The sequence below is a fragment of the Accumulibacter sp. genome, from assembly GCF_036625275.1.
Taxonomy (GTDB): Bacteria; Pseudomonadota; Gammaproteobacteria; order Burkholderiales; family Rhodocyclaceae; genus Accumulibacter.
Window position 1 is genome coordinate 113,074 of sequence record NZ_JAZKUD010000001.1, and the last position, 114,563, is coordinate 227,636.

Consider the following 114,563-nt stretch of genomic DNA (forward strand, 5'->3'; position numbering starts at 1 on the left):
AAGGGCGCTGCAGGGGCAGGAGTCGAGCGTTCGTTCAGGAGAACGGCCGATCGATCGACCTGGACCCTCCTGGACCCCAACGTGACGCAGGGCAAGCGCCTGACCCTGGTGTTCCCCCTGGAAGTTGGGAAAACCTGGGATTTCGAGTATTCAATCAAACGCCCGGATGGCGATGTCGTGACACATAAACGCTCTGCCCGGGTTGAAGCCTGGGAGGACGTCGAGGTGCCGGCAGGAAGGTTCCGGGCATTACGGGTGGTTCATTCCGGCAGCGCCGAGCGGCCAGGCCGGGCGGGCCTACTGTCGAGTAATGTTTCCGAAACCTTCTGGTACGCGCCCGAGATCCGGTCCATGGTCAAGCACGAGTATCGCGACACCATGGGCCACCTGCGAACACGGGACCAGTTCCGCCAGGAACTGACTGCATACGACATCAAGTGACCCCGATTTCCCCTCAAAGCTCGAGGAGACGAAACTCCTGACTTTCCGCGATTCTGACGACATCGCCGGGGTGCAGGCGCATTTCCCGATCGATCCGTTCGCCGTTCAGGAAGGTCCCGTTGCCGCTTCCCAGGTCCCGGATCGTACAGCGCTCCCCGTCGAGCCTGATCTGCGCGTGCAGCCTGCTCACCAGGGCGTCGCTGATGACGAAGTCGTTTTCCTTGGCGCGTCCGATGCTGGTGATGCCTTCGCGGATTTCATGCCGTACGAGCGTGTCGATGCGCGAGATGAGTACCAGACGAAGCGATGACCGTTTGGCCAGCTCCGGGGGTGGCGGCGGAAATACCCGCAGCACTTGGGTCGCGGTGCTGCCCAGCATCGGCGCCTGGTGCGCCCAGTCGTTTTCGAACACGGCATTCAACCGTCGCAGAACGTCGGCGTCGTCGACCGAGATGCTAAGCTCGCGGCGGCGGTCGAGGCTCTCCGTCCGCAGGTTCATGCTGCCAATGACCGCCGTGGCACCGTCGACGATCGTGCACTTGGCGTGCAGCTTGTAGCGCGGGGCTGCCCGGAACTCGATCCCGGGCGGCAACCGGACTCGATGCTCCGCGTCACCGAGAACGCGGACCAGCACTCCACTTCTGGCTTTCTCCACCAGCAGGCGGATGATTGCCGGGTCCTCCACTTTCGCGTCGGCGATGTCGATCGAATCCATGGCCGTCTGCAGCAAGGCCTTCATCTTTTTGCGGCTGTTGAACGGGCTGACCAGGAGCGGCGAGTCCCTGTCGGGTTCGAAGGGCCTGTCGTCCCAGTCTGCGTCAAAGAGCCTGTTGATCTCGGCGGCGATCGCCGGGTGGTAGACTTCAACACCAAAGTCACGCGCGTAGTGGAGATTCTCGCGCGTCGGGTTGAACGTGAACACCAGCGCTTCTGTGTCGTCCACCGTCATCGTCTTGTAGTGGTAACGGGCTCGCTTGCTGTCGCCGGCGGGCTCTTTGGTCGAAATGCCGGCCTCGTTGGCGTCCTTGAGGAGCTTGCGGTTTTGCTCTTCCCAACCGCGTGCGCTGCTCGAGATCAGCACGCGGATACGAACGCCACGCTGGCGGGCTTCGATCAGGGCTCGCTGGATGATCGGGTCGTCCATCCGGAATACGGTCAGGTTGATCGAGCGCTCTGCCCGGTCGACGGCGCGCACGATCGGAAAGAAGCTGTCGCCGGGTTGAACGATGAGCGATATCTTGTAACCCATCACGGGATCCTGTTCGGCAGCGAGATGGTACGGGTCAGCAGAGGACGGGCAAATCCGTACAGCATTTTACGTGCTCCCCCGCAGTTTCGAGTGAAGCACGCTTTTGCATCGAAGCGCCGCCCGAGGCGACAGGTGGTCTGGTCATGACCGTTCCCCCTTTCCCCCGACCCCTCCTCTGCAAGAGGGGAGGGGAGATCATGCGTCGCTGACGCGACTTTCACATTAGCTGTCCGGTTGCGCGACGGCCAGGCGGGCCAGATAGTCCTGATGAACGTTGAGCGTCAGCGCATTGGTGCGAATCGCCTGGATGGTCGCTGTCGCTGCAGCCAACGAATCACCCCGTTCGACCAGGATCTGTGCAGCGACTAGGCCAGTTCGACCGGAACCGCCTTTGCAATGGATTGCTATTTTCTTGCCGGCGTCGAGCAGTTGGTGCACGGCCTGTCGTTGCGCAGACCAGGCAACCGCAAATGCTTCTTCCGGCGCATGATCGTCTTCGATAGGCAGGTGAAACCATTGCAAACCGAGTTCCGGACAGAGATCAGCCATGTTCGTCACGGCATTGCTGGCCATTTCGGTACCCGGCATCAGCGTGATTACGGCGTCGGCACCGGCCGTTTTCAATTGTTCGAGTGCAATGGCCAGTTCCACCCCTTTGGTTCCTGGGCAAGGGGTCAGAATCAGGCCTGCGCCGTCATTGCCAAGTGGCAGCAAATCGTAGGGATGGTGGGTCATGGCAGGATGAGAATGAATGGGTGATCGGGCCTGTAGAATCACTGTGGCCGTCAAAGTTCGAGGGACAGGCCTGCGCCTTCGTATCCTTCGTATTCTAGCGGAGTTGGCGGGGAAATCATCCAATACGCTCGTCAGTGGCTGCAATTGAAAGTGTTGGTCAAAGTCCCTTGTTCAATGGAGAGGTGTTGACATCGTGATCGCCCCTCCCCCACAAGGGGAGGGGAGTATATCGCTAGCTCCCAACACTTTCATTCGTCTCCCTCTCATCCAGGATCCCAGGATCACCAGCTTTGGCTGGCAGCGTGTTATCCTCTGCGCTCGAAATTTGCCTGCCGAGTCACCAATGGGTCGTTCAAGGGGGAAATCTGCTGGTTCCTGGGCGCAGCCTGAGCGGCTGCGAGTCGCTTTGGCCGGGCTCGTCGGCGTGCTGCTGCTGCATCCGGCGATGGCCAGCGCGACAGGCAGCGTTTACGTCTCGTATGCCGCCGATGGGGTTCCGAGCTACGCCAGCCAGCGCCTCGATCCGAGCTACCGGCTGCTGATCCGCGGCGAGAATCCGCCCCAGGATCGCGGCACGGTTTCAAGGCGGCTCGCGAGGGTGGACCAGGCCGCCGGAAAACTGCAATTGACGCCGCTGATCGACCACTACGCACGCCTTCACCAGGTCGCTCCCGAACTCGTGGCGGCGGTGGTCGGGGTGGAGTCCGGGTATAACGCCCGGGCCGTCTCGCCGAAAGGCGCTCTCGGCGCCATGCAGCTCATGCCGGCGACGGCCGCCCGCTACGGGGTCACCGATGCCGGCGATGCGGCACAGAACATCGATGCCGGCGTGCGTCATCTCAAGGATCTGCTCAACGCGCATCAGGGCAACGTCGCCCTCGCACTGGCCGCCTACAACGCCGGCCAGGGAGCGGTGGCCAGGCACCGCGGGCGCATTCCGCCGTATCCCGAAACCATGCTGTATGTCCCGGCGGTCCTTGCCGCGGCGGCGCGGGGAAACCGGCCATGATCCGACCCGCAGACGGCCAGGCCCCGGATCGTCGCCGCGCGCGCGGCTTCACCCTGCTCGAACTGCTGGTGGTGGTGACGATCATCGGCCTCCTGGCCGCCTATGTCGGCCCGAAGTATTTCTCGCAGCTAGGCAAGTCGGAGCAGGGCGTCGCCAAGGCGCAGGTCGAGGCTTTCGCGCGCGCGCTCGATACTTACCGGCTCGACGTCGGCCACTACCCGACGACGGAAGAAGGGCTCAATGCGCTGCTGACCAGGCCGGCCAATGCCACCCGCTGGAACGGGCCGTATCTGCAGAAAGCGGTGCCGCTCGACCCCTGGGGGCGCGCGTACCTCTACCGCTCGCCTGGCACTACCGGTGACTTCGACATCGTGTCCTACGGCAAGGACGGCCAGCCCGGCGGCAGCGGTGATGCCGCCGACGTCAGCAATCAATGAGTCTGTTGCGGAGACGGGATGCGCTTTGAGGTTCGCGCCTTATCACCCGACAATCTGATCGAGACGCACAGCGTCGATGCCCCGGATGCCGCTGAAGCGGGCCGCATGCTGCAGCAGCAGAGACTGCAACCGCTGTCGATCCAGGCTGCCGCCGCCCCGGTCATGGGAGCTGTGCCGGGGCGCGGCAACAAGGCGTTCTCGCTGCTACTCTTCAGCGCCGAACTCCTGGCTTTGCTGGAAGCCGGACTGAGCCTGGTCGAGGCCTTCGATGCGCTGCTCGAGAAAGAGTCTTCGTCGAGTTCGCGGTCGGTGCTCGAGCGCCTGACGCGCGACCTGCGCGAGGGTCTGCGTTTTTCGGCGGCGCTGGCCCGCCAACCCGATGTCTTCCCGCCGCTCTATGTCGGCATCGTCCGCGCTGCCGAGGGAACCAGCGATCTGCCGCGCGCGCTGGCGCGCTACCTCGACTACCAGACGCGCCTGGAGACGGTGCGCAACAGGATGATCAGCGCCCTCATCTACCCGGTGATCCTGCTGATCGTCGGTTGTGGCGTGACCCTGTTCCTGATGGGCTACGTGGTGCCGCGCTTTGCCGGTGTCTATCAGGGCAGCGGCCGTTCGCTGCCCTGGCTGTCGCAATGGCTGCTCGACTGGGGACAGTTCGTCGGCCAGCATACCGACCTGGTGTTCGCCGGCGCGCTGGTGCTGGCACTGGTGGCGGCCTACGGGCTGCGTCGATTTATCGGCAGCGGGCGCTGGATCGTCTTCCTGACGCGCCTGCCCGGCATCGGCGAACGGGTGCGCATCATCGAACTGTCGCGGCTGTACCTGACTACCGGCATGTTGCTCGAAGGCGGCATTCCGATCCTGGCGGCGCTCGATATCGTCGGCCACACCGTTTCACCGACGACGCGCGCGGCTCTGCTGGTCGCTCGCGGCATCATCTCCGACGGCGGCACGCTGTCGCAGGGTTTCGACCACTGCGGCCTGGCGACGCCGATCGCCTTGCGCATGCTGCGCGTCGGCGAGCGATCCGGACAGCTCGGAGCGATGCTGACCCGTTCGGCGCTGTTCTACGAGGGCGAAAGTGCGCGCTGGATCGAGCGCTTCACCAAGGTCTTCGAACCTGCGCTGATGACTGCCATCGGCCTCCTGGTCGGGCTGATCGTGGTGCTGCTGTACCTGCCGATCTTCGACCTCGCCGGGGCGTTGCAATGAACGCGCCCGCGCCCGGCGACCGCCTCCTGGCCGACGACCTCCTGGCGCAGGCCAGGCGCCAGGCGCTGTTGTCGGGACGTTCTCTGCTTGTCGAACTTGAGACGCTGACCGGCAGCGAACCCCGCCAACTGGTCGCCGATCTGGCCAGGCGCTTTCGCCTGCCGGCCATCGAGACTACCGAGATGCTGGCCTGTGATCCAGCGTTCGACCGCTTGCCGCTGGTCAAGGCCCAGACGCGCGGCTGCGTGCTGCTGCGCTCGCCGCAGGCAGTGGGTGACGGCCAAATCATCGGCGTCATCGCCGATCCTTTCGACGCCGACAGCATGGTCTGGCTCGGCAGCCTGGCCGGCTCGCCGGTGCATTACCGCCTGGCGCTGGCGGCGGACATCCAGGCCTATCTGTCGAAGCACGAGGAGTCGCTGCACGCGGTGCATTCGCTGGTGCAGGAGGGCGGCAGCGCGCCCGAGCGGCGTACCGCCGAGGTGCTCAGCTTCGCTTCGGTCAGTGGCGCTTCGAGTCCGGCGGTGAAACTCGTCAACTCGACCGTCTATGATGCAGTGCGGGCCGCCGCCAGCGACATTCACCTTGAAAGCACGCCCAGCGGCATCACCATCAAGTACCGTCTCGACGGCGTCCTCGATACGGTTGCCCAGATCAGCGGCGTGGCGCTCGCCGAGCAGGTGATCTCGCGCCTCAAGGTACTGGCCGAACTCGACATCGCCGAGCGACGCATCCCGCAGGACGGCAGCTTCCGGGTCGAGGTCGCCGGCCGCGACATCGACCTGCGGGTGTCGATCATGCCGTGCATCCACGGCGAGGACGCGGTCGTGCGCATCCTCGACAAGCGCGGCGTCATCGAGGCGCATGGTTCGCTGACGCTCGACTCGCTGGGCTTTGACGAGCATGCCCTGAAGTCGCTGCGCAGGCTGGTCGAAGAACCCTACGGGATGTTGCTGGTCACCGGCCCGACCGGCTCGGGCAAGACCACGACGCTGTACGGCGCGATTTCCGAGATCAACAACGGTCGCGACAAGATCATCACCATCGAGGACCCGGTCGAATACCAGTTGCCCGGCGTCCTGCAGATTCCGGTCAACGACAAGAAAGGGCTGACCTTCGCGCGTGGCCTGCGCTCGATTCTGCGTCACGACCCCGACAAGATCATGGTGGGCGAAATCCGTGACCGCGAGACCGCCGAAATCGCCGTCCAGTCGGCGCTGACCGGGCATCTGGTGCTGACCACGGTACATGCCAACAACGTCTTCGACGTCTTCGGTCGCTTCACCCACATGGGCATCGACCCCTACGCCTTTGCCTCGGCGCTCAATGGCATCTGGGCGCAACGCCTGTTGCGCGTGAACTGCAGCCGCTGCAGCGAAGCCGACACGCCACGCGCGACCGAGATCGAGCGCTTTCATCTGGCCGGCGAAGATCTGGCGCAGTTCGCTTTCCGCCGCGGCCGCGGCTGCGGCGATTGTCGTGGCAGCGGTTATCGTGGGCGCAAAGCGGTTGCCGAGATCCTCCACCTGAACGACGAGCTGCGCGAACTGATCATCGAGAAGCGCCCGATCCGACAACTGAAGGAACTTGCCTACCGAAACGGCACGCGCAGCCTGACCGAGGCCGCGCTGCGCCTGGTGGCGCGCGGTGAAACCACGCTCGAAGAGCTGCGTCGTGTCACGCTCTCGGGTTGAACGCTTGCTGCTCGGCTGCGCGGTCGACCGTGCGGTGCTGCTGGCGCTGCCAGTGGCGGCGAAGCCGGCAGTCGAAACGCTGGCGGCGCTCGATTTCGATCCGGCGCAGCCGGCATCGCTTGCCGCGCTGGCACCGGCGCAGCCGATCGCCGATGCAGCCCGCCTCTCGCTGGCGGTGACCCTCGATGACAGCCTGGCGCGCAGCTTCGTGGTTACGCCACCACGCGGTGCGCGGGGTTTGCGTGAGCTGCGGGCGAGTGCAGCGGCACGCTTTGCGGCCTTGTACGGCGAGTCTGCCGAGTCCTGGCTGCTGGCGGCCGACTGGCAGGCGGCGGCGCCTTTCGTGAGCTGCGCGCTGCCGCGGGAACTCTACCAGGCGCTCACAGGACTCGCGCACGCACAAGGCTGGCGGCTGGATTCGGTGACCCCGGCGCTGGTTCGCGTCTGGAACCGGGTGTGTCCCGCGATTCCGGCCGACGGCTGGCTGGGGATCGGTTTCGCTCGTACCCTGACGCTGGTTTACCACCAGCACGGCGAACTCGCCGGCCTGCGTACGCTGCGGCTGCCCGCGGCGCCGGAGCTGGCCGAACTCGAAACGCTGCTCGAACAGGAGCGTTTGCGCAACGCGGTCGCGGCGGGCACGCCACCAGGGCCATCACTGTTATGGACCGGCGGCGCCAAATGGTTGCCGGCCGCGGCGACGGTTGCCGGGATCGCTTCGCGGACCCTTCCTTTGCCTTGCCCGAACGGATCGCTCGGCGAGTGGCCAGTGGCCGAGCAACTCGCGCTGGCCGGAGAGCCGCGATGAAGCGGCTGCAGGTCGATTTCGTCGCGCCGTCGCGGTGGCGCCTGCCGGTCGCGGCGCGCTCCCGGCTGCTTCTGGTCGCACTCGCGCTGCTGACCTTTTTTGTCGGCATGGCCATCCTCTGGCAATGGCTGCGACTCGATCAGCAGGTCGAGGTGGCGAATGCCGCGCTCGCGCTGGCACGGCGACAGGTGGCGTTGCAAACGCCGCCAGCGCACGTGTCGCGGGTCTTCTCCGAGCCGGAGATCCTCGCCATCAACCGCGCCATCGGGCAGCTCAATACCCCCTGGCCGGCGCTGCTTGACGCTTTCGAAAGCGTTGCGACTCCCGACATCGCCTTGCTGCAGATCGAACCGGACCACCGCCGGCGACTGGTCAAGGGTCTGGCCGAGGCGAAAGATCATCAACACCTGCTGGCTTACCTGGCGGCGCTCGGATCGACCCGGCCTTTTGCCGGTGCCATGGTCAGCAAACAGGAAATCAACGAGAAGGATCCGACGCGGCCGCTGCGTTTCCTGTTCGAGGCGCTGCTCGACGATGGAGCGGGCGAAGTGGCGGGTGGACCGCCCCAGGACGAGCCGTGAACCGGCTGGCACTGCTCGCCGACCGGCTACGGCTGGCCGCCGAGATCTGGCTGCAGCGGCATGGCCCCTGGTGGTTGCTGCTGGCCGTCCTGGGCTGCTCGCTGCTGGGCCTGGCGATGGTCGTGATTCCCAGGCTGGAAGCCGATCTGGCTGGAAAACAGGCGATTCTCGAAGAACTGCGGGCACTCGCGGCGAGCCGCCCGGAGCCGCCGCCAGTCCCCATCTCCCCTTCGGAAAGTCATTACGCAGCCTTTCGCGAGGCGCTGGCCGCAGAGGATCAGGTGCGGCCGAGCATCCAGGCCATTCTCGATGCGGCGGCAGCGCATCGCCTGCTGGCCACACGCGCCGAGTACCTGCGTGGCCACGATGCCAAGGCGCAGGCCGACACCTTGCAGATGATCGTGCCGGTGAAAGGGCGCTACCCCGACGTGCGGCGCTGGATCGAGGAGATTCTCGCCACACAGCCCTACACTGCACTCAATGAACTCGGCTTCAAGCGCGAGGAGATTGGCATCAACCAGATCGAAGCCAGAGTTCGTCTGACCCTGTGGTTGCGGCCGGCCGGCGCCGCCGATGGGGGTGGCAGCATCGACCCATGAATCGTCGTCACTCGATCCTGCTGTTGCTGCTGGTCGCGGCGGCGTGGCTGGCGCTGTTTGGCGACAAGACGCCGGTGGATGCGCCGGGGGAGGTCGTGCAGGCTGCTGCGCCACGGGCTGGCGGCCGCCCTGGCGCTGGCGTACCCTCGCCGGCGTCCGACACGGGCCGGCCGGCCGGGACCGCTGAGGAGAAAAAGGCATCGACCCGCCTGGAAGTCGCCGCATTGATTGCGCGCGCACCGTTGATCCCGGCGGTGGCCGAAGAGCAGGCGAATCGTGAGCCTCGTGACCTCTTTCCCTCGCTGAGCTGGCTGCCGCCGCCGCCGATCCCCGAGAAGCCGGCAAAACCGCCGCCGCCGATGGCGCCGCCGCTGCCCTTCGTCTATCTCGGCAAGAAGCTCGAAGCGGGGCAATGGGAAGCCTACCTCGGACGTGGCGAGGAAGTGTTCATCGTTCGCGAGGGAATGACCCTGACCGGCCTCTACCAGGTCCAGGAAATCAGGCCACCGACGCTGACACTGCTCTATTTGCCCTTGCAACAGTCGCAAACCATCCCGATCGGAGGATCGTAATCGTGAGCAAGCGGAATTCCGGCAAGATCGGATCGACAGGCACAGGGTCGGCCGAAACAGGAGCGACCGAATGGCGGCGTCGCTGCCTGGCCGCGGTTGCGGCACTTTGTCTGACCGGATGTGCGGCGCAGAATGCCTACCGCGAAGGGCAGGCCTTGCTGGCCGAACAGAAGGTCGAAGCCGGTCTGGCCAAAATCCAGCAAGCAATGCTTCTCGACCCCGGCGCCGTCGAGTACCGCATCGGCTATCTCCGCGCTCAGGAAGGCGCGATCCATGCCGGCATCGACCAGGCCGAGCGTGCGCTGGCCGGCCTGCGCTATGCCGAGGCCGAGGCCGCTTACCGCCGCGTATTGCTGCTGCAGCCCGGCAATCCGCGTGCGCAGGCCGGTTTGCGGCTGATCGAGAGCGCCGCCCGGCATGACCTCCTCTATCAGGAGGCCGAACTGGCGTGGACGAAGAAGGATGGCGACGGTGCGCTGGCGCGCTTGCGAACGATCCTGACCGCGAACCCGAAACACGCGCGCGCGCTGGCCCTGCAACAAGTCATCGAAGAGAGCGCCGCCAAGGCCGCGAAAGAGTCGGTGTTGACCGCAGCCTTCCGGAAACCGATCACCATCGAATTCAGGGATACGCCGCTGAAGACGGTCTTTGAAGTGATTTCGCGGACTGCGGGTCTCAACTTCGTCTTCGACAAGGACGTTCGCGCCGACCAGAAAACCACCATTTTTCTGCGCAACAGCACCATCGAGGCCGCGATCAACGTCCTCCTGATGACCAACCAGCTCGAACAGCGGCTTCTCAATGGCAATTCGATCCTGGTCTACCCGAATACGCCCGCCAAGCAGAAGGAATACCAGGCGCTGCTGGTCAAGACCTACTACCTGGCGAACTCGGACGCCAAGACGGTGGCGGCCACGCTCAAGACGATCCTCAAGACGCGCGACATCGTGGTCGACGAGAAGCTGAACCTGCTAATGATCCGCGACAGTCCGGAAGCGATCCGGCTGGCCGACAGGATGGTTGCGCTGCAGGACGTGCCTGAACCCGAGGTGATGCTCGAAGTCGAGATTCTCGAGGTCAAGCGCTCGCGCCTGCAGGCACTGGGAGTCAACTGGCCGGACGCCGTCGCGCTGCGGCCGTTGCCGGTGGACGGGCTGACCGTGCAGAATCTGCGCGACCTGAATTCGTCGACGATTGGCGTCACGGTGGGTCCGGTCACCGTCCGTGCCAACCGGCTCGACAGCGATGTCAACCTGCTGGCCAACCCACGCATTCGCGCGCGCAACCGCGAAAAGGCCAAAATCCTGATCGGCGAGCGCGTCCCGAACATCACCTCGACCCTGACCGTCGGCTTCTCTTCCGAATCGGTCACCTACATCGATGTCGGCCTGAAACTCGACATCGAACCGACAATCTATCTCGACAACGAAGTGGCGATGAAGGTGACGCTCGAAGTCAGCAACATCGTCGACAAGATCACCACCAAGAACGGTACCGTCGCCTATCAGATCGGCACGCGCACGGCGACCAGCGTGCTGCGCCTCAAGGATGGCGAGAACCAGTTGCTCGCCGGTCTGATCAGCGACGAAGACCGGCGAACTGCCAGCAAGCTGCCTTTTCTCGGAGAGATTCCGATTCTCGGTCGGCTGTTCGGCAGTCACAGCGACGAGGGCGTCAAGACCGAGATCGTGCTCTCGATCACGCCCCGGATTCTGCGCAACATTCATCGGCCGGAAGCCTATCTGGCCGAGTTCGATGGCGGTACCGAAACCAGCTTCCGTGGTCGGGTCGATGGCGGCGGCGGGGGGGCTGCGCCGGTGTTCGGCGCCCTCGCGCCCTCGCTGGCCGCCTCCGCGCCGCCTGCGGCCGGGACGGCCAAGCCTGGCGGATCGGCCACTCCCGGCGGACAGGTCAATCCGTTTTCCCCGCAGGTACAGTCCGGGTCCGGGCTCAACGTGCAGGCAGCGACCGCGCAGACCAGCGCGGCATCCTCGCCGGTCAATCCTTTTGCCTCGGCGGTGGAGAGCAGCACACTGACACCCGAATCGCTGTCGCCGTCCGCGGTCCAACCGGCCTTGCAGGTGGCCGGATCGGCGCTGCTGCTCTGGCAGGGGCCGGCACAAATCCGGGTCGGCGACACTTTCGCGCTGCAACTGGTGATGCAGGCCGACCGGCCGGTGGTCAGCGTGCCCCTGGCGATCGGCTTCGACCCACGCCTGCTGCAGGTCGCCAATGTCAGCGAGGGCGGTTTTCTCAAGCAGGGTGGCGCGCAGACCAGTTTCACCTATCGCATTGACCCCGGCGGACAGGTGTTGATGACCGCGACGCGATCCGGTGACGGCGGCGCCACGGCCCCGGATACCCTCGCCACGATCAACTTCCGGGCGCTGGCGGCGGGTGCCGCGCGCGTCGAATTGATCACCATCGCGCCGGTGGCATCGGGGGGATTGACGATCAATCCCACCCTGCCCGGAGCGCACGCCTTGACGATCACGCCCTGAGCGATGCCGCCCGCCCGCGCGTTTCCGCTGCGTCTCCGGAGGACTTCCCGGCCTCCGGAAAGGGAAAGCGCGCATCGAGCGCGCGGCTTTTCGCTGATTGAACTCTTGATCACCCTTGCGCTGGTCGCCGTCCTCGCCACGATCGTCGTCCCGGTGGCGCAGACCTCGCTGCAGCGCAGCCGCGAGCAGGACCTCCGGCTGGCGCTGCGCGAGCTGCGCGCGGGCATCGACCTCTACAAGAAAGCCAGCGACGAGGGGCGCATCCGCAAATCGCTCAACGACACCGGCTATCCGAAAAACCTGCAGATCCTCGTCGATGGCGAAGACGATCTGCGTGACCCCAAGCATCGCAAGATCTACTTCCTGCGACGGATCCCGCGCGATCCGATGCATCCGGACAGCGCGCTGCCGGCGGCCGAGACCTGGGCCAAACGCGCCTACGCCAGCGAGCCGGATGACCCCAAGGAAGGTGAGGACGTGTACGACGTCTACTCGAAATCGAGCGGCATCGGCCTCAACGGCATTCCCTACCGCAAATGGTAGGGGTCAACAATCCGCCCAGGCCGCGCGGCCGATACTATGAAAGTCGCGAGCGACGCACGAATCTCCCCTCCCACCTCGCGGGGGAGGGGTTGGGGGAGAGGGAAACGGTCATGACTTTCATGATCGGGAGTGTCTTGCAAAGTCATGACCGTTTGCCGAGCGTGGCATGCATCGGCCGGCACCGGCGGGGCTTCACGCTGATCGAACTGCTCGTCGTGCTGTCGATCATCGCGCTGCTGCTCACCCTGGCCGTACCGAAATACCTGCACAGCGTCGACGTCGCCAAGGAAGCGGTGCTCAGCGAGAATCTGCATCTCGTCCGCGAGACGATAGACAAGTTCTACAGCGACAAGGGGCGTTATCCCGAGAGCCTCGAAGAGCTGGTCAGCGAAAAATACCTGCGCTCGCTGCCTTACGACCCGATTACTGCGAGTACCCGCACCTGGACGATCATTGCGCCCACCCAGACCAACGATTCGCCCGACGTCAAGGGCAAGGTCTACGACATCAGGAGCGGCGCGCCCGGCAGCACCCTCGACGGCAAGCCTTTCGCCGACCTTTAACGGTCATGGCCATTTTGGATACCCCCGATCATGAAAGCCATGACCGTTTCCCTCACCCCCGGCCCCTCTCCTGCGAGTGGAGAGGGGTGGAGAGGGGAGATTCGTGAGTCGCTGATGCGACTTTCACAGTAACGATGCCGCCCGCTCACGGCTTTTGTGAACACCGCCTGCAGACCGGCTTCACTTACCTGGGGCTGATGATCCTGGTCGCCGTCCTGGCTCTGGCGACGAGTGCGACGCTGACCCTGGGGAGTCTCGTCCAGCGGCGAGAAGCCGAGCAGCGCCTGCTCGAGGTCGGCGACACCTATCGCCGGGCGATCAGCAGCTACCTCAACAGCAGCCCCACCGGCGACCGCCGCTATCCCGGATCGCTCGCCGACCTGCTCAAGGATCCGCGTTATCCCGGCATTCGCCGACACCTGCGGCAGCTCTATCCCGACCCGATCACCGGCGGGAACGACTGGGGTCTGGTGCCGGCTCCGGGTGGCGGGATCATGGGAATCCACAGCCTCTCCGACGCCCGCCCGATCAAGATCGCCGGGTTCGAGGCCGCGAACCAGGCCTTCGAAAAAAAATCGCGCTATTCGCAATGGCTGTTCGTCGTGATGCCCATCGCGACGGGCGTTAGAACCGGGCCGGGTCAGGGGGCAAACGCCCCCTTGCCGATAGCGAACCCGTTTGTTCCCCCACCGATCTCCGGATTGCTTCCCTCGCCGAACCCTTGATGCGTCGATAGGTAGTGTCTGGCCGAAAAGCAGAAAACACACTCTTTATCAGTATGTTACGATATGAGCTTCCCCCGAAATTTCGTCTGCCCAGGGTGACCTAAAATTGAGGAGTCACTTTTGGAAGGCAGGAAATGAAGAGACCGAAGCAGGCCGACACGGCCGAGTTCAAGGCACTGGCGGTCAAGCGGATCAAGCATGGGCAGAGCGTCAGCACGGTTTGCCAGGAGCTCGGGCTGAGCGACCAAACCTTGCGTCACTGGGTCAAGGCGGCGGTGGAAGGCCGGCTCAGCGACGGCACCCAATCCGGTCTGGACGTCGGACATCACCGACCTCTGGACAGACGAGGGTTGGCTGTACTTGGCCGTCGTACTCGATCGGTTCAATCGTGAAGTCGTTGGCGGGTCGCTGAAGCCGCACATGACGGCAGACCGGGTGACCGATGCACTGACCATGGCGGGGTTCAGGAAGCGTCCGGTGCCGGGGCTGCTGCACCCCTCCGACCGGGGAAGCCAGTATGCCAGCCATGCCTTTCAGGACAAGCTCAAGGCGTACGGCATGACCTGATCAATGAGCCGGAAAGGAAACTGCTGGGACAATGCGCCGACGGAGAGCGGGTTCAACCGCTTCAAGAACGAGCGGCTGCAGGGGTTCACGACGCGACGCATGCCGAGCTCAAGGCTGCCGCCTTTGAATACATCGAGGTTTTTGACAACCGGAAGCGCCAGCATTCGACTCTCGGCTACCAGTCGCCCGTTCAGTTCCTGGAGAACTGGATCAGCGAGCAGCGTCAGGAAAAGGGGGTAGCATGAAATCCGTCCTTTGGCAGACGAAAAACCGTGGGAACCTCGGTTCTCGAGTTGCAGGATGCGTGCCGATCGTTCCTACATCTCCGGGGTAAAAAAGCAATAGGCATTGCGGCCGTGCTGCTTGGCGCGATACATCGCCGTATCCGCACACATCGACAGCGTTTCGAAGCTGTCGCCATCGGCCGGATACATGGCAATGCCCAGCGACACCGTGCAGCTCAGCTCATGCTGCTCGATACGATAAGCGGGCGCGGTGAGTTCGAGCAGTTTGCTTGCCACGTGCGCGGCGCCGGTGGCGTCGGTATCCGGCAAGACAAGGATGAATTCGTCGCCACCAAGACGGGAAATGGTATCTTCCGCGCGGACGGCGCCGATCAGACGCTTGGCGAGCTGAACCAGGATCTCGTCGCCAATCCGGTGTCCGAGCGAATCATTGACGTTCTTGAAGCGGTCGAGGTCGAGGAACATCAGTGCCAGAGACTCGCGACCCCGCTGGGCGCGGCTCAGATCATGCCTGACCCGCTCGGCGAGCAGGCTGCGGTTGGGCAGACCGGTCAGCGGGTCGAAGTGCGCCAGACGCTTGATGCTGGCCTCGGCTTCCTTTTGCTCGGTGATGTCGACCAGGGTGCCGAGGTAGCCGGTAATCTCTCCCTGCAGATTGTCCATCACCGTCACCGACAGGCGCACGCTACGGCGGCAGCCGTCCTTGCGTATCACGGTCATTTCCCGCTCATCGACTTCGCTGTTGCTGCACGCCCTGGCAACCAGCGCGTCGAAACCGGCTTCAACCCGATATCCCAGGGTCTCGCTCAATGCCGCAGCCAACGCCGCGATCTCGTCGCTGTCGTGAAAAAGGAGAGGGGTTACCTGGCCGACCACCTCGTCGGCCCGGTAGCCGAGGATCGTTTCGGCGCCCGGATTGAATACCGTGATCAGCCCATCAGGATCGGTGGCAACGATGCCGCAGGCGGCATGGGCGAGCACCGACGCCTTCAGAGTCTCGCTTTCCCGCAACGCCTGCTCCGCCTGCCGACGCTCGGCGAGCAAGGCAGTGTTTTCCAGAGCGACTGCGGCGCTCGCCGCCAGACCTTGTAACAACTGCACATCGGTCTCGTCGAAACCGCCGGGCTTGTTGTGGATCTCGAAACAACCGAGCAGCTCGCCGTGGCGGCTGACAATCGGCATGTCGAGCAGGTTGTGGGAAGCCAGTGCCTGTTGAATCTCCGGGGTCATATAGGGATCGTCCTCGGCATCGTTGCTGAGATAAAACGTTCTGCTCTGTATGACCCGGCCCGGTACGCCATAACCGCTTGGGAAACGGTAGTCCATGGGCATCCATCGACCTGCGTGGTGGTACTCGCTGAAAACCATCTGTCCGTCGCAAAAGCGCGCCGCGGCTCCTGTCGTTGCGGCGGTGATTTTCAGGGCAGCGGTCACGAGTTGGCGCAGCACGATCGGGATTTCCAGCTCGCTGTTGATTTCCTGACTGGCGGCCGACATCAGCGCCAGTTGCTCGCTGCGCCGCAGCAGCGCGGCCTCCGCCTGCTTGCGTTCGCTGATGTCGCGAGAGAGGACGATGAAGCGTGGCTCTTTGCCGGTCGTGGCAAGCTTACGGGCCACCGACAGTTCGAACCAGTAGTTTCCCTGTGCCAACGGCAGTTCGAACTGATGGCCAAGCGAGCGACCGGTCTCCTCCGCCTCGCGCAAGGCCGACAGGCAAATGGCCGCGGCAGCGGGCGGCAGCACCTCCGACACCAGCCTGCCGATCAGGCGATCAGGGGGTGCGGCCAACAGATCGGTACGCGGGGAATGGTAGTCATGGTAGCGACCATCGAGTCCCACTTCGAACATCAGATCGGGAACAGCATTGAGGGTGGCTTCGAGCTGGGCGGTGCGCTGCCGGACGAGGCGCCGCAGGGTCAGCACCCAGATCAACAGCAGCCCCCCCATCAACGATCCGACCAGAAGCGCGTAGCCGAGATAGTGTGCAAAGGGGGACAGGATCAGTGGGGTTCCCATCCATTTCTGACGCAGGGTCCGCTCTTCGTCCGGAGAAATGCTGGCAAAACCCTTCTGCAGAAGTGCCAGAGTGGCGCTATCGCCTTTCTGCACAGCCCGGTGAAATTCCCCCGTATACAAGGTGAAAGCCTTGTTGAACAGATGCTCGGCGTGATTCAGGTAAAGCAGGTAGTTGGCGGGCGGCTCGTCGAGACAGAACACCCGGACTTTCCCTTCCACTGCCCCGCGCACCAGCGCTTCGTAACTGGCGAACGTCTGCAGCGTGCTGATGCCAAGGCTGGTCAGCTTCGTGGCACAGGCGTCTCCAGCCTTTACGCCGACCAGAAAACCCTGCAGGGTCATGGCATCGACGATACCGCCGATGCTGGCATGGGTGAAGATCGACACCGGGATCGTTTCGTAAGGCGGCGAAAAATCGAGTGTGCGCTCGCGCTCCGGGGTCCGGAAGATGGTATCGATGACGGCAGCCTGTTGCCGGCTCATGCGTCGCTGTGCGGTCGCCCAATCGCTTCCCTGCAGGTCGATGGCCACGCCGGTTTTCTTTTCCCACAGCTTCCAGCGATCGACCAGATAACCCGTGAGGGTGCCGCCGGCATCGCGAAACACATAGGGCGGGTAGTTGTCGTCGATGACCACCGCCAGCGTAGCAGGCAACTTCGGCGCGGCGGTATTGCCGGCAGCGCCGCAAAGTGGCCACAGCATCGCCAGCGCGAGGCACAGGAAACGACAGCTACGCACCAAGTTCAAGCGAACTGCGCGGCGCTGAAAACCAGGCAAGCTCAATTGTCTCCGATCGGTCGCCGGTCTGCCAGCGCGAGCCAGCCGCGAATGACACGATAGGCGACCCACAGACCGAGGATCACGATCAATATCCAGGCGATCGGAATACCGATCAGGGTGATGATCAGCAGGCCGTAGACCAGCAGCCAGAGCAGCGTGAACCAGAAGGTCCGGATCTGCCAGCGATAGTGGCTGTAGAGCCAGGTGCCCGAGACCTCGGCGCGCTTGAGGTAATTGAGAACGACGGCAATCAGCGATGGTAGCCCGAAGACAAAAGCACCGGCGACCGTCGCCGCGCCGCTTACTCCAACCAGCACGGCCAGTGCGTGCAGGCCATAGATGACATGGCACCAGGCGCGCGCGCCTTCGATATTTCGTTCGGGAATCAGTTCATTGCTCATTTGGCTCTCCAGTTCTGGTTGCCCCGGCCGGGCCGATGACCGGCATTCACAGCCCCAGATCGTTCCACAGCACATCGACACGCTGTTTCACGGCAGCATCCATGACGATCGGAGTTCCCCACTCGCGAGTGGTTTCGCCAGGCCACTTGTGGGTGGCGTCGATTCCCATCTTGCTGCCGAGACCGGCGACCGGGCTGGCAAAGTCGAGATAGTCGATCGGCGTGTTCTCGGCGATCAGCGTGTCGCGCAGCGCATCGACGCGCGTGGTCATTGCCCAGATCACTTCTTTCCAGTCGCGGATATCGACATCGTCGTCCACGACGATGATGAACTTGGTGTACATGAACTGGCGCAGGAAACTCCAGATTCCGAACATCACGCGTTTGGCGTGCCCCGGATACTGCTTCCGGATGCTGACCGTCGCCAGGCGGTACGAACAGCCTTCCGGTGGCAGGTAGAAATCGACGATCTCGGGAAACTGCTTCTGCAACAGCGGTACGAACACTTCGTTGAGCGCCACGCCGAGCATCGCCGGTTCGTCCGGCGGCTTGCCGGTATAGGTACTGTGGTAGATCGCTTGCCGGCGCATCGTGATGCGCTCGATGGTGAACACCGGGAAACGCGCCTGCTCGTTGTAATAGCCGGTATGGTCGCCATACGGTCCTTCAAGCGCGCTGTCGGCCGGATCGATGAATCCTTCGAGAACGATCTCGGCGGACGCCGGTATCTGCAGGTCGGAACCCAGGCACTGCACCACTTCGGTCTTGGCGCCGCGCAGCAGACCGGCAAACTGGTATTCGGAGAGACTGTCCGGCACCGGCGTCACGGCCGCGAGAATCGTCGCCGGATCGGCGCCCAGCGCCACCGCCACCGGGAAAGGCTGGCCCGGATGTTGCAGGCAGTGCTCGCGAAAATCGAGCGCACCGCCGCGATGCGCCAACCAGCGCATGATCACCTGCCGGGTCCCGATCACCTGTTGGCGATAGATGCCCAGATTCTGGCGACTCTTGTGCGGCCCGCGCGTCACCGTCAGTCCCCAGGTGATCAGCGGCGCTGCGTCGCCCGGCCAGCAGAACTGGATCGGCAGACGTGACAGGTCGACATCCTTGCCTTCCCAGACGAGTTCCTGGCAAGGCGCCGAAGAGCGCACGCGCGGCGCCATGTGGAGCACCTGCCGGAGTACCGGCAGTTTGTCCCAGGCATCCTTGAGCCCCTTCGGGGGTTCCGGTTCCTTGAGGTAGGCGAGCAGCTTGCCGACCTCGCGCAGGGCCAGCACCGAGTCCTGCCCCATGCCCAGCGCGACTCGCCGCGGTGTGCCGAAGAGGTTGGCCAGCACCGGCATGGCGTGTCCCCGGGGATTCTCGAAGAGTAGTGCCGGTCCGCCGGCCCGCAGCACGCGATCGCAAATCTCGGTCATTTCGAGATGCGTGTCCACTGCGACGCCGATGCGCCTGAGTTCGCCAAGGCTTTCCAGTTGCGCGATGAAGTCGCGCAGGTCGTGATATTTCATTGTCCGAGGGGCTATCTGAGGCGATAGGAGGAGTGGCATACCACACAGGCGGTAGTCAGCGACGGCAGTGCGGCAAGGGTTTTCTCGCGGTCAGCGCTGGCGGCGATGCGCGCAAACTCGCTGGCTGCCTGATGCCCGTCGATGCCGATGCGGTGCATCGCCGGTGGCATGTGCGGCCCAGGACGGGCGTCGAAAGGCTGGCCGCGATGCCTGCCCATTGCCGAGACGCCGAGTTCCTTTTCGGCAAGTTCGCCGGCTTCCTTCAGTTTGCCGGCCGCGACCAGGCCGAGAATTTCGTTCAGGGCGAGCAGGCTGGCGCGCATTTCGGCACGCAGATTGGCTTCTGCCGGTCTTGGCATCGGTGCCAACTGGCGAGTGTCCTCGGCCGCCTGCAAGGTGCCCGTCAGGAGCAGGAGTGCGCAGAACAGGGGGGGCTTCATCCGTGGATTCCTTTGCTGGCGAGAAAATCGAGGGCAATCCCGGCGAAGACGCTGGCACCCAGCCAGTTGTTGTGCCGGAAGGCCGTGAAGCAGCGTTGCGGATCGCGTTCGCGGATCAGCGTGTAGTGATAGGCGGCAATCACCGCTGCGATCGTCAGTCCACCGTAAAACAGGGCGCCGAGGCCGATTCGGTAACCGAGCGCCGCGATCAGCCCGAGAGCGAGTGCGTAACAGATCATCACCGCTGCCACATCGGCGCGACCAAAGGTGATTGCCGAGCTGCGAATGCCGATTTTCAGATCATCGGCCCGGTCGACCAGTGCGTATTCGGTGTCGTAGGCGATCGCCCAGAAGACGTTGGCCAGTAGCAGCCACCAGGCTTCCAGCGGCACCCTGCCGAGTTGTGCCGCATAAGCCATCGGGATGCCAAAACCGAAAGCGACGCCGAGGTAGGCTTGCGGCACGGCGAGAAAGCGCTTGGTGAAGGGATAGCTGGCAGCGAGGAACAGGGCGGCCACACAGAGGCCGGCCAGCAGCCAGCTAAAGAGCGGCAGCACCAGGGCGGAAGCGGCCGCAACCAGCGCCAGAAACAGCAGCCAGGCCTCGCCGACCGAGACCCTGCCGGCGGCCAGTGGACGTTCGCGGGTACGCGCCACATGCGGATCGAAATGGCGGTCGGCCAGATCGTTGATCACACAACCGGCCGAACGCATCAGCACCGTCCCGAGAACGAAGATCCAGACCACCAGCCAGTTCGGCCTGCCCAGCGCCGACAGCCACAACGCCCACAAGGTTGGCCAGAGCAGCAGCAGGATGCCGATCGGTTTGTCGAGGCGCATCAGTCGCTCGTAAAGGTCGATCCGTTCGCGCCATGTTTTGCCGGAAATGTTCATGCACCTCATTTTAACGGTCATCACGGCGCCAGGCATCCCCAATCAATGATCCGGAACATCTTTCGGTAGTCACCGATATCGGCGAGTTGACTGCCGGGGTTTGACGGAGCCGCGCGAAGAGTGCACTATTTCTCGGGGATTGCGGTGCAGAACGGCCTGCTGCCCGTCTCTCATCGCTTCAGCGCAGGGCTTCCTGTTTGCCTGGATGGGCCTTGCCAATCCCTCTGCGATCGACGGAAGGGCAACATGATGACCAACGAGGTTCCAAGATGAACAGTAACCGGAGCGAGGAGCATGACCTGCTGGCTGCCTCGTTTGCCCCGGAACCCGGCCAGGTCGACGCGGCATCGGTCGACGGCCCATGGAAGGTGTTGCTGGTGGATGACCAGGAGGATGTGCATGCCGTCCTCCACCTGACCCTGCACGGTGTACTGATCGAAGGCCGTCGCCTGCTCCTGCTCGATGCCCTGTCGGCCAGCGAGGCAAAGGCAGCGATCGTTGCCCACCCGGACATCGCCCTGATCCTGCTGGATGTGGTGATGGAGTCCGATCAAGCCGGCCTGGATCTGGTGCGCCACATCCGTGATGAGTTGAGCAACCGCAGCGTCCAGATCGTCCTGATCACCGGTCAGCCGGGCTATGCTCCGCAGCGGGAGGTGATCAGCGGCTATGAGATCGATGGCTACCGGCTCAAGTCGGAACTGAGCGCCAACCAAATCTTCGTACAGGTCTATTCCGCCATCCGCACCTATCGGCTGATGCGCGAACATGAGATCCTGCAGCAGGACCTCGAGCAAAAGGTGAATCAGCTCAAACGCTCGAATGCCGAACTGGAGCAGTTCAGCTACGCCATTTCACACGACCTGCGCCAGCCCTTGCGAATGATTTCGAGTTATATGCAACTGCTCGGGGTCAGTCTCGCCGACCAACTTGGCAGCGAGCAGCGTGCCTACTTCAATTTTGCCATCAACGGTGCCAAGCGCCTTGACCGGATGCTCGTCGACCTGCTCGAGTATTCGCGCGTCGGTCGCCTGGGCGAACCGCCGGAGTGGCTCGAAAGCCGATTGATCCTCGATGACGCGCTACTCTTTCTGCAACCAGCACTGCTCGAAGCGCAGGCGAACCTGCGCATTGGCGGCCAGTGGCCGCGTGTCTTCGTCAGTCCCGACGAGATTTTGCGGCTGCTGCAGAACCTGATTGGCAACGCGGCCAAGTTCCGAAATGTCGGTCAGGTATTGGAGATCTCGGTTTTTAGCAAGGTGTCTGCAGGGAACTGGTTCATTTGTATCGCCGACAACGGCATCGGCATTCATCCTGGGCAGATCGCCAGGCTTTTTCAGGTTTTCCAGCGCTTGCACAGTCGCGCCGCTTTTGACGGCAGTGGGGTCGGGTTGGCCCTGTGCCGAAAGATCGCCGAGCATCATGGTGGGCGAATCTGGGCCGAATCGGCGGGAGAAGGACGGGGGAGTCGCTTCTGCGTGTCATTGCCCCTGCCGCTGGAGAACGCATGACACTGCCTGGGCCCACCTGCAGTCCGCGTCGGCCAGGGTCGGCTAAAGCCGGTGGCAAGTGGCTCTCGCGACCGGCGCATGTGGCCGTCCTGGTGTTCGTCTCTTCGGTGGTTCTGGCGGCGGGGCTGATCTGGCGCCTGGAGGCGTATCGCCTGCACCAGGCGCGCCACCTGGCGGCCATTCTGGCCGCCGAGCGCGCCTACACGATCCAGACCAGCATCGATCATGTACTGTCCGCGACCTATACTTTGGCGGCAATGTTGCAGCAAGGCAAGGGAATCATCCCCGATTTCGAGCGAACGGCAGGTCAGTTGCTGCGCTTTTACCCCGGCGCTGCGGCACTGCAACTGGCGCCCGGCGGTGTCATTCGGCAGGTGGTGCCGCTGGCGGGTAACGAGCAGGCGATTGGCCACGATCTGTTACACGATCCGGAGCGCGACAAGGAAGCCCTGCTCGCCCGCAACAGCGGCCAGTTGATGCTGGCCGGCCCCTTCGATCTGCGTCAGGGCGGGCGGGGGGCGGCCGGCCGTCTGCCGGTGTTTCTCGACCAAGAATCGGGTAAGGAAGCGTTCTGGGGATTCGCCATTGTCCTGATCGCTTTTCCCGCGGCACTGGCACCCGCACAGTTGCACGAGCTATCGGAGCGTGGTTATGCTTATGAACTGTCGCGCCGGCATCCGGACAGTGGCGACAAGCAGGTGATCAGCGCGTCGACGATCGCGCCGCTGGATCCGGTGGACAGAATGCTATCCGTGCCGAACGCCCGCTGGACACTGAGCATCGCTCCGGTTGCGGGCTGGCATGCTGGCTCCGGGCTCTGGTGGAAGTCCGCCGTGGCCCTGCTGCTGTGCCTGTTACTGGCGTGGCAGACGGCCTGGAAGGCAAAACTGGTGGCCGTGTCAAAGGCGCATGAACGGACCCTTGAGCAGCGGGTAGCGCAGCGAACGGCCGACCTGCAGCGTTTTGCCGAGGTGACTGCGCATCACCTGCAGGAGCCGGCGCGCCGGGTTGCCAGCTACGCCGGCCGCTTGCGCTCCCAACTCGCCGGCCGTATCGACGATGACGAGGTGCGCGCATCGCTGGACTTCATCAGTCAGCAGGCTGCCCGATTGCAGGACTTGCTGCGTGACGTGGAACGCTATCTGGCCGCTGACCAGCCGCGTGCCAGGGTCGAATCCTGCGCGGTCGAGGAAATGCTGGCGGCGCTGCTGGCTACCCTCGCCGCGCCGATTGCCGAGGCGGGTGCCAAGATCACGGTTGGTCCCTTGCCAGCCACGCTGATCGATGCGCCACGCCTGGCCGACCTGTTCCGGATCGCGCTCGAGAACGCCTTGCGGCATGGTCGCGGCGAACGGCCCTTGCAGATCGACATCCGCGGCGAGCGATTCGGCGAGTGGGTGCGGTACGCCATCAGTGACAATGGTCCGGGTGTCGAAGAGGAGTATCGTCGGCGCGTTTTCCGTATCTTTGAACGACTCTCGTCGAACAGCGGCGGAACGGGTGTCGGTCTGGCCATTCTGCGCCGCATCAGCGAAAGTGCCGGCGGCAATGCCTGGCTGGAAGAGACTCCCGGTGGCGGCTGTCGACTGGTTCTGGAATTGCCGGCAGGCGACCAGCCACCCCCACTGGCAGGCAGCGCGGTCTGACGGTGACAGGTCATCCGGTAGCAGCGTATTTGAATTCGATGAAACGTCAAACATGAGCCGAACGGTACAGAACTCACGTAACTTTTTGATCCTGATGGCCGAGGACGAACCGGCCGATGCCCATCTGCTCAAGCTGGCATTGAGCGAAAGCTGCATTGCCGCCGATTTGCAGCATGTCGTCGATGGCCGTGAGGCGCTCGAGTATCTGCGGCGCCAGGGGCCGCGTTTTGCCCAGGCAAGTCGCCCTGACCTGATTCTGATCGATCTCAACATGCCGCGAATGGACGGCCGGGAGTTCCTTGCCGTCGTCAAGCAGGATGCTGATCTGCGCGACATTCCGGTGGTCGTACTGAGCACCTCGCAGGTTGAACGCGATGTGCTCGCTGCCTACCGTCTCGGTGCTGCCGGCTACATCGCCAAGTCGCCGGATGTCGATGTGTTCATCAATGATATCCGGCGCTTGAGCGATTACTGGGCCTCGCAGGTCCGGCCAGCTTGTCGATGAACGAGTCATGCCGAAGCTGTTCTGTCCTGGTGGTGCCCAAGTTCAATGGCGCAAGGAGGTCTGGTTAAAACGATGGCCCTTGCCACACCATGGCGCTTCAATGATGGCTGAACCGGGCGAGGTGGAGAACGGACGGAGAACAATGGATGAGTGAGTCAGCTCGAAGACGGATTTCGATTCTGGTGGTCGAAGACGATCCCGGTGATCTGGGCCTGATCCAGGTCAATGTCCGCCTGGCCGGCATCAGACGTGTTGGCGACCGGGATCCGGTTGTCTGGGCGCCGACGCTTGCGCAAGGGGTCGTTGCCGCCACTGCCAGCAAGCCGGATGTCATCCTGCTCGATCTGTCACTGCCGGATTCCGCGGGACTGGAGACGGTAGAGGCAATGCGGGCCGTGGCGCCCGAGGTGCCGATCATTGTTCTCACCGGTCAGGACAACCATCGACTTGCCGAGGAGGCGCTGCAGGCCGGTGCGCAAGACTATCTGGTCAAGGGCCAGTTTCAGCACGATGCACTCGGTCGTGCCATTCGGCATGCGCTGGTTCGCCAGAGACTCGAATCGCGCCTCAGTCTTTTCAGGGCTGCACTCAATTCCGTGGCCAACGGCATCCTGATCACCGATATTCATTCGACGATCGAATGGGCCAACCCGGCATTCACCCGTATGACCGGGTTTTCGCTGGCAGAAACCGTGGGCCGCCACCCCGGCGAAATGCTCAATTCCGGGAAGCAGGATCAGCAATTCTACCAGCGTATGTGGGAAACCATTCTGGCCGGCCGGGTGTGGTCTGGCGAACTGATCAACCGCCGCAAGGATGGGAGTCTCTATGCCGAGGCGCTGACCATCTCCCCGGTCACCGACAGCAACGGCAGAATTCAGCATTTCGTTGCCATCAAACAGGATATTTCCGAACGTAAGGCGAACGAGGCGCGCGTTCAACATCTCGCTCACCATGACCAGTTGACTGACCTGCCGAACCGCAACCTGCTCAGCGATCGCCTCTTCCAGGCGCTGGCGCAGGCCCGGCGAGACCGCGGTACAGTGGCTCTGATGTTTATCGATCTCGACCGGTTCAAACCGGTTAACGACACCCTCGGTCATGACATCGGCGATCTCCTGCTCAAGGAAGTCGCGCTCCGTCTGCAGGCTTGCGTACCCAGGGACTCGGATACCGTTGCACGCCTCGGTGGTGATGAATTCGTCATTCTGCTGGCGCAAATCGAAAAGGCTGGCGATGCCGTGGTCGTGGCTGGAAAGCTGCTGGCCGCTCTCGACCGTCCGTTTCTCATCGGTCCTCATCACGTCAGCCTCTCGGGGAGCATCGGCATCGCGGTCTATCCACAGCACGGTGAAGACGTCAGCCAGTTGTTGAAGAATGCCGACATTGCCATGTATCACGCCAAGACGGCCGGTCGTAACTGCTACCGGTTTTTCCGGGAAGTCTCTGAAGCAACCGAGGTCTGACATGCCTGACACGTTGGCATGGATGTCTGGCTGGGTGCAGATTGGCGGTGCCGTCGTGCTACTGCTGATCGTCTTCCTGATTCGCTCGTATCAGCAGCGGATCGATGAGCTGCGTCGCCTGAGCAGCGATCTTGCCCAACGCAACAGGGAATTACAGGCACGTGCAGCCGATTTCGAGCAGGACGTTACGGCGAGAAGGGAAATGGAAACCGTCCTGCGCGAGCAGCAAGAGTTTTTCCGGCTGATCGCCGAGAGTATCGGCGAACATATTGCCGTTCTGGATCTGCAGGGACGGCGCGTGTACAACAGTCCTTCATATCGTCAATTCTTCGGCGATGCGCGGCAACTGCCCGGGACCGATTCGTTCGCCGACGTCCATCCCGAGGATCGCGAGCGGGTACGGCGGGTTTTTAGCGAGACGGTGCAAACCGGCGTTGGGCAGGAGATCGAGTATCGCCTGATGCGACACGACGGCAGTGTTCGGCACATGGCGTCGGCCGGCAAAGTGATCCAGGACAAGGATGGCCAAGTGGTTCGTATCGTCGTTATCGCACACGACATCACTGATCGGAAGCAGGCCGAACAGTGGGAGCGAATTGCTGCGACCGCTTTCGAGTCGCAGCAGGGCATGTTCATCACCGACGCCGCCGGGGTGATCCTGCGGGTCAACCAGGCGTTCACCGAGATTACCGGCTACAGCGCCGAAGAATGCGTCGGCCAGACCCCCAAGCTGCTTAGTTCCGGGCGCCACGACGCCGCTTTTTATACTGCGATGCACCAGAGTCTTGAACGCCAGGGTTCATGGCAAGGCGAGATCTGGAACCGGCGCAAGAACGCCGAAATCTTCCCGGAATGGCTGACGATTTCCGCCGTGACCGACAACGAGGGCAGGGTCACGCATTACGTTTCAACGCTGGCCGACATCAGCCTGCACAAGGCCACCCAGGAAGAAATCCAGCAACTGGCTTTTTATGATGCCCTGACTCGCCTGCCGAACCGCCGTCTATTGCAGGACCGCCTGCGGACGGCCATGGCTGCGAGCGCACGCAGTGGTCGCCAGGGTGCCTTGCTGTTCATTGATCTTGACAATTTCAAGACGCTCAACGACACGCTCGGGCACGACATCGGGGATTACCTGCTGCAGCAGGTCGCCAAGCGATTGTTGGCCTGCGTTCGCGACCACGAACTCGTCGCCCGTCTCGGTGGCGACGAGTTCGTGGTGATGCTCACCGGTCTGGATAGGCGACCGCAGGAAGCGGCTACCCAGAGCCGGATCGTCGGCGAGAAGATCCTTGCGGCACTCAACCGACCCTACGACCTGGCCGGTTCCGCGTATCACAACACGCCGAGTGTCGGCATCACCCTGTTTGGCGGCCAGCAGGATGCGATCGACGAGTTGATGAAGCGGGCCGATCTGGCCATGTACGATGCCAAGGCGACCGGTCGCAATACCTTTCGCTTTTTTGACCCCCAGATGCAGGCCGTGGTCACCACCAGGGCGGCCCTTGAGAGAGATCTCCGGGAAGCGCTGCAAAGGCAGGAACTCTTCCTGTGTTACCAGCCACAGGTTGACCGGGCTGGCCGCGTCGTCGGTGCCGAGGCGCTGGTTCGCTGGCGGCATCCAAAACGCGGTCTGGTGCCCCCTGCCGAGTTCATTCCTCTCGCCGAGGAAACCGGACTGATCCTGCCGCTCGGTCTGTGGGTGCTGGAGACCGCCTGTGCGCAGACGACAGTCTGGGCGGCACAGGCGGGACGGGAAGAGTTTGCGGTCTCGGTGAATGTCAGTGCGCGTCAGCTACGGCAGCCCAATTTTGTCGAACAGGTGCTGGGGGTTCTCGCGAGCACGGCGGCCAATCCGCACAACCTCAAACTGGAACTCACCGAGAGCATGTTGCTGGACAATGTCCAGGAAATCATCGCCAAGATGACGGTGCTAAAAGAGTACGGCGTCGGCTTCTCGCTCGACGACTTCGGCACCGGTTATTCGTCACTGTCTTATCTGAAACGACTGCCGCTCGACCAGTTGAAGATCGACCAGTCATTCGTGCGGGACCTGTTGAGCGATCCCAACGACGAGGCCATCGCACGGACCATCGTCGCCCTGGCCAGCAACCTCGGCCTGGAGGTGATCGCCGAGGGTGTCGAGGGTGTCGAACAGCGCGACGTTCTGGCGACGCAGGGTTGCCACACCTACCAGGGTTACCTGTTCAGCCGACCGCTACCGCTTGCCGAGTTCGAGGCCTTTCTGCAGGCGCATTGACCACTGGTCGATCAATCCAGTCGATGGAGAGTGGACGTTCCATGCACGCCAGTCCTATACATGAGAATGCTTTTCCCGTAGAATCGTTGGCTTGTCTTCCGGCATGTCAGGTTTTGCAAAAACTGTCGGAGCGTACAGGTCTGGGGTTCGAGTGCGTGTCTCGTTATCCGGCGGCGCAAGCCGCCGTTTCAGTTTAAAAGCCTCCGCAATGGGTGGTCCATGTCGCACCTGATGAATACCTATTCCCGCTTGCCGGTTGCCTTCAGCCATGGCCAGGGCAGTTGGTTGACCGATAGCAATGGCAAGGTCTACCTCGACGCCCTGGCGGGGATCGCCGTCAACACTCTGGGGCACAACCATCCGGCACTGGTCGCAGCGATCGCGGCGCAGGCCGGGCGTCTGCTGCACTCGTCGAATCTTTACCGCATTCCGCAGCAGGAGCAGCTCGCCGACAAACTGGCCGCGCTTTCGGGGATGGACGAGATCTTCTTCTGTAATTCGGGTTGTGAAGCCAACGAGGTGGCGATCAAACTGGCGCGTCTCTATGGTCACCAGCAAGGCATCGCTGCGCCGGCAACGATCGTCATGGAGAAGGCTTTCCACGGCCGCACCATGGCGACCCTTTCGGCGACCGGCAACCGCAAGGCGCAGGCGGGGTTCGAGCCGCTGGTGTCGGGCTTTGTGCGGGTTCCCTACAACGATTTCGATGCAATTCGGGCCATTGCCCGATACAACAAGAATATCGTTGCGGTGATGCTGGAAATCGTCCAGGGCGAGGGGGGCGTCAACAGCGCCGACATTGATTTTCAGCGGGGTCTGCGGGCGCTTTGTGACGACCGGCAATGGCTGCTGATCTGCGACGAGGTGCAGTGCGGCATGGGTCGTACCGGGCGCTGGTTTGCGTTTCAGCATGCGGGCATTGGCCCTGACGTGGTGACCCTGGCCAAAGGCCTCGGCGGCGGCGTGCCGATCGGCGCCTGTCTGGTTGCCAGGCAGGCGAGCGGCCTGTTCAAGCCGGGTAATCATGGTTCGACCTTCGGCGGCAACCCGTTGGCAACGACTGCCGCCCTGACGACCATCGAAGTCATCGAGCAGGAAGGTCTGATCGACCACGCGCTTGCTGTGGGTACGGCCATCCGTACAGGCCTGACGCGCGCGCTGGCCGGCTGCCCAGGCCTGGTGACGATCCGCGGCCAGGGGCTGATGATCGGTATCGAGCTCGATCGCCCCTGCGGCGAACTGGTGATGCGTGCTCTCGATGCCGGGTTGTTGATCAACGTCACTGCCGACAAGGTGGTACGTTTGTTGCCTCCGCTGACCTTCAGTACCGACGAGGCGCACGAGCTGGTGTCGCGACTGGCCAGGCTGATTCGCGATTTTCTCGAAATTCCCTAGAGAAGACCTCCATGAGCAGCATCAAACACTTTCTTCAGTTCAAGGACTTCACGCGTGCGGAGTTTGATCATCTTTTGGAGCGCGCGCGCTGGATCAAGGCCGAATTCAAGGCCTATCGCAAGTACTGGCCACTCAGCGATCGCACGCTGGTGATGATCTTCGAGAAGGCCAGCACCCGTACCCGCCTGTCGTTCGAAGCCGGCATGCAGCAACTCGGTGGTACGGCGATCTACCTCAACAGCCGCGACTCGCAGTTGCAGCGCGGTGAATCGGTCGAAGACGCGGCGCAGGTGATCTCGCGCATGAGCGACGTGGTGATGATCAGAACTTTCGAGCAGGCGATGATCGAGCGTTTTGCGGGTCACTCGCGGGTGCCGGTGATCAATGGCCTGACCAACGAGTATCATCCTTGCCAGATTCTGGCCGACATTTTCACCTTCGTTGAGCATCGTGGTCCGATTCAGGGGAAAACCGTCGCCTGGATCGGCGATTCGAACAATGTCTGCAATACCTGGTTGCAGGCCGCCGAGGTGCTCGATTTCAAGGTGCAGGTGTCGACGCCGCCGGGCTACGAGGTGGCTGCCGACCGGGCCGGCTTGCATGGCAGCGATCACTTCGAACAATTCGCCGATCCGATGGACGCCGCGCGCCTGGCCGATCTGGTGACCACCGATGTGTGGACTTCGATGGGTTTCGAGGCCGAGAATGAAGCGCGTCGGCGCGCTTTCGCCGCCTGGCAGGTCGATACCGAGATGATGCGCGTTGCGCGTCCCGAGGCGCTGTTCATGCACTGTCTGCCGGTGCATCGCGGCGAGGAGGTCGCTGCAGCAGTCATTGACGGGCCACGCAGCGTCGTCTGGGACGAGGCCGAGAACCGCATGCATACGCAGAAGGCATTGCTGGAGTATCTGGTGCTGGGCGGCGATGCTTCGAAAATCAATTCAAGCAGGGAGCACTCATGAGCGACATCAGGAAAGCCGTCCTCGCCTATTCGGGCGGACTCGACACTTCAGTGATCCTGAAGTGGTTGCAGGATACCTATCACTGCGAGGTCGTGACCTTCACGGCCGACCTCGGTCAGGGCGACGAACTGGAAGCGGCGCGTCCGAAAGCACTGAAGTTCGGCATTGCACCAGAGAATATCTACATCGAGGATCTGCGCGAGGAATTCGTTCGTGACTACGTCTTTCCGATGTTCCGTGCCAACACCCTTTATGAAGGCGAGTATCTGCTCGGTACCTCGATTGCGCGGCCGCTGATCGCCAAACGGATGATCGAAATTGCCAACCTGACCGGCGCCGAGGCGGTGGCACACGGCGCGACCGGCAAGGGCAACGACCAGGTTCGGTTCGAACTGGGCGCCTACGCCCTGCGCCCGGATATCCGGATCATCGCGCCGTGGCGCGAATGGGATCTGCTGTCGCGCGAGAAACTGCTGGCGTATGCCGAGCGCCATGGCATACCGGTTGAAATGAAGCACCGGCAGGGCGGTTCGCCGTATTCGATGGACGCCAACCTGCTGCACATCAGTTATGAAGGTCGCCATCTCGAAGACCCGGCGGCCGAAGCCGAGGAATCGATGTGGCGCTGGACGGTGTCACCGGAAGCAGCGCCCGACGCTGCCGAGTATCTCGATCTCGAATTCGAGAAGGGCGATCTGGTGGCGATCAACGACCAGCGCCTGCCGGCGGATGCGCTGCTGGAACGGCTCAACCAGCTCGGCGGCAAGCACGGCATCGGCCGCATCGACCTGGTCGAAAACCGTTACGTCGGCATGAAGTCGCGTGGTTGCTACGAAACTCCCGGCGGCACGATCCTGCTGCCGGCGCACCGGGCAATCGAATCGATCACTCTCGACCGCGAAGTCGCGCATCTCAAGGATGACCTGATGCCGCGTTACGCCAGCCTGATCTACAACGGTTACTGGTGGAGCCCGGAACGGCTGGCGCTGCAGACGCTGATCGATCATACGCAGAAGTCGGTGAATGGCTGGGTGCGGGTCAAGCTCTACAAGGGCAACGTCATCGTTGTCGGCCGCGATTCGAAGACCGATTCGCTGTTCGATCCGACCATCGCCACTTTCGAGGACGACGCCGGTGCCTACGACCAGAAGGACGCCGGTGGTTTCATCAAACTGAACGCGTTGCGCATGCGTATCGCAGCCAATCTGGCGGGCCGCAAGAGCTGAGCGAGGGAGGATCCGTCGATGTTCGGGTTGACGGAAGAGCAGATTTCGGATTTTGGCATGACCTTCGGTGTCGGCGCCTTCATGCTCTTCATGCTTTTCATCATCGGCGAGATCGCCTGGAAGTCGAAAGCTGGAAAGATGGGTACGATCGTGCTTTTCTTTGTTCTGTCGTTCGGCATGATCGGCTTCATCACCAAAACCATCCTCGAAAAAATGTGGAGAATGTGAACATGTCGCAATTCGACAATGTCAGCGTCGTCAAACGGGCCAACGTATATTTCGCAGGCCGCTGTGTCAGCCACACGCTCTTTTTGGCCGATGGGACGCGCAAAACCATTGGCGTGATCCTGCCGTCGACCCTGACTTTCACCACCGGGGCTCCGGAAGTGATGGAGGGCGTCGGCGGCTCATGCCGTGTTCGCCTTCAGGGTGAGAGCCTGTGGCGAGAGCATGCGGCCGGCGAGTCATTTGCCGTGCCGGGCGACTCGTCGTTCGAAATCGCCTGTGATGAGCCTTATCACTACGTCTGTCACTTCGGATAAGGGCGGCGCTGTCCAATACTGCCGCCTGCCCATCCCAATCTTCAACCGGATGCCCCATGCCTTCATTCGATTTTTCTTCAGAAGCCGACATGGCTGCACTGCACAATGCGATCGACGTGACGACGCGAGCGATCGACAATCGTTACGACTTCAAGGGAACGAGTGCCAAGGTGGAGCTGAACGAGAAGGACAAGCTCATTACGCTTTACGGCGACTCGGAATTCCAGCTCGGCCAGATCAAGGACCTGCTCTTTCCGGCGATGGAGAAGAAGGAGAAGGAAAGTACCAAGCGCCTGGAAGATCAGCCGCTGCAACGTATTTCCGGCAACAAGGTCAAGCAGGAACTGAAAATCAGGATTGGCATCGAGTCGGAGTTGGCGAAGAAGATCGTCAAACTGATCAAGGATTCCAAAATCAAGGTGCAGGCCTCGATCCAGGGCGACGCAGTGCGTGTCAGCGGTGCCAAGCGCGATGAACTGCAGGCCTGCATCGCCATGGTCACCAAGGCAATCAGCGATTTTCCGATCAAGTACGGCAATTTCCGTGACTGATTCTGACTGCCAGCAGGGTGCGCATGCTGCGTAAGCCGATCGATGACCCCGGCCCTGATTCGCCGGACAAGGCCGATTCCGGCGTACTGTCGTGGACCGAAGAGTTGCGTCGGGTGGCCGTGGCGGTCAGCAAGAAGGACCGCAATCACGCCGGCAGTCGCCAGCAGATTTTCTACGTCCTGCACTGGACACCCGATGCGCGTGGCTTCGGGGTTACCGTGCGCAAGGGGCGCGATCCTGAAAGTGCTGACGAACTGTGGAGCATCGATCGCGCACTCAGCAAGCCACCACGGTTCGTCAGCGACGACGATCGTCCGATTCTCCGACTGTTGTGGGCCGACCGTTCGTTCGACACCGGTTTGCGGGCCTTCGGTCTGACGCCCCGGCACGGCGGCGAGGCGCTGCAACTGATGGCAGAGACCGGTCGGCTGTGCCGCAAGGATGACTTCTTGCCCTTGCTGCTCGCGGCGGCGCGTCCGGCCACGGTCGGCTGGCGAGCGAGTGGCGACGGGCGTCAGCTACCGGTGTTGCTGCCCGAACCCGCAGCCAGCCTGGTCGTTCCCCTGCAAGCGCCATGGTATGTCGATCTTGAAAGGCATCAGCTCGGTCCATTGCAGGTGCGTGGTAATCCGGCGGTCGTCGCGCGCCTGTTCTCGCTGCCGCCGCTGTCGGCGACGGCAGCAGCACTGGTCGGCGAAGCCTTGGCCGAATCGGCTCTGGAGTTGCCGAGCGACCCCGAACATGCTCGCATCAACATGCGCAGCGTCATCGCCGAACCGTTGCCGGTGCTGCGCCTGCAAACCCTGAAGACGCATGGCAACCGCAGTTGGCGAGAATATCCGGCGAACTACGGAGGCGGGCTTTTCGATGTCGCCCTGCCGGTTTTTCGCTATGCCGATGTCGAGATCATCCCCGACGACGCGCGCGATTTCTCGATTCTGGCCAGTGGCGAAACGGTTCGCGTCGAACGTCGGTGCGCGCTCGAAGAGCAGTGGATGGACGAGTTGACCGCCACCGGCCTCGAGAAAATCGCAGGCTACGTGCTGCACACCTTCGGGCGGCCGCCGGATAATGCCTATGGCCTTGCTGAGGAGGGCGTATGGCCTCTCTTCATGCGCGATGAGCTGGCGGGTCTATGCGCTGCCGGTTGGCAGGTCGAGTTCGCCGAGGATTTTCGCCATCGCCTGTTCGATATCGAGGCCTGGGATGCGGATCTCGTCGAGGCGGAGGGTGGCTGGTTCGACCTCGACATGGGCATCATCGTCGAAGGTGAACGTCTACCGTTGGCACCGATGCTCGCCGCCCTGTTCCGGCGTGACGCACGCTGGCTCGACGCCGGTCAACTGGCGCAAATTTCCGACCAGGAGGTGATCGAACTGGTGACGCCGGGCAGCCTGCGCGTGCGTGCGCCAGCCTGGCGTCTGAAGCCGCTGGCGGCAACCCTGATCGATCTCTTCGACGGCTTTCCTGGCGGCAACAGCCTGCGTCTGTCGCGCTTCGACGCACCGCGCCTGGCGGAACTCAACGACAGCAGTCGCTGGCAGTTCAAGGGGCAGGGTGATGTGCTGGCGCTCGCCGAGCAATTGACGGCCGCGCAGGGAATCGGCCACATCGATCCGCCTGCCGGATTGGGGCTGGAACTGCGTCACTACCAGACCGAAGGTCTGGCCTGGTTGCAGTTCCTGCGCGAACAGAATCTCGCGGGCATCCTCGCGGACGACATGGGGCTTGGCAAGACCGCCCAGACGCTGGCGCACCTGCTGCTCGAAAAGGAAGCCGGACGGCTCGATCATCCGGCCCTGATCGTCCTGCCGACCTCGCTGATCTTCAACTGGAAGAACGAAGCGGCGCGTTTTGCGCCGGGTTTGTCGATCCTGTCGCTGCATGGCCCCGAGCGCAAGAGCCGTTTTGCCGAAATCACGCGGCACGACGTGGTGCTGACCACTTACCCGCTGCTCTGGCGCGATGCAGCGGAACTGACCCGGCACCGCTACCATCTGCTGATTCTCGACGAGGCGCAGACAGTCAAGAACGCACGCAGCCAGGGTGCCGAAGTGGTGCGCAAGATCGTCGCCCGGCACCGCCTTTGTTTGACCGGCACTCCCCTGGAAAATCATCTGGGTGAGCTGTGGAGTCAGTTCGACTTCCTGCTGCCCGGGTTTCTTGGCAACAACCAGACCTTTACCAAGTATTGGCGGACACCGATCGAAAAACAGGGCGATACCCAGCGCCGTAACCTGCTGGCGCGCCGGGTTCGCCCGTTCATCCTGCGTCGCAAGAAGGAAGAGGTGGCGCGCGAGTTGCCACTGAAAACGATCATTGTGCGCAAGGTCGAACTGGTCGGCAGCCAGCGTGACCTCTACGAAACCGTGCGCGTCGCGATGGACGAGAAGGTTCGCGAGGAGATTGCCAGCAAGGGCTTCAACCGCAGTCAGATCGTCATCCTCGATGCTCTGCTGAAGCTGCGCCAGGTGTGCTGTGACCCGCGTCTGGTCAAGGCCAAGGCCGCCCAGAAAATCAAGGAGCGGGCCAAACTCGATCTGTTGATGACGATGCTGCCGGAGCAGGTCGAGGAAGGGCGGCGCATCCTGCTGTTCTCACAGTTCACCAGCATGCTGGCACTGATAGAAAAGGAACTGAAGCTGCTGGGCCTCGACTACGGGATTCTCACCGGCGATACCCGCGACCGCGAGGAGCAGGTGCGCCGCTTCCAGGCCGGCGAAGTGCCGATCTTCCTGATCAGCCTGCGCGCCGGTGGTGTCGGACTGAATCTGACGGCGGCCGACACCGTCATCCACTACGATCCCTGGTGGAACCCCGCGGCGGAAAACCAGGCCACCGACCGCGCGCATCGTCTGGGTCAGGACAAGCCGGTTTTCGTCTACAAGTTGATCGTTGCGGGCAGCATCGAGGAGAAGATCCTGTCCCTCCAGGAGCGCAAGGCTGAACTTGCCGAACGGATTCTCTCGGCAGATCGCGGGGTCGATGCCAAGTTCGGCCGAGACGACATCGCTGCACTGTTCGCGCCGCTGCCGAGCTGAACTGCAAACGGGAGGGATGAACCATGACCGACCGGTTGCCAGAATGCTGGCCAGGAACGAGCAAGCAGTCCTGAGCAGGCATTCAGAATGAACGATCACACCTGTCTTTACAACCAGCAGCAACTGGCCGCCGTGCTCGATGGCATGGCCGGTCGACTACTCGGCTTGCTCGATGGACGCAACGACATGGTCCTGATCGGTATCCTCCGGCGGGGTGTGCCATTGGCCAGTTTGCTGGCCGAACGGCTGCTGCAGCTGGGAGTCCGGCCTGCCCAACGACTGCAACTGGAGGTGAAGCGTTACGGTGACGATCTCACGCTGCTCTACCCGCAAACCCTGCTCAGGGAAGATCCTGTCGAGACCGTTGCGGACCTCTCGGGAAAAACCGTGGTGGTGGTGGATGACGTGCTGTACCGCGGCCACTCGCTGCTGCGGGTGGCGCAATTCCTGGCGCTGCGAGGCGCGGCCGAGATCCGCAGCGTGGTCCTGGTTGACCGTGGGGTGAGCCTGCTGCCGGTCCATGCGGACGTGACTGGGGTACGGCTGCAAGTGGCCCCAGGCTCGATCATCGAAGTGCACGTGCCTCCCTACGAGAGCGATTTCTGCATCGAACTGGTGAGGCCCGACAGTCCTCATGATCCTTAGGTGCTCGCAGTCGGCGGGGTCTCTGCCGGTTGCCGTCGGTCAGTCGGTTCGCTCCTTTGGCAGGTACCTTGGGGTATGTTAGACTGCTGTGCTCGCGGGCGCGGCCTTTGGGGCTTGCGGCAGCGTCGGCCGTCCTGATGCCTGTATCGATAGTCTGTCTCGCGTTTGCGACGGGCTGGCAGGATGGGCCGGAAAAGCCGGTTCTGCCGGTCGGAGACACTCAAGCCAGGCCGGGTCTCTGGCTTTTCCATTTCTTGCTGAGGTGATCATATGCCGGTTGTCACATTGCCTGACGGTTCACAAAGGGCGTTCGCAGAGTCTGTCACGGTGGCCGAGGTGGCGCAGAGCATCGGTGCCGGGCTGGCACGCGCCGCCCTGGCGGGCAAGGTCGATGGTCGCCTGGTCGACACCTCATTCCGGATCACCACTGACGTGCAGCTTGGCATCATTACCGAGAAGGATCTCGCGGGCCTGGAGATCATCCGTCACTCGACGGCCCATCTGATGGCTTATGCGGTCAAGGAACTCTTTCCGGCAGCGCAGGTGACGATTGGCCCGGTCATCGACGACGGTTTCTACTACGACTTTGCCTACGAACGTCCGTTTACTCCTGACGACCTGGCGGCAATCGAGAAGCGCATGGCAGAACTCGCCCGGCGTGATCTGCCGGTGCGGCGCGAAGTCTGGCAGCGCGACGACGCCATCGCTTTCTTCCAGTCGATCGGTGAGCACTACAAGGCGGAACTGATCGATGCCATCCCGCCCGGTCAGGAAATCTCGCTCTATCGCGAGGGTGATTTTGTCGACCTCTGCCGCGGCCCGCATGTCCCTTCGACGGGCAGGTTGAAGGTGTTCAAGCTGATGAAGCTGGCTGGCGCCTACTGGCGGGGTGATCATCGCAACGAGCAACTGCAGCGGATCTACGGGACGGCCTGGGCCAGAAAGGAAGATCAGGAGGCCTACCTGCACATGCTCGAGGAGGCCGAGAAACGTGATCATCGCAAACTCGGTCGGCAACTCGACCTGTTTCATCTTCAGGACGAAGCGCCGGGAATGGTGTTCTGGCATCCAAAGGGGTGGACGATCTGGCAGGAAGTCGAGCAGTACATGCGTGGCGTTTATCGGGACAATGGCTATCAGGAAGTGAAATGCCCGCAGATTCTCGACCGTACCCTGTGGGAAAAATCCGGGCACTGGGAGAACTTCAAGGATCACATGTTCTCCACCGAGTCGGAAAAGCGCGAGTACGCAATCAAGCCGATGAATTGTCCGGGGCACATCCAGATCTTCAATACCGGGCTGCGCAGTTATCGCGATCTGCCATTGCGTTATGGTGAATTTGGTTCCTGTCATCGCAACGAGCCCTCGGGTGCGCTGCACGGCATCATGCGCGTGCGCGGCTTTACCCAGGATGACGGCCATATTTTCTGTACCGAAGATCAAATCCAGGACGAGGTCACCGTTTTCAATGATCTGGTGCGCAAAGTGTATGCCGATTTCGGTTTTCACGAGGTAACGGTCAAGCTGGCGTTGCGCCCGGAAAAGCGCGTCGGTTCGGACGCGGTATGGGACAAGGCCGAACTTGCCTTGCGCGCTGCACTGCAGGCCTCCGGTCTGGCATGGGAGGAATTGCCGGGTGAGGGGGCTTTTTACGGTCCGAAGATCGAATTTCACATCAAGGATGCCATCGGGCGATCCTGGCAGTGCGGCACGATGCAGGTCGACTTCTCGATGCCGCAGCGACTGGACGCCGAATTCGTCGGCGACGACAATTCACGCCACACACCGGTGATGCTGCATCGCGCTATTCTGGGTTCGCTGGAGCGTTTTATCGGGATGCTCATCGAGAACTGCACGGGCGCCCTGCCTTTGTGGCTCTCGCCGGTGCAGATCGTGGTGCTGAATATCTCGGAAAAGCAGGCCGATTACGCTGCCCATGTTGCAAAAACACTACGTCAGGCTGGTCTGCGTGTCGAGTGTGATTTGCGCAACGAAAAAATTACCTATAAAATACGCGAACATAGCTTGAACAAGTTGCCCTATCAAATCGTCGTCGGCGACAAGGAAGTGGCAGCCAATCTGGTGGCCGTGCGGACACGCGGCGGTCAGGATCTCGGGCAGATGTCCATCGAGGCTCTGGCCAGGCAACTTCTTCACGAAGTTGCGGCGCGAAGTGGCACGGCTTAACTTTTGTCGAAACAAGGAGTGGACCCATCGCACTGCAAAAGGCGCAACGCGTTAACGAAGAGATCAACGCACCGGAAGTCCGTCTCGTCGGAGTAGGTGGCGAGCAGTTGGGAGTCATGAGCGTCAGGGCAGCATTGGCGCTCGCCGAGGAAGCGGGAGTGGACCTGGTCGAAATTGCCCCGATGGCTCAGCCGCCGGTATGTCGCATCGTCGATTTCGGCAAGTTCAAATACCAGGAACAAAAGCGTCAGCATGAGCAGAAACTCAAGCAGAAGCAGGTGCAGGTGAAGGAAGTCAAGTTTCGTCCCGGTACCGATGAAAACGACTACCAGATCAAACTGCGCAACATGATTCGCTTCCTTGATGAAGAAGACAAGGTCAAGGTGACCTTGCGCTTTCGTGGTCGGGAAATGGCGCACCAGGATATTGGCATGCGGCAGATCGAGCGGATCAAGACCGATCTGCAGGAACTTGCGCTGGTTGAGCAGATGCCGAAGATGGAAGGCCGCCAGATGGTCATGGTGCTTACTCCGAGCAAGAGAAAGTAGCCATCGATTCAAGCGCTTGTAGAGAAACGGTGAAACACAAGTGCTGCCGGGTCAAAAGTGCTTCCGCCGGGAGACACCCGCCAGCATGTCTATAAACAGGAGCATTCAATGCCCAAGATGAAGACCAAGAGTGGAGCGAAAAAGCGCTTCACGATCAGTGCCAGCGGGCGCATCAAGCGTTCGCATGCGTACAAGCGACACATCCTGACCAAGAAGGACACCAAGACCAAGCGCCAGTTACGCGGCGTGACCGAGGTGCACCACTCTGACAAGGCCATGGTTCGTGCCATGCTGCCTTACGCTTGAGGAGATAGAGGATGCCTCGCGTCAAACGTGGTGTAACGGCGCACGCGCGCCACAAGAAAATTCTCGATCTGGCCAAGGGTTACCGCGGTCGCCGCAAGAACGTCTATCGTGTCGCCAAACAGGCGGTGATGAAAGCCGGGCAATATGCTTACCGCGACCGCCGGCAAAGGAAGCGTCAGTTTCGCAGCCTTTGGATTGCCCGTATCAACGCGGCGGCCCGGGAACTCGGCATGAAGTACAGCACATTCATGAATGGTCTCAAGAAGGCGCAGATCGAGGTCGACCGCAAGGTGCTGGCCGATCTGGCGGTTTTCGACAAGCCGGCTTTTGCTGCTCTGGCCGTGCAGGCCAAAGCCCAGCTCGGACAATAGGCCGTACGAGCGTCAAGAAAGGAGGCGCGAGCCTCCTTTTTTTCGGTGAACCATGCACAACCTCGATCAAATAGTCCACGCAGCGTCGGCGGCCTTCGCGGCAACCGATGATCCTGATGCGCTTGAGCAAGTCAAGGCCAGTTACCTCGGCAAGAGCGGCGAGATCACTGGATTGCTCAAGGGATTGGCCAAACTTCCGCCGGACCAGCGAAAAACTGCCGGTGCGGCCATCAATCACGCCAAGGATGCGGTCGAAGCAGCGCTCGCTGCGCGTCGCGAAGCGCTTCGGCAAAGGGCGCTGCAGGCGCGCCTGGCCGAGGAAGCCCTGGACGTGACGCTACCGGGTCGTGGACAGGACCGTGGCGGCCTGCATCCGGTGACGCGTACGCTCGAACGTATTGAAGCTCTTTTTGCTTCGATCGGTTTCGAGGTCGCCGATGGTCCCGAAATCGAGGCCGACTTCCAGAATTTCACGGCACTGAATACCCCCGCGGATCATCCGGCCCGTTCGATGCACGATACCTTCTATCTGCAGGACGAGGAGGGCGGGATAGCCGAGGGCGTTCTGCTGCGCACGCATACCAGTCCGATCCAGGTTCGCTATATGCAGGCACATGTCGCCAGACATGCCGGTCGGGAAACCATGCCGGAAATTCGGGTCATTGCACCGGGGCGCGTGTACCGCGTGGATTCCGATGCCACGCATTCGCCGATGTTTCATCAGGTCGAAGGTCTGTGGATTGGCGAGAACGTCAGCTTTGCTGACTTGAAGGGTGTGATCAGCGATTTCCTGCGCCGTTTTTTCGAGAACGACGATCTGCAGGTGCGTTTTCGCCCATCGTTCTTTCCCTTCACCGAACCCTCGGCCGAGATCGACATGGCTTTCATGAGCGGCACCTTGAAAGGGCGCTGGCTGGAAATTGCCGGTTGCGGCATGGTCCATCCGAATGTCCTGCGGCACGTCAACATCGACCCCGAGAAATACCTCGGTTTTGCCTTCGGCATGGGTCCCGATCGGTTGACGATGCTGCGCTATGGGGTCAATGACCTGCGCCTGTTTTTCGATGGCGACCTGCGCTTTTTGCGACAGTTCGTATGACCTTCCTTCTGACATTGAGCGGTCATGAAATTCTCTGAATCCTGGCTTCGCAGTTTCGTCGATCCCGCCTGCGCGGGTCATGAATTCTCGCACCTGCTGACCATGGCCGGTCTCGAAGTGGAGGAGGAAGAGACGGTCGCACCGCTTTTCGACCAGGTCGTCGTGGGTCATCTGCTCGCCGTTGACAAGCATCCCGACGCCGACCGCCTCAACGTTTGCCGGGTCGATGCTGGTACCGGCGAGGTGCTGCAGATCGTCTGCGGAGCACCCAACGCGGCTGCCGGCATCAAGGTGCCGTGCGCACTGCCCGGTGCCCAATTGCCGGGTGGATTGAGGATCAAGGTCGCCAAGGTGCGCGGCGTCGAGTCGTCTGGCATGCTCTGCTCGGCCAGGGAACTGGGCATCGCGGAAGACGCCTCTGGCTTGCTGGTGCTGGGTGACGATGCACCGGTAGGCGAGGATATCCGCCGCCATCTTGATCTCGATGATCGTCTGCTGACCCTCAAGCTGACGCCGAACCGGGCAGACTGCCTGTCGCTCGAAGGGATTGCCCGCGAGGTTGCAGCACTGACCGGTACGCCGGCCCACTTGATCGAAGTCACGGCAGTTGAAGCCACCATCGCGAGCGCGCGCGCCCTCGCACTGGACGCCCCGGAGGCTTGCCCACGCTACTGCGGCCGGGTGATCGCCGGAGTCGACGCCAGGGTCGCGACACCCGCCTGGATGCGTCGTCGTCTTGAGCGAAGCGGGATTCGCCCGATTTCGGCCTTGGTCGACATCACCAACTACGTCATGCTCGAAGTGGGACAGCCGCTGCATGCTTTTGACAATACCCGTCTGAGTGGGGCCATTCACGTCAGGATGGCGCGCCCGGCAGAAACGATCCTGCTGCTCAACGAGCAGACGCTGCAGTTGCAGGCCGATGTCCTGTTGATTGCCGACGATCAGCGCCCGTTGGCGATGGGGGGCATCATGGGTGGCGAGGAAAGTGGCATTACGCTGGCGACCACCGAGGTGTTCCTCGAAGCCGCCTTCTTCGCACCCACCGCGATCGCCGGCCGTGCCCGTCGCTACGGCTTCGTTTCGGATGCCTCACATCGTTTTGAACGTGGCGTCGATTTCGGCGGTACCCGGCGTGCATTGGAACGCGCAACGCGGCTGATCCTCGATATTTGCGGTGGGCAGGCGGGTCCGGTCAGCGAAGCACTGGCCACCTTGCCCGCGCGCCAGCCGGTCCGCCTGCGACCGGTGCGGGTTGTCAAGGTACTTGGAGTGCCGTTTACAAACGAGCGGATAGCCGAACTGTTTGCCCGTCTCGACCTGTCGTTCACCCGGGATGGTGACGATTTCATCATCACGCCGCCGAGCCACCGCTTCGACCTCGAGATCGAGGAAGACCTGATCGAGGAGATCGCCCGCCTGAACGGCTATGAGAACATTCCGTCACCAGCACCGCGGGGTTTGCTGTCGATGTTGCCGCAGACCGAGCAGGCGAGATCTCTGGCGCGTGTTCGACAGATGCTGGCTGACGGTGGCTATCAGGAAGTGGTCAACTTCGCCTTCGTCGAAGAGGCCTGGGAAATCGATTTTGTCGGCAACGATCGGCTCATTCGACTGGCCAATCCGATCGCCAGCCAGCTGAGCGTGATGCGTTCGTCCTTGCTCGGGGGGCTGGTCGCCAATCTGGCAAGCAACCTCAAACGCCGGCAGAGCCGCGTTCGCCTGTTCGAGACCGGGCGCTGCTTCTTCCGCGATACACAGGGTGGTCCTGTCCCCGGTTTTCGCCAGCCCTGGAAGCTGACCGCGCTGGCCTATGGTACAGCCTTTCCTGAGCAGTGGGGTTGTGCAGCACGCAACGTCGATTTCTTTGACATCAAGGCTGACCTGGAACGGCTGTTCACCCCGATCGGCACCCGCTTCGAGAAAGCCCTGCACCCTGCGCTGCATCCTGGTCGGAGTGCGCGGGTGACGGTCGCTGGCAAAGCGGTTGGTTTTGTCGGCGAATTGCATCCGCAGTGGCAACAAAAATATGAATTGCCGCTGGCGCCGGTATTTTTTGAAGTTGACCTCGATGCCGTGACGATGGCCGGTGTTCCGCAATATGCCGAGCTTTCCCGCCAACCACCGGTCATACGGGATATGGCCGTGGTCGTTGATCAGGCGCTGGAACTTGAGCAACTGATCGCAGGACTGACTGCCAATCGGCCAGCCATTGTGCAGGATATCCGTCTGTTCGATGTCTACGTCGGGCGCGGGGTTGAAGTCGGCAAGAAAAGCCTTGCCTTCCGCATAATGATGCAAGATACTCAAAAAACGTTGCTCGAAGCTGAAGTTGAGGCTGCCATGCAGCAGTTGGTCGCCTATCTGCGAGTGGCATTTGCAGCACAGCTGCGCGTCTGAGAAGGAAGAGGAATGACGCTTACCAAGGCAGAACTCGCCGATCTGTTGTTCGAGAAGGTCGGCCTCAACAAGCGTGAGGCCAAGGACATGGTTGAGGCTTTTTTCGAAGAAATTCGGAATGCCCTGGAGCGTGGTGATGGTGTAAAGCTTTCGGGATTCGGAAACTTTCAGTTGCGCGACAAGCCCCAGCGACCAGGCCGCAACCCCAAGACCGGTGAAGAAATCCCGATCACCGCGCGCAGAGTGGTTACTTTTCATGCCAGTCAGAAACTGAAGGCCGAGGTAGAACACGCTTATGATGGAAGTCAGTCATAAAGAACCGGGGCAAGAGCCTTTGCCGGCCATTCCAGCCAAGCGATATTTCACGATCGGTGAGGTCAGCGAGCTATGCGGCGTCAAACCGCACGTCCTGCGTTATTGGGAGCAGGAGTTCTCGCAGCTCAGTCCGGTCAAGCGCCGAGGCAATCGCCGTTATTATCAGCACCATGAAGTTCTGCTGGTGCGTCGGATACGGGAGCTTCTTTACAGTCAGGGCTTCACGATCAGTGGCGCGCGCAACCGTCTCGACGATGCCGGGAATGAGTCAGACACCAGTTCATCTCTCTTGGCACCCGAAGTGCTGCGGGCGGAGCTGCTGAACATTGCAGAATTGCTGCGCCCATGCGAGTAGCGGCGCATTTTCGGTTATAATCCAGACCTTGTCGGGGCGTGGCGCAGCCTGGTAGCGCACTTGCATGGGGTGCAAGGGGTCCCGAGTTCGAATCCCGGCGCCCCGACCAATCGAATCAAGCACTTGGGCCGCTCTTCGGAGCGGCCTTTTTGTTTGGATTGGTTGGGTGTTGAGCAATTGGCGATCGACGACGATGGCCTGTGCTGCACCGGGGACGCACAAATCCGTTGTATAGGCCCGGCTTTCTTGTCATCATTCACTTCGCATCCAAACGGAGACCTGCAAGGGCTTCCTGCAGCGCAAGGAACAGGCGAAGCGCAACCCGGCGCATGGTTAACGGTCTTTGAGTAATCGATCATTCTAAAGGAGGGGTTTCAAATGAAAAAAATGCTGTTGTTGTCGGCGCTTCTGGCCCTCTCGGCGGCTGGTGTCTCGGCAAAGGACTGGACGGAAATTCGTATGGCGTCCGAGGGTGCCTACCCCCCGTTCAATGAAATAGGTGCCAACGGCGCGTTGAAGGGTTTCGATATCGATATCGGCAACGCGCTGTGCGCCGAGATGAAAGCGAAATGCACCTGGGTGAAACAGGAATGGGACGGCATGATTCCGGCCCTGATGGCACGCAAGTTCGACGCCATCGTCGCTTCGATGTCGATTACCGAAGAACGCAAGGCCAAGGTGGATTTCACCAACAAGTACTACGCCTCACCGGTCGTCCTGATTGCCAAGAACGGATCATCGTTGAGACCGGAACTGGCCAGCCTGAAAGGCAAGAAGGTTGCTGTTCAGCGTGGCACGGTTTCCGACAACTTCGCCACCAAATACTGGGACGGCAAGGGAGTGGAAGTCGTTCGCTACGGCAAGCAGGATGAGGCCTATCTGGATCTCAAGTCAGGCCGTGTCGATGCCACCTTTGCCGATTACTGGGAAGCTTACGGCGGCTTCCTGACCAAGCCTGAAGGCGCCGGCTACGGCGTTCTCGGCGAGCAGCTTTATGGCAAGAATGCCGAGGAGCGCGCCGTGATCGGTGAGGGAATCGGCATTGCCGTGCGCAAGAAGGATCAGGACCTCAAGGCGCAACTCAACAAGGCGCTTGCTACCGTGCGTGCCAATGGCAAGTACGAAGAGATCCGCAAGAAATACTTCACGATGGATATCTACGGCAACTGAGGTTCCGCAGCGGAACGCTGGCTGGCTGCCGACGTGGTCAGCGTTCCCTGTTTCTTCCCCGGTTGTTTTCAAGGTACAACGCGCGGAGCAATTCAGCCATGGACGCCCTGACCGAATACTCCCCCAGCTTGCTGGCCGGAGCATGGATCACTCTCCAGGTCGCCCTCCTGTCACTGGTTCTTGCCGTCAGCATGGGCTTGCTTGGCGCCGCCTGCAAATTGTCTCGCATCGCACCACTACGCTGGTCGGCCGCGTTGTATACCACCATCGTTCGTGGCGTGCCCGATCTGGTGATGATGCTCTTGTTTTTTTACGGCGGCCAGGTGATCCTCAATGCCATCAGCGACCATCTGGAATGGGAGATGATCGAACTCAACGCTTTTGCCGCTGGCGTTCTGACGATTGGATTCATTTTCGGCGCCTATTTCACCGAAACCTTTCGTGGTGCCTTTCAAGCGGTACCGGCCGGCCAGATGGAAGCCGGCCGAGCTTACGGCATGAGCGGCTGGCAGGTTTTCTGGCGCATCCTTTTTCCGCAAATGCTGCGTTACGCCCTGCCGGGCATTGGCAACAACTGGCTGGTCCTGCTGAAAAGCACCGCCATCGTGTCGATGATCGGACTGGCCGACATGACCTGGCTGGCCGATCAGGCCGGACGGTCGACCCATCAGCCTTTCACTTTCTATCTGGCCGTTTGCGTACTCTATCTAGCGATGACCGCCGTCTCGAACCAGGTTCTGGAACGCTTGCAGCACCACTACAACGTCGGTGTCCGCGAAGCCAACGTTTGAAGAGACGATCATGGAATGGTTTGACCCGAATGTGATCAGCGGCAGCTTGCCCGAGTTCTGGCGTGGCCTGTGGATGACCGTGCAACTGACCGTCATCTCGTTGGCGGTCGGCTTTGCCCTGGCCGTTCCGCTGTCGATTGCCCGCGTGTCAAGAAATCCCTGGGTCAGTCGGCCGATCAGCGCCTATACCTACTTTTTTCGCGGCACCCCGATGCTGGTGCAGCTATTGCTGATTTACTACGGAGTTGGCCAGAGCGAATGGATGCAGCAGCAGTGGGAAGCCGGCAACTCATTCTGGTTACTATTCCGCGACGCTTATTTCTGCACCATGCTGGCCTTCAGCCTGAACACCTGCGCGTATCAACTCGAAATGTTCGCCGGCGCAATCCGCAACGTACCCCATGGCGAGGTCGAAGCTGCCGAGGCGATGGGCATGACACGCTACATCGCGCTGCGCAGAATCGTGCTGCCATCAGCCTTGCGCCGGGCGATTCCACCGTTGAGCAACGAAGTGATTCTGATGCTGCAAGGCTCGGCGATTGCCAGTGCGGTGACACTGGTCGACCTGACCGGTGCGGCCCGCAATGTCTACTCGCGTCATTACGCGCCTTTCGAAGCCTTCATCTTCGCCGGACTGCTCTACCTCGCCATCACCTTTGTTCTGGTCGGTTTGTTCCGCCTCGCTGAAAACCGTTGGCTCGCTCATCTGCAACCGCGCAGCGCCAGCGCCCAGAAAGACTGATTGAAAAGGCTGCCATGACCTCCAGGGCCAACAACGAACTCCTCCGCGTCGAGGATCTGCACAAGCAATACGGCGACAACGAAGTCTTGAAAGGCGTTTCGCTGACCGCCAGCTCGGGCGATGTGATCAGCATCATCGGCTCGTCCGGCTCCGGCAAGAGTACTTGGTTGCGCTGCATCAACTTTCTCGAGCAACCGACTTCCGGAAAAATCATCGTTGCTGGTGAAGAGATCAAAATGCTTCCCGGCAGCAAGGATGCTCTCAAGGTGGCCGACCCCAGGCAATTGCAGAAGATCCGCACGCGTCTGTCGATGGTCTTCCAGCACTTCAACCTCTGGGGTCACATGACGGTGCTGCAGAACGTCATCGAAGCGCCAATCCACGTGCTTGGCCTGTCGAAGAAGGACGCCATTGAACGGGCCGAGCGCTATCTCGAGCGCGTCGGCGTCTGGAAGTTCCGCGACACTTACCCGGCGCACCTGTCAGGTGGCCAACAACAACGCGTCGCGATTGCGCGTGCACTGGCGATGGAACCGGAAGCACTGTTATTCGACGAACCCACCTCGGCACTTGATCCGGAACTGGTTGGCGAAGTCCTCAAGGTGATGCGCTCGATTGCCGAAGAGGGCCGCACCATGCTGGTCGTCACTCACGAAATGGGCTTTGCGCGCGAAGTTTCCAACCACGTCATTTTTGTCCATCAGGGGCGTGTTGAAGAAAGAGGAAACCCCAGGGAGGTACTGACCAGGCCAAACAGCGAACGTCTGCAGCAGTTCCTGTCGGGCAACCTCAAGTAGGCGAATGAAGTGCAGGCTGCGAAAGAAACCTCGTCATGACGCTGCACGGAAATCATTGATATCGCACGATCAGGCTTCTGAACCCCGGTTTGATCGACGGATCGGATTCCCGTCTGCCTCCGCCGGAAGCTCCGGCTGATCAGGAAGACCTCGTGGCATCACCCCGTCGTTCCAGCTCAGACGCTTGCCATGCGCTTGCGCAGGCGGTCGCTCAGCGCGTCGACGGCCAGCACCAGGACGAACATCGCGATCAGCACCGTCGCCGCCTGCGCCTGCTGGAAGATCGACAGGTGATAGTAGAGCATCTGGCCGAGGCCGCCGGCGCCGACGAAGCCGAGCACGGCCGCCATGCGGATGTTCATTTCCAGCCGGTAGAGCCCGTAGGCCACGCATTGCGGCCAGACCAGCGGTTGCGTTCCGTACAGGAAGGCCGGCACGCCGCCGCTGCCGGCTTCGCGCAGGCTTTGCTCGGGCTGCCGCGGCGCGTTCTCGATCGCTTCGGCGAACAGCCGGCCGAGCACGCCGGTGGTGTGCAGCGCCAGCGCCAACACGCCGGCGAAGGGGCCGAGGCCGGCGGCGAGCACCATCAGCGTCGCCCACACCAGTTCCGGCACGCTGCGCAGCAGATTGAGGAGAAAGCGCGACAGCCGGGCGGCGGCGGCCCCGTGCCGCCCGGCCGCCGGCAGGGCCAGCAACAGCCCCGCCAGCGCCGCCAGCAGCGTGCCGACCATCGCCACCGAGAAGGTCTGCAAGGCGCCCCAGGCGGTCTTGCGCACGAACTCGGGGTGGAGGTCGGGTGGCAGGAAGGAGGCGGCAAATTTCCCCATCGCGACTGCCGAATCGGCCGAAAACAGCGCGCTGAAATCGATCGCAAGATAGGCGAAGCTGGCCACCACGGCAGCGATCAGCAGGCCGCTGGTGAGCACGCAGGACAGGCAGAAGTCGGCGGCGCCGCGCGCCGCACAGGGTTTCTGAATGTCGTCCGCGTTCATGCCAGCGCCCGCCGCAAGGTTGCGCTCAGCGCGTCGGCGAGCAGCACCAGCAACAGGAAGACGAGGAGGATCACGGCGGCCTCGCCGCCGTTCAGCATCTTCATCGACTGATCCATCAACTGTCCGAGCCCGCCGGCGCCGACGAAGCCCATGATCACCGACGAGCGAACCGCGCACTCCCAGCGATAGACGGTGTAGGAGGTCAGTTCCTGCGCCGCGTTGGGGAGCAGCCCGTAGGTCAGTGCCGCGAAGCGGCCACCGCCCGCCTCGAGCAGCGAGCGGGCAGGGCGGGTATCGGTCGATTCGAGGATCTCGGTGTACACCTTGCCGAGCATGCCGCCGTAGGTGACCGCCAGGGCCAGCACGCCGGCGGCTGGTCCGAGACCGAAGACGCGCACCAGCATCAGCGCCCAGACAATCTCCGGGATCGCGCGCAGGAAGGTCAGCAGCGCGCGCCCGGCGAGGCGCAGCGCGTTGCCACCGCGGTGGCCGGGTCCCGGCCCGATCAGCGACACTGCCAGCGGGCGTGTGCACAGGATTGCCAGCGGCACGGCGATGAGCAGGGCCAGGGCGATGCCGGCGGTCGCCATCGCCAGCGTTTCCAGCGTCGCCTTGAGGAGAATGCCGAGAAAGTCGGTCGACGTCTCGGGCGGCAGAAAGCCGGCAAGGAAGGCGCCCATCACCTGCAGATGGTTGCCCTCGAACAGCGCCCAGGGCCGGAACTCGGCGAGCTGCAGAAGTGGCCACAACAACCCCAGGGCGAGCACCGTCCAGCCGAGGCGCGCGCGCGCGTCCGGGTCACGGGCCGGTGGCGGCAAAGTGCTGGCGAGCGTCTTCAAGTCAGCGTCCGCGGCAGGTGTCGAAGCGCACGACGGCGATTGCCACCTGGCCGGCGGTGGCGGCACCTGCCGCGTCAACGGTGGTGGCGTCGCGCAGTGTGACCGGCGTCTGGGCCTGCGTCGGCAGCAGGCCGCCTTCGGTGGCGTATAGCTCGCGCAACATCGTCTCGCTGACACGCGCCGTCGGCAGATCGAAGACGATTTCGCCGGCGCGCAGACCGACGATGCGCGGAAACCATTTGAGCGCCAGGTCGACCGCGTGCAGCGAAGCAAACAGGCTGGCGCCGCGACGCTCCGAGTCGGCGACCAGCTCGCCGAGTGCGGCATCGGCGAGCGTTGGGTCGAGGGCCGAGACCGGTTCGTCAGCCAGGATCAGGTCGGGCTGCTGGTAGAGGACGCGGGCGATCCCGACGCGCTGCAACTGGCCGCCCGAGAGCCGGTCGCAGCGATCGAACAGGCGGTCAGCGAGGTCGAAGCGTGCCAGTACCGCCTGCGCACCGGCGATGTCGACCGGATAGAGTAGCGAGCAAAGACCCTTCCACGCCGGCCAGTGGCCGAGCCGGCCGGCGAGGATCGCGGTAATCACGCGCTGGCGGGGCGGAATTGGCGGCACCTGGTGGATGGTGCCGATGCGCGCGCGCAGGTGGCGCAATTCGCCGGCCGACACCTGCCAGGGGTTGACGCCAAGGATCTCCAGCCGTCCGTCACTGGGCCGCAAGGCACTGCCGAGCAGCCGCGTGAGGCTGGTCTTGCCGGCGCCCGACGGGCCGATCACCGCCACCCGCTCGCCACGCGCAAGATGCAGCGAGATCCGCTGCAGTGCGCGAAAACCATTGCCATGCGTCAGTCCGACGCCGGTCAGTTCGCTTGCCATGTCCTTGCCTCCTTGCTCCCTGTCGCCGCGACGCCTGCTGACTCGTCACCTGCGGAAGCCGCACCCTTACTTGATCAGCCCGGCGCTGCGCGCCGCCCGTTCGATGCCATCGTAGTTGGCTGCCGTGGTCGGCACGAACTTCGACGCGCGCTGCAGTTCCATCAGCTCGCGCTGCGCCGGGTCGGCCCGGTCGAGCTTGAGGAAGGCCTGGGTGATCTTCTGGCGCAGCGCCGGCTCAAGACCGGGGCGCACCGTCCAGTTGTAGTCGAAGTAGGGCGGCGTCGTGGCGATGACCTTGACCCGCCTGGCGTTGGCATCGCCCTTCTCGACCAGCTTGTCCATCACCGAAGCATTGAGCACGCCGGCCTCGACCTTGCCGGAGGCGACGAAGGCGACGGTGGCGTCATGCGCGCCGGAGAAGGCGACGTTCTTGAAATCCTTGTCGGGATCGATGCCATCCTTGAGCAGGTAGAAGCGCGGCATCAGGTGTCCCGAGGTGGACGACGGCGATCCGAAGGCAAAGGTCTTGCCCTTCAGTTCGACGAGCGACGTGACCGGGCTGTTTGCCGGGACAATGAATTTGCTGGTGAACACCTCGTCCTCGGCGCGCTGGACGATCGGGATGGCCTCGCCGCCGGTTCGCAGCTTCGCCTGTACGAAGGTGAACCCGCCGAGCCAGGCGAGATCGATCTTCTTCGCCGCCAAGCCCTCGACCACCGCCGCATAGTCGCTGACCGGCGTGAACTGCACCTTGTAGCCGGTCTCCTTCTCGAGGTACTCGCCGAGCGGCTTGAACTTGCGCTGCAGTTCGGTGGGCGCCTCGTCGGGGATTGCCGAGACCCGTAACAGGTTTTCGGCGTAGCTTGCGGCGCTGCCGAGCATCAGGGCGAGCGCCAGGGCGCTGCGGGAAATCAGGCGGGGCAAAAGCATCATGGTCGGTTCTCCGTAGGTGGCAGGGGGTGCGGGGAAGGGCGGCTTGCCGCCAGGGCGTGCAAACTCCGCGCATCTCTTGGTCAGATGCGCAGTGTAATTGGTTCCACCGCCTCGCTGGCCGGCAGCACGCGCCCGATGCAGATCGCCTGCGCGTAGCCCAGGCTGTGCAGCGCGGCGATGCACTCCGCGGCCCTTTCTGCCGGTACGCTGGCGAGCAGTCCGCCGGCGGTCTGCGGGTCGAAGAGCAGCGGGTAGTTCGGGTGATGCAGCGCTTCGGGCTGGTTGCGCAGCGCGCGGCGCAGGCGCACGTTGGCCGGCTGCAGCGAGCTGAGGATTCCTGCTGCGGCGGTTTCCGCGGCGCCGTCGAGGAGCGGCAGCGCGGCGAGGTCGATCTCGGCGTCCACCCCCGACGGGCGGGTCATCTCGACCAGATGTCCGAGCAGCCCGAAACCGGTGAGGTCGGTGCACGCGCGGGCGCCGTGCGCGACCAGGCAGGATGCCGCTGCCCGGTTCGACCGTTGCATCGACTCCAGCGCCGCGTCGATCCAGCGACCGCGCGCCTGCAGCCGCGCGTGCGCCGCGAACAGGGTGCCGGTGCCGAGCGGTTTGCTGAGGATCAGCGCATCGCCGGGACGCATGCCGCCCTTGCGCAGGACGCCGGCCAGCGTTCCGTCGATCAGCCCGTTGATCGCGAAACCGAGTGCCAGTTCGCGGCCCTCGCCAGTATGACCGCCGACCAGCGCACAGCCGGCTTCGTTGAGCACCGCGACAGCGCCCGCCATCATCTGGAAGACGGTGTCCTCGACCTTGTTCTCCAGCCCTGGCGGGACGGTGGCGATCGCCGTTGCCGACTGCGGTGCGCCGCCCATGGCAAAGATGTCGCCGAGCGCATGATTGGCGGCGATCCTGCCGAAAAGCCAGGGGTCGTCGACGAAGGCCCGAAAGAAATCGACCGTATGCACCAGCGCACTGCCCGGCGGCACCCGCAGCACCGCGGCATCGTCAGGCGCGTGCAGGCCGATCAGAACGTCGTCGCGCTCGATCGGGTGAACCCTCGCCAGCGCCCGCGACAGCACCGTGGCGCCGACCTTGGCGCCACAGCCGCCGCAGCGCATGGCGATCGCCGAGATGGCCTGCGTTTGCTCGGCGGCGTCGAGCGGAATCGTTTCGGCCGGCGCGGGCGCGGCGTTGGCGTGCATCGGCGCGAATTCGCTGAAACGGCGCATGAAGCGTCGGTCGATCCAGTCCTTCCAGCGCCACACCCAGTCGCCGTGCGCAAACAGCCTGCCGCGCGAGGCCACCGCGTGCCGGTCGCCGGTGCTGATCAGAGCCAGCCAGCGTCTTTGCGGGCGATACGCGAGCAGTGGCTGGCGCAGGACGATTCGCCGCAGGTTCTCGGCCAGCGGCTTGCCCATGCGCACCGCGAAGACGCCGGCCTTCTCCAGCGGTCGGTCGATCAGCGACGCACAATCGCCGGCGGCGAAGATCAGCGGATCGGTCTCGCTTTGCAGGGTGTTGCGGACGCGGATGAAACCCTCGCCGTCGAGCCCAAGCCCGGTCTCGCGCAGCCACGGTGCGCCGCCGGCCTGCGTCACCCAGACGACCTCGTCGGTGGCGAGCGTTTCGCCGCTGCGCACCTGCAGATGGCCGGCGGCGACTTCGACGACTTCGCAATGACGATGGAGGGTCACGCCGCGCTCGGCCAGTACGCGTTCGAAGACGCCGCGCACCGCCGCGTTGTGTGTCGGCAGAATGCTCGCGCTGGCCGAGAAGAGGTGAAAGCGGAGTTCGTCGGGGTCGCGCCCGAGCGCTACCAGTTCGCCACGTAGCCGGTGCTGCATGGCCAGCGTCAGCTCGACGCCACCGGCGCCAGCACCGACCACGGCGATCGTCGTCGTTCCGGCGTGCGCGCGCACGCGCCCGAGCAGCGCCAGCCAGCGTTCGTTGAAACGGCGGATCGGTTTCACCGGCACCGCGTGCTCGGCGGCACCATCGACGCGTGCAAGCTGCGGCGTCGAGCCGATGTTGATCGACAGCACGTCGTAGGGTACCGGCGGCCGCTGGCGGCACCGTACCTGGCGTGCAACGCGGTCGACGCCGATCACCTCGTCGCGGAAATAGCGCGCGCTGGCAAACTCGGCCAGCCGCCGCAGATCGATATGCACGGCATCGAAATCGTAGTGTCCGGCGATGTAGCCAGGCAGCATTCCCGAGTACGGCGTGTCCGTATCGGTGCAGATCACGGTCAGGCGCAGACCCGGCAGCGGCCGCATGGCAAACCTGCGCAGCACGCCGACGTGGCTGTGCCCCCCGCCGATCAGGACGATGTCGCGGACGATCGGAGTGGTTGCCGCTCGCATTCGGTCAAACAGGCGCGAACCGAGCGCACCGTAAAGGGCTTTCGGGGCGATCGTCGCTGTCGGTGCTGCAAGGCCAGTGAGCCGTTCGGTGCCGATCGCCTGCCGATCTTCGCGAGCGATCCGGATCAGGCGCGGCGAGTTCATGTCGGGGCGCTGTCTTTCGCCTTGGCTTCGGTGATGGTCCTGCGAAGGTGCTGGCTGCCATGCCGACGAAGCCGACCCAAGTGAAGGTCCCGGTGCGCATCGCTGTCAGTCCCGCCACGAGGCTCGCCACCGTGAAGGGAACCGCTGGCAGCAGGCGCAGGCTGCAGCCAGCCCTGCCAGCACGGCCGAGCCCAGCCACCAGCGCATGGCGGCGATGGTGGCGCGAGTGTGAAGGTGGCGGGATCGTGGCGTTCATGGTGTCGGCAGTGCGGCCTGCGCCAGCGTGTGCTGTGGGCCGTTGGCGATGCGCAGATAGTATGACACGTGTGCCGGCGAAGGTGGCATCGATCCAGTGATCGCCCCTCCCCCTTGCGGTGGAGGGGCCGGGGGAGAGAAAAACGGTCATGACTTTATGATCGGGGGTGCCTGGAAAAGTCATGACCGTTAGAATTAGAATTGTCTCCGCCGAATAGCCGCCTGGCCTGGAGATTCCGGCGACATGCAAACTTCGCTTCAGCCAACTACCCCAGAGGAGAAAACCGAAATGACCGTCTCAGTCAAGGACTTGCAGGGAAGCACTCCCGATCTGATCGAAAAGCTCAAGGCAAATGGAATCATCAACAATGAACAGCTTCTCACCGCAGCCGCTGCGCCGGCACAGAGAAAAGTCCTCGCCAGCGCCTGCGGTTGTGATACCCGTGTCATTCTGGAGCTTGCCAACCGGGCCGATCTGGCGCGCATCAAGGGCGTCTCCGGAGTCTATTCCGACCTGCTCGAGAAGGCCGGCGTCGATACGGTCAAGGAACTGTCCACCCGCCGCGCCGACAATCTGCATGCGAAGATTGTCGAGACCAACGCCAGCCATCAGATCACCAAGCAAGCCCCTTCCCTGGCCATGGTCGAGTCCTGGGTGCAACAGGCGAAGGAACTGCCCAAGACCTTGAGCTATTGAGCTTTACCGAAAAACCAAGGGGTGTCAGGTTGGCCTGGGGGCGTCGTCCGCATTGCGGAACCCCAGGCGGGAAGCGGCGGCAGGCCGAAAGCCCTGCCTGAAGTGCGTGGGCCTATGGCCAATGGTTTGCGGACCAATCCGCTGGCCGGTTCCCACCGACTGCACAGGCTCTCCCCTTTTCGGCATGGCTCCCCTAGAATGGCGCAACCGGCTGGCCGAAGAGGGTTGGCCAGGCGCCTCGTCACTTGACCTCGATACCTCGATCGGAGAAGCCCATGAAAGGCGACCAGAGCATCATCGATATCCTCAACAGCCTGCTTGCCGGCGAACTGACGGCAGTCGATCAGTACCTGATCCACGGCGAGATGTACGCCGATTTCGGCCTGCGGCAGTTGGCCGAAAAGAGTCTCCATGAATCGGAGCACGAGCGCCAGCATGCACGTGCCCTGATCCAGCGCATCCTCTTTCTGGAAGGTAAACCCCAACTCGACAGGCGTGAGGTCCTCAACACCGGCAAGACCGTTCCGGAAATGCTCAAAGCCGACCTGGAGGTCGAATACAAGGTCGTCGGCGAACTGAAGAAGGCCATGGCTGCCTGCGAAAAAGCCCGTGACTATGTCACGCGTGACCTGCTCGGCGTACAGCTCGAAGATTCCGAGATGGATCATGCGTATTACCTGGAAAAGCAGCTACGCCTGATCGAACGGGTGGGGCTGGAAAATTATCAGCAGAGCCAGATGGGCTCGACGGCTTGAGGAGAGGGTCCATGCAAGGTGACAAGAAGGTGATCGAAGCCCTGAACAAGGTGCTGAAGAATCAACTGACCGCGATCAACCAGTATTTTCTGCACGCGCGCATGTTTCGCAATTGGGGTGTGGAGAAGCTGAACGACTACCACTACCAGCAGTCCCTCCGCGTCATGAAGGAAGCGGATGAAGTGATCGAGCGCGTTCTCTTCCTCGAAGGCCTCCCGAACCTGCAAAACCTCGGGAAGCTGCTGATCGGTGAAAACGTCGTCGAGTGCCTCGCCGGCGACCTTGAGTTCGAACGCGAAATCCATCGACCACTGCTGGTCCAGAGCATCACCCTCTGCGAGCAGTGGCACGACTATGTCAGCCGTGATCTGCTGGAAGAGCTGCTGGAGCACTGCGAACAGGCCATCGACTGGCTGGAAACTCAGCAGGGCCTGATTCGGGAGGTGTCGCTGCCAAACTATCTGCAGGCGCAAATGGAGGGTGGTTAGCGGATGTCGGTGACCTGGCCGTACTCCTCGGCGAGCCCGACAAGGAGCCTGGGTCCAGCTGGGAGGCGTACTCCTTGCCACAGGAATTTTCGAGGCCGAAGACAAAATTTCCGAAATCGATGAGGAGGGCGACGTGCCCGGATCCGTTGTCGTTCATGGTGGGGCTCGATGGTTGATGGGTGCAGGTTTCGATGAGCCATTGACACCGTCAAGTCGTAGAGTCCGAAAGTCGAAGACTTGCGCACTCTACGCCGTTCAGATGTTGCATCGCGCCAATGCCGGCGTCGCTACGCGCAGACCTAGCTCACTCCTGGCACCGGCCCGAAATATTCCAGTGGTACGGTATCGTAATGGCCGTCGGGGAAGCGTACCTGCCAGCCCAGGTAGCGCCAGAGTTCACCGTGTGCAAGCTGTAGCGTCTGGCCTCGCGCGTCGGTCACACACCAATGGCCTCGGCCAAAATCATGGATACGCGGGCCGATGGCGCCACCGGTATGTGCGTCCCACAGCCGCAGGGTGCCGTCAATGCCCGCCGAGAGCAGGCGCCGACCGTCGGGCGAAAAGGCGCAACTCGTCACCCCGCCTGCATGCCCCGTCAGGGTGAGCAGGCGGTCGCCGCTTTCGGCATCCCACAGCCGCAGGGTGCCGTCACTGCCCGCCGAGAGCAGGCGCCGACCGTCGGGCGAAAAGGCGCAACTCCACACCCAGCCTTCAAGCCCCGTCAGGGAGAGCAGGCGGTCGCCGCTCTCGGCATCCCACAGCCGCAGGGTGCCGTCACTGCCCGCCGAGAGCAGGCGCCGACCGTCGGGCGAAAAGGCGCAACTCGTCACCCTGCCTGCATGCCCCGTCAGGGAGAGCAGGCGGTCGCCGCTCTCGGCATCCCACAGCCGCAGGGTGCCGTCAATGCCCGCCGAGAGCAGGCGCTGACCGTCGGGCGAAAAGGCGCAACTCCGCACCCCGCCTTCATGCCCCGTCAGGGAGAGCAGGCGGTCGCCGCTCTCGGCATCCCACAGCCGCAGGGTGCCGTCAATGCCCGCCGAGAGCAGGCGCCGACCGTTGGGCGAAAAGGCGCAACTCGTCACCCCGCCTGCATGCCCCGTCAGGGAGAGCAGGCGGTCGCCGCTCTCGGCATCCCACAGCCGCAGGGTGTCGTCAATGCCCGCCGAGAGCAGGCGCCGACCGTCGGGCGAAAAGGCGCAACTCGTCACCCCGCCTGCATGCCCCGTCAGGGAGAGCAGGCGGTCGCCGCTCTCGGCATCCCACAGCCGCAGGGTGTCGTCACTGCCCGCCGAGAGCAGGCGCCGACCGTCGGGCGAAAAGGCGCAACTCCACACCCAGCCTTCAAGCCCCGTCAGGGTGAGCAGGCGGTCGCCGCTCCCGGCATCCCACAGCCGCAGGGTGCCGTCATCGCCCGCCGAGAGCAGGCGCCGACCGTCGGGCGAAAAGGCGCAACTCCACACCGTGCCTGCATGCCCCGTCAGGGAGAGCAGGCGGTCGCCGCTCTCGGCATCCCACAGCCGCAGGGTGCCGTCATCGCCCGCCGAGAGCAGGCGCTGACCGTCGGGCGAAAAGGCGCAACTCGTCACCCCGCCTGCATGCCCCGTCAGGGAGAGCAGGCGGTCGCCGCTCTCGGCATCCCACAGCCGCAGGGTGCCGTCCTGGCCCGCCAAGAGCAGGCGCTGACCGTCGGGCGAAAAGGCGCAACTCCACACCCAGCCTTCAAGCCCCATCAGGGAGAGCAGGCGGTCGCCGCTCTCGGCATCCCACAGCCGCAGGGTGCCGTCAATGCCCGCCAAGAGCAGGCGCTGACCGTCGGGCGAAAAGGCGCAACTCGTCACCCAGCCTTCAAGCCTCGTCAGGGTGAGCAGGCGGTCGCCGCTCTCGGCATCCCACAGCCGCAGGGTGCCGTCACTGCCCGACGAGAGCAGGCGCTGACCGTCGGGCGAAAAGGCGCAACTCGTCACCCTGCCTTCAAGCCTCGTCAGGGAGAGCAGGCGGTCGCCGCTCTCGGCATCCCACAGCCGCAGGGTGCCGTCACTGCCCGCCGAGAGCAGGCGCTGACCGTCAGGCGAAAAGGCGCAACTCGTCACCCTGCCTGCATGCCCCGTCAGGGTGAGCAGGCGGTCGCCGCTCCCGGCATCCCACAGCCGCAGGGTGCCGTCCCTGCCCGCCGAGAGCAGGCGCCGACCGTCGGGCGAAAAGGCGCAACTCGACACCACGTCTACATGCCCCGTCAGGGTGAGCAGGCGCTTCGGCATGGTGCCGGCCCCGGATGGGCCGATTGCCGAGCGCACAGCCCAGGCCCGCGGCCAGTCCGCATCCAGCCCGGTGGCGGCGCTTGCGGATGCGCCAGCGACGAGCGTGCGATGGAGTCTGGCGGTGGTCAGATCGGCCTTGCGTAGCGAGGCGCGGATCACCGTGCCGGCAAGGTCAGCGCCTTGCCAGTGCGAGCCATCGAGCTTGCAGGCGACAAACATCGCGCCATTGAGCCGGGCACCGGAAAAATCGCTCCCGTTCAGGCTCACATTGCGCCATTCGCACTGCTCCAGGCTGGCGTTGCGCAGATTCAGCCCGTCGAGCATCAGGGGTTGGGTCTGCGCCGACCAATCGAGGCACTCCCGGCGCAAGATCAGGCCGCCGAGTTGGAAGCCTCTGCCGGAGATGTTCGGCAGGTCTTTGCGACTGGCGAGCAGGAAGTAGCGGAAGCACAGCGTTGCCGCCGCCAGCCCGCCGGCGCCACCGCGCAAGCTGGCCAGTGTCTGCAGGGCAGTCGATTGGCTGGACGCCTCGTCGACAAGCCACTGGCCAACGAAATCGAGCGTTTCATCGCTGACGCCCTGCGCCAGCGCCCAATCATCGGGATGGTTCTCGACCAGGGCACGATGCAGGAAGGCAGCGACGAAGAATTCCTGCAGGGAGGTATGGGCAAACTCGAAGCGGCTGTTTTCCGGACGATCTCCGTCGATGCGCTTGAGGAAGGTGGCATTGCGCAAGTCCTGGTAGAGCAGATCGACCGGCTTTTTCAGAATGGAGGCGCTGGGCCTGAGCTTGCCGAGCCATTCGTCCAGCCAGTTCTCGAGTTCGCGTGCGCTGAAGCTGCGCAAGCCCTGGCGGACAAGGTGAGCGGCCAGATCGCTGGCAATGCGCTCTTTGTCTTCGGGCTGGAAGCTTTGCTTTTCCTCGTCGCGCAGCAGCCACTCGCGGACCACCTCCCGGTACAGCGTTACCCCAGAAATCGCCCGCCCCTGCCGCTGCCAGCTCTGGATGCGCGGGATGAACTCTGCGACCAGTTTCAGGGTGAATGGGCGGGAGGCGAGATCGCGCAAATTGTGGATCGACTCGACCATCGTCATTAGTTGGTCTACGTTCCGATCAGGCACGGAGGCCTCGAAGTACTTGCGGATCAGTTCGTCGGAAAAGGGCTGCAGGACGCATGCTTGATACTGCTTGGCAGTCTGGCTGCCACGCTGCTGTCCGGTCAGACGACTGTTTTGTTCGGCAAGATTGCGGAAAAACTGGGTTCGGCAGCTTATCAGTACCTTGGGGGGGCGCAGCGCGTCGTCCTGGCGACCCAGTTCACGCTGGCGCTCGCGTGCTTCCGGAATGACCTTGAGCAGGTTGGCCGTGAAGGTTTGGCCCTGCTTGTCGGTGATGCGAGAGAGCACCTCGTCGAGGCCGTCGAAAATGACCAGCGATCCGGCGTCGATGATCTCGTTGACCTGTTCGTAGCGCGGCATGTCGCCGTCGACGTGCAGGTAGCCATTCCGCAGGCAGTCCTCGATGGTCTCGCGTAGCGTGGCAACATGTCCAGGCAGGCCTGCTTCCGCGGCAGCCACGTTTTCCACCTTGCGCAGGTCGAAGTAAAGGGGCGCAAGCCCATTCCTGCCCTGGCGGCGCTCTTCCTGCAAGTGCCTGGTGAGTACCTGACAATGCGTGGTCTTGCCCATGCCGTATTCGCCGAGCAAAGCGTAAAGTGGTGGTGCGCCAGTGTCTTCGAGCCAGTGCAGGATGTGATCGAGGGCGACGACTTGCGGACCGCTCGGCGATTCCCGATCGGAAGAAACATTTTCAAGGGAAACCGGCGTACCTGATTGCCCAAGGATGCGATGCGGGTTGTCAGCTTCCTGCGCCTGGCAGCGCTGTAAGTTTGCTTCGCTACCTGGCTTCTCACGCTGTCCGCTCCCGGCGGTACGGGGTGGCGTCGGCGAAGGCTTGGCCAGACATTCGGATTCGAGCAAGGTGTGAACCACGCTCACCGCGTTATCTGCCGCGAGGCGCTGGTGTTTCTCTTTGTCGGGGTTGGATTTGTTGCCATCGCCAAAATCGCAGATCGCCTTGACGACAACCCATTTGATGCCGCTTCCCTCCAGGGCCGTGGCAAGGCCTGCAGCTTCCATCTCGCCACCAATCAGGTCGTCCTGTCCTGCCAACCTGACCAGCATGTCTCGGAAATCACGGTCGTCAACCAGTTTTTCACCCGTCAACACGCCACCGAAGCGCAGCAGGGGCCAGCCGGTTTCGTTTGCCTGCCGGCGAACGTCGAGCTGTTCGATCGCCGTCGTCAGCGCACGCGAAGCAGGTGGGCGTGGGCCGCGTAACTCGCTGCCTGCGGAGCCGACTCGCGCAAGCTCGTAAGGGACAATGAAGCGGCTGACCAGTACTTCGCCTATACGCTGCTTCCGGTCGTTCAGGCCGAAGGCGATGCCCACCGCGATGACAGCATAAGGGCTGTGTGCTTTTGCAAGGGTCGTCACGGAACGTTGGGAAGCCGGGTTGCCCTGGCGGCTGTGCGCATGCCATACCTGCCAGTCATTGACGACGCCCAAGTCATCGACGATTTCCTCGCCCGTGCCACGTGTTGGCGGATTGCCCATCTCCCTCGGCCAGAACTTGTCGCGAACGGCTTGGAATTCGTTGTCGTTGAAGGTGACGAGCAGGATCGGTGCGTTGAGCGGGACGGCCATCTGACCCGCAACGCGCTGCTCCGGCGGGATGGCGTCCAGTCCTTCCGTATCCGCAACCGGAACCTGGCGCATGCCCAAAAAATGGAGGCTGCGGTTGGCTACGCCCTTGTTCTTGGCACCGCTGTACGCCGCTTCGAAGGGCAACTTGCGTTGTGTGGCAGCCGCCTCCAGTGCTTTCAAGAGCGTGGAGAGCTGAGCGGCGGCGCTCTTGGTGTCAGCCAGTGGAAACAGGGTGTCGTGAACCCGTTTGATGGACACCGAGCCATCTTCTTCAAGCAGGCCAAACAGGTTTGACGCGGCTGCTCGTATTGCCGGGTTCAATGAGCCTTCGATTTTGTACAGGGCATTGTGCGCCTGCGTGCGATTGAGCTGTATTGGCGGAGACATGAATAACCCCTTGGATTTGCTGGTTTCAGCGTATGTCATCGAGGGGAAGGTGTCAAGTTGTTATGGTTGTATTCTATTGTATTGCTGGTCTATAGCTACGTCACGGGGATCTTCTCCAGTCGCAAGCTGGAGCGGGCGACCTACGATTCGGTCGCCTGCCGCTACATCGCCGCCGGCAGCCATCCCGATCACGACAGCCTGGCGACGTTCCGCCGGCGTTTTCTCGACGAACTGAGCGACCTGTTCCTGCAGGTCCTGGAGATGGCCAGGGAAATGAAACGGCTCAGGCTGGGCAATCTCTGGCTACCCCGTGGACAGTCTGATCGCCGACAGTGGCTACTGCTACTGCACCGAGAAGAACATCCAGGAGGGCGAGGCGGCCGGCATCGATCCGGTGATCGCGGGGTCTGCCTGGCGTGGAACTTGAAGCGCATGGCCAAGTTGCGCCCGCAGTAGGGAAAAACGACGGGAAAACCGTACAAAAAGCGGGAAAAAAACGAAATCCGGCCTGCTCATTCCGTATCGTGAAATTTGGCGGTTTTCCCTACTCAAAGTCCGACAGGCGGCTAGCCGGCCAGCGACGCGTGCAGTTTGCCGAGGGCCTCGCGCAGCGGTTCGATTCCGGGGCGGTGCCGCAGCGGGCGGAACTTGTCGGCGATCAGCTCTTGCGCGATGTGCTGCCCGAGCTTGCGATAGCTCTCGAACTGCGATTCGTCGAACCACTGATCGAGCGTCGACACATGCGGAAAATCCTGATGCTGGGATTTGTACTGCAGCAGGTCGGCCGACTCGTCGCCGGTCAGCGACGGCTTGATGTAAAACAGCAGGCCTTCGGCGGCCGGGCGCTCTTCGGTCTCCGGGTAATGGATCAGACCGATCGCAGAGTGGCCGGCGGACACACCGCTGGCATCGGGAATGATGCTGCGCGGATCGATGTCGATCTCGACGCCGAAGTCGGTCCGGCACTTGCGGACTGCGTTGCCGAGATCCTCGAAGGTATAGTCGCCGTCCTGCGAGGCGTCGGAGGCGATGATCACCCGACAGCGCCGCCGGACAAGCTCATAGAGTCCGAGGTTCTCGAAATGGCCGCCGTCGCTGAGGTAGACCAGATCCTTGCGGTCGGAGGACAGACCCAGCAGCTCGAGGAGCAGCATCCGGCTGCTGAAGCTTCGGGAGTCCTTGCGCCAGCAGGTCGGCTTGCGCGGGTTCGGCAGCCACCAGCCAAGCCGGGCGTTGAAGACGGTCATCAGGAAAGCCGTGGCGGCATTGGTGTGGTAGCCCCAGTTGGGGCTCGCCGCCGCGCCGGAAATCGTCATGGCCATCGCCAGCGGGAGAGGCTCTTTCCTGCCGACTGCCTTGACAGCAAAATCGGCCGTCTTCTGGAAAGCGTCGATGCCGCGTTCGCCGAAGGCCAGCCGGTAGCCGCAGTGAAGCGGGCTGAAAAGAAACGAGGCCGCCTTGCGTTCCTGCCAGCCCAGGCGGTCGGTGGCGCCGGCGACCGGATCGTGGGTGATGTTGAGTGCGCAGTTGATCAGCGGATAAGGCCGTACTCTGGCCAGGTCGCAGAGCGGTGGCGAATCCTGGTCGGTCATGCCGGTATACAGGTTGGGCCGGCGTTCGCTGTTGGATGCACCAAGGTAGCAGCGCGCGAGCCGATTGCGATAGAAGAAGTGCAGCGAGAAGATGTTGATGTCCAGCCGCCAGGCGAGCATGACGATTACCAGGAAAAGCAGCGCGAGTACGGTGCACCACTGCCCTGCGGTGATGGCGCGGACACGGTACAGGGAAAGGTTGGCGTAATCGGCGAAGGGCGTTACCAGCCAGCAGTCGATCGTTGCCGAAGGACTCTCGACCTGGGCGGCCGTTTCGCGGTCGACGATCCGATAGGCCAGGTTCCAGCCGCTGCTCTTTTCGGGGCAGGCTTCGCCAGTCTGCGGAACGGCGCCCGGCGTTGCCTGGTCGGCCACTGCCGTCGTGGTCTCCACCGGCGCCCCGAGCTTCTGGATGCCCCAATGAACGCCGAGAGCGACCAGCCCGAGCAGGCCGACGATGAATGCGTAAGGTGCCGCTCGCGCCAGCCATCCGCGCCAGTTCGGCCTGCGTTCGGTGCCGCTGCACTGGGCGCTGGTCGCCGACAGGGCACCCATCGCGGTGGTCGCCAGCCAGGCAATCCCCCCGGCCGTCATCAGGTAATTCCACGACAGGTGCCAAAGGAAGGGCGTGCCGAAAGCGATTCCGCTGGCCGCCAACCAGACGACCGTCGTATGCAGCAGACGGCCGTTGCAGCGTGCCCACCATTCGCGATACATCTCGCCGCCAAGCTGATGCAGGAGCGCGAGCAGCAAGGAGCCTGCCGAGAAGGCCGCCAGCAGCGTCAGCGGCGGCGCCAGCACGATGAACAGCAGCCGGTGCGCAGGCCCGGTCAGGCCAGGTGCTCCGCCGAACGCCGGCCAGACGAGCAGGAGCAGGAAGGGCAGGGTCACCCACAGCAGGCAGAAGAGCGAAGCCACGACGAGGCTGGCTTCCACCCTGCCGGATAGGCAGCGGTCGGCCGATCGGCTTTCGGAAGACGCGGCGAGAAAGGTTGCCAGCAGAATCACCGCCCACGGACCCAGACCCGACACTGGGGAGAGCACGGGCTGCGTCGATCCGGTGTCCGGCAGGGCAGCGATCAGGCCCCAGGCAATGAACAGGACCAGGGCCAGGGCGGTCACCAGCAGCAACTGGTTGACCAGGGTGTTGCGCAACCAGGTGGCCAGAGCGGTCAGCGTGTCGGCGCTGAACAGCCCCGCACGGGGGGTCAGGTAATTGCTGAAGCGCCTGAGCCAGGTGACCTCGCGCGGTTCTCCTGCGTCGTTGAACTGCTCGGCCCGTTGCCGTTCCGTGCCCCCCAGGCGCGCGGCGACGGCCTCGGCCGCCTCGGCCGCAGTCAGACCGGGGGTGTCGCCGGTGCTCTTGCCGGTGCGGTAGAGCCAGGCGGTCAGCCATGCTCCGATGTAGCCGCCGCCGGAGACTGTCGACAGATAATCGATGCGCGGCAGAACGCCGCCGCTGGCCAGTGCCTGCAGCACACCGAGGTTGAAGGTCGCGCTGCGGATGCCGCCACCGGACAAGGCCAGGCCGGCACATTGCGGCTCGGGAGAGATCTGTCGAGCGCTTTCTGCCGGCGCTGGCGGCTGCTCGGCCAGATCTTCCGGGGGCCCTGGCGGCGGTGCTGTGACGCCTTCGGCCGCCGTGTTCGACGCTGCCGGAGTGCCGCCGGGGAGCCGCTGGAGTGCCTGCCACTCGGCCCAGATCACCTGCCGCGACGACACGGCCTGCAGGTTCTCGGCGGTAAACGAGCGGTTGTTTTCGAGCAGTGCGATGTATGTGGCGATATCGTGATCGGCGATCAGCGAGAAGGGCTTGACGTCCTTGTTGTCCCCAAGCTGACTGAGGGCATCCTCGCATTTCTTGAGGGCTGCCTCGACCCTTGGGCCGATCAGGTCGGCGGCGCGGTCGCGCTCCTCGAGCACCCCCCGGTGATCGAAGTAGAAGCGGCGGCCGACGTGACGAAAACCCGTGCTCGCCAGCGGCACGCGCGGGACGACATCGTCGCGATTGACGAAACGGAAGGTCTTCAGACCCAGCGCGTCTTCGTAGGCGGCGGCGAATTGCCAGTCGCCGACCCGCGGCTGGCCGTAAGTGTAGACGCCACACACCCTCAGCCCGTTTTCGGGCCGCCCCTCGCCGGTGGACGAGTCGCCGAGCACGCAACGCGCCGCTGCCAGCACCGCCAGCGCACCACCAAGACTGTGGCCGCTGATCCAGAGATCACGAACCGCATGTGCTGCCAGCCGGTCGCGGATGCGCGTCCATACGGCTTCGAGTGCGTCCCGGAATCCCCGGTGTACGAAGCCGCCCGGACCATCGCTGCGGCGGGTGTTGAAGTTCACCAGCCAGTCGTTCAACTGTTGTTCGGAACCCCGGAAGACCAGCAACCCGGTGCCATTCGCTGCGGCGACGATGAAGGCTTGCGTGCCGATCCCGTCGTCGGCAACGAAGTCCGCCTGCGGGTCGAAAACCCACGCTTCGCCTGCCTGCGCGCCCAGGTCACTGGCAAACTCCTGTGCCGACCGGTAAGCCTGCTCACTCAGCCTGGCGAGGTCCAGCGCCACGTCGAACGAGTAGCCGTCGACACCGGCGGTGAAGTGTTCCGGATCGATCCTGTGGGTATTGCGAGCGCCGCTGCCGTTCATCGGGTTCTCCTGGGTCTGTCGCAAGACGGAACACCGCCTCTGCCGCCATCGTGCCGGCAGGACACTGCAGGCTCGCTAGCGGCCGCCCGGCCTGTTTGCCGAGGCGGCCCAATCGGACCTCATGCCGGCGCGTCCAGTCAGCCGCACTGCCCGGCAGTCCCCGTTCAGGCTGTTTCGATCGGGTTGCCGGGTGGTGGGTTGTTGTGCACCAGGCGGCCGGCATCGGGCCGCGCCGACACCGTGTGATGGATCAGGTCGGTTGCTTCTATCCGGCGCGCCGGATCAAGCTGCGGATCGAAATTCTTCGAGATCGGTGCCGTCGCATCGCACCGCGATGCATAACCGGCCAGCTTCTGGGCGTCGAAGGACAGCCCCGCGGCTTCCGCCTGCCGGATCATCCAGCACAGCGAGATATGTGACAGACCGACGCTCTGGCCGCCACCGACGTCGGAGTGTACTCCGCGAAACCAGACCTCCCTGAGCGTTTCGCGCGGCGGCACGCTGCCGTCAGCGCGCTTGATCCGCGTCGGCCGAAAGTTCTCCCGGCGTTCGTCGAGTGCCAGTGCGTGACAGCATTTCTCGACGTTATCCGGCAGGGTCAGGTGCCAGCCGAGGTTGATCGGATTGCCGGGAATGCCGAACGAGGCGACCAGATCCCAGATACCCAGAAAGCGGATGCGAACCTCCGGAAAGTTCTCCTTGACCTCGTTGGCGAAGTGCACCGCCAGCGCCGAACCCCGACTGAATCCGACGATGTCGATCGTCCGGTCGCCAGCGGCAAGGTTCCTTTCAAGCGCCTCGATCGCCTCGCGAATCCGCAGTTTGCCGCCAGCTCCGGCGACACCGCCCAACACCTTGCCAATGAATCCGAGGCGAGTGCCGACCCCCTCGAGGTAATAGAGGTTGCCTTGGTAGGCATCACGGAAGCGGACGACGTTGCTGTCCCTGGCTTCGTCCTCCTCGTCTTCGTTCCAGGTGCCATCAAATGCGTAGAGTGCCATTGCTCAATCTCCCATCGGCAAGTCTGACTTCGGACCCGGCCTTGCCGGCCGGCTGCTTACGGGCAAGTTTCGGTCATTAAATTAGGGTCGTCAACGTCGGTCGCCGAATTTCGCAGAAAATAAGCACTGCACACGTCAGGCGTCATCGCGATTTCCTCAACGAAGAGGGAGAAGACCCGGCTAACGGTCATGACTTTTCCAGACACCTCCGATCATGAAAGTCATGACCGTTTCCCTCCCTTGCAGGGCGCATTCCGGCTGGCACGCCGGAATCGTTCGATGGGCGCAGAGTATGCTCCGCGAATTTCCCATCCCACCCCCCGGCTACGGCGGCGCGGAGCAGTGCTTCGCGAAACCCCGCCTTCGTTCCCGCGCGGGGGAGGGGAGATTTGTGAGTTGCTGACGCGACTTTCACATTAAGTCTTGAGCCGGTAACCGGTCTTGAAGATCCAGGCCACCATCGCCAGTAATGTCGCCAGGAACAGCAGCGTCATGGCAAGACTGATGCCGACGCTCACGTCAGCAAGATCGTAAAAACTCCAGCGAAAACCGCTGACCAGATAGACCACGGGGTTGAACAGAGTGACCGTCTGCCAGATCGGTGGCAGGATATGGATCGAGTAGAAGCTGCCGCCCAGGAATGTCAAGGGGGTGATGATCAGCAGCGGCACCAGTTGCAGCTTCTCGAAATTATCGGCCCAGATGCCGATGATGAAACCGAAAAGACTGAAAGTGACCGCCGTGAGCACCAGGAAAAGGATCATCCAGAAGGGATGTGCGACCTGGATCGGGACGAACAGGCGGGCTGTCGCGAGGATCACCAGGCCAAGGACGATCGACTTGCTGGCGGCTGCGCCGACATAACTGGTCGCGATCTCGAGATAGGAAACCGGCGCCGACAGCAGCTCGTAGATCGTTCCCGTGAATTTTGGAAAATAGATCCCGAATGAAGCGTTGGAAACGCTCTGCGTCAATAGCGACAACATGATCAGCCCCGGCACGATGAAAGCACCATAGCTGATGCCGTCGATCTCGGGAATGCGCGAACCGATCGCCGCGCCGAAGACGACGAAATACAGGGAGGTCGAGATCACCGGCGAGACAATGCTCTGCAGCAGCGTGCGTCGGGTACGCGCCATCTCGAAGAGGTAAATCGCACGCATGGCCTGCAGGTTCATTTTGCCTCCTTCACCAGGCTGACGAAGATGTCTTCGAGCGAACTCTGGGTGGTGTGCAGATCCTTGAAGACGATGGCGGCGTCATTGAGATCCCTGAGCAGCGCAACGATGCCGGTTCGCTCGCCTTGTGTATCGTAGGTATAGGTCAGTTCGCTGCCATCGCTTGACAGTTCCAGCGGGTAGGCATCGAGTCCGGGCGGGATGCCAGCGAGTGGATTCTGCAGTTGCAGAGTCATCTGTTTTCTGCCCAGCTTGCGCATCAGTTCAACCTTGTCCTCCACCAGAATGATCTCGCCCTTGCTGATCACCCCGATCCGGTCAGCCATCTCTTCGGCCTCGTCGATGTAATGGGTGGTCAGGATGATGGTCACCCCGGTGGCCTTGAGCGAGCGCACCAGTTGCCACATGTCACGCCGCAGGTTGACATCGACCCCGGCGGTTGGCTCGTCGAGAAACAGAATCTGTGGCTCGTGCGACAGCGCCTTGGCGATCAGCAGGCGACGCTTCATGCCGCCCGAGAGGGTGATGATCTTGTTGTCCTTCTTGTCCCACAGGGAGAGTTCGCGGAGTATCTTTTCGATGTAGGCCGGATTCGCGCGCTTGCCGAAGAGGCCACGGCTAAAGGAAACCGTCGCCCAGACCGATTCGAAGGCATCGGTGGTCAGTTCCTGCGGCACCAGACCGATCTTTGCGCGCGCGGCCCGGTAGTCGGTGACAATGTCGTGCCCGTCTACCCGCACCGTCCCTGCGCTGGCATTGACAATCCCGCAGATAATGCTGATCAGGGTGGTTTTTCCTGCGCCATTGGGACCCAGCAAGGCGAAAATTTCACCACGGCGAATTTCCAGACTGATCTCCTTGAGCGCCTGGAAGCCGGTGGCGTAGGTCTTGCAGAGTCCGGCGATGGAGAGGATGGTCGGCATGGACGCGACCATAGCAGATCCCGGCAATGGATTGAACAGCAGCATCATCATCCTGGCGGCGGTCGGATGGCCCGACCAGCATGCCGATCCGACACTGGCGCCATATTGGCTATAATTTAGCCTGTTAAGTCTTTGTGATGACTACTGAAGTGAGGACCATGGCAGCAGCAGGATGCTGCGGGATATCCTGGCCGGACTGTCGGCGAAGGATCCCTGTAGCGCACGGGTGAAAGGACAAGCACACCATGAGCGACCCGATGCCACGGATTTTGGTCATCGATAACCGGCCGGCCAATCTGCTGACGCTGCGGACCACACTGGCTCCGGAATTCGAGTTGCAGTTTGCGGGTTCCGGCGCACAGGGGCTGGCGATGGCCGCCGAATCCCCCCCCGACCTGATCCTGATCGATATCATGATGTCGGAAATGGACGGTTACGAGACCTGCCGGCGGCTCAAGGCCGACCCCCGACTGCAGGACATTCCGATGATCTTCGTGACCGCCCTCGGCGAGGCCGGGACAGCGCGTACCGGGCCGGTCCCGGGTCCTGCCGACACCGTCTTCACCCCGCCGATCATCGCAGAGATTACCCGCCGGCGTATCCGCAATCTGCTGCATCGGGAACAGTTACGCAGGGCGGCCGAGAACTACCGCAAGCAACTTGCAACGCGAGAACAAGCGCTGCTGGAAAGTGAGGCCTTCACTCGCACCATTCTCAATTCGCTGACCGAGAATCTCGCCGTTCTGGATAGTCAGGGCGTCATCGTTTCGGTTAACCGGGCGTGGCAACGCTTCGCCGAGGAAAACGGAGCGCCAGGTCTGGCGACAGACTCCGTGGGTATCAGTTATCGAAGCGTCTGCATGGCTGCTGCCGGACAGCCGGGTGGAGACGAGGCCTTGCTGGCCTGGGCGGGAATCGAGGCGGTGCTGACCAGGACTCAGCCGCATTTCAGCCACGAATATTCCTGCAACGCTCCGGATCAGGCACGCTGGTTTCGCATGCGCGTTGATCCGATGCTTGCGCCCTGCGAGGGCGTCGTGGTGGTCCACGAAGACATCACCCGGAGCAAGGAAGCGGAAAATGCCTTGCGCGAGCAGGAGGCGTTCTTCCGCCTGATCACCGAGAACCTCGAAGGCTTCGTGGCGGTTCTCGACATCGAAGGGCGACGGGTATACAACAGTCCGTCCTATGCGCGCCTGCTCGGCAACCGGAATCTTTGCGGCACCTCCTCATTCGAAGACATCCATCCGGCCGACCGTGAACGAGTCGTCGGGGCTTTTCATGCGACCGTTGCCACGGGGATCGGGCACCATCTCGAATTTCGCTTTGTGACGGCCGACGGCGGCACTCGCCTGATCGAATCTCGTGGTGGGGCCATCAGGGACAATGCAGGCCGCATCAAACGCGTGGTCGTCGTTTCCCATGACGTCACCGAGCGCAGGGCCGCCGAAGAAAAAATCCACCATCTGGCTTTCTATGACGCACTCACCCAACTGCCCAATCGCCTGCTGCTCAACGACCGTCTGCAGCAGACCATGGCAGCCAGCAAGCGCAGTGCCTGTTATGGCGCGTTGATGTTCATCGATCTCGACAACTTCAAGCCGTTGAATGACCGGCATGGCCATGCAGTGGGCGATTTACTGCTGATCGAAGCGGCGCATCGACTGAAAACCTGCGTTCGCGCGGCAGACACCGTGGCGCGTTTCGGCGGCGATGAGTTTGTCGTAATACTGAGTGATCTGCATACGGATAGGATTGAATCGAGTACGCAGGCCGCGATCGTTGCAGAAAAAATCCGTATCAGGTTATCGGAACCCTACCTGCTGACCATCCGGTGCGAAGGAACAACGGACACGAGAATCGAACATCATTGCACGGCGAGCATCGGCGTGACGCTGTTTCTCGATCATGTCGTCAACCTGGACGACCTTCTCAAGCGGGCCGATACCGGAATGTATCAGGCCAAACAGGCGGGACGCAATCTGATCCGGTTTCATGACGAGAAGGACGGGGTAGACTGACTCGCCTCAGCGTGGCGAAGCGCCGGACTTCCGGCGCCCTTCCGTAGGGAAAGACTGCTACTGGACTTTTGCCTTGGCACGCAGATCATTCACATATCTCTGGATCTGCTCCTGTTGCAGGCGCTGCGCCAGTTGCGGCTTGATCTGGTCAAACGGGGGGGCAGTCAGCGGACGGCTGTCCTCAAGCAGGATCACGTGATAACCGAAATCGGTCTTGACCGGGGTTTCGGTGTACTTGCCCTTGCTCAGACTGCCAACCGCATCGCCAAACGGCTTCACGTAACTGGCCGTGCTGTTCCAGCCAAGGTCGCCGCCTTTGTCCTTGGAGCCAGGATCCTTGGACTGCTTGGCCAACTCGTCGAACTTGGCACCCTTCTTCAGATTGGCGATGATGGTTTTGGCTTCGTCTTCCTGTTCAACCAGGATGTGACGGACCTTGTACTCGGTATTGCCCATCTGGGTCTTCATCTTGTCGTATGCGGCCTTGAGATCCTGGTCGCTAATCGGGTGCTTCTTGACAAAATCCTGAACGAAAGCGCGGATGAAGATCGCCTGCCTGGCCAGATCGGCTTGCGCCGATACATCGGGTTGCTTGTCAAGGTTCAGCTTCTTCGCTTCCTGGACCAGCAGCTCGCGACGGATCAGTTCTTCACGAACCGCGTTCTTCAACTCGGGAGTATCGGGGGCGCCCTGAGCTTTCTGTTCAGCGACAAAGGCGTTGGCGACGGTCTGAGGAATGGCGACGCCGTTGACGGTGGCCACCGCGCCGCTGGCAGCCTTCTGGGCTGCCGCCGGGAACGAGATAAGCGCACCGAGCAGCAACGCGCTGGCGAGTCGGGAAAGCTTGTGCATGTCTGATTTTCCTTCGGTTGGGTTGAGTTGGTTGGGGTTGAAGTAAAACGGGTGTGCTCAGGAAGTCGTCGAGGTCATCGCCGAATATTCTGCAGGGGTCAGCGCCTGGATGCTCAAGGCATGAATCCGGATCGGCACCAGGTCATCAAGCGCGGCATGCACCAAGCGATGACGTGCCAGACGGGCGAGCTCTGCGAAAGCATCCGAGACGATCAACAGGCGATAGTGGCCTCCCCCACCCTGCGCACCGGCATGCCCGGCATGCCGGGCCGAGTCGTCGATCACCTCCAGGCGAATCGGCGACAGCGCTGTGAGTCGTTGCTGAATGATCGTGACAACGCTGGCAGCAGCACCGGCGGCGGGCGCGTCGGTCACGCCGGCAGGGCTTTCTTGAATGGCTTGACGGTTACGGTCGTGTAGACCCCGCTGGCGACGTAGGGGTCGGCGTCAGCCCAGGCTTGGGCCGCTTCAAGCGAAGCGAACTCGGCAACGATCAGGCTGCCGGAGAAACCGGCCGGCCCAGGATCGGGAGAATCGATGGCAGGAAAGGGACCCGCCAGCAGCAAGCGACCGTCATCCTGCAGCGCCCTGAGACGCTCGAGATGAGCCGGCCGGGCAGCGAGACGGTCGGCCAGTGAGTCCGGACGGTCTTCGCCAACGATGGCGTAGAACATCATTTAGTCTCCTCGATGTACTTCGACAGCATCAACCCCTGAATGACCACAAAAACCAGCATCAGCCCGGTCGCACCAAACAGTTTGAAGTTGACCCAGTCGTCTGTCGAAAAGTTGAAAGCCACGAAAAGGTTGGCGATCCCCATGAAAATGAAGAAACCGACCCATGACCAGTTGAGTTTGCTCCAGGCCGCCTCCGGCAGTTCCATCTGTTCGCTGAGCAACGCCCGCATCAGGTTCTTCCTGAAGAACAGCGTGCCTCCGAGCAGCGTCGCTGCAAAGGTCCAATAGAGCACCGTCGGCTTCCACTTGATGAAGGTCTCGTCCTGCAGGATCAGGGTCATGCCGCCAAAAACCATGATCACCACCAGGCTCACCCAAAGCATGGTGTCAATCTTGCGACCCTTGAACCATAGCCAGCCAATCTGCGCGAAGCTCGCAACCATGGCTACCCCGGTTGCGACGTAGATGTCGAAAACCTTGTAGGCGATAAAGAAAAGGATGACCGGGAAAAGATCGAAAAGGAACTTCATGGCGGATACAGTAAATGGATCGAGCGATTATGGCCGATATAACAGACTGCTGTCCATCACTACGGGCCATCTGGCCATCGCGAGTGACGCAGCGCTTTACAGCAGGGTGCCGAATCCCTATAATCCCGCCTTCTTTCGGGCGGGGGTATAGCTCAGCTGGGAGAGCGCTTGCATGGCATGCAAGAGGTCCGCGGTTCGATCCCGCGTACCTCCACCACAAGCCGAAAGAGTTCCGGGTCCCCATCGTCTAGAGGCCCAGGACACTACCCTTTCACGGTAGGTACCGGGGTTCGAATCCCCGTGGGGACGCCAACGATACCCGTATCCGATTAGCTGGTGCCTGGCCGAAAGAACTAAAACACATCCTCAAAGCGAGCCGAGTGCAATTCAGCGATGCGCTGGACGATGGCCAATCCAAGCCCACTGCAAGCCCACTGCCTTCGGTACTGACCTCGCGACCGCGATAAAAGCGTTCGACAAGCCGTGGCAAACCCTCCGGCGAAACACCCGGCCCGTCATCGGCGACAGCGAGCAGGATGTCGTCGCTGTGTCCGTTGTGTCCGTTGTGTCAATTCCTCGGCTTCATGGCGGGCCTGATCATGGCTGAAGATGGCGACCAGTCTCCAGACCAGGAGGGCGGTGGCAAAGACGGCGCGCAGCAGGTGCCAGCGCAGTGACTGGCCTGGCGCACCGGGGGGAGCCGCGGCATCAGTTGGTGTCGCCCAGACAGTAGCCGAGACCGCGAACGGTGCGGATGAAGCGGGTGCCAAGTTTCTTGCGCAGGTGATGAATGTAAACTTCGACGGTGTTGCTGCCGGTTTCTTCACCCCAGGCGTACAGACTTTCTTCGAGCTGACTGCGCGTGCGGATGTGCTGCTTGTGGCTGAGCAGGTCATGCAGCAGGGTATATTCGCGAGCCGACAGGACCACCGGCTGGCCATCGCGGGTCACACGCTTGCTGGCCGGGTCGAGCACCACTCCAGCGTGCTCGAGCATTGGCGCTGAAGCGCCGCCGGCACGGCGTATCAACGCTCGCAAGCGCGCCTGCAGCTCGAAGAGGTCAAAGGGCTTGGTGAGGTAGTCATCAGCCCCGGCGTCGAGCCCGGCGATCTTGTCGGCACTGCTGTCGCGAGCGGTGAGGATCAACACCGGCAACGGGTTGCCACTTTGCCGCAAGTCCTTGAGGACCGACAACCCGTCGCGCTTCGGCAAGCCGAGATCGAGAACGCAGGCCTGATACGCATGGTCGAGCAGTGCCAGACGTGCCGCGTCCGGATCACGCACCCAGTCGACCGCGTAATCGGCCAGCTTGAGACCGGCACGAATGCCGTCTCCAAGCAAGATATCGTCTTCAACCAGCAGAATGCGCACCGAGCTGTTTCCCTTCCCCAATCAGGACAGGTTCCACATTCCCAGCCGATCGATCGCCTGGGGATACGACAGAATGTGGCTGGCGGGAAGTGTGCGGAACAAGCAAGCAACTCCTCACAGCCAGCGCGCGAGGACCGAATACAGTTCGGCCTGCTTGAACGGTTTGGCGATGAAATCGTTCATGCCGGTACTGAAGCAGCGTTCGCGGTCATCTTCAAAGGCGTTGGCCGTCAGGGCGATGATCGGGATGCCACTCTGCTCGCGGGTGCCCAGCGCTCGTTCGTGAGCCCGGATCCGGCGGGTTGCTTCGAAACCGTCGAGTTCCGGCATCTGGCAGTCCATCAGGATCAGATCAAAGCGCTGCGCGGTGGCTCTCTCAACCGCCTGCAGTCCGTTTTCAGCCAGACTGACTTGCAATCCGAGAGCTTCGAGAAACGCCTGCACGACTAACCGGTTGACGGCGTTGTCTTCAACCAGCAGCACCTGCCCGGACAAACGCCGTTCGACGGTTGCAGCGGGCATCCGTGCTGCCGTGTTGGCCGGGTTTTGCTGGGCAGCCTGGAACGGCACCTCGAACCAGAAGGTCGATCCCTTGCCCGGTGTACTGTCGACACCCATCGTGCCGGCCATCAAGGTGACGATCTGCCGGGAGATTGCCAGGCCTAGCCCGGTACCACCGTAGCGACGCGTGTGCGAAAGATCAGCCTGGGCAAAGGCGTCGAAAATATGCCTCTGCTCTTCTTCGGCCAAACCGATGCCGCTATCCCGTACGGAAAAGCGCAAGCGTTGCTCACCAAGGCGTTCGACCGACACCGAAACCCCTCCCGATTCAGTAAACTTGATCGCGTTTCCGACCAGATTGGTCAGCACCTGACGCAGGCGCAGCGCATCGCCATGCACGCTGCTGGGGACATCGTTGGCAACCTGCGCGGAGAGGGCCAGACCCTTGCTGCCGGCAGTGGCGCCGAATCCATCGACCAGATCAGCGAGCAGGGCGCGCAGGTTGAAGTCTTCGGCCCGAAGTTCCAGTTTGCCCGCCTCGATCTTGGAAAAGTCGAGGATGTCGTTGATCACCCCCAGCAAGCCCTGGCCAGAGCGGTAGAGGGTATCGAGAAGACTGCGCTGCTGCTCCGACAGCGGTGTGGCGAGCAGCAGTTCGGCGGTGCCGAGCACGCCATTCATCGGCGTGCGGATTTCATGGCTCATGGTGGCCAGAAACTGCGACTTGGCCTGGCTCGCGGCCTCGGCAGCCTCCTTGGCTCGATGCAGATCGAGACGCAGGCGGATGGCATCGATGGTCATTTTTTCGAAACGGCGGGCGTTCGAGAAAGTGATGTACACGAATAGAAAAGTAACTGCTCCGGTAATCTGCAGGCCGGTATTGCCGGAAAACATCAGCCACAAGCCCATGGACACGAGGGTCAACCCGGCCAGTGGCACGAATGACCGGAAATAGGCAGCCAGGGAGAACATGCCGGTGGCCGCAACGCCAACCAGATACATGCCGATGAAAAACTGCATCGGATGGCCGTCTGTCGGAAACAGGACGCTGCCGACGGTTGCCCAGATCAGTCCTGCGGCGCAGGTGCCGATGACGAACCGCCTGGCCCAGAGCGGCGCTGCGGCCACCGTCGGTCGGGTTTGCCGATACGCCCGGATCAGCAGATAGCGGAACAGGGCCACGAGATGATGCAGTGCGTACCAGCCCAGCAACAGCGCGTGCGGCGCCGACGGCCAGAGCACGAGCAGGATCAGCGTCGAACCGATCATCGACATCGCCAGCGTATGTGGCGTCAGCCGGTAGATCATGGCGATCTGCTCGGCGAACACCTGCGCACCGATGTCGTCATATTCGCTGCCGCTGCTGCCCATGGGCGGTATTCCCGATCTTCGAAAAGCGTTGCTTACAGTCTGAAACCGAAGCGTTTCAGCAACTGTGCCGTTTCGCACAGCGGCAGACCCATCACGCCGCTGTAGCTGCCGGCCAGATACTCGATGAACATGCCGGCACGCCCCTGGATGCCGTAAGCGCCGGCCTTGTCCATCGGTTCACCGCTGGCGACATAGTGACCAATCTCGTCATCATCGAGAAGGCGAAAGCGCACCTCGCTGATCGACAGGGCCAGTTCGATGCCCTCCCCGAAGGCGATGGCTACTGCCGTCAGGACTCGATGCGTATGGCCGGAAAGGCGCTTCAGGATACGCCTGGCATCCTCGGCGTCACGCGGTTTGCCGATCAGTTCGCCGGCCAGTTCGACCGTGGTGTCCGCGGCCAGAACCGGTTGCGGAGAGAGTTTTCGCCAACGGACAACACGACCGCCGTGTTCCGCCTTGCTGCGAGCGATACGCTCGACGTAGCTCGTCGGGTTCTCGCCGGGCAGCGGCGTTTCGTCCAGGGCAGGGTCGTCACGGGGTGCATTGCGTGGCACGATGAGATCGAAAGCAACGCCGATTTGCGTCAGCAGTTCGCACCGACGTGGGCTGCGCGAAGCCAGATGCAGGCGCAGATACGGCATCTCGACGGACATCAACCCTCCCTGTGGTAAGGATGATTGCGGACGATGCTGATCGCGCGATAAAGCTGTTCGCAAAGAATCAGCCGCGCCAGGGCATGCGGCAGGGTCAGGCTCGACAAACGGATCGCTTCGTCGGCCTGTCGTTTCAAGGCTTCGTCGATGCCATCGGCACCACCGATGACGAAGGCTGTCGCACCCCCGGAATGCATCCAGCGAGCCAGGCGATCGGCGAGCTGCAGCGTTGGCAGATCAACGCCACGCTCGTCAAGGATGACCATTCGCTGATAACCCTGCAGGGCGGTCAGCAGGCGGACCTTCTCGGCGGCGAGCAATTGTTCGCGACTTTTCGATCCCCGCGGTTCCGGTTTGACTTCGACGATCGACAGAGGCAATTCGCGCGGCATGCGCTTGACGTACTCGGCGCACCCCTGGGCCACCCATGCGGGCGGTTTGTGGCCGACCGCGAGGATGGCGAGTTTCATTCCTCACCGGTAAGCGCAGTCTCGACGGCGATCCGTTGCACGCGCAAAGGTCCCTTGCCACCCCACAATTCTTCCAGCTTGTAATAGCTGCGAACCGCCGGTTGCATGACATGCACGATGATGTCGCCGAGATCGATCAGCACCCACTCGCCAACGGCCTCGCCTTCGCAGGAGAGGACCTGCCCGCCGGCAGTGCGGACCTTGTCCTGAACGTTCTGGGCCAGCGATTTCACCTGACGGTTCGAGTCGCCACAGGCAATGACCATGCGGTCGAAGAGTGCGGTCAGGCGACGGGTATCGATGACCTCGATATCACGGCCCTTGATGTCTTCGAGCGCATCGACGACGAGTTTTTCCAGTTGGGGCAATGGTATGGGCAAATCAGCACTCCGGGTAAAGGTGTTCGGTTTGAATATAAGCGATGACTTCGTCGGGCAGCAAGTAGCGGGAACTGTGGCCTTTGGTCAGCAGGCCGCGAATCTGTGTCGCCGAGATTGCCAACTGGCTCATCGTGAAGGTGACGATACGTCCGGCAGGCGATTCGGCCAGTGCTGCCGGGCTGGCCGAGAAGCGGTCGTGATAGCAGCTCGCCAGATCGGCCGGCAGGCAGGCATCCTCGATCGGAAACCCAGGACGCTGTGCAACCGCGAGGTGCGCCAGATCGAACAACGACCGCCAGCGATGCCAACCGGGCAGGCCGGCAAAGGCGTCGGCACCTACCAGCAGCACCAGTGGCCGTTGCCTCCCGCACTGATCGACCTGGCGCAAGCGTTCCAGGGTTGGCACGGTGTAACTTGGCCGATCCGCTTCGACCTCGGCGGCATCGACCGAGAAGCGCGGGTTGTCGGCAGTCGCCAGGCGCACCATCGCCAGGCGCTGTCGCGCGTTCACGTGCGGCCGGCTGCGCAGCGCCGGCTGACCGGCGGGAATCCAGCGCACGCCGGCAAGGTCGAGACCCTCGGCGGCCTCTTCGGCAAGACGCAGGTGACCGTAATGAACCGGGTCAAAAGTGCCACCAAAAATTCCCAGGGGCCGGTCGCCGGGGCGATCAGGCATGGTCTTCAATGGTGACGAAAACATCGCGGTAACTGATATAAAAGCTGGCAAACAGCGTTGGTGCAAGAACGAGGATCAGCAATACCGTCATCACCACCGCCAGCAGCGCGGCGCTGCCGGGCAGCAGGGTCGCCAGAATGCCGATGAAAAGCCCGGGTAGCAATGTCGCGACCACCGCGATGGCCAATGAATAAACCAGAAAGGCGCGCCAGTTGCGCAGGCAGGCGACGAAACTGAAGAAGAGCGCCTTGGCCGGCGGCAAGCCATGCCAGCCGGCGAGTACCGGCGCATACCAATAGGCCATCATCAGCGGACACAGGAAGAGTAGCGCGATCTGGGTGGCCAGCAGCAGGCTGCCATCGTTGACCACTCCCTCAGCAGGTTTCTGACCGGCCAGCATCATGGCCATCAGCGCACCGCCGTCGGCGAGCGCCGAAATGGCGAGGATTCCGACCGTTGCCGCCAGATAGAGGGCGCCCAGGACCAGCAGGCCGCGCAGGTTGCTGGCAAAACCCGAGAACAGGAGCTGCAGGGAGAGGGGCGCACCTTGCTCGATGCGGCGGCAGGCATTCATCAGACTGACCGAAAAGGCCGGGATGCACAGCGTCGTCGCCACTGTGCCGAGCACCGGGATGATATTCACCAGAGCCATCAACACCCAATAACTGACGACCAGAAAAGTGAGCATCAGGTGATTCTTGCGAAAGATCCGAAAACCATCGGCCAGCCAGCGCCAGCCTTGGGCAGCAGGAAGAGTCAGTGCTTGCATGTCATCAGGTCGCTCAGACGGCAATGAAAATATCACGATAGGAGGCATACACCGAACCGGCAAGCACCGGCCCGAGGACCAGGAAGCCGAGCCCGATGGGCAACGCAGCGAAGAAGCAGAGTATCAGACTGATCAGACCGTAGACCAGAAAAACCAGGAAGTTCCTGAGGCAGGCATGGCAGCTCGCCTTGAGCGCGTCGACCGGCGGCAGTCTGTTGAAGACCAGTAGCGCCGATGCGAACCCAATCGACAGGGTGATCGGCACGCCGAGCAGCAGCGACGACGGCGCACCCAGCAGCCCTCCACCGAGCATGGCCAGCATGTAAAACACGCCGAGCACCGCCAGGCCACCGGAGTGGCTCTGGAAAGCGGCGAAAAGATCACGGATTTCGAGTGTCTCATTGCGCTCGACCTTCCTGCAGGCAAGCAAGAGGCCGGCAGCCAGCAGGGGGGTCAGCAGACAAGCCGCGAGCCCGGCAAACCAGGGAACGATCGCCAGGCCAGACAGGATGACGATCAGGATGACCGTCATCGCCATCCAGACCCCCGGATTGGCGAGGAAGATCACCCAACCCTGTCTGAACCAGTCGAAGACATTGCCGACATCGACGCGGCGGCTGGCACCGTTGAACATCGGCGCGGGGATCGGGAAGGTTTCCTTGACCATGTCGGTGCGGACCTGAAGGGCGCTGATGCTAGCCGCCCTGTGCGGCCGCAGCAAGCTGGCCGTCGTGACGGTCCAGTGTGCGCCGCGCCAGCAGGATGCTACGGTAGGCACCCGGATCGCGTTTGATGACCAGTTCGCCGGATCGTGGCAGGTGGTGATCGTACAGGCGCGAGGTCCAGAAACGCAGTGCAGCTGCGCGCAACAGGGTTGGCCAGGCGGCCTGTTCATTGGCCAGCAATGGACGCCGCCGGCCATAAGCGGCAAGCAGTGCGGCGCAACGTTCGCTGTCGAGCCCGCCAGTCGCAGTGGCACACCAGTCGTTAACGGTCACCGCCAGATCGAACAGCAGGTCGTCGACACCCGCAAAATAAAAGTCGAGCAGGCCGCTCACCTGGTCGCCGACAAAGAGAACGTTGTCGCGAAACAGATCGGCATGGATGATGCCGCGCGGCAGGTTCATCGGCCGCGCGCGCTGCTGATAGCGCACTTCGTCACCTAACAGTTCGGCATCGTCCCGATCCAGCCAGGGCTCGATCTGTACGGCAACGCGCGCGCACCAGGCGCCATCGCGTTGATGCGCCGACTGGTCCGGGCAGGTCTGCGCGGCGATATGCAGCTCGGCAAGCATGCCACCGATCGCCGCGCATTGTGCCAGGTTCGGGTCGCTCTCGGCGCGCCCCGGCAACCGGCTGACGAGGACTGCCGGCTTGCCCTGGAGTGGGCCGACGTACTCGTGACGGCGGTTGGCAACAGGCGCCGGACAGGGAATGCCCCGCCCAGCCAGGTGCGCCAGCAATTGCATGTGGAAAGAGAGTTGCTCACCCGGCGCCTGCTCGAAAATGGTCAGTACGTAACGGCCCAGCGTCGTGTCGAGAAAGAAGTTGGTGTTCTGGACGCCCTCGGCAATGCCGGCGAGTGTCTTCAGGGTGCCCACTGCGTAGTCCTCAAGCCAGACTGCCGCTTGCTCGGCACTCAGCGGGGTGAACACCGACACGGCGTTCAAGCGCAGGTTGGCGACCGCAGGAACGGGCGAACCGTCAGAAAGTCCCGATCACCCAGGTCGGGACACTGACATCGGGAACTCCCATGGTCTCCCTGCTGAAGTTTCCGTCACCTTCCCGGTCAACCAGGTAGTAGGGAACGCCGTGCGCCGGTGTCACCTTGATCTTGTAGAGTTTGCCCTTGATCCGGTGTTCCTCGACGGTATCACCTTCGCGTTTGATGATCGTCACCTCGGGTTCCAATGCCGCATCCAGAGGAGCCATCTCCGGCGGTGGCGGCGGGACTGCCGGCAGGGGCTGCAAATCCGTCCGGTTCTGGGCAGACGCTGGCGCGGCAGCGACCATCAGCAGGGCGAAGAGGGCAAGAAAGCAACGCATGAGGAGTATCCCTGGGTGATTGACCGATCAGTGAGCAGTTCCACCAATCAAAGTGAATTGCCGGGTCTTCAGTAAGCTTGTGCCGTAGTTCCCACGGCCCGCCGCCGAACCACCTGGAGACATCGCTGGTTGCTGCCCTTCTGGTAACTAAACGAAAAGGGGAGTTCGCCGCTGGCCTTGCTGACACGATAGGCGGCCGCCAAGGATTGCTGGGACTTCGGATTGAACAAGGGATGAGGCCGCTCGAAATGGCCATACAGCGCCACGTCGCCGATCTTGCCCAGCTCGCGATAGTCAACGCCGGTTTCATCCTGCACGAGTAGTGGGGTATTAGTCACCAGCGCATCCCGTATGATCGAGAAAGCGGCATTCTGGGGCAAATGGGAGGCGGCCTTGAGAAGAACCGGATGGCGCGCCATGCGCGTTATCCAGACCCGCGACAATTCGTGGGATTCCAGGTAGGAATTGGAAAGATCCATGCGCACATAATCGACCCGCACGGTTTTCCCGGCCCGCGAGAGGGTCAGCCGGACTGCGTTCCAGGCCTCCGTGCGCGCGTTCACGAGAGGCTCGAATTCGCCGGTTTCCGGGCTCAGGGCAATGGGAGACACCTCGATCACTGCATATCCCAAGCGGGCAGCAAAGGCCATCAAGATAGGCGTCAGACCTATTCTGACCTGCTTGTCGCGGGCATCGGCATCCAGATCATTGGTGCGAAAGAAACCAAGGCGGCCGAACTTCCGCCACTCGCCACTGAACTTCCGGTAGAAATTCTGGCGAGCGGTTTCCGATAACTGCAACGGGTCCACCGGCGGCTGGGCAGGCTGCATGGCCACCAGCACATAGCGCTCAGCCGCAGGGAATAACTGGGCAACCGTCACCAGGTCCGGGCCCCCGAAGGGATAGAAAACCGTGCCGCCCGCCGGTGCAGCGACATGCTTGGCCGCCCAGTTTGCCGCTGGTTGGCCAATGCTATTGCGGTATGCCATCCACGACTGGTCCACCGTCTTGCGATAGGCCGCACCGGCCTCCGAAACATCGTTCGAGGTGGGTTGCTGCGGGTCCGGCAGGCCAGCGTAGGCACGGGCCAGCGAATCGGCAGTACGGGCACCGGCAGATCCTGCGCCCGACAACGCCAGGAACAGCCCGATCAGAACCAGATAGCGATGGCAGCGTAGCGAGCGAGGCATGGGCAGGAATCTCCAGAAACCGGTCAGTAAATCAGGCGAATCGGTACTTGCCGAAGCGCAGGAGAGAAAAAGCGAAGACCAGGAGCAGTGCAATGCTCACTTCCGCGGGACGTTGCACCGCACCCAGGATCAGGATGATGCTCATGACGCCAACAAACAAGGGAGCAAACAGATAGCGGGCGATAGCGGGCGTTTGTTCCTTGATCCGATACATGCCCAGCACACAGAGGACCGGGAAAACGCCGAGAAGGAACCCCATGATCGTGAGGATCTGCTCAAAAGTGCCGGTAATCACCATCAAGATGGAGAGCCCTGCTTGTAGCCAAAAAAACTGGGGAGCAACCTCGGCAGGAAGCGAAGAGGCGGGTTTCTGGGGAGTCAACCAGGAGAGCACCGTTGCCAGCACCCGCGGCCCAATGAAAGCGGAAGCGCCGAGCGAGGAGAGCAGGGCGAAGGCAACGATTCCGGAGAACCAGGCTGAGGCCTGGGTGCCGAAGAGCGATTTCACCAGGATCGCGATGACCGGGATGACGCCATCAATTTCGGTCGTCGGCAGGCTGTTGAGCAGCGCCAGGTTGAGGGTGACATAAAGAAGAAGGGTAATGATCGCCCCGATGACCATCGCATTACGTACGGTACGCCCCGGATTAGGGGCTTCCTCGGCCACATAAATGGCAGCGTTCCAACCGCTGTAGGCAAACATGACCAGCATCATGGCGACGCCCCAGTCGGGGCCGAAACCCGCCATCCTGGACACCGATTCGACATGGGCCGGCGCGGAGGGGGAGGCCAACATCAGGCCATAAAGACCGAGCCCGGCCAGGAGAGAAAACTTGATGATGGCCAGCAGGGTCTGGATTCGTATGCCTGACGGTCCCACGACACTGTGCAACGCGGTTACCAGGACAAGGGTGCTGCAGGCTACCAGTTCATGCGACAGCGCAAGGTGGGGCATTGCGGCATCCAGATAAGCAGCGAGGGCCAGCGAGGTGGCCGCGTTGGAGGCGGCAAAACCGACGACAAAGGACGTCCAGCCGGCAACCTCCCCAAGGACTGGGGAAAAGAATTCCCGCAGGATGGTCGCCTCACCACCGTTCCTGGGCAAAGCCTTGACGATGACCCCGTAGCAGAAGGCGCCGAAACAGGCCAGAATCCCCCCCATCACCCAGACAAGGATCACCGCCTCCGGCGCCTTGAGCAGAGAAAGTATGATTCCTGTCGTGGTCAGGATTCCCGTACCCAACATGCTGGCCACGACGAGGAAAGTAGCGGAAAGGGTGCTGAGAGGGTGTTTGATCGGAAGCATGCCTGCGAAAAGAATCCTGCGATTGTATCTTGGGATGGAACGGGATGGATAGCGATTTGATGATGACGGTGTCCGTTGCCCCTTTCAGACCGAATCAGCGTACGCGCTGTTTAGGGTCAAAACGGACGATTGCCCGCCCGTCGGCGGTCTTCCTCGGCGGTACCTTCCAGGCGTGTCCATAAACCACTTCGACGGTCGCCGGCAGCCGTCCGGCATTCGCCAGTCGCTGATAGGCGGCGCGTACCTCGGCCCAGGCTGATCGTCCCATCAGGCCATGCCGCCGAGCACGCATCGCACAGCCTGACCCGCTGCGGCGCAAATCGTTGAGCAGGTCGTCGAAGCTCGCGTAGGTCATCGTCAGCACCTCGGCATCCATCACCGGATCTGCAAAACCACACTCGACGAGCATGTCGCCGTAGTCGTGCATGTCGGTAAAGCGCTGGGTATGGACATAACCATCGCGAAAGCTGGTACGCAATTCCTTCAGAGTATCCGGCCCGAAAGTCGAAAACATCAGGAGTCCCTCGACTGCAAGCAGCCGATGCGCCTCACGAAACACGGCCAGGGGATCGTCAAGCCAGGGCAGCATCAGGTTCGACCACATGAAACCGATCGACTGCTCTGACAAAGGCAGGCTGGCGGCATCAGCGACCAGCAGCGGTGGCGGCCTGCCGCGCAGGAAAGGGAGCAACCAGCGCAGCCGCGAGCGCTGCGCCTGTCCGACCTGCAGCATCGCTTCGCAAAGATCGACACCCAACAGCAATGCTTTGGGATAACGTTCGCGCAGTGCGCTGAGACTGGCGCCGGTGCCGCAACCGAGATCCAGGACCCGCTGCGGTTCGATGCGCACATAGTCGAGGCGTTCGAGCATGCGCCTGCCAACTTCGCGCTGCAGTACCGCCACTTCGTCGTAGGTCGACGCCGCCCGCGCAAAATTTCGTTGTACCTGGCGCTGCTCGACGAACTGCGCCTGCGCTTTCATCGACGACCGGGGCGACTAGATCGGCCGTAGCCCAAGCTTCTCGAACAACACTTGATCACGGTCGGTCTCGGGGTTGCCGGTAGTCAGCAGCTTGTCGCCGTAGAAGATCGAATTGGCGCCGGCCAGAAAACACAGGGCCTGCAGTTCCTCGGCCATCGCCTGGCGGCCGGCCGACAGGCGAACGAAACTGGACGGCATGGTGATGCGCGCGGCAGCAATGGTACGCACGAACTCGAAACCATCGATCGGCGCCACGTCGGCCAGTGGCGTACCGGGAATCGGGACGAGATGGTTGATCGGCACCGATTCCGGCGGCGGATTGAGATTGGCAAGCTGGACGATCAGTGCCGCACGGTTGCGACGCGACTCGCCCATGCCGATGATTCCGCCGGAGCAGACCTTGATCCCGGCTTCGCGCACCTGGCCCAGGGTATCGATACGGTCGGCGTGTCTGTGGGTGGTGATCACCTGTCCATAGAAAGAGGCATCGGTATCGAGGTTGTGGTTGTAGTAATCGAGGCCGGCTTCCTTGAGTTCGCTGGCCTGTCCGTCCTTGAGCATGCCCAGGGTAACGCAGGTTTCCAGACCGAGGCTCTTGACCGCACGGATCATCTCGCCGACTTTCGCGAGATCCTTGTCTTTCGGACCCCGCCAGGCTGCGCCCATGCAGAAGCGCGAGGCGCCCTGGTCCTTGGCGGCCTGCGCTGCGGCGACGACTTCGTCGAGAGGCAGCAAGGCTTCGCGCCCGGTTTCGGTCTGGTAGCGTGCGGACTGGGAGCAATAGCCGCAATCCTCGGAACAGCCACCGGTCTTGACGGAAAGCAGCGTCGAGAGTTGAATTTCGTTGGCGTCAAAGTGTTCACGGTGCACCTGTTGTGCGCGAAAGATCAGATCCATCAGGGGGAGCTGGTATAGCGCCTCGACGTCGGCGACAGTCCAGCGCGCTGTGCGTGCCGTGGCAGCGGCGTGTTCGGGAGTAAGCGCGGCGGCTTGAGGAATGGCGTTCATGGTCTGTAAACCTAAGGGTTGGGGTAAATTAAGGCCCGGCAATACAAATTCCTTGCGAGCACTTGGAAGGTGTCAATCTTAACTCAAAGCGCCGGATTGGTTCGCAGATCGTGGGGGCGCCTGCTGTCGCAGGATTGCCTGCTTTGTGGCGCCGGCAGCGGCCAAACCCTCCTCTGCCGAGCCTGTGAGGCGGATTTGCCGCAACCGCCGTTGCCCGCCTGTGCACGCTGTGCGCTGCCGACCTTGCATGGCGAAGTCTGCGGTCGCTGCCTCGCCAGGCCACCGTACTACGATGCCACGTCTGCCGCTTTTCGCTATGCCTTCCCGATTGACAAGCTGGTGCAGTCGTTCAAGTATGGCCATCGTCTGGCACTCGCAGGCTACTTCGGCCGCCAGTTGGCCTGTCTGAGCGAAATCGGCGCTGCGGACCTGATCATTCCCTTACCGTTACACCCTTTGCGCCTTCGCGAACGCGGCTTCAACCAGGCGCTCGAACTCGCTCGCCCGGTCAGCCAGGCCTGCCGGATTCCAATCGACGCACGCAGTTGCAGCCGCATCCGTCACACGGCCATCCAGGCTGACCTGCCTTGGCGAGAAAGGGCAAGGAATGTGCGCGGGGCCTTTCACTGCACGTCTGATTTCACCGGCAAGCGACTCCTTCTGGTCGACGATGTGATGACTACCGGGGCGTCCCTGAACGAATTGGCACGTACGCTGAAGTTGCACGGGGCCGCGCAGGTCGCCCTGCTGGTCGTCGCCCGCACCATGCCTGTGTAATCGCCCGTCGCGCTCGAGCCGATTGCCGGTGCGGCCTGTCGCCTGTCCGGATGACACGCGGAAGCTTATACGCAGAAGCACGCACAACAACAGCGTTCAGATCGGCTCAAAGATGCTCGAACTCGGCAATGTCTGCACCCGGACTGCCCATTGGGGCGGCAAAAGCGATGACACCACTGCCGCGCAAGACCAACTCCTCGTGTTTCAGTAACAGCTCCGGCTCACCGTTGATGGTCACGAAAGTGCCATTGGTACTGGTATCCTTGATCACGAAATGCTCGCCTCGCCGTTCGATCAACGCGTGGTTGCGCGAAGCACGACGATCGTGAATCGCGATCTCGCAACTCACATCACGGCCCATCAGCAGGCGGGGCTGGTGCTTGTCGAGCACTTTCACAGAGCGACGATAACGGATGCAGAGCCGCAATTCCTGCTCCTTGACGGGGACGTACGGATCGACGACCACTTTGGCAGCATCGCTCGATGGCTCGGGCCAAAGCACTTCGAAGACCTGCCGTTGCGCAGGTTGTCCGGCGATCGACCGGTCTTTCAGGAGGCGTGTCGATGACTGCAGATGCGGCGACAACAGCGCCCAGGTTGCGCTGTTGGTCAACACCTGCCCGGCGCTGGCCAGCCCCGCCAGTGATTCGGCAGTGTGCACGCACTCGCCGAGGATCTCACCCCGTTCCTCGATCACGACACCGTGATGAAAACCGACCTTGATCGCCAACTGGACGCCGGAAACGGGTGGCAGGTCGGCAACCCGCCGCTGCATGGCGATGGCCGCCTGGCAGGCATCATTGGCGTTGGCAAAGACGGCAGTGAGGTCGTCCCGACCGGCCTTCATGATCTGGCCGTGAAAGCCATCGATGCCCCGGCGCATGCGTTTCATGTAACGGTCAACGGCGTGCAGGGCCTCGGTACCCCCGAGTTTCTCGAAGAGTCTTTGGCTTCCGGCAACTGCAACACACACGACCGATAGCGTTCTTTCCTTGCTGCTCATGCATCACACTCCCTGTCCCGTTAGCTGCGGCGATGAGCAGTCATCGCCAAGGGGCTGCGGGTCGAATACCGAATCGCCTCCCGCCATGCTGGTCAGCTCTGCTCCGGGACGCAGATCTTTGAAATCGAACAAGGCCTGGTCGGCCAGATGGGAGGGAACGACCTTCTGGAGCGCAGAAAATACCGATTCGGTGCGTCCGGGGTAGCGCCGGTCCCAATCAGCCATCATTTCGCGAACCTTCTGGCGTTGCAGATTGTCCTGCGAGCCACAGAGATTACAGGGGATGATCGGGTAGTCCATGCCGCGCGCAAAACGTGCGATGTCCGTTTCGCTGCAGTAGGCCAGCGGTCGGATCACCACATGCGCGCCGTCGTCGGTGACCAACTTGGGCGGCATGGCCTTGAGCTGCCCGGCAAAGAAAAGATTGAGAAAAAGCGTGTGCACAATGTCATCGCGATGGTGGCCCAGGGCAATCTTGTTGGCGCCGATTTCCTTGGCTGTACGATAAATGATGCCACGACGCAGTCGGGAACACAGCGAACAGGTCGTCTTGCCCTCCGGAATCTTGCTCTTCACCACCGAATAGGTATCCCGTTCGACGATCCGGTACTCGACACCAATTTTCGCCAGATAGCGCGGCAGCACGTCCACCGGGAACCCCGGCTGTTTCTGGTCGAGATTCATGGCAATCAGGCGAAAACTGACCGGCGCACGCTCACGCAAGGCCATCAGGAGCGACAGCAGCGTGTACGAGTCCTTGCCGCCGGAAATGCAAACCAGAACCGTATCGCCGTCCTCGATCATCTGGTAATCGGCAATCGCCTTGCCGGCCTGGCTCTCCAGGCGCTTTTTCAGGCGCAGCAGGGTATTCGACGGTTCCAAAGGGGTCCTTTCCAATCGCATGATGAATTACAGATGTGCGCTGCGACCGCCATCCACATTGATCACCTGACCGGTGACGTAGGTTGCATCTTCAAGCAGATAGTGTACCGCTCGCGCGATGTCCTGCGGACAGCCGGCACGCTCCAGCAAGGTATGTGCCACGATTGCTGCACGCGTGGTGCTGTCAAAAAAATCCTCATCAGGCCACAGGATCGGCCCTGGCGCAACGGCATTCACTCGTACCCGCGGCCCCAGTTCAATGGCCAGGGCACGCGTCAGCCCCAGCAGACCCGCTTTCGCTGCGCAGTACAGCGGATAACCGGCGAGTGGTCTTTCGGCATGGATGTCGGTGATGTTGACGACGGCACCGCGCGCAGCCAGCAAATGTGGCGCGGCAGCCTGGGTCAGAAACAGCGGGGCCTTGAGATTGCTGCCCACCAGGTCATCCCAGGCCGCTTGGTCAATGCTGCCGAAAGGTGTCGGAAAGAAGCTCGAGGCATTGTTTACCAGGGCATCGAGACGACCGAAACGGTCCACGGTGCCGGCCACCAGCGATGGCAAGGTCGCGAGATCCCGCAGATCGGCCTGCAGACACGCGGCTGAAAAGGGTCTGCGCGCATTCAGTTCGGCAACCAGCGCTTCGGCTGCTGCCGAAGCCTGACGGTAATGCACCATGATATTGGCCCCGGTCGCGTGCATTTCGCGCGCGATGGCGCAGCCTACCCGCCTGGCGGCGCCGGTTACCAGGATCGTTTTTCCGCTCATCCCCCACCCATTCCCATGCTATCCCAACGATCAGGAAAGCAACCAAGCCTTGATTTTAGCGGATTCTTGCCACCGCCTTCCGAAAAACGCGCCTTTCCCTCGACGCCGCGGTAAACTGTAAAAAAACTGACATTGGGAGATCATTGATGAGTCATCTGGACACCCCCCTCGACGCCGACGATCTGATGATGATTAGCGAGCGTATCGCCAAACTTCCGGCTGCCGAAGCCGAATGGGTCAGCGTCCTGCTGCAGGAGTTGCTGCGCACGCGCGCACGCGAGGCTGAATTGCTGGCCGGGGAAGCAACACTCCGGCGTGAAACCGAGGCGCATAGCGCCGAGCTGGACGATCACCTGGCGCAGCTTGCCCTCGACACCGCCGAATGGTTGAAAACGCTGTGGAATGTCGGCTACATGGGGGCCGGCAACTTTCGTGCCGACCCACGCTCGACCTTTCCGTCGATTGATCTCGAAGACATTCGGAAATCCTCGCTCTTTGCCCGTATTCGCCAGGGCAAGCACGCCCTTCCGTTTGCACCGCCGACCCGGCAGGGCTTGCCCTGGCACGAACTGCTCGAAGGCCGGGCGGAACAAACCCACTCGGTTAACGCCGAGGTCATTCGCGATGAAGCGAATCTGCCGATCGGGGCGATCATCGAAGGTTGTGCCGAGTGGCAGATCCTCGACGAAGACGCAGAGCAACAGGAATTCATCGTGCAGCACCAGGGCCAGGGACCGCGGTACCGGCTGCGGCTGACAGGCGCGACCGCCCGACTGCATCGCGAACCGCCGGGTATGACGCGCAGAATCCACCTGCAAGGGCACGGTAGTTTCCACAGCTACACGCTCGAATGGCCTGAAGCCGGCGACCGCAAGCTGTTCGTGCCCTTGCGCGCAGCCACCTGGGCGCGTGCCGAATCGGAGGCGGAGCATTGGCTGGCGACGACGCATCCCGAGATGTACGGCCAGGTGCGCTTCGAAGTTTGCGAACAGTGAAGCATTGACTACCCGGATCACCGCCTCGCTGCCCGTCCCGACGGCCGAGGCGCTGGCCTGCAGCGCGGCGCTCAGCCATGATATTAGGGCGCGAATTGAAGCCGCAGGGGGCTGGATCGGCTTTGATCACTTCATGGACCTCGCGCTTTACTCGCCGGGCCAAGGCTATTATGCCGGCGGCGCGTACAAGTTTGGCGCTGGCGGAGATTTCCTGACTGCCCCCGAAATCAGCGCGACCTTCGCTCAGACCCTGGCCGCGCAGGTCGCGCAACTGCTCGCACTGACTGCTCCGCAAATCGTCGAGGTCGGCGCTGGCAGTGGGCAGCTCGCCGCCGATCTGCTGCTCGAACTCGCCCGGCGCGGCCAGATCCCCGAGCGTTACGAGATCCTCGAAGTGTCTGGTGAATTGCGCGCCCGCCAGCACGAAACCATTGCTCAGCGTGCGCCGCATCACCTGCCTCGCGTACGCTGGCTTGACGATCTGCCCGAGCATTTCGACGGACTGGTGCTGGCCAACGAAGTGCTCGATGCGATGCCGGTCCATCTCGTGACCTGGACCGCAGAGGGCATTGCCGAGCGCGGTGTCGCGGTCAACGATGGACAGTTCATCTGGCGCGATCGCCGGGCCGGTGGCCGGCTGCTCGAACATGCACAGACGCTGGCCGAGGAATGCGCGATGGCACCCGGCTATCTGAGTGAAATCGCACTGCTAGCGCCAGCCTGGGTGGCGCAATGGGCTGCGATTCTGGGACACGGTGCGCTGCTCCTGATCGACTACGGCTTCCCGCGGCGCGAGTATTACCATCCACAGCGCGATGCCGGCACGCTGATGTGTCACTACCGCCACCACGCGCATGGCGAGCCCTTCTACCTGCCGGGCTTGCAGGACATCACCGCACATGTCGACTTTACCGCCATCGTCGAAGCCGGCTGCCAGGCCGGACTGGATTTGCTGGGCTACACCACGCAATCGAACTTTCTCTTCAACTGCGGCCTGACCGAAATCCTGGCCAGAACGCCGGTGAGCGACCCCCTGCGTTACCTGCCGCTCGCCAACGCGGCGCAGAAACTGGTCTCCCCTGCGGAAATGGGAGAGCTTTTCAAGGTGCTTGCGCTTGGCAAGGGCATCAACGAACCCCTGCTGGGCTTCGTCAACGGCGACCGCAGCGCGGCCCTCTAGGCTCGCTGGTGATGGCCGGGCGAGTCAAGCACAGCGTTCGGCAAGGGTGTGAATGAAAGTGTGGGGAGGGACCAATATACCCCTCACACTCACAGGGGAAGGGTTGGGGAGAGGGGCCTCTATTCGCCCCGTTTGGAAACCAACCGGGCCTCCGGCATCGGTCATGTCAGCCGCCGGCCTTGCCGTGGGCGAGTTCCCAGACCGGGATGGTGACCCGGACAAGCTGCTCGACCTCGCTTTGCCAGTTGATCACCTGACGCCTGAGCTGCTCGAGCTGAGGTTCGAGGAGATCGAAGTGCTGGGCCGAGAGCGTCAGCAAGTGGCCGCGACGCGACAGCGCTTCGGCTTCGATGTCGCGTAGCGCGAGCACCTGCGGCGCGATCTTGAACAGCAGCAGCGAGGCAACCAGGTCATCGCGGCAGGGCACAAAGCGGCCGGCCAGGACGTCGAGAGCGTCGAGCGTCGGCGCCGCCTGCGCGAGAATCAGCTCGAGCGCGGGTTTCAACGATCCCGGCGAGTTGCGTTGGAAGATTTTCCATAGACCGGCAGCGCCCATCGCCCGGTTGCACCGCTCGATCAGCTCGCCGGCGTTCCAGCTCACGACCACGGCGGTTAGTCGTTGCAGTTCAATGGTCATCGCTTCGACGCGTCGCAGCAGGGGATTCCCCCAGGCGGCGAGGTTCGCAACCTCGACCGGCAACAACTCCCGAATCGCCTGGTCGAGCGCATCGAGCTGCCTGGCGGATATCGCCGGCAGGGCTTCAATGGCCTGGCGTTTCAGCCGTTCCAGGTCGGAGCCTCGACCCTCGTCGAAGAGCAGCGATGCGGGCGCATACGCCGGCACGGCGGCCGCAGGCGGTGCTCGTTCCGGCAGCAGCATCGCCCGCACCGGTGCTGGCGTGGACACGGGGAGCGGGGAGGAGAAGGCTGCGCGCTCGGGCAGTCTCAACGGGGCAATACGCGCCATGGCCTGCGGCTGAGCCGGTGGCAGCTCGAGCGGTCGCACCTGGCGCGCGGGCGGCGACCCCTCTGGCTTGGCCGGTCGAGGCGCCGCTTCGGCCGGCTCCGACGCCAGCGGTGGACAAACAGGCGCTACGGATGCCGCAGCGGCATCCTGGAACAGCGGCCGAACCGGTGACTCAGGCTTCGAGGCCATAACCCCGAACGAAGTCGAGCAGGTCACGCTGATAGCCTGCGCCGACCGCTTGGAACTGCCACTCATTGTCGGCCCTGAACAACGAGCCGATCTGGACGGCGGTCTGTCCGGCGAACTCCTCGTCGAGATCGTATTCGGCGAGAACCTCGCCAGTCTCGTCGTTGTAGACCTTCAGGTAGGCGTTCTGGATCATCCCGAAGTGCTGCCGGCGGGCAAGCGCCTCGTGCATCGTGACGATGAAAGAGACCTCCACCGCGTCGGCAGGAGCGACGGCAAGGTCGATCTTCAGCGTCTCGTCATCACCTTCACCGGCACCGGTACGGTTGTCGCCGGTATGCGTGACGAATCCCTCGGGGCTTTGCAGATTGTTGAAGAAAATGAAGTGCTCATCGGACAGGCAAACCGGTGCGTCACCGACCGTCTTGAGAACAAAGGCGCAGACATCGAGGTCACACTGCCCGAGAACCCGCGTGATGTCCCAGCCGATTCCGACCCGGATGATGCGCAGCCTCGGCGCGGTTTTGGTCAGATTGATCCCCTGCCCCTTCTTCAGATTGATGGCCATGTAGAACTCCTTTACTCGGAATGAAACGGATAGGCGAATCGCTGCTGCATGCCATGCCCAGCGTTCGCCGCGGCCTGCGGATCAGAGCTTGCGCAGCCAGTCGCACAGTTCGATGGTCAGCAGCGCTTCGTAGATCGCCTCGTCGCTGATCTTGAGATTCGGGAAGTGGCAAAAGCCGGCATTGGGCAGATCGTCGGCCATTTTCTTGATGAAATGGAAATCGGTATCGGTGCCGATGCCGACCAGTTGCCAGTAAACCGGGTACTGACGTGCCTCGCGCAGAATCCTCTCGGCCTCGGCCTCATCGCTGTTGTCGCCATCGGTGATGAACAAACATAGCGCCGGGATATGCGTATCTCTGGCTGGACGCTGCTCGGTTTTCTTGAACATGCCAAGAAAGCCGCTCGATGTGACGACGCGTTCGCCGCGAAAGTAAGTGTCGAGAACCGCATTCATTACCGGCGCGTAGTTGGTCCCTCCCCATTTGTTCACGTTCGGGTTGTCGAGGATCGCTTTCTTGACGTAGTTGCCGAAATCGGCGGCTTTCGCAACCGGCGGCGTCGAGTATTTCTGGTTGAAGGTCCACACCTCCATTTCGCCGTTGTCGTCGAAGGTGCCGGCGATGGCGAGCAGGCGGTCAACCGTCTCCTGGACGAGACCGTCTTGGTATTCGTTGTGCATCGAACCGGAAATATCGATGCAAAGCCCCACCCGGCAGCGTGGCGGCTGTGGCAGCGCACGCTTCTCAAGGACGATCCGGGTCTTTTTCTTGAGGTCGATCAGCGACATGACGAATCCTTTCTAGCGGGTTTTCTGGAAGCGGGTAATCAGTTCTTCGCGCAAGGCCCCGAGCTTGGCATCGGTCTGTGCCCTTGCCGTCGCGGCCTCCTCGTTGATCTTCTGCACATCCTCGAAAGCGCCGAGCAACTGCTTCTGCACATGTTCGAGGGTCTCCATCTCGACCAGTGCCCGCTGATTGGCGCGCGCGATCTCGGTGGTATTCTGGCGCAGCAGGTCGGCGTTGCGGCGCAAGGCCGCGTTGGTCGCGTCGTCGACCGCTGTCACCAGTTCGGCCGACTTCGCCTGCTCCTGCAGCAGAATGTGCAGCGAGAACTGCTTCTTCCAGGCGGGAATCGTCACCGCGACGATATCCTGGAACTTCGCGATCAGCATCCGCGAATTGTTCTGCAACAGCCTGATCTCCGGAGCAGTCTGCATGGCGATCATCTGCGCGCGCTTGAGATCGTCGATCCGCTTTTCGAGCCGCACGGCAAGCTGACGGCGATCGGCGATGGCCTGCGCCTGCATCGGGTCGCTCGTCTCGGGCGTGCCCGTCAGTTCCTCGTGCAGCGCGGCCAGCAGCTCCTGGCCCTGGATGACGGACTCGCCGAGCGCCTTGTACTCTTCGCCGTTGGCAACATACATTTCGTCCAGCTCGCGAATCCGCTGCTCGTAGGTGCGTGCCGAGCGTTCGAGTTCGCCGACGAGTGCGTCAAGCTGGCCGGATACCGACTGGAACTGCGACCTGACCTGTTCCTTGGCCGAAATGAAGAACCCCTTGAGCTTGCCGAGCAGCGACTTGTCGAAGAGAAGCTTGGGATCGAGTTGCTGAGCCGTCGCGACGAGCTGGCTCAGAGAGATGCCGAACTGGTCGGCGCCGGTCCCGCGCACCATGCCGAGCAGTTGCTCGGAAATCGCCGCCACTCGCCGGGTGGATTTGTCGCCGAGAGCCGTCAGGTCGGATTCGCTGACGGTCACCCTGGCTGAGGGCGCGCTCAGGTTTGTCGCCAGCGGCATCACCGCGCGCGCTGGTACTGGCACCGGAGGATTGACCGGCAAAGGTTCCGTAGCCGGCAGAAATTCGGCCGTCGGACTGGCAAGGGGGGAGGGCTTGTTGGCGGGGGCAGCATCGGCAAACAGTGGTTTCATGGCAACTCCCGGAAAAGAGGGGTTGATCGGTAGCGTACGGCGGTGATCTGCGACAACTTCGCACATCTGCTGTGCTGCAGTATAAGGTGCAGGCCGTGCAGGGGAAAGAGGGAAGTGGGAGACACGCTCAGCGACAGGATCAGGCATCGGCGCCGCATCATGGTCTTCCCCGGCGACCCACAAGCAGGCTAAGCTATTGGATCCCCAAAAAAGTACAGCGCGCAGGAACGGCGACCCTGGCGTGTGACGAGCTCACCAACGCAGCGACAACGAGGAGAAACAATGACCAAACAGATAGTTGTTTGCATGGATGGCACCTGGAACGACCCTATCGAACAAACCAATGTGTATCGCCTGTTCGAGACGCTGCCCGGCAAGGAACAGTTTGTCGAGGAACAAGGACCGATCCGTTCCCATCTCAGCAAGCGCACGGAGGAACTCGCCGCCTTTTATCTGAAAAGTGTCGGCAATGGCGGACGCACGCAGGGCCTCCTGAGCGGCACGCAGGGAATCGGTCTGCACGATTGCATGATCGATGCCTATGTCCTGGTCTCGCAGGTGTACCAGAGCGGCGACAAGATCTGGCTGTTTGGTTTCTCGCGCGGCGCCTGGGCAGCCCGCAGCCTGGGCGCCTTCATCGCCCGCACCGGCCTGATCTGGGCCGCCGATGCCTTCGACGACAACGCCGCCGACATGGCCGAAAACATCTGGCTAGCCTACAAGGAAGGTCGTGGCATGAAACGCGGTGGGCGTTTCTGGAAACACCACGACAAGATGCCGATCCGGATGATCGGTGTCTGGGACACCGTTGGCGAATTCGGCGTACCACAGTTCAACGGCCTGCGCATGGTCGACCGCGACGAACTGCGTTTCATGAAGTTCGCCGACCGCGAACTGAGCAGGCATGTCGAGTACGGTCGCCAGGCCCTGGCGGTGGACGAAGAACGAGCTGACTTCCCGCCAACGTTGTGGAACGAGCGCGAGGGAATCAAGCAAGTCTGGTTCGCCGGTGTGCATGCGGACATCGGTGGCGGCTATGAACACCGCGGCCTTTCGGACATCGCGCTCGAATGGATGATCAACGAGGTCAACGACCTCGACGCCGGCCTGCGGCTGTTGCCTGCACGACTCAGCGAGCCGCTGGCGCCGAACGCCCTGGAGGACCGGCACGACGAGACGCACAACCTGGTCTGGCGGTCACGCCCACATGACGAGCGCAAGATTCCTGACGATGCCGAACTGCACTCCAGCGTGCTGTTGCGCTTGCAGGAGCGCGCCGACTATCGCCCCAAAGCCCTTGAGGACGTTTCTGCCAGCACCATGTTCTACCGGACGGACGAGGCGCCTCCCGAGGAACCGTTGCAGCCGGAACGCGAACTACTGCCCTTCCGCAAACTGCCGCTCGACGGCTCGACACGCTTTCCGGCCTATGCGCATAAATGGTGGAACGCCTCGGGGGTCGAAGTCGATGTCGGCGAGAAATACCGCATTGAAGCCAGCGGTGCGTGGATCGACAAAGGCACGCCCGCAGGTGCCGACGGCTACGAATCCACCACCTGGTTCATGGATCTTGCGAAGGGCAGCCGCCGCCTGGAAGAACGCCCATGGTTCTCGCTGGTGGCGGCCATCCATCCGCGACCCGATCTGGAAGCCAACAACCCTGACTCGGAGAACATGCTCACCGGACTGGTCGAAAGCGCCATCAATGGCGTCGCGCGCATCGACGACGAGAGCAACCTGATGGCCACCCCGAATGGTTGCGAAATCGAGATCGGCGAAGCGGGTTTCCTGTACTTCTTCGCCAACGACTCCCCGTTTTCGTATGGCAACAACAGCGGCTTCCTCACCGTCGAAGTCACCCGCATCCCTTGGTCGCCTGAAGAAGACCAGAAACCCCCGGCGACGCCACAGTCGCTCCCCGGCAGCCTGGACGTCAAGCTGTACTACGCTCCCGGCACCTGCTCGCTGGCCGCGCACATCGCTCTGCGTGAATGCGGCCTCGACTTCGAACTGGTGCGCGTCGATATTCGCCAGCACCAGTTGGTCGACGGCAGTGACTTCAACGCCATCAACCCCAAGGGCTACGTGCCGGTGCTCGAAATCGGCGATGGCGTCCGTCTCACCGAAGTTCCGGCCATCGTTCAGTACATTGCCGACCGCATTCCGGAGAGCGGGCTGGCGCCACGTCCCTACACGCTCGAACGTTACCAGTTGCAGGAATGGCTGGCCTTCATCAGTGCCGAGCTGCACAAGACCTGCACGCTACTGTTCAAGCCGGATACCCCGGAGGATTACAGGCTCCGCCTCCAGGAAAACATCGCCACCCGCCTGGGCTACGTCGACGCCTGCCTTGTAGGCAGGAATTACCTCCTGGGCAACCAATTCACCGTCGCCGACGCCTACCTGTTCACCATCCTCACCTGGTGCAATCGAATCGGCATGGACATCGCGCGCTGGCCAGCCCTGCTGACTTTCCAGGAACGCGTCCGGCACCGACCAAACGTCCGCGAAGCCCTGGAGGCCGAAGACTGATGAACAGCAAGCCAGTCGCGATGGAAGCTCGTCACGATTATTCTGTTGGCCGACCGCTGTGGGTGCGGCGATATGCCGCATTTTCCGGCGCAACCTGATCTCCTAGAATCCCGGCTATCAAAACACGGGGGGAGAGTTCGCCATGCAGTTCGCCAGGAAAGCGATCGCGATCGCGGTCGCAGTGGCCCTGGCCTTGCCCGGTCTGTGGCAAGGCGCCTTTGCGCAGGAAAGTTCGGCGGCACCGGCAAGTTCAGCGATACCCGTGATGAGCGAAGTCGTCGTCAAGGCGTCCAGAATCGGCGAACGGCAGCCTTTCGAGGGCAGCCGTCTCGACGCGGCGAGTGTCGTTCCTTACCGGGCGGCCACCCGTGATTCAGCCAGCCTTTTCGACGGTCTGCCCGGCGTCAGCCGCTATTCAGATTAAGGAAGGAGCCGGATATCTTGCTCGATGCACAAAAATCTTCTCGCTGCGCCGCTGCGCGGCCGAATCAAGGGCAGCGTTGGCGACTCCGTTTCGACCGCGGTCAGCGTATCCATGCCCGCGATGGCGCGGGTACTGCCTGGCGCATCGTGAGCGGTTCAGTTCGTCTGGACCGCGAGGAACCCAACGGTGAACAGAGCTTTGCCAACCTCGCCATCAAAGGTGACGTGATCGGAGCCGAAACACTGCTGTTCGGAAAATACAGCTTTACGGCAACGGCGCTCACCGCCTGCGTTCTCGAATCCTGGCCAGAAGACCGTGCCTCTCCTGTCGGTGATTCGCTACTGCGCACGCTGGCCAAAGCCGAGCGACGCGCCGCCGAGGTGATCACTCTGCGCTGTGGTCAGGCTACCGAGCGCGTCCGTCGTCTGGTCATGATGCTCGCACATTCGGCCGTGGAGCAACCGACCCGCGCAGCGGCCGCCGAATTGCAAGTGACCCTGCCGTCACGGCAGGATATGGCCGACATCACCGCGCTGACCCTGGAAACGGTATCGCGCATGGTCAGCCAGTTGCGCCATGCCGGGGTTCTTGCTCCGCTGGACCATGGCCAGCGGCCCTCACCGAGTCACTTCGCTGTACGGCAAGAGGCGGCAAGTGATCGATGTTGAGGTCCGGAGGCCAACAAAGGTCACGCGCTGCCGCTGCGCAGCGCTTCCAGCGGTGCGCTCTGCAGCAACCTGGTGGCGGCAAACCAGCCGGCTGCGCTGACCAGCAAGGCGCCAGCGCAGACCGCGGACGGCAACAGCCACAGATCGATCGCCACCTCGAAGCGAAACACCTGGCGCGCCAGAAACTGGCCGACAGCGATGGCTCCGAGCGCGGCAATCAGCCCGGAAAGTCCGCCAATCGCCGCAAACTCGGCCAGCAAGGCCCGCCTGATCTGTTCCCGGCGCGCCCCGAGGGCGCGCATCACCGCCAGCTCGTAGCGTCGCTCCTCGGCCGCCGAAGCCAGCGCCGCGTAGAGAACGATGACCCCGGCTGCCAGCGTGAACAGAAACACGAACTGCACCGCCTGCGCCACCTGATCCATGATCGATTGCAACTGGCGCAGGATCGCGGCCACGTCGATGACCGTGAGGTTGGGAAATTCGCGAATCAGTCGATTGATGAATTCCGCCTTCTCCGGGGGAAGATATAAACTGGTGATCCAGCTTGCCGGGTAGCCCTGCAGGACCGGCGGCGGCGTCAGGACGAAGAAATTGACGCGCATGGTATCCCAGTTGACCTTGCGCAATCCAACCACCGTCATGCCGACCTTCTCGCCGGCAACGATGAAATCGATGCGATCACCGACGGACAGTCCGAGTGTTTTCGCCAGCCCATCCTCCACCGATGCGGCCGCCCCGGCCACTCCCTCCCCCCGGCTGGCGACTTCGGCGGGAGAAAACCAGCGCCCGCCGCTGAGTTGGTTGCCTTCCGGCAGATCGGAGCGCATCGACAGATTGAACTCACGGTCGACCAGGCGCTGCGCGCGATCGTCCGTGTAACTGGCGGCACTGACTTCGACGCCGTTGATGTGCGTCAATCGCCCGCGCACCATCGGCGCCAGTTCGGCCGCCAGACCCTGTGCCAGCAGTCGCGCGCGGACCGGTCTGACCTGGTCGGGCTGGATATTGACGACAAAGCGGTTCGGTGCATCGGGGGGAACGCTTTGCCGCCAGGCGTCGAGCAACTCGCTGCGCGTCACGGTCAGCAGCAACAGCGCCATCAGGCCGAGCGCCAGGGCGACGATCTGGACGACGCTGGTGCCCGCTCGCCGCTCCAGACTCGCCAGTCCGTAACGCCAGCCGATTCCGCCCGCACCGGCGGATCGCCCGCCGCCACGCAGCGCCGCGGCCAGCCGGACGGCCAGGCGGGCAATCAGCGCAAAGACGATCAGCGCGGCGCTGAAGCCGCCGACCACATAGGCACCCAGCTCAGCTTCGCCGGCTACCCAGAACATCAGGCCGGCCAGCGCCAGGAAGCCGAGCAGATAGCCGCCGAGCAGACCGCTGCGCGGATTGCCCAGTTCGCGGCGCAGAACACGCAGCGTCGACACCTTCTTGAGCTGCAGCAGAGGCGGCACGGCAAAACCGAAAAGCAGCAGCAGGCCGACCGCCACCCCCTGCACGGCCGGCAGCAGGCCCGGCGGCGGCAGTGGCGTCGCCAGCAACTGCGCGAGCCAGGCGTGCAGGACGAAATGGGCGAGGTAGCCGAGCGCGCAGCCAACGCTCGCCGCGAGTACGCCGAGCACCGCAAACTGGCCCAGGTACAGGCGCAACAGCAAGGATTGTGTCGCGCCGAGACAGCGCATCACGGCGCAGGGGTCGAGATGACGTTGCCCGTAGCGTCGCGCCGCCAGCGCCACCGCCACCGCCGCCAGCACCACCGTCAGCAGCGCCGACAGGCCGAGGAATTTCTGCGCCCGTTCGAGCGCGGTACGGATCTCCGGGCGGCCGTTCTGTGGGTCTTCGATGCGCTGCCCACGCGTCAGGCGTGGCTTGAGGTCGCGCTGGAAACGCTTCACCAGTGACAGGTCTCCGGCTAGCAACAGGCGGTAGCCGACGCGGCTGCCGACCTGCAGCAGGGCGGTGGCCGGCAGATCGTCGAGGTTCATCAACAGGCGCGGCGCGACGCTGAAGAAGTTGATGCCGCGATCCGGCTCCAGCGTCAGGATGGCATCGAGGCGCAAAGCACTTTGTCCGACGACGATCCGGTCGCCGACACGCGCGCCCAGCGCCGAGGCCAGACGCTCGTCGATCCAGATCGTTCCGGCAGGCGGCACGCCGCGCGCCGGCGCATCCGGGACATTCAGCGCCGGCGCAATGCGCAGGGTGCCGCGCAGCGGATAAGCGGCGCCGACCGCCTTGATCTCGGCGAGCTGCGCACGCAGCCCGTCACTCTCGCCGTGCGTCACCATGCTCGGGAAGGTGCGCGTCTCGACGACCTGCAGGCCACGCGCGCGCGCCTCGTCGACCAGGGCCCGTGGCCACGGATGATCGGCGGTCAGCAACAGATCGGCGCCGAGCAGTTGGTGAGACTCGCGGTCGAGCGCCTGACGCACGCGGTCGGCAAAGAAACCCACGGCCGTCAGGGCGGCCACGGCCACCGCCAGCGCCGCCGCCAGCAGGCGCAACTCCCCGCCGCGCGCGTCGCGCCGGAGCATTCGCCAGGAGAAGGAGCACAGCGGCAGGATGCGCATGAATGGCCTGTTCGAGAATACTTTAATGTGAAAGTCGCGCCAGCGACTGACGAATCTTCCCTCCCCACTTGCGGGGGGCAGGGGAGAGGGAAACGGTCATGACCCTTGGCTGACTTGACCACGGCAGGATGTTCGGAGTACAACCCTTCCCCTGTCGCTCACGCTCCGAGTCCTGTTTCCGACGGTTATGGTAACGCCAAATGACAAGATCCAAGATGCTGTTGCTGGCCGTGCTCGCGGCCAGCGTTGCCGGTGCAGGATACTGGTATCAGAACACTCGTCAGAGCAACGCCGGCACGGCCGCCAAAACGCCGCCGCCGGTACCGGTCACGGTCGCCAGGGCGACGCTCGGCGATATTCCCATTCTGCTGGAGGTGGTGGGACGCGCTGAAGCGTACGAAAGTGTGGCCTTGAAGGCACGGCTGGACGGACAGGTCCTGGCGGTGGACTACCGCGCAGGGCAGGCTGTCCGACAGGGCGAGGTTCTGGTCCGGATCGACCCCGGCGACTTCGACGCGCGGCGGCTGCAGGCGCAGGCCAATCTGGCCAGGAGCGAAGCCCAGCTCGCCAAGGCCAGGGCCGACGTGCAGCGCTATCTGGCCCTGCAGGGACGCGGCTTCGTATCCGAGGAAAAGGTCAACGAACTGCGCACCGGCGAAGCCGCCGCCGCCGCGACGGTCAAGGCCGACCAGGCCACTCTTGAACTGGCCAGGCGCCAACTCGCCTACACCCACATCCGCGCTCCATTTGCCGGCGTGGTCGGTGCGCGCCTGGTGTTTCCCGGCTCGGCGGTCAAGATGAATGAAACGGTGCTGGCCGTGGTCAATCGCGTGCAGCCGCTCTACGTGACTTTTTCGATCCCCGAAAAGCATCTGCCGCGCGTGCGCGAGGCCATGGCCAGCGGCGACCTGCCCGCCAGGGTGACGATTCCCGGCGAACGGGAGGCGCGTTTCACAGGCACGGTGCGGTTTATCGACAACACCGTCGATGCCGGCACCGGCACCATCCAGATGAAGGCCTTGCTGGAGAATCGTGATCAAGCACTGACCCCCGGACAATTTCTTCAGGTCAGTCTCTCTCTGGCCACCCTGAGCAACGCCGTGGTCGTTCCCGCAGAAGCCGTGCAGCAGGGGCCGGACGGCAACTTCCTGTTTGTCGTGCGGCCGGACAACACCGTGGAACCCAGGAAGATCGAAGTGTCGGCCAGCTACCGTGGCCTTTCGGCGATTGGCAAGGGCGTTGCCAGCGACGAAACGGTCGTCACCGACGGCCAGCTCAGGCTGGCCCCCGGATCGCGGGTGCAGGTGAAACCCGCGCCGCCGGCCGTTCCCGCCACCGCCCAGACTGCCGCCACACCAGTGCCGGCCGCCCAGCCGGGTGGCAGCGCCCGATGAATCTGCCTGAACTCTGCATTCGCCGCCCGGTCATGACCACGCTGCTGATGGCGGCGTTCCTCATTTTCGGCCTGATCGGCTATCGTGCCCTGCCGGTCGCCGAATTGCCGACGGTCGATTTCCCGACCATTGCAGTGACCGCCAACCTGCCCGGCGCCTCCCCGGAAACCATGGCGGCGGCGGTCGCCACGCCCCTGGAAGGGCAATTCTCGACGATCGCCGGCCTCGATTCGATGACCTCGACGAGCGCCCAGGGATCGACCACGATCACCCTGCAGTTCTCGCTCGAACGCAACATCGACGCCGCCGCGCAGGATGTGCAATCGGCGATCTCCGCCGCCTTGCGCAAGTTGCCGCCGAACCTGCCGGCGCCCCCGTCGTTCCGCAAGGTCAACCCGGCCGACTCGCCGGTTTTCTACATCACCCTGCTGTCACCGACGCTGCCGCTGTCGCTGGTCAACGAATACGCGGAAACCCAGCTCGCACAGCGTCTGTCGACGATCCCCGGCGTCGCCCAGGTGCTGATTTTCGGATCGCAGAAATTCGCCGTACGCGTGCAGGCCAACCCCGACCAGCTCGCCAGCCGGGGAATCGGCCTCGACGAACTGCAACAGGCGCTGGTCCAGAACAACGTCAACCAGCCGATCGGCCAGCTCGATGGCAGCCGCCAGACCTTTGCCATCAAGGATGGCGGACAGCTTGCCAGCGCCGCGGCCTATCGCCCACTGATCGTTGCCTGGCGAAATGGCGCGCCGGTGCGGCTCGACGAAGTCGCCACCCCGATCGACAGCGTCGAGAACAACAGGATCGCCAGCTGGAACGTCGACCGGCGTGCCATCGTCCTGGCAATCCAGCGTCAGCCCGGCGCCAATACCATCGAGACGGTCGACGCCATCAAGCGCATCCTGCCGTCGTTCCAGTCCAAGCTGCCGGCAGCGATCGAGATGAGGGTGCTGTTCGACCGCAGCATTTCGATCCGCGACGCGATCGACGACGTCCAGTTCACGCTGATCCTGGCCGGCTTCCTGGTGATTCTGGTGATCCTGCTGTTCCTGAGAAACCTCTCGGCGACGCTCATTCCGGCGCTGGCGCTGCCGATTTCGGTGGTCGGGACCTTCGGAGCGATGGCGGTCCTCGGTTACAGTCTCGACAATCTTTCGCTGCTGGCGCTGACCCTGAGTGTCGGCTTCGTCGTCGATGATGCGATCGTGATGCTGGAAAATATCGTCCGCCACGTCGAGCAGGGCAAAACACCGTTCGCGGCGGCGATCGAGGGTGCCCGCGAGATCGGTTTCACGATCCTTTCGATGACCGTCTCGCTGATTGCCGTTTTCATTCCGGTGCTCTTCATGAGCGGCATCGTCGGCCGCCTGCTGCACGAATTCGCGGTCACCATCTGCGTCGCCATCCTGGTCTCCGGCTTCGTATCGCTGACCCTGACCCCGATGCTCTGCAGCCGCTACCTCCGGCACGCCGCGCCCACTGCGCATGGCCGTCTGTTCCTGATCTTCGAACGCTTCTTCACCGCCCTGCTCGCGGGCTACGAGCGAACGCTCAAGCTGGCGATGGCGCACCCGCGCAGCGTCCTGGCGGTTTTCGTCGCCACCCTGCTGCTCACCGGCCATCTGTTCACCGTCGTGCCCAGGGATTTCCTGCCGAGCGGGGACTCGGGTCAGATCGTCGCCTTCACCGAAGGTGCGCAGGACGTGTCCTTCGCCTCGATGGTCAAACATCAACGCGCGCTCGCCGAAATCGTCGCGCAGGAACCCGACATCCGCTCGTTCATGTCGGCCGTGGGGGCCGGCGGCATCCGCCCGACGGCCAATACCGGCACCATTTTCATGATCCTCAAACCCCGCTCGGAACGCCGCTCGTCTCCCGATCAAATCATTCAGCGGTTGCGCCCCAAACTGGCGGAAGTGCCGGGAATCAAGGCGTACATGCAGAATCCGCCGGTCATCCGCATCGGCGGCCAGCTCACCGCCGCGCAGTATCAATACACCCTGCAGGACACCGACCTCGGCGAGCTGTACCAATGGACCGCCACCCTGACCGAAGGTCTCCGCCAGTTGCCCGGATTCGTCGATGTCACCAACAATCTCAACCACCTCAGCCCGGTGCTGGCGCTGGACATCGACCGCGACAAGCTGGCGACGCTCGGCCTCAGTTATGGACAGGTCGAAGATGCCCTGCAGAGCGCATTCAGCGCGCGACAGGTGTCAACGATCTACGGTGCGACCAATCAGTACCAGGTGATTCTCGAAGTCGCGCCGGAATACCAGGCCAACCCGGAAGCGCTGTCACGCCTCTACGTGCGCAGCAGCAACGGCAAACTGATCCCGCTCGATACCGTGGCGCGCTTCAGTCGCAAGACGCAGGCGCTGACGGTGAACCATCAGGGGCAGTTGCCGTCGGTCACTTTGTCGTTCAACCTGTTGCCGGGGGTATCGCTGGGTGAAGCGGTGGACCGGATCAAGGGGCTCGAACAGCAACTGCGCATCCCGGTCTCGCTGAACACCAGCCTGCAAGGCACCGCACAGGCCTTCCAGTCGTCGCAGCAGGGCCTCGGCGTGCTGCTGCTGGTGGCGATTCTGGTGGTGTACCTGGTGCTCGGCATTCTCTACGAGAGTTTCATTCACCCCCTGACGATTCTTTCGGGGCTGCCGTCGGCGGGCCTCGGCGCGCTGTTGACGCTGCTGTTCTTTGGCGTCGATCTCAGTCTCTACGCCTTCGTCGGCGTCATCATGCTGATCGGCATCGTCAAGAAGAACGCGATCATGATGATCGACTTTGCGCTGGCGCAGCAGCGGCAGGCGGGCATGGCCGCGCGCGACGCGATCTTCGAGGCCTGCCTGATCCGCTTCCGGCCGATCATGATGACCACCATGGCGGCGCTGGTCGGAACCCTGCCGATCGCCCTCGGCCTCGGCGCCGGCGCCGAAGTCCGGCGACCGCTCGGTCTGGCGGTGGTCGGCGGCCTGCTGCTCTCGCAGTTTCTGACGCTCTACCTGACGCCGGTGATCTACCTCTATCTCGATCGATTTTCGCGAGAGGAAGTGCATGCGCAAGCCTCCGCCTGATACCGGGTGCTGCGCGCGAGATGACTGGGTGCGAATGAAAGTGTTGGTCGAGGTGCCTTGTTCGATCAAGATGCGTTGGCATCGGTGATCACCCCTCCCCCGCGAGGGGGAGGGGCATATCGGGACCTCCCAACACTTTCATTCACACCCGAGATGACTGCCGCGCTTGACAACTGAAAGCCCGTTTCCGGCACTTGAGGTCAATTCCTGATTCCGGGGAAAGCGGAAAGCCGACGCCCGTTTGCGGAAGAAGAGAGATTCGTGAGTTGCTGACGCCAATCTCCCATGCAGGCAGCTTACTCTTCGAGCAGGCTGCGGAGCATCCAGGCGGTCTTCTCGTGTACTTCCAGACGCTGGGTGAGCAGGTCGGCGGTGGGCTGGTCGTTCGCGGCATTGACCACCGGGAACAGATCGCGCGCGGTGCGTGCCGTGGCTTCCTGGGCGTCAACCAGGTACCGGATCATCTCGGTTGCCTTGGGCGTCCCTTCCACCTCGCTGATCGAGCTCATCCGGCTGAACTCCTTGTAGGTGCCGGGAGCGGGATGCCCAAGTGCGCGAATCCGCTCGGCGATGACATCGAGCGCGTTCCACTGTTCCGTGTACTGGCCCATGAACATCAGGTGCAAGGTGTTGAACATCGGTCCGGTAACGTTCCAGTGGAAGTTGTGCGTCATTAGGTAGAGCGTGTAACTGTCGGCCAGCAGGGCGGACAGGCCATGGGCAATCTTTTCGCGCTCGCTGGCGCTGATGCCGATATTGATCGAAGGGGTTTGGGTTTTCCTGGCGTTCATCGTCGTTTCTCCTGGGTTGAAGGCATTGGGGGGAAGAAGTTCGACCTCTTTCCGTGCGGATGGTCTTCCTTCTCGATGCCCGCGAGCCGCATCGTCCTGTGGTTTTCAGGAAGCCGAGGCGGGTTGCTCGGGCACCTGACGAACACATTCTATGCAGAATTTATCGATCAATCAAATTGATTATAAACATAAATTTGATAGTTTATCATTATGATGCGAGCTGGTCACAGCCTGCGCGGCAGCTTCGCTGTCGGACCCTGATCGTGCGCCCGGCAAGAAAGGGAAAAGATCACGACCCTCATGATTGACAATGATTCTCATTTTCTTACAATGAGGATCATCGTCGATCTCATCCTTTCTTCTGGTGGAGGCCGTGGATGTACGTTTGCGTATGCCGGGCAGTGACTGAGCAGCACATCCGTGAAGCAGTACAGGACGGTGCACGCACGCTGAAAGACCTTTGCCTGAATCTTGGCATTATCCGGGATTGTGGCCGCTGTGCCAGGTGTGCCTACGAGTGCCTGCAGGATGCACGTGGCGGCACCAGGCCGGGACACGGCAAACGGTGAGCGTTACATCGCTTGGCCGAGCAATGAGATCCGGAGCCACGCTTCCTTTGCTCGGGTCTGACAGGGGTCAATTCTGCAGCCTGGGCTGCCCAAGGGTTTTCATCGCTCCCTCGACGATATCGTCATCCAGGGGGGCTGGCGCTGATCCTGCCTGATGGACTGGGGCCACGCAGGCAGGCAACTTGGTTTCCTGGTCGTCTTCGCGCTTCTCGGCTACGCCTTCCGGGCGCTGATGCGGCGGCTGGCGGAACGCGACCGCTGGCGTGTGGCACTGATTGTCGGTCGTGGCGCCGAAACTGCAGCGGCTGCGGGAGACCGTCTTGCCGAGTAACCGAGCGCTGGGGCTTGGGTGGTGCGTGCACAAATCCAACCTTCGGCCTCACCGGCCATTGAGGATGGCGAGGGTAGAGAGCCGGTATCGCCCGGATTGCTGTCGTTGGCGGTTACTGTGAAAGTCGCGTCAGCGACTCACGAATCTCCCCTCCCCCCCTCGCGGGGGAGGGGCCGGGAGAGAGGGGAACGTTCATGACTTTCATGATCGGGGGTGCCTGGAAAAGTCATGACCGCTTGGGTCGGATGAACATCAGCTGACTACCTGGGGGAACGCGAACGCTCGACCCTAAGCGGCGGTTGAGAGCACGAAAAGCAGATCAGGCTGCCATGCGATACGGCATGCTATCAGTCCAATGATGGTGAATGTAGCCATTGTTGAGCAACAGGCTTGTGATCGTCTGCTCGCTGACGTCGAACTCGGCGGCGGCTTCTTCCCTGGCGTATGAAGAGAAATCACTGCCCAAAAAGGATGTCAATGAATCGATGGGGCAAAGAAACTCTGCGGCGAAAGCGCGCTGATACTTCTGACGGAAAGTCGATAGGTCGGTTGATGCAAGCCAACGCGCTTCGCGGGTCGAGGGACGGAGGTACTCGCCCAGGAAACGCGCCAGCTCGAAGCGCCGCCCTGCAAGGTTGCGCCTGCGAGGAACGAACTTCAATTGGTGATCGTTCAGCGGTATCGCCACCGCGACTGGCGACCGTCCAACCGGCGCCGACCAATTGGTTGCGGCTTCACTGCTGATGCCAAGCAAGTCATGCAGAGTGCGGTCGGGAACTGGGCCGCTGACATTGCCCATCTTGTTACGAAGCGCACGAGCGTCATGAATCGCGCGCTCCCAGGGTGCCCCGTGGTCCAGGTGATCGATGCTGTCAGGCGAGATATCGGGGATGCCAACAATTCCGCTGGCGCTAGCCAGCTGCCCAATCAGCGCCAAATCCGGGGTGGCTCCCGACGCTGCAATCGCCGGTGCCAGCTCTGACAGTGCCGCCTCTCCGACCTGGCTCTCCCACAGCAATGCCGCGCTCAGCGCTCGTTCCGGGCACTCCTTGGGATCGAATCCCAGTTCGGCCTCCAGCTTCCTCCGGCGGATAGCCTCGGGATCTGCTGAATTTTCCTGCACGAGGGCCCACAGGTGCGCCAAGTTCGACCCCGCGTACCCCTTGGCATCCAAGCGGGCCAGCACGCTGCATATGAAGCGCTCGACGCTCTGCTGAAAGCCAGCCAACGTGATCGTTCTCGGCACCTCCAGCGCTTGCAGGTATTGCACCGACTGGTCCGGCGCCATCGACGTCCCGGCCCACACGTGAATCGCCTCACCATCCGGGATCAAGATGACGCGTGGCCATACGAAACCGTGATTGGCTGCACCGAGTTCATGGACCATACGCCAGTCATGGCCAGGCTGCTGCGTTGGCAGGGGCTCATGGTTGAGGCGCCACCACGAACTCGCAAACCACATAGCCAGCGGGTAGGCAGAGACGAAGACGTTGTCACGTACGGTCTCCGCCCAGATGTCCTGGTTCCGAGTCAGGCTGATGTTGTCGACATACATGTCGACCCAGGCTGCTGTAGCCATGACTTCCGGTTCCCCGGATGCTGATGCCATCCACTTGGCGTTGATGCGCAGCTCAGCCATTGAGGCACCCCCAACGACGAATGACTTCCAGCGACAGCGGATCAGTCTCAGGGATGGGGTATCCGTGATAGGTCCCTGAATCGGGGTTTTCAAGCTGCGCTTCCATGGCAAAACCGTCGTCAGTGACTGCCCATACGTTCTTCGGCCAATCGCCGACCATCCGGTCGCTCACAAGGCCCTTGCGCAGTCCCGCGCGAAGTAACTCTTCAGCTTCGTTACGCTTAAAAATCTTGGCGAAATCGCACAGTGATTTCCCTTGTCTTGGATCGGAGGGTGGAACGAGCCCAAAATCGCCGGGGTTCTTCTTATGCTCTGGGTTGCCGCCATAGCGAGCGCGACTGGCCAACGCCTGGAGTTCGGCCACGCGAACTTCCGCCTCAGCGGGCGAGAGTAGTTTGCGCTTGGGATTGAACTGGGCATAGCGACGCTTCATCGTGTTTAGGGCAGACCATTACCGCTCTTGAGTTTACCAGCTAATTCAATGGTACTGGCCAAAGTGAGGGTAGTTCGGTAGTTCGCGTTCGTCATCCGGGAAAGCTAACGGTCAAGCCATTCAAGCTGACAGCGACAGCAATCGGTGCGACTCCAGCCATCCATCCTCGCCACCCCCAACGACTGCTCTGGCCGACCCCCCCGCCCGTTGTCATCACCTGCCGTTCAGCCGGCTTGAGAGTGTCTACTAAAGCCGGGGCGATTCACAATCCGAGCGGCCTTCCTTGAGTTGCCGGAGGAACCACCCGCGAGATTTCGTGGCTAGCCGCCGACTTTGGCGCCGCTTTTGGCGAGGACCCAGTTGGCGCGTGGGTAGTGGCAGGTGTAACCGCCGGGATAGCGCTGCAGATAGTCCTGATGCTCCGGCTCGGCTACCCAGAATTCGCCGACCGGCTTGAGTTCGGTCACCACCTTGCCCGGCCACAGGCCGGAAGCATCGACATCGTCAATGGTGTCGAGCGCGACCTGCCGCTGCGCCTCGTCGACGTAGTAGATGGCCGAGCGGTATGACGATCCCCTGTCGTTGCCCTGGCGATTGCGCGTCGTCGGATCATGGATCTGGAAGAAAAACTCGAGCAGGCGCCGGTAGCTGGTACGCTCGGGATCGAACACGATCTCGATGCCCTCGGCGTGGGTACCGTGATTGTGGTAGGTAGCATAGGGCAAGTCGCCGCCGGTGTAGCCGACGCGCGTCGACAGCACGCCCGGCAGGCGGCGAATCAGTTCCTGCATGCCCCAGAAGCAGCCGCCGGCGAGCACTGCACGTTCAGAATGTGCCATCACTGCACCTCCACCTGGTCGATGTATTCGCCATAGCCTTCTGCTTCCATTTGCTCAAGCGGAATGAAGCGCAGCGATGCCGAATTGATGCAATAGCGCAGACCGCCGCGGTCGCGAGGGCCGTCGGGGAAGACGTGACCAAGGTGACTGTCGCCATGCGTCGAACGCACTTCGGTACGAATCATCCCGTGACTGGCATCACGCGATTCGTTCACGTACTCTGGCACGATCGGCTTGGTAAAGCTCGGCCAGCCGCAGCCCGATTCGAACTTGTCACTCGACGCGAACAGCGGTTCACCCGAAACGATGTCGACGTAGATGCCGGGCGCGTCGTTGTGCAGGTACTCGCCGGTTCCCGGGTATTCAGTCCCGCTGCGCTGGGTGACCCGGTACTGTTCGGCATTGAGGGCCGCAATCGCGGCTTCATTCTTCGTATAGCGTTTCATCGAAAGGGCTCTCCGGTTACGTTGGGGGACAGCGTCAATCCGCCTGTGTTCCCGCGAAATGTTCCGAGATCTGCCGCATGGGCCTGCTCTCTGCGTTGATTCACTGCGCGCCACGCTTCGCTGTCCAGGACCTTGTCGCAATTAGGAAGGCAAAACTTACAGCCGCCTTTAGCAGCCGGCACGCCGCCACGGCTGGCACCAGAGCAAGACAGCCGAAACCTGCCTGACCAATTGCTGGATCAGAGTGTCTGGCAAACGCACTGCGGACTGCAAATTCCACCCGCTCCCGCCTTACTTGCGCCCTTCGTCTTCGTATTGCCGCCGCAATCGGTTTAGACCCTGCCAATCAGCTTCAGCATCGCCGTACTCGAAGAACCTGGGATAGCGATCGTGAGCCGCGACTTCGCACGCATACACCACAACGCCATTGCCGTACGAGCAGTAGAAGCAAGCGAATTTCTCGATCAGGTTTGAGGTATGGCAGATCTTCCCGATCGAACACCAGAAAGTCGGGAACGTCGACGGACGGCCGCTGAGGGAGACAAAGCGGACGCATCGACAGTTCAACGCTTACGTCGGCTTCGGCCGAGTTGTTCGCATAGCCTGTGCGGCAGGTTTCAAAGTGAGGCAGCCGCTCGAATGACCAGCAGTTCGTAGAGATGTACGGCTGCACCTGGCCGACGTCCACTACTCACCAAACCTCGACACTACTCACTGCCTGCCATACCAGACAGCGGTTATTTGACGGCATGGCCCGATCCTCAAGCAGTTCCATTCCGGCTCCCAGCGCGAGGGCATGTACCTTTTCGAAATCCCGTATTCCCTGGTGTGGCGCTTTTTCCTTGAGCCAGCGGTCGAAACTGGCATTGCTGTCGCTGGTGAATTGGCCGCCGTAGTTAAAGGGGCCGTAGATTGCCAGTTTGGCGTCGCGAGCCATGATGCCGGTCAGGCCGGCGAACAGGGACTCGACCGCGGCCCAGGGCATGATGTGCAGGGTGTTGGCCGAGAAAATCGCATCGTAGAGTCGGACCGGCCAGGTTTTCTGCACATCGAGTTGCAGGGGTGGCGGGGTGTTAGGCAGGGAGCTTGCGTCCAGCCATGCAGAGATGCCGGGCAGATTTTCTGCGCGATCAGAAGTTTGCCAGGTCAGGTGCGGCAAGTGTTCGGCAAAGAAGATGGCGTGCTGGCCGGTGCCGCTGCCGATTTCCAGCACATGGTGGCGATCGGCGAAGTGCTGGCGCAGCACGTCAAGAATCGGTTCCCGGTTCTTTTCGCAGGAAGGCGCGTTGGGTTTTTCCATGGTGGCCTCGAAGCTGTCGCTTGCCATGATCGGCGAAGCCGGCGCAGCCTGCAAATCTGGCCCGCCAAAATGGCGCCCACTACTGGGCACCCGGTAATTCATCTCAATGGGAGTCCGTTCCCCGCTGTATCGCTGACCCCTAATCCGAAAATTCAGCGATGGCGGTTTACCGGTGCGAGGCCCAGACCAATCGATCCAGATTTTGGGGGATTCGTCACCCAAGTGTGGGCCGGATTTTCCCTACGGGTTCCTTTGAAATCGGGATCCTATTCTTTCGCTCCGGCTTCAATCAGTATCCGCTCGATGTCCTGATGTCCCCTCGTTCGAGCGTACTGCAGTGCATTTGAGGTCGGTTTGGCACCTTTGGACAGCAGGAATTTGACCATGTCGAGCCGCCCTCTGCCGGCGGCCAGTCCGAGTGCCGCTCCACCTCCCTCATTGACATCCATTCCTGCGTCCAGAAAGAGTTTCACACCTGTCATGTCGCCATTGCCAGCGGCTTTTGCAAACTCCTGCCCGTTGTATTCCAGTCCCATGGTCTTCAAATCCTTGCGAGCCTGAACGGGATCAGGAGTAGCGGAAATGGCTTGGCTGGCGTAGATCCCGCCCATCACCGTCATGGCGGCGGTAAGCAAACAAAATAGCTGATTCCCCATTTTTCTAGGCATTCTTGGTCTCCAATTCCTTACTGGAATGCACCGGCGAGAGCCGGAAGGTCATTGTGGTAGCCGCATTCTGCTGCGAACCTGATGGAATAACAAGGGCGCGCCTGTCAGCTATTCGGCTAAGTGAATAGGCGGCCGGTTGTGGCCGACAGTACGCATTGAGCATCATGGCCACCGTTGCATGCTGAAGTGAAGAATCAGGCTCCGACCAACTGAGGTTCCCCCGAAATTTCGTCTGCCCAGGGCGACCTAAAATTGAGTCACTTTTGGAAGGCCAGACATGAAGATAACGAAGCCGGCCGATACGACCGAATTCAAGGAACGGGCGGTCAAGCGGGTCAAGGAGGGTCAGCGCATCAGTGCCGTTGGTCGGCGACAATTAGGGTGACCGGTTAGCGACAACTATGTTGGCCGGTTGGACCTGAAGTCGGGAGGGTCCGGCAGCGAGGGATATCGTGGTCTTTTGACGCGAAGTTGAAAGGCTCTGGATGCCCGGCAAGAAGATAACGGACCAGCAAGTGAGAAAGTACAAAGAAGCAAGGAGGAGGGCGACGCAAGAGATAGCGGCGGCCCGGAGGGGGATCAGCGTGCGTTCGGCACGACGGATCGAGAAAGCGGAGGAGCTGCCATCGCAGCGGGATCCGCGGCATTGGCGCACGCGGCCGGAACCGCTGGCAGGGGTGTGGGAAACGGAACTGGTGCCATGGCTGCAAGGGGCGCCGGGGCTGGAAGCCACGACCCTGTTTGAGGAATGACGACGCCGGCACAACGGGCAATACGGCGACGGCGTATTGCGGACCCGGCAACGGCGGGTGCGCGCCTGGCGGGCGCAGCACGGAGATGAACGGGAAATTTACTTTGCGCAGGCCAACCCGCCGGGACGGCTGGGGCTGTCAGACTTCACCGTTTGCGACGAATTGGGTGTGGTGATCGCGGGGGAAGCATTCGCGCATCGGCTCTATCCGTTTGCCCTGGCTTGGTCAGGTTGGCGGCATGCGGAAATCGTACGCGGCGGCGAAAGCTTCGCGGCCTTGGCGCAAGGACTGCAAAATGCCCTGTGGGGGTTTGGCGGTATGCCGGAAGAACATCGCACCGACAGTCTCTCGGCGGCGTTCCACAACCTGGCCGAGGAAGAAGAACTGACGCGGCGCTACGACGACCTGTGCCGCCACTACGGCATGCGAGCGAGCCGCAACAACCGCGGGCAATCGCACGAGAATGGGCGCCATCGAGTCGCGGCAAGGCACCCTGAAGAACGCCGTCGAACAAGCGCTGCTGCTGCGCGGACAGCGTCACTTCCAGGACCTTGCGGAGTACCAATGTCTGGTTGCCGACGTGGTGACCCGCCTGAACCGGCGTGTACAGGCCAAGGCGGCAGAAGAGCGCGCCAGCCTGCGGCCATTGCCACCGCGGCGCACCAGCGAGTACGAAGAACTGGAGGTGCGAGTCACGAAGTTCGGCACCGCCAGCGTCAAGCGGATTCTCTACAGCGTGCCGTCGCGGCTGATCGGCCACCCGCTCAAGTTCCGTATCTATGCGGAGCACGTCGAAGGCTGGCTGGGCGGCGTGTGCGTATTCCAGAGCGAACGCAGCGTCGTTCCGGTCGCCAAGCAGCGCGGCAAGAAACTCGATGACCGCCACCTGATTCCGGCACTTCGGAAGAAACCGGGTGCCTTCGCCCGTTGGGCGCTGCGCGACGACCTGTTCCCGCGCAGCGAGTACCGGCAGAGGTGGGATTGTCTCGTCGAGAACCTGCCCGAACGGGAAGCCTGCAAGCGGATGGTCGGCCTGCTCGACATCGCGGCACGGGGTGCCTGCGAGGCGCAACGGGCCCTCGTGCTAGCCGACCTGCTCCAGGCCGGCACGCTGCCGGAGCTGGACGGACTGGAAGAGCGCTTCGCACCCCGGCAGAGTGATCTGCCGCTGGTCGTCGTCTTGCCGGAACTGAAGAGCTACGACCGCATGCTGGAGGGGGCCGCATGAGTGCGATCGAATCCGCCACCTTGCCGATGCTGCTCACGGAATGGCGGCTGCCGACGATCAAGCACCTGTGGGAAGCGCTGGCCGAGCAGTCGAACCGCGAGGGCTGGCCGGCCGAGCGTTTCCCGAGCGCCTTGTGCGAGCACGAAGTCAATGAACGGCAGATGCGCCGCATCGACCGTCATCGCCTGGAGTCCTGTTTGCCACCGGACAAGCGGTTGTCGGACTTCGACTTTGCGGCCGTGCCGACGGTATCGAAGGCCCATGTCACGGCACTGGCCGAGGGGGACAGCTGGCTGGAGCCAGGGGCGAATCTCCTCGTCTTCGGCCCGCCTGGAGTCGGCAAGACGCACCTGGTGGCCGGCATTGGCCACGAGTTGATCGCCAAGGGCTATCGGGTTCTGTTCACGCGTACCAGCGATCTGGTGCAGCGCCTTCAGGCGGCGCGGCGGGACTTG

At 62.4% G+C, this 114,563-nt stretch carries 106 protein-coding genes, 3 tRNA genes and 4 pseudogenes (2 of these 113 only partly in view); 61 read left to right on the forward strand and 52 right to left on the reverse strand.

Annotated features, from left to right (window positions below; translation table 11 throughout):
- Positions 1–441, forward strand: partial view of a caspase family protein gene (locus tag V5B39_RS00545; protein ID WP_332340568.1) — the end only. Its footprint begins 1,131 nt before the window's first position; the window shows 441 of its 1,572 coding nt (coding positions 1,132–1,572); the start codon falls outside the window, past its left edge; the stop codon is at positions 439–441.
- A 13-nt stretch (positions 442–454) separates the two neighbouring features.
- On the opposite strand, the gene V5B39_RS00550 is transcribed toward V5B39_RS00545, so the two are convergent.
- Both V5B39_RS00550 and V5B39_RS00555 read right to left on the reverse strand, forming a co-directional pair.
- Entirely contained in the window at positions 455–1,690 is a 1,236-nt protein-coding gene (locus V5B39_RS00550; protein ID WP_332340570.1) for a phospholipase D-like domain-containing protein, read from the reverse strand.
- A 222-nt stretch (positions 1,691–1,912) separates the two neighbouring features.
- Positions 1,913–2,425 (reverse strand): phosphatase domain-containing putative toxin, encoded by a 513-nt coding sequence (locus V5B39_RS00555; RefSeq protein ID WP_332340572.1) that lies wholly within the window; start codon positions 2,423–2,425, stop codon positions 1,913–1,915.
- Positions 2,426–2,831: 406 nt separating this feature from the next.
- Between V5B39_RS00555 and V5B39_RS00560 the strand changes: the two genes are divergently transcribed.
- From V5B39_RS00560 to V5B39_RS00625, 14 genes and pseudogenes are all read left to right on the forward strand, one after another.
- A complete protein-coding gene (locus V5B39_RS00560; RefSeq protein WP_332340574.1) occupies positions 2,832–3,434 on the forward strand; it encodes a lytic transglycosylase domain-containing protein in 603 nt (200 codons plus the stop codon).
- Complete coding sequence (gene gspG / locus V5B39_RS00565) at positions 3,431–3,871, forward strand: type II secretion system major pseudopilin GspG (protein WP_332340576.1); 441 nt, start codon at positions 3,431–3,433, stop codon at positions 3,869–3,871. The genes V5B39_RS00560 and gspG overlap by 4 nt, the downstream gene beginning before the upstream one ends.
- An 18-nt stretch (positions 3,872–3,889) precedes the next feature.
- Positions 3,890–5,086 (forward strand): type II secretion system F family protein, encoded by a 1,197-nt coding sequence (locus tag V5B39_RS00570; RefSeq protein ID WP_332340578.1) that lies wholly within the window; start codon positions 3,890–3,892, stop codon positions 5,084–5,086.
- On the forward strand, positions 5,083–6,780 hold the full coding sequence (locus V5B39_RS00575; protein WP_332340580.1) for a GspE/PulE family protein: 1,698 nt from the start codon (positions 5,083–5,085) through the stop codon (positions 6,778–6,780). Before V5B39_RS00570 ends, V5B39_RS00575 begins: the two co-directional genes overlap by 4 nt.
- Positions 6,761–7,588, forward strand: coding sequence for a hypothetical protein (locus V5B39_RS00580; protein WP_332340582.1), 828 nt, complete (start codon positions 6,761–6,763; stop codon positions 7,586–7,588). Before V5B39_RS00575 ends, V5B39_RS00580 begins: the two co-directional genes overlap by 20 nt.
- Positions 7,585–8,169, forward strand: a complete 585-nt coding sequence (locus V5B39_RS00585) for a hypothetical protein (protein ID WP_332340584.1) — start codon at positions 7,585–7,587, stop codon at positions 8,167–8,169. Before V5B39_RS00580 ends, V5B39_RS00585 begins: the two co-directional genes overlap by 4 nt.
- Positions 8,166–8,768 (forward strand): hypothetical protein, encoded by a 603-nt coding sequence (locus V5B39_RS00590; RefSeq protein WP_332340585.1) that lies wholly within the window; start codon positions 8,166–8,168, stop codon positions 8,766–8,768. Before V5B39_RS00585 ends, V5B39_RS00590 begins: the two co-directional genes overlap by 4 nt.
- Positions 8,765–9,340, forward strand: a complete 576-nt coding sequence (locus V5B39_RS00595) for a hypothetical protein (protein ID WP_332340587.1) — start codon at positions 8,765–8,767, stop codon at positions 9,338–9,340. The genes V5B39_RS00590 and V5B39_RS00595 overlap by 4 nt, the downstream gene beginning before the upstream one ends.
- Positions 9,341–9,342: 2 nt before the next feature.
- Positions 9,343–11,841 carry a secretin N-terminal domain-containing protein gene (locus V5B39_RS00600; protein WP_332340589.1) on the forward strand — a complete coding sequence of 833 codons (2,499 nt, stop codon included), beginning with the start codon at positions 9,343–9,345 and terminating at the stop codon, positions 11,839–11,841.
- A 3-nt stretch (positions 11,842–11,844) separates the two neighbouring features.
- Positions 11,845–12,384, forward strand: a complete 540-nt coding sequence (locus V5B39_RS00605) for a type II secretion system protein (RefSeq protein ID WP_434735635.1) — start codon at positions 11,845–11,847, stop codon at positions 12,382–12,384.
- A 119-nt stretch (positions 12,385–12,503) separates the two neighbouring features.
- Complete coding sequence (locus V5B39_RS00610; protein WP_332340797.1) at positions 12,504–12,947, forward strand: type II secretion system protein; 444 nt, start codon at positions 12,504–12,506, stop codon at positions 12,945–12,947.
- Positions 12,948–13,081: 134 nt separating this feature from the next.
- On the forward strand, positions 13,082–13,672 hold the full coding sequence (locus V5B39_RS00615) for a type II secretion system protein (protein ID WP_332340590.1): 591 nt from the start codon (positions 13,082–13,084) through the stop codon (positions 13,670–13,672).
- A gap of 134 nt (positions 13,673–13,806) precedes the next feature.
- The gene (locus V5B39_RS00620) at positions 13,807–14,064 is read left to right on the forward strand and encodes a transposase (protein WP_332340591.1); all 258 of its coding nucleotides are present in this window, start codon (positions 13,807–13,809) and stop codon (positions 14,062–14,064) included.
- Positions 13,973–14,484: pseudogene (locus V5B39_RS00625) on the forward strand (IS3 family transposase); the annotation flags it as partial. The gene V5B39_RS00620 and the pseudogene V5B39_RS00625, both read left to right, overlap by 92 nt.
- A 72-nt stretch (positions 14,485–14,556) precedes the next feature.
- Here V5B39_RS00625 and V5B39_RS00630 read toward each other — a convergent pair.
- The 5 genes from V5B39_RS00630 to ubiA are packed head-to-tail and all read right to left on the reverse strand — an operon-like array spanning position 14,557 to position 20,524.
- A complete protein-coding gene (locus V5B39_RS00630; protein ID WP_332340799.1) occupies positions 14,557–17,238 on the reverse strand; it encodes a diguanylate cyclase domain-containing protein in 2,682 nt (893 codons plus the stop codon).
- 41 nt (positions 17,239–17,279) lie between these two features.
- On the reverse strand, positions 17,280–17,681 hold the full coding sequence (locus tag V5B39_RS00635; RefSeq protein ID WP_332340593.1) for a DUF4870 family protein: 402 nt from the start codon (positions 17,679–17,681) through the stop codon (positions 17,280–17,282).
- Between the two features lie 46 nt (positions 17,682–17,727).
- Positions 17,728–19,191 (reverse strand): 4-hydroxy-3-polyprenylbenzoate decarboxylase, encoded by a 1,464-nt coding sequence (gene ubiD, locus V5B39_RS00640; protein WP_332340595.1) that lies wholly within the window; start codon positions 19,189–19,191, stop codon positions 17,728–17,730.
- 11 nt (positions 19,192–19,202) lie between these two features.
- Positions 19,203–19,631 (reverse strand): cytochrome C, encoded by a 429-nt coding sequence (locus V5B39_RS00645; RefSeq protein ID WP_332340597.1) that lies wholly within the window; start codon positions 19,629–19,631, stop codon positions 19,203–19,205.
- Positions 19,628–20,524, reverse strand: a complete 897-nt coding sequence (ubiA, locus tag V5B39_RS00650; protein ID WP_332340599.1) for a 4-hydroxybenzoate octaprenyltransferase — start codon at positions 20,522–20,524, stop codon at positions 19,628–19,630. Before ubiA ends, V5B39_RS00645 begins: the two co-directional genes overlap by 4 nt.
- A gap of 269 nt (positions 20,525–20,793) precedes the next feature.
- On the opposite strand from ubiA, the gene V5B39_RS00655 reads away from it, so the two are divergent.
- The 26 genes from V5B39_RS00655 to V5B39_RS00780 all read left to right on the forward strand — a co-directional run bounded on the left by V5B39_RS00655 (position 20,794) and on the right by V5B39_RS00780 (position 47,355).
- Positions 20,794–22,035: a sensor histidine kinase gene (locus V5B39_RS00655; RefSeq protein WP_332340601.1), complete on the forward strand. Its 1,242-nt coding sequence runs from the start codon at positions 20,794–20,796 to the stop codon at positions 22,033–22,035.
- Positions 22,032–23,681, forward strand: coding sequence for a sensor histidine kinase (locus V5B39_RS00660; protein ID WP_332340603.1), 1,650 nt, complete (start codon positions 22,032–22,034; stop codon positions 23,679–23,681). The genes V5B39_RS00655 and V5B39_RS00660 overlap by 4 nt, the downstream gene beginning before the upstream one ends.
- A 52-nt stretch (positions 23,682–23,733) precedes the next feature.
- On the forward strand, positions 23,734–24,186 hold the full coding sequence (locus tag V5B39_RS00665) for a response regulator (protein WP_332340605.1): 453 nt from the start codon (positions 23,734–23,736) through the stop codon (positions 24,184–24,186).
- 146 nt (positions 24,187–24,332) lie between these two features.
- Positions 24,333–25,652 (forward strand): diguanylate cyclase domain-containing protein, encoded by a 1,320-nt coding sequence (locus V5B39_RS00670; protein WP_332340606.1) that lies wholly within the window; start codon positions 24,333–24,335, stop codon positions 25,650–25,652.
- A gap of 1 nt (position 25,653) precedes the next feature.
- Positions 25,654–27,912 carry a putative bifunctional diguanylate cyclase/phosphodiesterase gene (locus V5B39_RS00675; RefSeq protein WP_332340608.1) on the forward strand — a complete coding sequence of 753 codons (2,259 nt, stop codon included), beginning with the start codon at positions 25,654–25,656 and terminating at the stop codon, positions 27,910–27,912.
- 219 nt (positions 27,913–28,131) lie between these two features.
- Complete coding sequence (locus V5B39_RS00680) at positions 28,132–29,307, forward strand: aspartate aminotransferase family protein (RefSeq protein WP_332340610.1); 1,176 nt, start codon at positions 28,132–28,134, stop codon at positions 29,305–29,307.
- 11 nt (positions 29,308–29,318) lie between these two features.
- Positions 29,319–30,269, forward strand: a complete 951-nt coding sequence (gene argF, locus V5B39_RS00685; RefSeq protein ID WP_332340612.1) for an ornithine carbamoyltransferase — start codon at positions 29,319–29,321, stop codon at positions 30,267–30,269.
- Positions 30,266–31,495: an argininosuccinate synthase gene (locus tag V5B39_RS00690; RefSeq protein ID WP_332340614.1), complete on the forward strand. Its 1,230-nt coding sequence runs from the start codon at positions 30,266–30,268 to the stop codon at positions 31,493–31,495. Before argF ends, V5B39_RS00690 begins: the two co-directional genes overlap by 4 nt.
- Before the next feature lie 18 nt (positions 31,496–31,513).
- On the forward strand, positions 31,514–31,723 hold the full coding sequence (locus tag V5B39_RS00695; protein ID WP_332340616.1) for a DUF2788 domain-containing protein: 210 nt from the start codon (positions 31,514–31,516) through the stop codon (positions 31,721–31,723).
- 2 nt (positions 31,724–31,725) lie between these two features.
- Positions 31,726–32,037, forward strand: coding sequence for a pyrimidine/purine nucleoside phosphorylase (locus V5B39_RS00700; RefSeq protein ID WP_332340618.1), 312 nt, complete (start codon positions 31,726–31,728; stop codon positions 32,035–32,037).
- Positions 32,038–32,093: 56 nt separating this feature from the next.
- The gene (locus V5B39_RS00705; RefSeq protein WP_332340619.1) at positions 32,094–32,588 is read left to right on the forward strand and encodes a YajQ family cyclic di-GMP-binding protein; all 495 of its coding nucleotides are present in this window, start codon (positions 32,094–32,096) and stop codon (positions 32,586–32,588) included.
- A 23-nt stretch (positions 32,589–32,611) separates the two neighbouring features.
- Positions 32,612–35,629 (forward strand): DEAD/DEAH box helicase, encoded by a 3,018-nt coding sequence (locus tag V5B39_RS00710; protein WP_332340620.1) that lies wholly within the window; start codon positions 32,612–32,614, stop codon positions 35,627–35,629.
- An 87-nt stretch (positions 35,630–35,716) separates the two neighbouring features.
- Positions 35,717–36,274, forward strand: a complete 558-nt coding sequence (locus V5B39_RS00715; RefSeq protein WP_332340622.1) for a phosphoribosyltransferase family protein — start codon at positions 35,717–35,719, stop codon at positions 36,272–36,274.
- 270 nt (positions 36,275–36,544) lie between these two features.
- The gene (thrS, locus tag V5B39_RS00720) at positions 36,545–38,461 is read left to right on the forward strand and encodes a threonine--tRNA ligase (protein WP_332340624.1); all 1,917 of its coding nucleotides are present in this window, start codon (positions 36,545–36,547) and stop codon (positions 38,459–38,461) included.
- 26 nt (positions 38,462–38,487) lie between these two features.
- Positions 38,488–39,009 (forward strand): translation initiation factor IF-3, encoded by a 522-nt coding sequence (gene infC, locus V5B39_RS00725; protein WP_138677829.1) that lies wholly within the window; start codon positions 38,488–38,490, stop codon positions 39,007–39,009.
- 108 nt (positions 39,010–39,117) lie between these two features.
- Complete coding sequence (gene rpmI, locus V5B39_RS00730) at positions 39,118–39,315, forward strand: 50S ribosomal protein L35 (RefSeq protein WP_034925134.1); 198 nt, start codon at positions 39,118–39,120, stop codon at positions 39,313–39,315.
- Between the two features lie 11 nt (positions 39,316–39,326).
- A complete protein-coding gene (rplT, locus tag V5B39_RS00735; protein WP_034944644.1) occupies positions 39,327–39,686 on the forward strand; it encodes a 50S ribosomal protein L20 in 360 nt (119 codons plus the stop codon).
- A 52-nt stretch (positions 39,687–39,738) separates the two neighbouring features.
- Positions 39,739–40,785, forward strand: coding sequence for a phenylalanine--tRNA ligase subunit alpha (pheS, locus tag V5B39_RS00740; RefSeq protein WP_332340633.1), 1,047 nt, complete (start codon positions 39,739–39,741; stop codon positions 40,783–40,785).
- 24 nt (positions 40,786–40,809) lie between these two features.
- Positions 40,810–43,185 (forward strand): phenylalanine--tRNA ligase subunit beta, encoded by a 2,376-nt coding sequence (gene pheT, locus V5B39_RS00745; protein WP_332340635.1) that lies wholly within the window; start codon positions 40,810–40,812, stop codon positions 43,183–43,185.
- 12 nt (positions 43,186–43,197) lie between these two features.
- Positions 43,198–43,500, forward strand: a complete 303-nt coding sequence (locus V5B39_RS00750; protein ID WP_034915708.1) for an integration host factor subunit alpha — start codon at positions 43,198–43,200, stop codon at positions 43,498–43,500.
- Complete coding sequence (locus V5B39_RS00755) at positions 43,484–43,855, forward strand: MerR family transcriptional regulator (protein ID WP_332340802.1); 372 nt, start codon at positions 43,484–43,486, stop codon at positions 43,853–43,855. The genes V5B39_RS00750 and V5B39_RS00755 overlap by 17 nt, the downstream gene beginning before the upstream one ends.
- Positions 43,856–43,887: 32 nt before the next feature.
- Positions 43,888–43,964: transfer RNA gene (locus V5B39_RS00760), tRNA-Pro, on the forward strand.
- 269 nt (positions 43,965–44,233) lie between these two features.
- Positions 44,234–45,025: an ABC transporter substrate-binding protein gene (locus V5B39_RS00765; RefSeq protein ID WP_332340640.1), complete on the forward strand. Its 792-nt coding sequence runs from the start codon at positions 44,234–44,236 to the stop codon at positions 45,023–45,025.
- Between the two features lie 98 nt (positions 45,026–45,123).
- Complete coding sequence (locus V5B39_RS00770) at positions 45,124–45,816, forward strand: ABC transporter permease (protein WP_332340642.1); 693 nt, start codon at positions 45,124–45,126, stop codon at positions 45,814–45,816.
- 10 nt (positions 45,817–45,826) lie between these two features.
- Entirely contained in the window at positions 45,827–46,558 is a 732-nt protein-coding gene (locus V5B39_RS00775; protein ID WP_332340644.1) for an ABC transporter permease, read from the forward strand.
- A gap of 14 nt (positions 46,559–46,572) precedes the next feature.
- Complete coding sequence (locus V5B39_RS00780) at positions 46,573–47,355, forward strand: ABC transporter ATP-binding protein (RefSeq protein WP_332340645.1); 783 nt, start codon at positions 46,573–46,575, stop codon at positions 47,353–47,355.
- A gap of 176 nt (positions 47,356–47,531) precedes the next feature.
- Here the strand turns inward: V5B39_RS00780 and phnE are convergent, their stop codons facing one another.
- The 5 genes from phnE to selD all read right to left on the reverse strand — a co-directional run bounded on the left by phnE (position 47,532) and on the right by selD (position 53,353).
- The gene (gene phnE, locus V5B39_RS00785) at positions 47,532–48,347 is read right to left on the reverse strand and encodes a phosphonate ABC transporter, permease protein PhnE (RefSeq protein ID WP_332340647.1); all 816 of its coding nucleotides are present in this window, start codon (positions 48,345–48,347) and stop codon (positions 47,532–47,534) included.
- A complete protein-coding gene (locus V5B39_RS00790) occupies positions 48,344–49,186 on the reverse strand; it encodes a PhnE/PtxC family ABC transporter permease (RefSeq protein WP_434735636.1) in 843 nt (280 codons plus the stop codon). Before V5B39_RS00790 ends, phnE begins: the two co-directional genes overlap by 4 nt.
- A gap of 1 nt (position 49,187) precedes the next feature.
- Complete coding sequence (locus V5B39_RS00795) at positions 49,188–50,060, reverse strand: phosphonate ABC transporter ATP-binding protein (RefSeq protein WP_332340649.1); 873 nt, start codon at positions 50,058–50,060, stop codon at positions 49,188–49,190.
- Between the two features lie 66 nt (positions 50,061–50,126).
- Positions 50,127–50,993: a putative selenate ABC transporter substrate-binding protein gene (locus V5B39_RS00800; RefSeq protein ID WP_332340651.1), complete on the reverse strand. Its 867-nt coding sequence runs from the start codon at positions 50,991–50,993 to the stop codon at positions 50,127–50,129.
- An 80-nt stretch (positions 50,994–51,073) separates the two neighbouring features.
- Positions 51,074–53,353, reverse strand: coding sequence for a selenide, water dikinase SelD (selD, locus tag V5B39_RS00805; RefSeq protein WP_332340806.1), 2,280 nt, complete (start codon positions 53,351–53,353; stop codon positions 51,074–51,076).
- Positions 53,354–54,041: 688 nt separating this feature from the next.
- Here selD and V5B39_RS00810 point away from each other — a divergent pair.
- From V5B39_RS00810 to bfr (V5B39_RS00820), 3 genes are all read left to right on the forward strand, one after another.
- On the forward strand, positions 54,042–54,449 hold the full coding sequence (locus tag V5B39_RS00810) for a DUF4332 domain-containing protein (protein WP_332340653.1): 408 nt from the start codon (positions 54,042–54,044) through the stop codon (positions 54,447–54,449).
- Between the two features lie 275 nt (positions 54,450–54,724).
- A complete protein-coding gene (gene bfr / locus V5B39_RS00815) occupies positions 54,725–55,204 on the forward strand; it encodes a bacterioferritin (protein WP_332340654.1) in 480 nt (159 codons plus the stop codon).
- Between the two features lie 11 nt (positions 55,205–55,215).
- Positions 55,216–55,692, forward strand: coding sequence for a bacterioferritin (bfr, locus tag V5B39_RS00820; RefSeq protein WP_332340656.1), 477 nt, complete (start codon positions 55,216–55,218; stop codon positions 55,690–55,692).
- Positions 55,693–55,991: 299 nt separating this feature from the next.
- On the opposite strand, the gene V5B39_RS00825 is transcribed toward bfr (V5B39_RS00820), so the two are convergent.
- The gene (locus V5B39_RS00825) at positions 55,992–61,043 is read right to left on the reverse strand and encodes a pentapeptide repeat-containing protein (protein WP_332340658.1); all 5,052 of its coding nucleotides are present in this window, start codon (positions 61,041–61,043) and stop codon (positions 55,992–55,994) included.
- A gap of 81 nt (positions 61,044–61,124) precedes the next feature.
- Between V5B39_RS00825 and V5B39_RS00830 the strand changes: the two are divergent.
- Positions 61,125–61,349 (forward strand): annotated as a pseudogene (locus V5B39_RS00830) (transposase); the annotation flags it as partial.
- 260 nt (positions 61,350–61,609) lie between these two features.
- Here V5B39_RS00830 and V5B39_RS00835 read toward each other — a convergent pair.
- The 4 genes from V5B39_RS00835 to V5B39_RS00850 form a co-directional block, all read right to left on the reverse strand.
- Positions 61,610–65,281, reverse strand: a complete 3,672-nt coding sequence (locus V5B39_RS00835; RefSeq protein ID WP_332340660.1) for a lipase family protein — start codon at positions 65,279–65,281, stop codon at positions 61,610–61,612.
- Between the two features lie 164 nt (positions 65,282–65,445).
- A complete protein-coding gene (locus V5B39_RS00840) occupies positions 65,446–66,282 on the reverse strand; it encodes a DUF2235 domain-containing protein (RefSeq protein WP_332340662.1) in 837 nt (278 codons plus the stop codon).
- A 416-nt stretch (positions 66,283–66,698) separates the two neighbouring features.
- Complete coding sequence (locus V5B39_RS00845) at positions 66,699–67,460, reverse strand: ABC transporter permease (RefSeq protein WP_332340664.1); 762 nt, start codon at positions 67,458–67,460, stop codon at positions 66,699–66,701.
- The gene (locus V5B39_RS00850) at positions 67,457–68,383 is read right to left on the reverse strand and encodes an ABC transporter ATP-binding protein (RefSeq protein WP_332340666.1); all 927 of its coding nucleotides are present in this window, start codon (positions 68,381–68,383) and stop codon (positions 67,457–67,459) included. The genes V5B39_RS00845 and V5B39_RS00850 overlap by 4 nt, the downstream gene beginning before the upstream one ends.
- Before the next feature lie 245 nt (positions 68,384–68,628).
- On the opposite strand from V5B39_RS00850, the gene V5B39_RS00855 reads away from it, so the two are divergent.
- Positions 68,629–70,404, forward strand: coding sequence for a diguanylate cyclase domain-containing protein (locus V5B39_RS00855; protein WP_332340668.1), 1,776 nt, complete (start codon positions 68,629–68,631; stop codon positions 70,402–70,404).
- Between the two features lie 57 nt (positions 70,405–70,461).
- On the opposite strand, the gene V5B39_RS00860 is transcribed toward V5B39_RS00855, so the two are convergent.
- From V5B39_RS00860 to V5B39_RS00875, 4 genes are read right to left on the reverse strand one after another with little or no spacing between them, the layout of a single operon-like run.
- Entirely contained in the window at positions 70,462–71,256 is a 795-nt protein-coding gene (locus V5B39_RS00860) for a peptidylprolyl isomerase (protein WP_332340669.1), read from the reverse strand.
- A gap of 57 nt (positions 71,257–71,313) precedes the next feature.
- Positions 71,314–71,631, reverse strand: a complete 318-nt coding sequence (locus V5B39_RS00865) for a BolA family protein (protein WP_332340670.1) — start codon at positions 71,629–71,631, stop codon at positions 71,314–71,316.
- The gene (locus V5B39_RS00870; RefSeq protein ID WP_332340808.1) at positions 71,628–71,930 is read right to left on the reverse strand and encodes a YciI family protein; all 303 of its coding nucleotides are present in this window, start codon (positions 71,928–71,930) and stop codon (positions 71,628–71,630) included. Before V5B39_RS00870 ends, V5B39_RS00865 begins: the two co-directional genes overlap by 4 nt.
- On the reverse strand, positions 71,930–72,463 hold the full coding sequence (locus V5B39_RS00875; RefSeq protein WP_332340671.1) for a septation protein A: 534 nt from the start codon (positions 72,461–72,463) through the stop codon (positions 71,930–71,932). The genes V5B39_RS00870 and V5B39_RS00875 overlap by 1 nt, the downstream gene beginning before the upstream one ends.
- Positions 72,464–72,604: 141 nt before the next feature.
- Here V5B39_RS00875 and V5B39_RS00880 point away from each other — a divergent pair.
- Positions 72,605–72,680: transfer RNA gene (locus V5B39_RS00880), tRNA-Ala, on the forward strand.
- Between the two features lie 19 nt (positions 72,681–72,699).
- A tRNA-Glu gene (locus tag V5B39_RS00885) sits at positions 72,700–72,775 on the forward strand.
- On the opposite strand, the gene V5B39_RS00890 is transcribed toward V5B39_RS00885, so the two are convergent.
- From V5B39_RS00890 to bioB, 15 genes are all read right to left on the reverse strand, one after another.
- A complete protein-coding gene (locus V5B39_RS00890) occupies positions 72,735–72,953 on the reverse strand; it encodes a hypothetical protein (RefSeq protein ID WP_332340810.1) in 219 nt (72 codons plus the stop codon). The genes V5B39_RS00885 and V5B39_RS00890 overlap by 41 nt on opposite strands.
- Positions 72,954–73,171: 218 nt before the next feature.
- Positions 73,172–73,834: a response regulator transcription factor gene (locus tag V5B39_RS00895; RefSeq protein WP_332340672.1), complete on the reverse strand. Its 663-nt coding sequence runs from the start codon at positions 73,832–73,834 to the stop codon at positions 73,172–73,174.
- Positions 73,835–73,948: 114 nt separating this feature from the next.
- Positions 73,949–75,706, reverse strand: coding sequence for an ATP-binding protein (locus tag V5B39_RS00900; RefSeq protein ID WP_332340673.1), 1,758 nt, complete (start codon positions 75,704–75,706; stop codon positions 73,949–73,951).
- Between the two features lie 32 nt (positions 75,707–75,738).
- Complete coding sequence (locus V5B39_RS00905) at positions 75,739–76,362, reverse strand: Maf family protein (RefSeq protein ID WP_332340674.1); 624 nt, start codon at positions 76,360–76,362, stop codon at positions 75,739–75,741.
- Positions 76,362–76,832, reverse strand: coding sequence for a 23S rRNA (pseudouridine(1915)-N(3))-methyltransferase RlmH (gene rlmH, locus V5B39_RS00910; protein WP_332340675.1), 471 nt, complete (start codon positions 76,830–76,832; stop codon positions 76,362–76,364). Before rlmH ends, V5B39_RS00905 begins: the two co-directional genes overlap by 1 nt.
- Positions 76,829–77,206, reverse strand: a complete 378-nt coding sequence (gene rsfS, locus V5B39_RS00915) for a ribosome silencing factor (RefSeq protein WP_332340811.1) — start codon at positions 77,204–77,206, stop codon at positions 76,829–76,831. Before rsfS ends, rlmH begins: the two co-directional genes overlap by 4 nt.
- A gap of 7 nt (positions 77,207–77,213) precedes the next feature.
- Positions 77,214–77,888 carry a nicotinate-nucleotide adenylyltransferase gene (gene nadD, locus V5B39_RS00920; protein ID WP_332340676.1) on the reverse strand — a complete coding sequence of 225 codons (675 nt, stop codon included), beginning with the start codon at positions 77,886–77,888 and terminating at the stop codon, positions 77,214–77,216.
- Positions 77,881–78,657: a BPSS1780 family membrane protein gene (locus V5B39_RS00925; RefSeq protein WP_332340677.1), complete on the reverse strand. Its 777-nt coding sequence runs from the start codon at positions 78,655–78,657 to the stop codon at positions 77,881–77,883. Before V5B39_RS00925 ends, nadD begins: the two co-directional genes overlap by 8 nt.
- 13 nt (positions 78,658–78,670) lie before the next feature.
- On the reverse strand, positions 78,671–79,324 hold the full coding sequence (locus tag V5B39_RS00930; protein ID WP_332340679.1) for a DUF2189 domain-containing protein: 654 nt from the start codon (positions 79,322–79,324) through the stop codon (positions 78,671–78,673).
- A gap of 28 nt (positions 79,325–79,352) precedes the next feature.
- Entirely contained in the window at positions 79,353–80,318 is a 966-nt protein-coding gene (locus tag V5B39_RS00935) for a homoserine kinase (RefSeq protein ID WP_332340812.1), read from the reverse strand.
- 43 nt (positions 80,319–80,361) lie between these two features.
- Complete coding sequence (locus tag V5B39_RS00940; RefSeq protein ID WP_332340681.1) at positions 80,362–80,703, reverse strand: DUF2782 domain-containing protein; 342 nt, start codon at positions 80,701–80,703, stop codon at positions 80,362–80,364.
- A gap of 68 nt (positions 80,704–80,771) precedes the next feature.
- Complete coding sequence (locus V5B39_RS00945) at positions 80,772–81,893, reverse strand: hypothetical protein (protein ID WP_332340683.1); 1,122 nt, start codon at positions 81,891–81,893, stop codon at positions 80,772–80,774.
- 31 nt (positions 81,894–81,924) lie between these two features.
- Positions 81,925–83,199 carry an amino acid permease gene (locus V5B39_RS00950; RefSeq protein WP_332340684.1) on the reverse strand — a complete coding sequence of 425 codons (1,275 nt, stop codon included), beginning with the start codon at positions 83,197–83,199 and terminating at the stop codon, positions 81,925–81,927.
- 94 nt (positions 83,200–83,293) lie between these two features.
- Positions 83,294–84,181 carry a malonyl-ACP O-methyltransferase BioC gene (bioC, locus tag V5B39_RS00955; RefSeq protein ID WP_332340685.1) on the reverse strand — a complete coding sequence of 296 codons (888 nt, stop codon included), beginning with the start codon at positions 84,179–84,181 and terminating at the stop codon, positions 83,294–83,296.
- 15 nt (positions 84,182–84,196) lie between these two features.
- Positions 84,197–85,189, reverse strand: coding sequence for a biotin synthase BioB (bioB, locus tag V5B39_RS00960; RefSeq protein ID WP_332340686.1), 993 nt, complete (start codon positions 85,187–85,189; stop codon positions 84,197–84,199).
- A 69-nt stretch (positions 85,190–85,258) separates the two neighbouring features.
- On the opposite strand from bioB, the gene V5B39_RS00965 reads away from it, so the two are divergent.
- Entirely contained in the window at positions 85,259–85,966 is a 708-nt protein-coding gene (locus V5B39_RS00965) for a ComF family protein (protein ID WP_332340687.1), read from the forward strand.
- A gap of 106 nt (positions 85,967–86,072) precedes the next feature.
- Here the strand turns inward: V5B39_RS00965 and V5B39_RS00970 are convergent, their stop codons facing one another.
- The 3 genes from V5B39_RS00970 to V5B39_RS00980 are packed head-to-tail and all read right to left on the reverse strand — an operon-like array spanning position 86,073 to position 88,616.
- Positions 86,073–86,969 carry an adenylate/guanylate cyclase domain-containing protein gene (locus tag V5B39_RS00970; RefSeq protein WP_332340688.1) on the reverse strand — a complete coding sequence of 299 codons (897 nt, stop codon included), beginning with the start codon at positions 86,967–86,969 and terminating at the stop codon, positions 86,073–86,075.
- 3 nt (positions 86,970–86,972) lie between these two features.
- Entirely contained in the window at positions 86,973–87,851 is an 879-nt protein-coding gene (gene ttcA / locus V5B39_RS00975) for a tRNA 2-thiocytidine(32) synthetase TtcA (protein ID WP_332340689.1), read from the reverse strand.
- A gap of 27 nt (positions 87,852–87,878) precedes the next feature.
- Complete coding sequence (locus V5B39_RS00980; protein ID WP_332340691.1) at positions 87,879–88,616, reverse strand: pteridine reductase; 738 nt, start codon at positions 88,614–88,616, stop codon at positions 87,879–87,881.
- 146 nt (positions 88,617–88,762) lie between these two features.
- Here V5B39_RS00980 and V5B39_RS00985 point away from each other — a divergent pair, with 146 nt between their 5' ends.
- The gene (locus V5B39_RS00985; RefSeq protein WP_332340693.1) at positions 88,763–89,611 is read left to right on the forward strand and encodes a hypothetical protein; all 849 of its coding nucleotides are present in this window, start codon (positions 88,763–88,765) and stop codon (positions 89,609–89,611) included.
- Positions 89,612–89,615: 4 nt separating this feature from the next.
- A complete protein-coding gene (locus tag V5B39_RS00990) occupies positions 89,616–90,791 on the forward strand; it encodes a class I SAM-dependent methyltransferase (RefSeq protein WP_332340695.1) in 1,176 nt (391 codons plus the stop codon).
- Positions 90,792–90,957: 166 nt separating this feature from the next.
- Here V5B39_RS00990 and V5B39_RS00995 read toward each other — a convergent pair whose 3' ends face one another.
- From V5B39_RS00995 to V5B39_RS01010, 4 genes are all read right to left on the reverse strand, one after another.
- Positions 90,958–91,758, reverse strand: coding sequence for a hypothetical protein (locus tag V5B39_RS00995; RefSeq protein ID WP_332340696.1), 801 nt, complete (start codon positions 91,756–91,758; stop codon positions 90,958–90,960).
- A gap of 172 nt (positions 91,759–91,930) precedes the next feature.
- A complete protein-coding gene (locus V5B39_RS01000; protein ID WP_332340698.1) occupies positions 91,931–92,512 on the reverse strand; it encodes a TerD family protein in 582 nt (193 codons plus the stop codon).
- A gap of 81 nt (positions 92,513–92,593) precedes the next feature.
- Complete coding sequence (locus V5B39_RS01005) at positions 92,594–93,301, reverse strand: VWA domain-containing protein (RefSeq protein WP_332340700.1); 708 nt, start codon at positions 93,299–93,301, stop codon at positions 92,594–92,596.
- A 12-nt stretch (positions 93,302–93,313) separates the two neighbouring features.
- Positions 93,314–94,441: a toxic anion resistance protein gene (locus V5B39_RS01010; protein WP_332340702.1), complete on the reverse strand. Its 1,128-nt coding sequence runs from the start codon at positions 94,439–94,441 to the stop codon at positions 93,314–93,316.
- Positions 94,442–94,723: 282 nt separating this feature from the next.
- On the opposite strand from V5B39_RS01010, the gene gstA reads away from it, so the two are divergent.
- From gstA to V5B39_RS01030, 4 genes are all read left to right on the forward strand, one after another.
- Positions 94,724–96,973 (forward strand): glutathione transferase GstA, encoded by a 2,250-nt coding sequence (gstA, locus tag V5B39_RS01015; protein WP_332340704.1) that lies wholly within the window; start codon positions 94,724–94,726, stop codon positions 96,971–96,973.
- 142 nt (positions 96,974–97,115) lie between these two features.
- Positions 97,116–97,397 (forward strand): hypothetical protein, encoded by a 282-nt coding sequence (locus tag V5B39_RS01020; protein WP_332340706.1) that lies wholly within the window; start codon positions 97,116–97,118, stop codon positions 97,395–97,397.
- Positions 97,398–97,421: 24 nt separating this feature from the next.
- On the forward strand, positions 97,422–97,547 hold the full coding sequence (locus V5B39_RS01025) for a hypothetical protein (protein ID WP_332340708.1): 126 nt from the start codon (positions 97,422–97,424) through the stop codon (positions 97,545–97,547).
- Positions 97,544–98,065 carry a Crp/Fnr family transcriptional regulator gene (locus V5B39_RS01030; protein ID WP_332340710.1) on the forward strand — a complete coding sequence of 174 codons (522 nt, stop codon included), beginning with the start codon at positions 97,544–97,546 and terminating at the stop codon, positions 98,063–98,065. Before V5B39_RS01025 ends, V5B39_RS01030 begins: the two co-directional genes overlap by 4 nt.
- Positions 98,066–98,085: 20 nt before the next feature.
- Here V5B39_RS01030 and V5B39_RS01035 read toward each other — a convergent pair whose 3' ends face one another.
- Positions 98,086–100,638, reverse strand: a complete 2,553-nt coding sequence (locus tag V5B39_RS01035; protein ID WP_332340712.1) for an ABC transporter permease — start codon at positions 100,636–100,638, stop codon at positions 98,086–98,088.
- 200 nt (positions 100,639–100,838) lie between these two features.
- On the opposite strand from V5B39_RS01035, the gene V5B39_RS01040 reads away from it, so the two are divergent.
- Both V5B39_RS01040 and V5B39_RS01045 read left to right on the forward strand, forming a co-directional pair.
- Positions 100,839–102,032: an efflux RND transporter periplasmic adaptor subunit gene (locus V5B39_RS01040; RefSeq protein WP_332340714.1), complete on the forward strand. Its 1,194-nt coding sequence runs from the start codon at positions 100,839–100,841 to the stop codon at positions 102,030–102,032.
- Positions 102,029–105,112, forward strand: a complete 3,084-nt coding sequence (locus tag V5B39_RS01045; RefSeq protein ID WP_332340716.1) for an efflux RND transporter permease subunit — start codon at positions 102,029–102,031, stop codon at positions 105,110–105,112. The genes V5B39_RS01040 and V5B39_RS01045 overlap by 4 nt, the downstream gene beginning before the upstream one ends.
- Positions 105,113–105,408: 296 nt before the next feature.
- Here the strand turns inward: V5B39_RS01045 and V5B39_RS01050 are convergent, their stop codons facing one another.
- Entirely contained in the window at positions 105,409–105,903 is a 495-nt protein-coding gene (locus tag V5B39_RS01050) for a Dps family protein (protein ID WP_332340718.1), read from the reverse strand.
- Positions 105,904–106,280: 377 nt separating this feature from the next.
- Here V5B39_RS01050 and V5B39_RS01055 point away from each other — a divergent pair, with 377 nt between their 5' ends.
- Together V5B39_RS01055 and V5B39_RS01060 are read left to right on the forward strand one after the other, a co-directional pair.
- Complete coding sequence (locus V5B39_RS01055) at positions 106,281–106,472, forward strand: (2Fe-2S)-binding protein (protein ID WP_332340719.1); 192 nt, start codon at positions 106,281–106,283, stop codon at positions 106,470–106,472.
- 154 nt (positions 106,473–106,626) lie between these two features.
- On the forward strand, positions 106,627–106,803 hold the full coding sequence (locus V5B39_RS01060; protein ID WP_332340721.1) for a hypothetical protein: 177 nt from the start codon (positions 106,627–106,629) through the stop codon (positions 106,801–106,803).
- A 319-nt stretch (positions 106,804–107,122) separates the two neighbouring features.
- On the opposite strand, the gene V5B39_RS01065 is transcribed toward V5B39_RS01060, so the two are convergent.
- From V5B39_RS01065 to V5B39_RS01095, 7 genes and pseudogenes are all read right to left on the reverse strand, one after another.
- Entirely contained in the window at positions 107,123–108,442 is a 1,320-nt protein-coding gene (locus V5B39_RS01065; protein WP_332340723.1) for an ImmA/IrrE family metallo-endopeptidase, read from the reverse strand.
- Positions 108,435–108,875 carry a hypothetical protein gene (locus tag V5B39_RS01070; protein ID WP_332340725.1) on the reverse strand — a complete coding sequence of 147 codons (441 nt, stop codon included), beginning with the start codon at positions 108,873–108,875 and terminating at the stop codon, positions 108,435–108,437. The genes V5B39_RS01065 and V5B39_RS01070 overlap by 8 nt, the downstream gene beginning before the upstream one ends.
- A 320-nt stretch (positions 108,876–109,195) precedes the next feature.
- The gene (msrA, locus tag V5B39_RS01075) at positions 109,196–109,714 is read right to left on the reverse strand and encodes a peptide-methionine (S)-S-oxide reductase MsrA (protein WP_332340727.1); all 519 of its coding nucleotides are present in this window, start codon (positions 109,712–109,714) and stop codon (positions 109,196–109,198) included.
- Positions 109,714–110,160 carry a peptide-methionine (R)-S-oxide reductase MsrB gene (gene msrB, locus V5B39_RS01080; RefSeq protein WP_332340729.1) on the reverse strand — a complete coding sequence of 149 codons (447 nt, stop codon included), beginning with the start codon at positions 110,158–110,160 and terminating at the stop codon, positions 109,714–109,716. Before msrB ends, msrA begins: the two co-directional genes overlap by 1 nt.
- A 291-nt stretch (positions 110,161–110,451) precedes the next feature.
- Positions 110,452–110,707 (reverse strand): annotated as a pseudogene (locus V5B39_RS01085) (hypothetical protein); the annotation flags it as partial.
- A 144-nt stretch (positions 110,708–110,851) separates the two neighbouring features.
- Positions 110,852–111,460 carry a DUF938 domain-containing protein gene (locus V5B39_RS01090; RefSeq protein WP_332340731.1) on the reverse strand — a complete coding sequence of 203 codons (609 nt, stop codon included), beginning with the start codon at positions 111,458–111,460 and terminating at the stop codon, positions 110,852–110,854.
- A gap of 266 nt (positions 111,461–111,726) precedes the next feature.
- Positions 111,727–112,128 (reverse strand): ankyrin repeat domain-containing protein, encoded by a 402-nt coding sequence (locus V5B39_RS01095; RefSeq protein WP_332340733.1) that lies wholly within the window; start codon positions 112,126–112,128, stop codon positions 111,727–111,729.
- Positions 112,129–112,613: 485 nt separating this feature from the next.
- On the opposite strand from V5B39_RS01095, the pseudogene istA reads away from it, so the two are divergent.
- Positions 112,614–114,108 (forward strand): annotated as a pseudogene (gene istA / locus V5B39_RS01100) (IS21 family transposase).
- 26 nt (positions 114,109–114,134) lie between these two features.
- On the forward strand, positions 114,135–114,563 hold the 5' portion of the coding sequence (istB, locus tag V5B39_RS01105) for an IS21-like element helper ATPase IstB (RefSeq protein WP_434735637.1). It continues 303 nt past the right edge of the window; the window shows 429 of its 732 coding nt (coding positions 1–429); it begins with the start codon at positions 114,135–114,137; the stop codon falls past the right edge of the window.

Coding starts and splice junctions, on each gene's coding strand:
- thrS (WP_332340624.1), top strand. CDS start 36,545: ATGCCGGTTGTCACATTGCCTGACGGTTCACAAAGGGCGTTCGCAGAG.
- V5B39_RS00770 (WP_332340642.1), top strand. CDS start 45,124: ATGGACGCCCTGACCGAATACTCCCCCAGCTTGCTGGCCGGAGCATGG.
- V5B39_RS01070 (WP_332340725.1), bottom strand. CDS start 108,875: ATGAAGCGTCGCTATGCCCAGTTCAATCCCAAGCGCAAACTACTCTCG.
- V5B39_RS01020 (WP_332340706.1), top strand. CDS start 97,116: ATGCAGTTCGCCAGGAAAGCGATCGCGATCGCGGTCGCAGTGGCCCTG.
- V5B39_RS00620 (WP_332340591.1), top strand. CDS start 13,807: ATGAAGAGACCGAAGCAGGCCGACACGGCCGAGTTCAAGGCACTGGCG.
- V5B39_RS00765 (WP_332340640.1), top strand. CDS start 44,234: ATGAAAAAAATGCTGTTGTTGTCGGCGCTTCTGGCCCTCTCGGCGGCT.
- V5B39_RS01095 (WP_332340733.1), bottom strand. CDS start 112,128: ATGCCTAGAAAAATGGGGAATCAGCTATTTTGTTTGCTTACCGCCGCC.
- V5B39_RS00605 (WP_434735635.1), top strand. CDS start 11,845: ATGCCGCCCGCCCGCGCGTTTCCGCTGCGTCTCCGGAGGACTTCCCGG.
- V5B39_RS00635 (WP_332340593.1), bottom strand. CDS start 17,681: ATGAGCAATGAACTGATTCCCGAACGAAATATCGAAGGCGCGCGCGCC.
- V5B39_RS00800 (WP_332340651.1), bottom strand. CDS start 50,993: ATGATGCTTTTGCCCCGCCTGATTTCCCGCAGCGCCCTGGCGCTCGCC.
- V5B39_RS01045 (WP_332340716.1), top strand. CDS start 102,029: ATGAATCTGCCTGAACTCTGCATTCGCCGCCCGGTCATGACCACGCTG.
- V5B39_RS00700 (WP_332340618.1), top strand. CDS start 31,726: ATGTCGCAATTCGACAATGTCAGCGTCGTCAAACGGGCCAACGTATAT.
- bioC (WP_332340685.1), bottom strand. CDS start 84,181: ATGAAAGCGCAGGCGCAGTTCGTCGAGCAGCGCCAGGTACAACGAAAT.
- V5B39_RS00945 (WP_332340683.1), bottom strand. CDS start 81,893: ATGCCTCGCTCGCTACGCTGCCATCGCTATCTGGTTCTGATCGGGCTG.
- V5B39_RS00705 (WP_332340619.1), top strand. CDS start 32,094: ATGCCTTCATTCGATTTTTCTTCAGAAGCCGACATGGCTGCACTGCAC.
- V5B39_RS01060 (WP_332340721.1), top strand. CDS start 106,627: ATGGACTGGGGCCACGCAGGCAGGCAACTTGGTTTCCTGGTCGTCTTC.
- V5B39_RS00980 (WP_332340691.1), bottom strand. CDS start 88,616: ATGAGCGGAAAAACGATCCTGGTAACCGGCGCCGCCAGGCGGGTAGGC.
- bfr (WP_332340654.1), top strand. CDS start 54,725: ATGAAAGGCGACCAGAGCATCATCGATATCCTCAACAGCCTGCTTGCC.
- V5B39_RS00665 (WP_332340605.1), top strand. CDS start 23,734: ATGAGCCGAACGGTACAGAACTCACGTAACTTTTTGATCCTGATGGCC.
- V5B39_RS00810 (WP_332340653.1), top strand. CDS start 54,042: ATGACCGTCTCAGTCAAGGACTTGCAGGGAAGCACTCCCGATCTGATC.
- msrB (WP_332340729.1), bottom strand. CDS start 110,160: ATGAAACGCTATACGAAGAATGAAGCCGCGATTGCGGCCCTCAATGCC.
- pheS (WP_332340633.1), top strand. CDS start 39,739: ATGCACAACCTCGATCAAATAGTCCACGCAGCGTCGGCGGCCTTCGCG.
- V5B39_RS00555 (WP_332340572.1), bottom strand. CDS start 2,425: ATGACCCACCATCCCTACGATTTGCTGCCACTTGGCAATGACGGCGCA.
- gstA (WP_332340704.1), top strand. CDS start 94,724: ATGACCAAACAGATAGTTGTTTGCATGGATGGCACCTGGAACGACCCT.
- V5B39_RS00840 (WP_332340662.1), bottom strand. CDS start 66,282: ATGGCACTCTACGCATTTGATGGCACCTGGAACGAAGACGAGGAGGAC.
- V5B39_RS00835 (WP_332340660.1), bottom strand. CDS start 65,281: ATGAACGGCAGCGGCGCTCGCAATACCCACAGGATCGATCCGGAACAC.
- rpmI (WP_034925134.1), top strand. CDS start 39,118: ATGCCCAAGATGAAGACCAAGAGTGGAGCGAAAAAGCGCTTCACGATC.
- V5B39_RS00695 (WP_332340616.1), top strand. CDS start 31,514: ATGTTCGGGTTGACGGAAGAGCAGATTTCGGATTTTGGCATGACCTTC.
- V5B39_RS00550 (WP_332340570.1), bottom strand. CDS start 1,690: ATGGGTTACAAGATATCGCTCATCGTTCAACCCGGCGACAGCTTCTTT.
- V5B39_RS00780 (WP_332340645.1), top strand. CDS start 46,573: ATGACCTCCAGGGCCAACAACGAACTCCTCCGCGTCGAGGATCTGCAC.
- V5B39_RS00710 (WP_332340620.1), top strand. CDS start 32,612: ATGCTGCGTAAGCCGATCGATGACCCCGGCCCTGATTCGCCGGACAAG.
- V5B39_RS01010 (WP_332340702.1), bottom strand. CDS start 94,441: ATGAAACCACTGTTTGCCGATGCTGCCCCCGCCAACAAGCCCTCCCCC.
- V5B39_RS00570 (WP_332340578.1), top strand. CDS start 3,890: ATGCGCTTTGAGGTTCGCGCCTTATCACCCGACAATCTGATCGAGACG.
- bfr (WP_332340656.1), top strand. CDS start 55,216: ATGCAAGGTGACAAGAAGGTGATCGAAGCCCTGAACAAGGTGCTGAAG.
- V5B39_RS00875 (WP_332340671.1), bottom strand. CDS start 72,463: ATGAAGTTCCTTTTCGATCTTTTCCCGGTCATCCTTTTCTTTATCGCC.
- V5B39_RS00925 (WP_332340677.1), bottom strand. CDS start 78,657: ATGCAAGCACTGACTCTTCCTGCTGCCCAAGGCTGGCGCTGGCTGGCC.
- V5B39_RS00860 (WP_332340669.1), bottom strand. CDS start 71,256: ATGCACAAGCTTTCCCGACTCGCCAGCGCGTTGCTGCTCGGTGCGCTT.
- V5B39_RS00950 (WP_332340684.1), bottom strand. CDS start 83,199: ATGCTTCCGATCAAACACCCTCTCAGCACCCTTTCCGCTACTTTCCTC.
- V5B39_RS00670 (WP_332340606.1), top strand. CDS start 24,333: ATGAGTGAGTCAGCTCGAAGACGGATTTCGATTCTGGTGGTCGAAGAC.
- V5B39_RS00995 (WP_332340696.1), bottom strand. CDS start 91,758: ATGGCGCGTATTGCCCCGTTGAGACTGCCCGAGCGCGCAGCCTTCTCC.
- V5B39_RS01040 (WP_332340714.1), top strand. CDS start 100,839: ATGACAAGATCCAAGATGCTGTTGCTGGCCGTGCTCGCGGCCAGCGTT.
- V5B39_RS00675 (WP_332340608.1), top strand. CDS start 25,654: ATGCCTGACACGTTGGCATGGATGTCTGGCTGGGTGCAGATTGGCGGT.
- selD (WP_332340806.1), bottom strand. CDS start 53,353: ATGCGAGCGGCAACCACTCCGATCGTCCGCGACATCGTCCTGATCGGC.
- gspG (WP_332340576.1), top strand. CDS start 3,431: ATGATCCGACCCGCAGACGGCCAGGCCCCGGATCGTCGCCGCGCGCGC.
- V5B39_RS00610 (WP_332340797.1), top strand. CDS start 12,504: ATGATCGGGAGTGTCTTGCAAAGTCATGACCGTTTGCCGAGCGTGGCA.
- V5B39_RS01050 (WP_332340718.1), bottom strand. CDS start 105,903: ATGAACGCCAGGAAAACCCAAACCCCTTCGATCAATATCGGCATCAGC.
- V5B39_RS01000 (WP_332340698.1), bottom strand. CDS start 92,512: ATGGCCATCAATCTGAAGAAGGGGCAGGGGATCAATCTGACCAAAACC.
- V5B39_RS00750 (WP_034915708.1), top strand. CDS start 43,198: ATGACGCTTACCAAGGCAGAACTCGCCGATCTGTTGTTCGAGAAGGTC.
- V5B39_RS00795 (WP_332340649.1), bottom strand. CDS start 50,060: ATGGCAAGCGAACTGACCGGCGTCGGACTGACGCATGGCAATGGTTTT.
- V5B39_RS00690 (WP_332340614.1), top strand. CDS start 30,266: ATGAGCGACATCAGGAAAGCCGTCCTCGCCTATTCGGGCGGACTCGAC.
- V5B39_RS00615 (WP_332340590.1), top strand. CDS start 13,082: ATGCCGCCCGCTCACGGCTTTTGTGAACACCGCCTGCAGACCGGCTTC.
- ubiD (WP_332340595.1), bottom strand. CDS start 19,191: ATGAAATATCACGACCTGCGCGACTTCATCGCGCAACTGGAAAGCCTT.
- V5B39_RS00575 (WP_332340580.1), top strand. CDS start 5,083: ATGAACGCGCCCGCGCCCGGCGACCGCCTCCTGGCCGACGACCTCCTG.
- V5B39_RS00940 (WP_332340681.1), bottom strand. CDS start 80,703: ATGCGTTGCTTTCTTGCCCTCTTCGCCCTGCTGATGGTCGCTGCCGCG.
- V5B39_RS00905 (WP_332340674.1), bottom strand. CDS start 76,362: ATGTCCGTCGAGATGCCGTATCTGCGCCTGCATCTGGCTTCGCGCAGC.
- V5B39_RS00660 (WP_332340603.1), top strand. CDS start 22,032: ATGACACTGCCTGGGCCCACCTGCAGTCCGCGTCGGCCAGGGTCGGCT.
- nadD (WP_332340676.1), bottom strand. CDS start 77,888: ATGCCTGATCGCCCCGGCGACCGGCCCCTGGGAATTTTTGGTGGCACT.
- V5B39_RS01065 (WP_332340723.1), bottom strand. CDS start 108,442: ATGGCTGAGCTGCGCATCAACGCCAAGTGGATGGCATCAGCATCCGGG.
- argF (WP_332340612.1), top strand. CDS start 29,319: ATGAGCAGCATCAAACACTTTCTTCAGTTCAAGGACTTCACGCGTGCG.
- V5B39_RS00850 (WP_332340666.1), bottom strand. CDS start 68,383: ATGCCGACCATCCTCTCCATCGCCGGACTCTGCAAGACCTACGCCACC.
- msrA (WP_332340727.1), bottom strand. CDS start 109,714: ATGGCACATTCTGAACGTGCAGTGCTCGCCGGCGGCTGCTTCTGGGGC.
- V5B39_RS00775 (WP_332340644.1), top strand. CDS start 45,827: ATGGAATGGTTTGACCCGAATGTGATCAGCGGCAGCTTGCCCGAGTTC.
- V5B39_RS00970 (WP_332340688.1), bottom strand. CDS start 86,969: ATGAGCAGCAAGGAAAGAACGCTATCGGTCGTGTGTGTTGCAGTTGCC.
- V5B39_RS00930 (WP_332340679.1), bottom strand. CDS start 79,324: ATGGTCAAGGAAACCTTCCCGATCCCCGCGCCGATGTTCAACGGTGCC.
- V5B39_RS00825 (WP_332340658.1), bottom strand. CDS start 61,043: ATGTCTCCGCCAATACAGCTCAATCGCACGCAGGCGCACAATGCCCTG.
- V5B39_RS01025 (WP_332340708.1), top strand. CDS start 97,422: ATGCACAAAAATCTTCTCGCTGCGCCGCTGCGCGGCCGAATCAAGGGC.
- bioB (WP_332340686.1), bottom strand. CDS start 85,189: ATGAACGCCATTCCTCAAGCCGCCGCGCTTACTCCCGAACACGCCGCT.
- V5B39_RS00900 (WP_332340673.1), bottom strand. CDS start 75,706: ATGGGCAGCAGCGGCAGCGAATATGACGACATCGGTGCGCAGGTGTTC.
- ubiA (WP_332340599.1), bottom strand. CDS start 20,524: ATGAACATTTCCGGCAAAACATGGCGCGAACGGATCGACCTTTACGAG.
- V5B39_RS00755 (WP_332340802.1), top strand. CDS start 43,484: ATGGAAGTCAGTCATAAAGAACCGGGGCAAGAGCCTTTGCCGGCCATT.
- V5B39_RS00645 (WP_332340597.1), bottom strand. CDS start 19,631: ATGAAGCCCCCCCTGTTCTGCGCACTCCTGCTCCTGACGGGCACCTTG.
- rlmH (WP_332340675.1), bottom strand. CDS start 76,832: ATGAAACTCGCCATCCTCGCGGTCGGCCACAAACCGCCCGCATGGGTG.
- V5B39_RS01005 (WP_332340700.1), bottom strand. CDS start 93,301: ATGTCGCTGATCGACCTCAAGAAAAAGACCCGGATCGTCCTTGAGAAG.
- V5B39_RS00680 (WP_332340610.1), top strand. CDS start 28,132: ATGTCGCACCTGATGAATACCTATTCCCGCTTGCCGGTTGCCTTCAGC.
- V5B39_RS01035 (WP_332340712.1), bottom strand. CDS start 100,638: ATGCGCATCCTGCCGCTGTGCTCCTTCTCCTGGCGAATGCTCCGGCGC.
- V5B39_RS00985 (WP_332340693.1), top strand. CDS start 88,763: ATGAGTCATCTGGACACCCCCCTCGACGCCGACGATCTGATGATGATT.
- phnE (WP_332340647.1), bottom strand. CDS start 48,347: ATGAACGCGGACGACATTCAGAAACCCTGTGCGGCGCGCGGCGCCGCC.
- V5B39_RS00655 (WP_332340601.1), top strand. CDS start 20,794: ATGAACAGTAACCGGAGCGAGGAGCATGACCTGCTGGCTGCCTCGTTT.
- pheT (WP_332340635.1), top strand. CDS start 40,810: ATGAAATTCTCTGAATCCTGGCTTCGCAGTTTCGTCGATCCCGCCTGC.
- V5B39_RS00715 (WP_332340622.1), top strand. CDS start 35,717: ATGAACGATCACACCTGTCTTTACAACCAGCAGCAACTGGCCGCCGTG.
- V5B39_RS00855 (WP_332340668.1), top strand. CDS start 68,629: ATGAGCGACCCGATGCCACGGATTTTGGTCATCGATAACCGGCCGGCC.
- V5B39_RS00870 (WP_332340808.1), bottom strand. CDS start 71,930: ATGTTCTACGCCATCGTTGGCGAAGACCGTCCGGACTCACTGGCCGAC.
- V5B39_RS01090 (WP_332340731.1), bottom strand. CDS start 111,460: ATGGAAAAACCCAACGCGCCTTCCTGCGAAAAGAACCGGGAACCGATT.
- V5B39_RS00595 (WP_332340587.1), top strand. CDS start 8,765: ATGAATCGTCGTCACTCGATCCTGCTGTTGCTGCTGGTCGCGGCGGCG.
- V5B39_RS01055 (WP_332340719.1), top strand. CDS start 106,281: ATGTACGTTTGCGTATGCCGGGCAGTGACTGAGCAGCACATCCGTGAA.
- V5B39_RS00845 (WP_332340664.1), bottom strand. CDS start 67,460: ATGAACCTGCAGGCCATGCGTGCGATTTACCTCTTCGAGATGGCGCGT.
- V5B39_RS00585 (WP_332340584.1), top strand. CDS start 7,585: ATGAAGCGGCTGCAGGTCGATTTCGTCGCGCCGTCGCGGTGGCGCCTG.
- rplT (WP_034944644.1), top strand. CDS start 39,327: ATGCCTCGCGTCAAACGTGGTGTAACGGCGCACGCGCGCCACAAGAAA.